This is a genomic window from Streptomyces sp. HUAS 31 (assembly GCF_028198125.1).
GTDB lineage: Bacteria > Actinomycetota > Actinomycetes > Streptomycetales > Streptomycetaceae > Streptomyces > Streptomyces chartreusis.
Genome location: NZ_CP116354.1, coordinates 1 through 115,343 on the forward strand (window position 1 = coordinate 1; position 115,343 = coordinate 115,343).

At 70.7% G+C, this 115,343-nt stretch carries 94 protein-coding genes (1 of these 94 running past the window's edge); 52 read left to right on the forward strand and 42 right to left on the reverse strand.

The window, feature by feature from the left end; genetic code table 11:
* Positions 1–36: 36 nt before the first annotated feature.
* Both PGH47_RS42255 and tap read right to left on the reverse strand, forming a co-directional pair.
* Complete coding sequence (locus PGH47_RS42255) at positions 37–246, reverse strand: hypothetical protein (RefSeq protein WP_271668307.1); 210 nt, start codon at positions 244–246, stop codon at positions 37–39.
* A gap of 4 nt (positions 247–250) precedes the next feature.
* Positions 251–2,371 (reverse strand): telomere-associated protein Tap, encoded by a 2,121-nt coding sequence (tap, locus tag PGH47_RS42260; protein WP_271668308.1) that lies wholly within the window; start codon positions 2,369–2,371, stop codon positions 251–253.
* A gap of 283 nt (positions 2,372–2,654) precedes the next feature.
* Between tap and PGH47_RS42265 the strand changes: the two genes are divergently transcribed.
* Positions 2,655–3,341 carry a hypothetical protein gene (locus tag PGH47_RS42265; protein ID WP_271668309.1) on the forward strand — a complete coding sequence of 229 codons (687 nt, stop codon included), beginning with the start codon at positions 2,655–2,657 and terminating at the stop codon, positions 3,339–3,341.
* Positions 3,342–3,451: 110 nt separating this feature from the next.
* Here PGH47_RS42265 and PGH47_RS42270 read toward each other — a convergent pair whose 3' ends face one another.
* The 3 genes from PGH47_RS42270 to PGH47_RS42280 form a co-directional block, all read right to left on the reverse strand.
* Entirely contained in the window at positions 3,452–5,194 is a 1,743-nt protein-coding gene (locus PGH47_RS42270; protein ID WP_271668310.1) for a pentapeptide repeat-containing protein, read from the reverse strand.
* Between the two features lie 434 nt (positions 5,195–5,628).
* Positions 5,629–6,465, reverse strand: a complete 837-nt coding sequence (locus tag PGH47_RS42275) for a hypothetical protein (RefSeq protein WP_271668311.1) — start codon at positions 6,463–6,465, stop codon at positions 5,629–5,631.
* Between the two features lie 464 nt (positions 6,466–6,929).
* Positions 6,930–7,643, reverse strand: a complete 714-nt coding sequence (locus PGH47_RS42280) for a hypothetical protein (protein ID WP_271668312.1) — start codon at positions 7,641–7,643, stop codon at positions 6,930–6,932.
* Between the two features lie 335 nt (positions 7,644–7,978).
* Here PGH47_RS42280 and PGH47_RS42285 point away from each other — a divergent pair, with 335 nt between their 5' ends.
* Complete coding sequence (locus PGH47_RS42285) at positions 7,979–8,359, forward strand: hypothetical protein (RefSeq protein ID WP_271668313.1); 381 nt, start codon at positions 7,979–7,981, stop codon at positions 8,357–8,359.
* An 86-nt stretch (positions 8,360–8,445) separates the two neighbouring features.
* Here the strand turns inward: PGH47_RS42285 and PGH47_RS42290 are convergent, their stop codons facing one another.
* Both PGH47_RS42290 and PGH47_RS42295 read right to left on the reverse strand, forming a co-directional pair.
* On the reverse strand, positions 8,446–9,147 hold the full coding sequence (locus PGH47_RS42290) for a PP2C family protein-serine/threonine phosphatase (RefSeq protein WP_271668314.1): 702 nt from the start codon (positions 9,145–9,147) through the stop codon (positions 8,446–8,448).
* 78 nt (positions 9,148–9,225) lie between these two features.
* Positions 9,226–10,053 carry a tautomerase family protein gene (locus tag PGH47_RS42295; protein ID WP_271668315.1) on the reverse strand — a complete coding sequence of 276 codons (828 nt, stop codon included), beginning with the start codon at positions 10,051–10,053 and terminating at the stop codon, positions 9,226–9,228.
* Positions 10,054–10,193: 140 nt separating this feature from the next.
* Here PGH47_RS42295 and PGH47_RS42300 point away from each other — a divergent pair, with 140 nt between their 5' ends.
* A complete protein-coding gene (locus tag PGH47_RS42300) occupies positions 10,194–10,769 on the forward strand; it encodes a TetR/AcrR family transcriptional regulator (RefSeq protein ID WP_271668316.1) in 576 nt (191 codons plus the stop codon).
* Positions 10,770–10,888: 119 nt separating this feature from the next.
* On the opposite strand, the gene PGH47_RS42305 is transcribed toward PGH47_RS42300, so the two are convergent.
* The 5 genes from PGH47_RS42305 to PGH47_RS42325 all read right to left on the reverse strand — a co-directional run bounded on the left by PGH47_RS42305 (position 10,889) and on the right by PGH47_RS42325 (position 15,379).
* Positions 10,889–11,722 carry an ABC transporter ATP-binding protein gene (locus PGH47_RS42305; RefSeq protein ID WP_271668317.1) on the reverse strand — a complete coding sequence of 278 codons (834 nt, stop codon included), beginning with the start codon at positions 11,720–11,722 and terminating at the stop codon, positions 10,889–10,891.
* Positions 11,719–12,714 (reverse strand): ABC transporter ATP-binding protein, encoded by a 996-nt coding sequence (locus PGH47_RS42310; protein ID WP_271668318.1) that lies wholly within the window; start codon positions 12,712–12,714, stop codon positions 11,719–11,721. Before PGH47_RS42310 ends, PGH47_RS42305 begins: the two co-directional genes overlap by 4 nt.
* A complete protein-coding gene (locus tag PGH47_RS42315; RefSeq protein WP_271668319.1) occupies positions 12,711–13,631 on the reverse strand; it encodes an ABC transporter permease in 921 nt (306 codons plus the stop codon). The genes PGH47_RS42310 and PGH47_RS42315 overlap by 4 nt, the downstream gene beginning before the upstream one ends.
* Complete coding sequence (locus tag PGH47_RS42320; RefSeq protein ID WP_271668320.1) at positions 13,616–14,518, reverse strand: ABC transporter permease; 903 nt, start codon at positions 14,516–14,518, stop codon at positions 13,616–13,618. The genes PGH47_RS42315 and PGH47_RS42320 overlap by 16 nt, the downstream gene beginning before the upstream one ends.
* A gap of 558 nt (positions 14,519–15,076) precedes the next feature.
* Positions 15,077–15,379 (reverse strand): hypothetical protein, encoded by a 303-nt coding sequence (locus tag PGH47_RS42325; RefSeq protein ID WP_271668321.1) that lies wholly within the window; start codon positions 15,377–15,379, stop codon positions 15,077–15,079.
* A gap of 367 nt (positions 15,380–15,746) precedes the next feature.
* On the opposite strand from PGH47_RS42325, the gene PGH47_RS42330 reads away from it, so the two are divergent.
* The 4 genes from PGH47_RS42330 to PGH47_RS42345 all read left to right on the forward strand — a co-directional run bounded on the left by PGH47_RS42330 (position 15,747) and on the right by PGH47_RS42345 (position 21,215).
* Complete coding sequence (locus PGH47_RS42330; RefSeq protein ID WP_271668322.1) at positions 15,747–16,382, forward strand: TetR/AcrR family transcriptional regulator; 636 nt, start codon at positions 15,747–15,749, stop codon at positions 16,380–16,382.
* A 676-nt stretch (positions 16,383–17,058) separates the two neighbouring features.
* Positions 17,059–18,033, forward strand: coding sequence for a DMT family transporter (locus tag PGH47_RS42335; protein WP_271668323.1), 975 nt, complete (start codon positions 17,059–17,061; stop codon positions 18,031–18,033).
* A 1,038-nt stretch (positions 18,034–19,071) separates the two neighbouring features.
* Positions 19,072–20,616 carry a DNA primase family protein gene (locus PGH47_RS42340; protein WP_443048638.1) on the forward strand — a complete coding sequence of 515 codons (1,545 nt, stop codon included), beginning with the start codon at positions 19,072–19,074 and terminating at the stop codon, positions 20,614–20,616.
* Positions 20,617–20,840: 224 nt separating this feature from the next.
* Positions 20,841–21,215 (forward strand): DUF6009 family protein, encoded by a 375-nt coding sequence (locus PGH47_RS42345; protein ID WP_271668324.1) that lies wholly within the window; start codon positions 20,841–20,843, stop codon positions 21,213–21,215.
* A 138-nt stretch (positions 21,216–21,353) separates the two neighbouring features.
* On the opposite strand, the gene PGH47_RS42350 is transcribed toward PGH47_RS42345, so the two are convergent.
* The 6 genes from PGH47_RS42350 to PGH47_RS42375 all read right to left on the reverse strand — a co-directional run bounded on the left by PGH47_RS42350 (position 21,354) and on the right by PGH47_RS42375 (position 26,824).
* On the reverse strand, positions 21,354–21,755 hold the full coding sequence (locus PGH47_RS42350) for a DUF6009 family protein (RefSeq protein WP_271668325.1): 402 nt from the start codon (positions 21,753–21,755) through the stop codon (positions 21,354–21,356).
* Positions 21,752–23,278, reverse strand: coding sequence for a DNA primase family protein (locus PGH47_RS42355; RefSeq protein WP_271668326.1), 1,527 nt, complete (start codon positions 23,276–23,278; stop codon positions 21,752–21,754). The genes PGH47_RS42350 and PGH47_RS42355 overlap by 4 nt, the downstream gene beginning before the upstream one ends.
* On the reverse strand, positions 23,275–24,390 hold the full coding sequence (locus tag PGH47_RS42360) for a bifunctional DNA primase/polymerase (RefSeq protein ID WP_271668327.1): 1,116 nt from the start codon (positions 24,388–24,390) through the stop codon (positions 23,275–23,277). Before PGH47_RS42360 ends, PGH47_RS42355 begins: the two co-directional genes overlap by 4 nt.
* 631 nt (positions 24,391–25,021) lie before the next feature.
* Positions 25,022–25,345: a hypothetical protein gene (locus PGH47_RS42365; protein ID WP_271668328.1), complete on the reverse strand. Its 324-nt coding sequence runs from the start codon at positions 25,343–25,345 to the stop codon at positions 25,022–25,024.
* A 418-nt stretch (positions 25,346–25,763) separates the two neighbouring features.
* The gene (locus PGH47_RS42370; RefSeq protein WP_333938228.1) at positions 25,764–26,126 is read right to left on the reverse strand and encodes an Imm21 family immunity protein; all 363 of its coding nucleotides are present in this window, start codon (positions 26,124–26,126) and stop codon (positions 25,764–25,766) included.
* Positions 26,127–26,335: 209 nt separating this feature from the next.
* Positions 26,336–26,824 carry a hypothetical protein gene (locus PGH47_RS42375; RefSeq protein ID WP_271668329.1) on the reverse strand — a complete coding sequence of 163 codons (489 nt, stop codon included), beginning with the start codon at positions 26,822–26,824 and terminating at the stop codon, positions 26,336–26,338.
* Positions 26,825–27,258: 434 nt separating this feature from the next.
* On the opposite strand from PGH47_RS42375, the gene PGH47_RS42380 reads away from it, so the two are divergent.
* A complete protein-coding gene (locus tag PGH47_RS42380; RefSeq protein ID WP_271668330.1) occupies positions 27,259–28,251 on the forward strand; it encodes a hypothetical protein in 993 nt (330 codons plus the stop codon).
* Between the two features lie 617 nt (positions 28,252–28,868).
* Here the strand turns inward: PGH47_RS42380 and PGH47_RS42385 are convergent.
* The 3 genes from PGH47_RS42385 to PGH47_RS42395 all read right to left on the reverse strand — a co-directional run bounded on the left by PGH47_RS42385 (position 28,869) and on the right by PGH47_RS42395 (position 30,697).
* Positions 28,869–29,720: a hypothetical protein gene (locus PGH47_RS42385; RefSeq protein ID WP_271668331.1), complete on the reverse strand. Its 852-nt coding sequence runs from the start codon at positions 29,718–29,720 to the stop codon at positions 28,869–28,871.
* A gap of 354 nt (positions 29,721–30,074) precedes the next feature.
* A complete protein-coding gene (locus PGH47_RS42390) occupies positions 30,075–30,458 on the reverse strand; it encodes a toxin Doc (protein ID WP_271668332.1) in 384 nt (127 codons plus the stop codon).
* The gene (locus PGH47_RS42395; protein WP_271668333.1) at positions 30,458–30,697 is read right to left on the reverse strand and encodes a hypothetical protein; all 240 of its coding nucleotides are present in this window, start codon (positions 30,695–30,697) and stop codon (positions 30,458–30,460) included. Before PGH47_RS42395 ends, PGH47_RS42390 begins: the two co-directional genes overlap by 1 nt.
* A gap of 940 nt (positions 30,698–31,637) precedes the next feature.
* On the opposite strand from PGH47_RS42395, the gene PGH47_RS42400 reads away from it, so the two are divergent.
* From PGH47_RS42400 to PGH47_RS42410, 3 genes are read left to right on the forward strand one after another with little or no spacing between them, the layout of a single operon-like run.
* Positions 31,638–33,311, forward strand: a complete 1,674-nt coding sequence (locus tag PGH47_RS42400; RefSeq protein WP_271668334.1) for an ABC transporter substrate-binding protein — start codon at positions 31,638–31,640, stop codon at positions 33,309–33,311.
* A gap of 41 nt (positions 33,312–33,352) precedes the next feature.
* Complete coding sequence (locus PGH47_RS42405) at positions 33,353–34,609, forward strand: metal-dependent hydrolase family protein (protein ID WP_271668335.1); 1,257 nt, start codon at positions 33,353–33,355, stop codon at positions 34,607–34,609.
* A 21-nt stretch (positions 34,610–34,630) separates the two neighbouring features.
* Complete coding sequence (locus PGH47_RS42410; RefSeq protein WP_271668336.1) at positions 34,631–36,196, forward strand: phytoene desaturase family protein; 1,566 nt, start codon at positions 34,631–34,633, stop codon at positions 36,194–36,196.
* Between the two features lie 134 nt (positions 36,197–36,330).
* Here the strand turns inward: PGH47_RS42410 and PGH47_RS42415 are convergent, their stop codons facing one another.
* Entirely contained in the window at positions 36,331–37,536 is a 1,206-nt protein-coding gene (locus PGH47_RS42415) for a Glu/Leu/Phe/Val dehydrogenase dimerization domain-containing protein (RefSeq protein ID WP_271668337.1), read from the reverse strand.
* 83 nt (positions 37,537–37,619) lie between these two features.
* Positions 37,620–38,801 carry an N-methyl-L-tryptophan oxidase gene (gene solA, locus PGH47_RS42420; RefSeq protein ID WP_271668338.1) on the reverse strand — a complete coding sequence of 394 codons (1,182 nt, stop codon included), beginning with the start codon at positions 38,799–38,801 and terminating at the stop codon, positions 37,620–37,622.
* A 225-nt stretch (positions 38,802–39,026) separates the two neighbouring features.
* Between solA and PGH47_RS42425 the strand changes: the two genes are divergently transcribed.
* The 4 genes from PGH47_RS42425 to PGH47_RS42440 are packed head-to-tail and all read left to right on the forward strand — an operon-like array spanning position 39,027 to position 44,667.
* A complete protein-coding gene (locus tag PGH47_RS42425) occupies positions 39,027–41,102 on the forward strand; it encodes an acetate--CoA ligase family protein (RefSeq protein ID WP_271668339.1) in 2,076 nt (691 codons plus the stop codon).
* A complete protein-coding gene (locus PGH47_RS42430) occupies positions 41,099–41,905 on the forward strand; it encodes an SDR family oxidoreductase (RefSeq protein WP_271668340.1) in 807 nt (268 codons plus the stop codon). Before PGH47_RS42425 ends, PGH47_RS42430 begins: the two co-directional genes overlap by 4 nt.
* Entirely contained in the window at positions 41,902–43,497 is a 1,596-nt protein-coding gene (locus tag PGH47_RS42435) for a 5-guanidino-2-oxopentanoate decarboxylase (RefSeq protein WP_271668341.1), read from the forward strand. Before PGH47_RS42430 ends, PGH47_RS42435 begins: the two co-directional genes overlap by 4 nt.
* A gap of 12 nt (positions 43,498–43,509) precedes the next feature.
* Positions 43,510–44,667: an acyl-CoA dehydrogenase family protein gene (locus tag PGH47_RS42440; protein ID WP_271668342.1), complete on the forward strand. Its 1,158-nt coding sequence runs from the start codon at positions 43,510–43,512 to the stop codon at positions 44,665–44,667.
* Between the two features lie 166 nt (positions 44,668–44,833).
* On the opposite strand, the gene PGH47_RS42445 is transcribed toward PGH47_RS42440, so the two are convergent.
* From PGH47_RS42445 to PGH47_RS42460, 4 genes are all read right to left on the reverse strand, one after another.
* Positions 44,834–45,430 carry a GTP-binding protein gene (locus tag PGH47_RS42445; protein WP_271668343.1) on the reverse strand — a complete coding sequence of 199 codons (597 nt, stop codon included), beginning with the start codon at positions 45,428–45,430 and terminating at the stop codon, positions 44,834–44,836.
* Complete coding sequence (locus PGH47_RS42450) at positions 45,417–45,761, reverse strand: DUF742 domain-containing protein (RefSeq protein ID WP_271668465.1); 345 nt, start codon at positions 45,759–45,761, stop codon at positions 45,417–45,419. Before PGH47_RS42450 ends, PGH47_RS42445 begins: the two co-directional genes overlap by 14 nt.
* A gap of 85 nt (positions 45,762–45,846) precedes the next feature.
* On the reverse strand, positions 45,847–46,266 hold the full coding sequence (locus PGH47_RS42455) for a roadblock/LC7 domain-containing protein (RefSeq protein ID WP_271668344.1): 420 nt from the start codon (positions 46,264–46,266) through the stop codon (positions 45,847–45,849).
* Positions 46,267–46,469: 203 nt separating this feature from the next.
* Complete coding sequence (locus tag PGH47_RS42460) at positions 46,470–48,926, reverse strand: sensor histidine kinase (protein ID WP_271668345.1); 2,457 nt, start codon at positions 48,924–48,926, stop codon at positions 46,470–46,472.
* Between the two features lie 565 nt (positions 48,927–49,491).
* Between PGH47_RS42460 and PGH47_RS42465 the strand changes: the two genes are divergently transcribed.
* The gene (locus PGH47_RS42465; RefSeq protein ID WP_271668346.1) at positions 49,492–49,671 is read left to right on the forward strand and encodes a hypothetical protein; all 180 of its coding nucleotides are present in this window, start codon (positions 49,492–49,494) and stop codon (positions 49,669–49,671) included.
* Positions 49,672–49,781: 110 nt separating this feature from the next.
* Here PGH47_RS42465 and PGH47_RS42470 read toward each other — a convergent pair whose 3' ends face one another.
* Both PGH47_RS42470 and PGH47_RS42475 read right to left on the reverse strand, forming a co-directional pair.
* Positions 49,782–50,066: a hypothetical protein gene (locus tag PGH47_RS42470; protein ID WP_271668347.1), complete on the reverse strand. Its 285-nt coding sequence runs from the start codon at positions 50,064–50,066 to the stop codon at positions 49,782–49,784.
* A gap of 472 nt (positions 50,067–50,538) precedes the next feature.
* Positions 50,539–51,330: an SDR family NAD(P)-dependent oxidoreductase gene (locus PGH47_RS42475; protein WP_271668348.1), complete on the reverse strand. Its 792-nt coding sequence runs from the start codon at positions 51,328–51,330 to the stop codon at positions 50,539–50,541.
* Between the two features lie 92 nt (positions 51,331–51,422).
* Here PGH47_RS42475 and PGH47_RS42480 point away from each other — a divergent pair, with 92 nt between their 5' ends.
* Positions 51,423–52,016 carry a TetR/AcrR family transcriptional regulator gene (locus tag PGH47_RS42480; protein ID WP_271668349.1) on the forward strand — a complete coding sequence of 198 codons (594 nt, stop codon included), beginning with the start codon at positions 51,423–51,425 and terminating at the stop codon, positions 52,014–52,016.
* A gap of 101 nt (positions 52,017–52,117) precedes the next feature.
* On the opposite strand, the gene PGH47_RS42485 is transcribed toward PGH47_RS42480, so the two are convergent.
* Genes PGH47_RS42485 through PGH47_RS42495 form a run of 3 tightly spaced genes read right to left on the reverse strand, consistent with a single transcriptional unit; the run spans position 52,118 to position 54,910 of the window.
* Entirely contained in the window at positions 52,118–52,957 is an 840-nt protein-coding gene (locus tag PGH47_RS42485) for a 3-keto-5-aminohexanoate cleavage protein (protein ID WP_271668350.1), read from the reverse strand.
* A 1-nt stretch (position 52,958) separates the two neighbouring features.
* A complete protein-coding gene (locus tag PGH47_RS42490; RefSeq protein ID WP_271668351.1) occupies positions 52,959–53,357 on the reverse strand; it encodes an acyl-CoA thioesterase in 399 nt (132 codons plus the stop codon).
* Between the two features lie 50 nt (positions 53,358–53,407).
* Complete coding sequence (locus PGH47_RS42495; RefSeq protein WP_271668352.1) at positions 53,408–54,910, reverse strand: sodium:solute symporter; 1,503 nt, start codon at positions 54,908–54,910, stop codon at positions 53,408–53,410.
* Positions 54,911–55,108: 198 nt separating this feature from the next.
* On the opposite strand from PGH47_RS42495, the gene PGH47_RS42500 reads away from it, so the two are divergent.
* From PGH47_RS42500 to PGH47_RS42560, 13 genes are all read left to right on the forward strand, one after another.
* Positions 55,109–56,686 (forward strand): PucR family transcriptional regulator, encoded by a 1,578-nt coding sequence (locus PGH47_RS42500; protein ID WP_271668353.1) that lies wholly within the window; start codon positions 55,109–55,111, stop codon positions 56,684–56,686.
* Between the two features lie 359 nt (positions 56,687–57,045).
* On the forward strand, positions 57,046–58,308 hold the full coding sequence (locus PGH47_RS42505; RefSeq protein ID WP_271668354.1) for a ParA family protein: 1,263 nt from the start codon (positions 57,046–57,048) through the stop codon (positions 58,306–58,308).
* Entirely contained in the window at positions 58,305–59,390 is a 1,086-nt protein-coding gene (locus tag PGH47_RS42510) for a ParB/RepB/Spo0J family partition protein (protein WP_271668355.1), read from the forward strand. Before PGH47_RS42505 ends, PGH47_RS42510 begins: the two co-directional genes overlap by 4 nt.
* 204 nt (positions 59,391–59,594) lie before the next feature.
* The gene (locus PGH47_RS42515; protein ID WP_271668356.1) at positions 59,595–61,097 is read left to right on the forward strand and encodes a family 43 glycosylhydrolase; all 1,503 of its coding nucleotides are present in this window, start codon (positions 59,595–59,597) and stop codon (positions 61,095–61,097) included.
* 347 nt (positions 61,098–61,444) lie between these two features.
* The gene (locus tag PGH47_RS42520) at positions 61,445–62,254 is read left to right on the forward strand and encodes a DeoR/GlpR family DNA-binding transcription regulator (RefSeq protein WP_271668357.1); all 810 of its coding nucleotides are present in this window, start codon (positions 61,445–61,447) and stop codon (positions 62,252–62,254) included.
* A gap of 297 nt (positions 62,255–62,551) precedes the next feature.
* The gene (locus PGH47_RS42525) at positions 62,552–63,472 is read left to right on the forward strand and encodes a carbohydrate ABC transporter permease (RefSeq protein WP_271668358.1); all 921 of its coding nucleotides are present in this window, start codon (positions 62,552–62,554) and stop codon (positions 63,470–63,472) included.
* A complete protein-coding gene (locus tag PGH47_RS42530; protein WP_365111399.1) occupies positions 63,472–64,422 on the forward strand; it encodes a carbohydrate ABC transporter permease in 951 nt (316 codons plus the stop codon). Before PGH47_RS42525 ends, PGH47_RS42530 begins: the two co-directional genes overlap by 1 nt.
* 93 nt (positions 64,423–64,515) lie before the next feature.
* Positions 64,516–65,856 (forward strand): ABC transporter substrate-binding protein, encoded by a 1,341-nt coding sequence (locus PGH47_RS42535; protein WP_271668359.1) that lies wholly within the window; start codon positions 64,516–64,518, stop codon positions 65,854–65,856.
* Between the two features lie 211 nt (positions 65,857–66,067).
* Entirely contained in the window at positions 66,068–67,057 is a 990-nt protein-coding gene (locus PGH47_RS42540; RefSeq protein WP_271668360.1) for a MurR/RpiR family transcriptional regulator, read from the forward strand.
* Between the two features lie 171 nt (positions 67,058–67,228).
* Entirely contained in the window at positions 67,229–68,980 is a 1,752-nt protein-coding gene (locus PGH47_RS42545) for a glycoside hydrolase family 35 protein (protein WP_271668361.1), read from the forward strand.
* 103 nt (positions 68,981–69,083) lie between these two features.
* On the forward strand, positions 69,084–71,339 hold the full coding sequence (locus PGH47_RS42550) for an FAD-dependent oxidoreductase (protein WP_271668362.1): 2,256 nt from the start codon (positions 69,084–69,086) through the stop codon (positions 71,337–71,339).
* Positions 71,340–71,341: 2 nt separating this feature from the next.
* Entirely contained in the window at positions 71,342–73,381 is a 2,040-nt protein-coding gene (locus PGH47_RS42555; RefSeq protein WP_271668363.1) for a beta-galactosidase, read from the forward strand.
* Between the two features lie 467 nt (positions 73,382–73,848).
* A complete protein-coding gene (locus PGH47_RS42560; RefSeq protein WP_271668364.1) occupies positions 73,849–74,727 on the forward strand; it encodes a spherulation-specific family 4 protein in 879 nt (292 codons plus the stop codon).
* Positions 74,728–74,743: 16 nt separating this feature from the next.
* On the opposite strand, the gene PGH47_RS42565 is transcribed toward PGH47_RS42560, so the two are convergent.
* The 3 genes from PGH47_RS42565 to PGH47_RS42575 form a co-directional block, all read right to left on the reverse strand.
* Positions 74,744–76,189 carry a DNA primase family protein gene (locus PGH47_RS42565; RefSeq protein WP_435887872.1) on the reverse strand — a complete coding sequence of 482 codons (1,446 nt, stop codon included), beginning with the start codon at positions 76,187–76,189 and terminating at the stop codon, positions 74,744–74,746.
* A 553-nt stretch (positions 76,190–76,742) separates the two neighbouring features.
* Complete coding sequence (locus PGH47_RS42570) at positions 76,743–78,014, reverse strand: sensor histidine kinase (protein ID WP_271668365.1); 1,272 nt, start codon at positions 78,012–78,014, stop codon at positions 76,743–76,745.
* Entirely contained in the window at positions 78,011–78,682 is a 672-nt protein-coding gene (locus PGH47_RS42575) for a response regulator transcription factor (protein WP_271668366.1), read from the reverse strand. The genes PGH47_RS42570 and PGH47_RS42575 overlap by 4 nt, the downstream gene beginning before the upstream one ends.
* Before the next feature lie 67 nt (positions 78,683–78,749).
* Here PGH47_RS42575 and PGH47_RS42580 point away from each other — a divergent pair, with 67 nt between their 5' ends.
* From PGH47_RS42580 to PGH47_RS42595, 4 genes are read left to right on the forward strand one after another with little or no spacing between them, the layout of a single operon-like run.
* Positions 78,750–79,307, forward strand: a complete 558-nt coding sequence (locus tag PGH47_RS42580) for a hypothetical protein (RefSeq protein WP_271668367.1) — start codon at positions 78,750–78,752, stop codon at positions 79,305–79,307.
* A gap of 26 nt (positions 79,308–79,333) precedes the next feature.
* The gene (locus PGH47_RS42585) at positions 79,334–80,398 is read left to right on the forward strand and encodes a peptidoglycan-binding protein (protein ID WP_271668368.1); all 1,065 of its coding nucleotides are present in this window, start codon (positions 79,334–79,336) and stop codon (positions 80,396–80,398) included.
* Positions 80,395–81,183, forward strand: coding sequence for an ABC transporter ATP-binding protein (locus PGH47_RS42590; RefSeq protein ID WP_271668369.1), 789 nt, complete (start codon positions 80,395–80,397; stop codon positions 81,181–81,183). The genes PGH47_RS42585 and PGH47_RS42590 overlap by 4 nt, the downstream gene beginning before the upstream one ends.
* Entirely contained in the window at positions 81,180–82,388 is a 1,209-nt protein-coding gene (locus PGH47_RS42595; protein WP_271668370.1) for an ABC transporter permease, read from the forward strand. The genes PGH47_RS42590 and PGH47_RS42595 overlap by 4 nt, the downstream gene beginning before the upstream one ends.
* Positions 82,389–82,575: 187 nt before the next feature.
* Here the strand turns inward: PGH47_RS42595 and PGH47_RS42600 are convergent, their stop codons facing one another.
* Positions 82,576–83,544 carry an aldo/keto reductase gene (locus PGH47_RS42600; protein ID WP_271668371.1) on the reverse strand — a complete coding sequence of 323 codons (969 nt, stop codon included), beginning with the start codon at positions 83,542–83,544 and terminating at the stop codon, positions 82,576–82,578.
* Positions 83,545–83,992: 448 nt separating this feature from the next.
* Here PGH47_RS42600 and PGH47_RS42605 point away from each other — a divergent pair, with 448 nt between their 5' ends.
* A complete protein-coding gene (locus PGH47_RS42605; protein WP_271668372.1) occupies positions 83,993–84,838 on the forward strand; it encodes an endo alpha-1,4 polygalactosaminidase in 846 nt (281 codons plus the stop codon).
* A 52-nt stretch (positions 84,839–84,890) separates the two neighbouring features.
* On the opposite strand, the gene PGH47_RS42610 is transcribed toward PGH47_RS42605, so the two are convergent.
* Entirely contained in the window at positions 84,891–87,116 is a 2,226-nt protein-coding gene (locus PGH47_RS42610; RefSeq protein WP_271668373.1) for a sulfatase-like hydrolase/transferase, read from the reverse strand.
* 89 nt (positions 87,117–87,205) lie between these two features.
* On the opposite strand from PGH47_RS42610, the gene PGH47_RS42615 reads away from it, so the two are divergent.
* Complete coding sequence (locus tag PGH47_RS42615) at positions 87,206–88,183, forward strand: formylglycine-generating enzyme family protein (protein WP_435887871.1); 978 nt, start codon at positions 87,206–87,208, stop codon at positions 88,181–88,183.
* A gap of 88 nt (positions 88,184–88,271) precedes the next feature.
* Here the strand turns inward: PGH47_RS42615 and PGH47_RS42620 are convergent, their stop codons facing one another.
* From PGH47_RS42620 to PGH47_RS42630, 3 genes are all read right to left on the reverse strand, one after another.
* Positions 88,272–90,107 carry a LamG-like jellyroll fold domain-containing protein gene (locus PGH47_RS42620; protein WP_271668374.1) on the reverse strand — a complete coding sequence of 612 codons (1,836 nt, stop codon included), beginning with the start codon at positions 90,105–90,107 and terminating at the stop codon, positions 88,272–88,274.
* A 30-nt stretch (positions 90,108–90,137) separates the two neighbouring features.
* Entirely contained in the window at positions 90,138–90,959 is an 822-nt protein-coding gene (locus tag PGH47_RS42625) for an MHYT domain-containing protein (RefSeq protein WP_271668375.1), read from the reverse strand.
* Between the two features lie 331 nt (positions 90,960–91,290).
* On the reverse strand, positions 91,291–94,074 hold the full coding sequence (locus PGH47_RS42630) for a helix-turn-helix transcriptional regulator (protein WP_333938229.1): 2,784 nt from the start codon (positions 94,072–94,074) through the stop codon (positions 91,291–91,293).
* A gap of 430 nt (positions 94,075–94,504) precedes the next feature.
* Here PGH47_RS42630 and PGH47_RS42635 point away from each other — a divergent pair, with 430 nt between their 5' ends.
* The 9 genes from PGH47_RS42635 (at position 94,505) to PGH47_RS42675 (ending at position 105,437) form a co-directional block, all read left to right on the forward strand.
* On the forward strand, positions 94,505–95,092 hold the full coding sequence (locus PGH47_RS42635) for a hypothetical protein (protein WP_271668377.1): 588 nt from the start codon (positions 94,505–94,507) through the stop codon (positions 95,090–95,092).
* Positions 95,089–96,237: a peptidoglycan-binding protein gene (locus PGH47_RS42640; protein WP_271668378.1), complete on the forward strand. Its 1,149-nt coding sequence runs from the start codon at positions 95,089–95,091 to the stop codon at positions 96,235–96,237. Before PGH47_RS42635 ends, PGH47_RS42640 begins: the two co-directional genes overlap by 4 nt.
* A 50-nt stretch (positions 96,238–96,287) precedes the next feature.
* Entirely contained in the window at positions 96,288–96,998 is a 711-nt protein-coding gene (locus PGH47_RS42645) for an ABC transporter ATP-binding protein (protein WP_271668469.1), read from the forward strand.
* Positions 96,995–98,197, forward strand: a complete 1,203-nt coding sequence (locus PGH47_RS42650) for an ABC transporter permease (protein WP_271668379.1) — start codon at positions 96,995–96,997, stop codon at positions 98,195–98,197. Before PGH47_RS42645 ends, PGH47_RS42650 begins: the two co-directional genes overlap by 4 nt.
* A gap of 118 nt (positions 98,198–98,315) precedes the next feature.
* Positions 98,316–98,981 carry a response regulator transcription factor gene (locus tag PGH47_RS42655; RefSeq protein WP_271668380.1) on the forward strand — a complete coding sequence of 222 codons (666 nt, stop codon included), beginning with the start codon at positions 98,316–98,318 and terminating at the stop codon, positions 98,979–98,981.
* Complete coding sequence (locus tag PGH47_RS42660) at positions 98,978–100,390, forward strand: sensor histidine kinase (RefSeq protein ID WP_271668381.1); 1,413 nt, start codon at positions 98,978–98,980, stop codon at positions 100,388–100,390. Before PGH47_RS42655 ends, PGH47_RS42660 begins: the two co-directional genes overlap by 4 nt.
* Before the next feature lie 325 nt (positions 100,391–100,715).
* Entirely contained in the window at positions 100,716–101,786 is a 1,071-nt protein-coding gene (locus PGH47_RS42665; RefSeq protein WP_271668382.1) for a Gfo/Idh/MocA family protein, read from the forward strand.
* Positions 101,787–101,820: 34 nt separating this feature from the next.
* Entirely contained in the window at positions 101,821–102,837 is a 1,017-nt protein-coding gene (locus PGH47_RS42670; RefSeq protein WP_271668383.1) for an NAD-dependent epimerase/dehydratase family protein, read from the forward strand.
* A gap of 458 nt (positions 102,838–103,295) precedes the next feature.
* On the forward strand, positions 103,296–105,437 hold the full coding sequence (locus PGH47_RS42675; RefSeq protein WP_271668384.1) for a hypothetical protein: 2,142 nt from the start codon (positions 103,296–103,298) through the stop codon (positions 105,435–105,437).
* Positions 105,438–105,530: 93 nt separating this feature from the next.
* On the opposite strand, the gene PGH47_RS42680 is transcribed toward PGH47_RS42675, so the two are convergent.
* On the reverse strand, positions 105,531–105,686 hold the full coding sequence (locus PGH47_RS42680; protein WP_271668385.1) for a hypothetical protein: 156 nt from the start codon (positions 105,684–105,686) through the stop codon (positions 105,531–105,533).
* A 188-nt stretch (positions 105,687–105,874) separates the two neighbouring features.
* Between PGH47_RS42680 and PGH47_RS42685 the strand changes: the two genes are divergently transcribed.
* Genes PGH47_RS42685 through PGH47_RS42695 form a run of 3 tightly spaced genes read left to right on the forward strand, consistent with a single transcriptional unit; the run spans position 105,875 to position 109,587 of the window.
* A complete protein-coding gene (locus PGH47_RS42685; RefSeq protein ID WP_271668386.1) occupies positions 105,875–106,831 on the forward strand; it encodes a hypothetical protein in 957 nt (318 codons plus the stop codon).
* Between the two features lie 27 nt (positions 106,832–106,858).
* A complete protein-coding gene (locus PGH47_RS42690) occupies positions 106,859–107,980 on the forward strand; it encodes a sigma factor-like helix-turn-helix DNA-binding protein (protein ID WP_271668387.1) in 1,122 nt (373 codons plus the stop codon).
* On the forward strand, positions 107,977–109,587 hold the full coding sequence (locus tag PGH47_RS42695) for a transglycosylase domain-containing protein (RefSeq protein WP_271668388.1): 1,611 nt from the start codon (positions 107,977–107,979) through the stop codon (positions 109,585–109,587). Before PGH47_RS42690 ends, PGH47_RS42695 begins: the two co-directional genes overlap by 4 nt.
* A gap of 5 nt (positions 109,588–109,592) precedes the next feature.
* Here the strand turns inward: PGH47_RS42695 and PGH47_RS42700 are convergent, their stop codons facing one another.
* On the reverse strand, positions 109,593–110,591 hold the full coding sequence (locus PGH47_RS42700; protein WP_271668389.1) for an NAD(P)H-dependent flavin oxidoreductase: 999 nt from the start codon (positions 110,589–110,591) through the stop codon (positions 109,593–109,595).
* 281 nt (positions 110,592–110,872) lie between these two features.
* Between PGH47_RS42700 and PGH47_RS42705 the strand changes: the two genes are divergently transcribed.
* From PGH47_RS42705 to PGH47_RS42720, 4 genes are all read left to right on the forward strand, one after another.
* Positions 110,873–111,772, forward strand: coding sequence for a LysR family transcriptional regulator (locus PGH47_RS42705; RefSeq protein WP_271668390.1), 900 nt, complete (start codon positions 110,873–110,875; stop codon positions 111,770–111,772).
* Between the two features lie 98 nt (positions 111,773–111,870).
* Positions 111,871–112,794, forward strand: a complete 924-nt coding sequence (locus tag PGH47_RS42710; protein WP_271668391.1) for an MBL fold metallo-hydrolase — start codon at positions 111,871–111,873, stop codon at positions 112,792–112,794.
* 56 nt (positions 112,795–112,850) lie between these two features.
* A complete protein-coding gene (locus PGH47_RS42715; RefSeq protein ID WP_271668392.1) occupies positions 112,851–113,768 on the forward strand; it encodes a fumarylacetoacetate hydrolase family protein in 918 nt (305 codons plus the stop codon).
* 361 nt (positions 113,769–114,129) lie between these two features.
* Positions 114,130–115,343: the 5' portion of a DUF2079 domain-containing protein gene (locus PGH47_RS42720; protein WP_271668393.1), read on the forward strand. Its footprint extends 58 nt past the window's final position; the window shows 1,214 of its 1,272 coding nt (coding positions 1–1,214); the start codon lies at positions 114,130–114,132; its stop codon lies off the right edge, out of view.

A 115,343-nucleotide genomic window follows, 5' to 3' on the forward strand; every position in this document is an offset into this window, starting at 1 on the left:
GCGCTCGATGGCGTCCTCGATCTCTCCCGCCACGGTTCAGCTCCCTTCGGGGGTGGAGGCCTGGCCATCAGGTTCAACGAGCCGGAGCCAGGTGTCGTAGGCATCGCGCAGGTCGTGCCGCCACAGTGCGTATCGCTTCGAAGCCCGGCGGGCGCGCAGAGAGAACCGCGGAGCCTCCAGGCAGTGCAGCGTCCGCTCCCGTTCAGCGCCGGGCTCCAGCGAGGGCGCGGTGATGTCGGCGGCCACGGTCCTACTCGCCTTCGTCCAGGACGGCGTCGCCGCCCTTGATGTGGCGGGCCGGGTTGAGGCCCTGCTCCATCAGGTCGACCGCCCAGGCCATCGGTTGGATGCCTTCCAGCTTCGCGAGGCCAGGCGTGGGTCCGAGGCGGAAACCGCCGGGCTGCGGCTTGCCGGATGCCGCGTACGGCAGGAATGCCAGCGGGTTGTCGCCGGGGCTGGGGTAGACGACGCAGTCGGAGAGCACCGCGAGCGGGTACAGGCCCGTCATCTTCACCATGTTGTTGAGCTTGCGGTGCATGTTGACCCGGGCCTTGCTGATGACGGCGGCGCGGATGTCCGGACGCCAGGTCGGCCGCTCCAGGGCCGGCCACCGCTCGCCTTCCTTGTAGTGGCGGCCCTGGGGGCGCTCGCGCAGCTTGCCCACACCGCCCTTCACCGTGGCCTTGATCGCCGACAGTACGGCGGCGAGGGCCGGGTCGGTCTGCTTGTGCTGCTCCATCGCCGCCAGGAATTCTGCATCGGACAGGTCTTTGGAGACGCCGAGGTCGGCGAGCGTGTCAACGTAGGCGTTCTTCAGGCGGTCGTGCCACGGGTCCAGGTAGGCGCCGGTCTCGCGTCGCAGGTACGCCTCGATCGGCTGGACGTTGAAGCCGAGCTCCTGGGCGTAGGCGACCGTGTGTGTCTGGTACCAGGCGGGGCCGGTGGGCCGGCTGCCGTCCGGTGTGAACGGGCTGGGCAGGCGTGGGTCCAGCTCGATGCAGGACAGGTCGACCAACCAGGAGCCGGGGATCTTCGGGTTGAAGGTCGGCGCGTGGAAGTGGTCCGGGGCGGACAGGCCGACGACCAAGCGGGCCGCGGCGGCCAGGAAGGCGGTGTTGAGGTCGAGGCCGACCGCGTACGGCAGTGTGCACTCCTCGGCGGTGAGCAGGTCGACGTCGCGGACCCACTGGTACGCCTCCTCGTTCAGGAAGCCGCCCTTCCAACCGGAGCCCACGACGACGGGGTGCTCCTGGGTGGCCTCCGGCGGCGCTGGGTCCATCGGCTCCGTGCCGAGGCTGCCGGGGTTGTGGCCGGACACCCAGTTTCCGGTCGCCTCGTCCCGTACGGCGCGGGTGGGCGGGCGCATCGCCGTCATCAGCTCCAGCCCGGACACGGCCGTCGATCCGCGCGGGGTGATGACGCGGGTCGCGTACACGCCGAGGACGCGGGCGACGTCGGCCGGCTCCATTGCGGTGACGCCGGGCCAGGCACGCTCATCGAGGGCGTCCCAGGACAAGACGGCGAGCTGTACGCACTGCCGCTCGCGGCCCTGGGCCTTGCGGTAGATCCGCGCCCACGGGCCGAAGCCCCGCTGGGTGAGCTGCCACTTCGCCTTCGCCACCTGCTTCACGACCGGATGGTCCTCGGGCAGGCGCAGGGAGCGGCGCTGCTCGTGACCCTCCAGCCGCTCGGGAAGCCCGAGTTTCACGGCGGCAGCGGCGGTAAGCACAATCAGCGGATCGGAGTCTTTGCCGTGGCGGTGCAGCTTCGCCGCGCCCAGACCGGACTCTCGCAGCGTCCATTCCACCAACTGGGGGATCGTGGCCGCCGGGCAGTCCAGCACGATCCCGTCGACGCCGTACGCCGAGCCGTCACCGTCCAGTACCGCGAGCGGACCGTGCGGGAACCGCGGATCCACAGCAGCCTTCACGGCTCCCTTCGCAGCCGGTCGCCGCGACGCCGCAGGGCGCCCGACGGGACGGACGGGACGCTCCTGAGCGGCCGGGGCCTGTGCGTCCGTCTCCGGTTCATCGACCTCGGGTGCGGAGGGTGCGGTGGTTGTCTGCGGCACGTCCGGCTGCGGTGCGGAGGCAGGCGTGAGGGCGGGCGCGGGGGCGCCATGCGCGGGGTACTTTGCCGCCCAGCCCTTCAGCAGCCGCTGATACGCCTCCAGTCGCGGCGGCTTGGGCTCGGAGCGCCCGTTCTCGTAGTTCTTCACCGTCTGCGTCGATGTCTTGAGCGCGACCGCGAGCCGGGCTTGGGTGATCCCTGCGGCCTCACGCAACCGGGCGCGCTCCGCTGGCGGCGGGAGCTGCGGCTCCTCCTCCAGCAGCGCGTCCACGCTGGCGAACAGCTCTTCCTCCGATGGCATACGTCTACCTCCACCCCGAACGCTACCAGCGATTGCCTCTGCATTTAACCCGATTCTTTAACCTGGTTGCATGGTTTTGAGGTGGCGGTGTTGACGGCGCATCGTGGCCGTAGTCGGCATTTGCGGAGGGCTGGGGTCGCCGCATTGCGGATCTTGCGGCCATCTGACCCTCTGCTGCATGTGACTGAGGGTTGGCCCGTTCCACGGACCCGTACAGCTCAGCCCGGACAGCGCCCAGCAGGGTGGGTAGCTACGTTCCTTACGAAAGGGACTGGTGATTCCCGTGCAACTGATCAAGGACGGCGTTCATCGGGTCGAGCTGACAGCACCCGAGGCGACTGGTGATCTGCGGCAGGCTGCCTTGTTCCTGAGGGAGCTGGATGACCTCTACGTGAAATGCGCCGCGCTGGCCCTCCTTGCCCAGGTCCCGGGCGAGGAAGAGGTCGAGGCACGGAGCGAGCTCGTCGCGCAGTTCCAGGCTGCGGCGACGGTCGAGCGTCCGCGTATCGAGCAGTTTCAGAGCGGATCGCTGACCGTGATTTTGGCTGCAGCACTGCCACTAGTTAGTGCAGCTCTCGAGGTGTTCAGCCTGGCGCTCACCAATGTCGAGCAGCTGTGGACACTCCCCGGCAGAATCAAGGCGGCCAACGCCAAGTCCGAGATGGAGATTACTCAGGCCTATGCTGCGAAGGCTGAGGCCGAGGCAGCCATCAAAGCGATCAAGGGCGGCCATGGGACAGCCGTCGACTATGCGCTGGTGGGGCGTCGACAGGCGATGGCCGACCTGGCCGCACAGTTGGCAGAGCGCGCACTGCCAGAGGTCGACGAGTCCTTGCGAACGCTCCGGGGCGTATCTGGGGGACAGCTGGACGTGAAAGCCGACCCAGAGGACTTCGCGAGGGACTGGCCGACGGCACCGAGCAGCCGCCCCGAGGAAGGAGGCGACGCCGCGACGGCCATGTCCTGGTGAGAGCTGAGAGCTTTGCCACGTGCACGGTTCGGACATCGTCGGGAGACCGATCCCCTGGCAGTCGCCGCGCGATGCAGGAAGGCGAACGCACGAGTTCCAGGTGGGCATTCCTAGCGTTTGACGCGGCTACGGACGGCGAGGACTGCCAAGCCCAGGAGGACGGGTTCGGCCAGCCGGGAAGTCATTTCGATGTAGGTGCCGGCGGTGGTCAAGTCCTGCCCCGAAGAGCGGAATACCACCGAGTTGAGCGTGACGTTCAAGGCTCTTTCGAAGCGGTCGCCGGTGAACCGGTTGCCGGTGGGGTTCTGCGGGTCCTCCTTGTCGATTTTGAAGGTGACTTTGCCTCCGCCGGCGGGGACGGTGCCGACCGCCTCCTGCTTCGGCGTTGCCTGCGGGAGCCCTAGGCCCATTAGCAGCACGATGGTGACGAGCATGGTGGCGCCGAGCCAGGCCAGTGCCCGGGAGGCGCGCATGCCGTAGCCGGACAGTGCCCAGTAGGCGGTCAGAAGGCTTCGCTCGCTCCGGGGGGCGTCACCGGCGTGGCGGCGCATCTCCATCTCGCCGTAGTAGAAGTCGGCGGCCCCGGGCTCGTGCTTGCCGTCCTCGAACGCTTTGCGCAGCGCGCGGTACACCGGCGCCAGGTGCAGAGGGCTGACGGGACCGGCACCGGCCACTGCTGCGTTCCATCCTGGAGCTGCGCCTGCCTGGCTGGCGCGCCAGTGGTGTTCTTCGGCAAGGGTGCGGCGTTGCGTGAACCGGATGGGGCGCCAGCTCTGCCAGTGCACGGCAGGCGGGACGGTGGCGAAGTCGCAGTTGCCCTCCAGTCGCAGCTGGTCCAGGTGAACGGTCCCCGTGAACAGGCACCGCGACAGGTCGACGTCGGCGAGCACGAGATGCGCCGCATCCACGCCCCGCAGCGTGGCCAATCGCACCCCACAATCTGGGGTGGCGGCCAGATGCTCTTCCTGCATCCGCCGCCCCGTGGGGAGCGTGAAGGGGACAAGCTCCGCGGCAAGGGTGAGGGGGTACTCGAACACCGCGTGAGAAAGATCCACCTCGGTGTAGCGAAGACGCAACTCGGCAGTTGACAACCAGCGGGTCCGCTGGGCGTCGAGACGGTGCGCGGCGAGCAAGAGGGTTGCAGGTGCCCTGAACTCGGCCTGGGACAACTGCACTTGCGCTGCGCAGACAAATGGACCAAGGGTGATCGTGTGGGTGAATACTGCCGAGTCGAACGAGACATCGCGCTGGAAGGACGCCGAGTCGAACCGGGTAGCCCGGTGGAAGGTGGCCGCCTCGAAGGAGGCTACGCGCTGGAATGTCGCTTCCGTGAGCCAGGCATCGCCGTGGAAGGTCGCCGAATCGAACCCCGCCACACCATGGAACGTCGCCGAGCTGAACCAGGCATAGCCGTGGAAGATTGCCGATCCGTACCCGGCACTGTGCAGGAAGGTTGCCGACCCGAATCCGGCATCACGGTGGAACGTCGCCCCCGAGAACCAGACGTCACGCTCAAAGGCGGCCGCCTCGAACGAGGCCCCGCCGTGGAAGCTCGCCGAATGGAATCCTGTAACGAGTCGGAACCTCGCCGACCGAAACCAGGCGCCGCGGTGGAAGGTCACGGCCTCGAACCTGGCATTGCCCTCGAAGGTGGTCGACTCGAAGCGGGCGTCGTCGTGGAAGGTCGCCCACTCGAACCTGGCGGAGCCGAGACGGGGGTGCCCGGTGGCGGGATCCCGGAGGGCTTCGAGGAGGGCATCGAGAAGGGAATGCGTGAAGGGAGTGCCGCGGTGGTCGATCCGCGCGCCCGGGGTGAGGCCGGACAGGTAGGCGTCGCGATCGGAGTCGGCCACGTGGGCGAGGCATGCACTGTGGCCCGGGAGATGGACACCGCGACAGCCGTCCGGGTCCTCCGCGGTGATGCGGCCGCAGTCCGGCCAGTCGGGCGGGGCGGGAGGCGGCAAGAAGGTCGGGAAGAGTCTCGGGAATGGGCTCGGAAACGGCATATCCGAAGGACGGTCGAGCAGGTCAGATGGTTGCCGCGGTGCCCTGCCCTTCAAGACTGCCAGGGGCGGAGAACGTGCCGGCGCGAGTCGTCGTCTCGACGCGCGCCCGCGCCGATCGCGGAGCACGGTGGGGGCCGTCACTGGCCCACCACAGGGCGAGTGGAAAACGGCGCGCCGGTCGTGCCTCGACTGTCAGTTTGTGGTTGCGGTCTTGATTGTCTGTGGCCGCGCTTGGGCACACACCCGGAAGCGCTATGGCAGTTCTGCGGTACAGGCCCGAGCTACTCCGGATCGTGCTCGGGACCTCCGTAATCGGGACTGGTGAAGTCCGGTCCGGTGAAGCGTGGGCGCGCCTGCGGCTCGGCATCGTCCTCGGAACTGCTGAAGCCTGGGCGGCTGTGTCCGAGGTACGGCATGCGGCCACGCGGGGATGCGGCTCTGTGCGGGGTCGGCGTCGTGTTGGAGTCGGCGAGCGAATCCCGCAGGAAGGGGATGATGCCGCGTTCCAGCAGGGCTGCGTGCCAGGCATCCCTGGCCCGGCTCACCTCGGTGCTCAACTCGCCGGGCGTCTCGGCCTCGTTCCCCGTCCCGTTACGCACGGCATTGAGCACAAGCCCCGCGGCAGCGACCAGGATCGCTGCCGCAGTGACGGCGCCGAAGATCCATCCTGTGGTGATGAGACCTCCGCTGAAGGAAGAGGCCCGGCCGACGAGCTCCAGGAGGTAACCCACGCCAAGGAAAATCGTCGCAGCAGTGCCTGCCAGCACAGGCGACAGGACCGCCACGACAGCGGCAGCACCCGCACCCGCACCCGGCGGCTCTGGGACTCGTACAGTTCCGGCGGCCGCCACCGCCACGCCGTGCGCGGACGCCTGCGGCTGCATGACGGGGTCGCGCAACTCCTCTCGGGCAGCAACGTAGTCCTGGTACTCCGTCGCCGCGGCAGCGGTGATGAGCGCGGTGGCGTTCAGCGCCATAGTGCGCAGCTGCTCAGTGTTGAGTCGTCGGCCGACAGCGGCCAATTCCGGGCGGTGTGGAGCAGAGCGCAGCGCCTCGTCGAGGAGCCGCTCGTACTCGGGACGGTCCTCTGCCAGCAGATGCTGGGGGGTGCCGCGCATCCCAGTCCCTGCGTATACCCGGCGCGGCGTGCGCAAGGGCGGGGCTGACGGCGGCCCTTGGAGGCCGGTGTCGTCCCAGGACTCCTCGCGCTGCACCGGCGGGTGCGGCGACGGGTCCGGCGCGACTGCTCCCGTGGGGGAAGGAGTCACTTGTGCTGCCGGGTGCTTGGGTGTCTCCGCTTGCAAGGGGGGCTCGGTTCTCGGGGGCGTGGTCTCTGATCGTGTCCCGGTCGACGGGTCAGGCTGCGACGCGGCCGGCCTCTCTCCTGCCTCATCGGCCGGCGCCTGGGTCTCGGATGGGGCCCCGACCGCTCGCGCCCCCGGCCGCACGCCGAGGATGGCGGCCAGCAGGCGACGGCCGTAGGGCAGGTCGCGTGGCGCGGTGACGTCTCGTGGTTGGCGGCCGGGGCGTTCCACGCCGAGTATTGCCGCGGCGATGCGGCGGCTGGCGGAGGGACGTGTGCTCATGGCCTCCCCTCCTCACCAGCGGCCCTCTCACTCCTCAGTGGTGAGGTCCCCCGCCCGCCATGACCATGTCCCGGATTGCCAGGCCGCCCGTTCGGCTGGGGCTGCACCGCGTCCGGCTGGAAGGCGGCGGACCGCAGCTGCGACGGTCCCGCTTCGCCATCCGGCTGGAGCGCGGCGGCCGCAGAAGTGGCGGCCACCTGTGGGCCGTCGAGCGCTGCGGCCCCCTGCGCGGGGAGCACAGGCTGCACCACGGGTGGGACGGAATGCTGAGCGGGATCGACCGGGCCGGCCCCCACGGCCACCGAGGGCTCGGCCGGGCCGGCGCCCTCTCCGGCCGATGGGTCGGCCGTGCCCGCAGCGGCCGGCCCTCCACCCAGCGCCTGGCTCACCGACTGGATGCGGGCCAGCTGGGTCAGGAGCACGGGGGCAGACGCTCCAACAACGATGGCCGCGTACGGGCCGCTGATCTGGCCCGTGGTGCCGAACAGGACCGCCATCCCGGCGCCCATCACGCTGTGCACGCCGGCCGCGGCCAGGTCGACTGCCGGGTCGAAGTACTGCGTCAGGCGGGGTCTCACGTGCTCCGGATGCTGCTCGCGCTGATGGGCACCACGAGCCGAACGCCAGTTCGCGAACTGGACGTAGAGATCGACGACTCCGCGCAGCACACCTCCCACCGCACCCAGCAGGAACAGCGTCGGCACATCCACGGCGCCCCCGGTTCACGGACGGCCAGGTTCCCCCGCGGAACCCGCATCATGAGCCTAGAGCTGTGCCAAGGGCCCAGGAAGTCGCCCCGGGAAAACGCCCGTTGCCGTCGGGAAATCGGCGCGCCGAGGCCCGTTGTGCGCTAGGAACTTCGGCAATCGGGCAGTCGCGCCCCTCTGCGCCAGGGCTTTCCCCACCGGGCCGCCAAAGCCGGCCAGGCGACAGGTCCCGGGTGAACCCTCGAACTTTCGAGGTACCGCCCGCTGGTCGCCCCCGCCACTGTGGACCTTGAACGCCCCACGGGGCGCGTCCTGTCCGATACAGGGGAAGGAACTTGATGTCGATCACACGCAAGGTGGTTGCCGGGAGCGCGGCTGCCGCGGCGCTCTGGGCCGGAATCGCGGTGTCCGCTGACGCGGCGACGAGGGACGGCTCAGACGCGAAGGTCATCAGCTGCCCCTGGACAGCGAACGAGTCATGGGGCTCCGCAGAGGGCTGCACCAACACCAGCAAGGTCGAGGGCTGGGTCAAGGACCTCAAGGCAGACGGCTACTGCGTGCAGTTCGTCATCCACTGGAAGGGTCCGAACGGCAAGTCCGACTGGGACTACTCGCCCAAGGCGTGCCCGAAGGGCGAGAAGCAGGAGTTCACCAAGATGCCTGGTGACGGCACTCATTGGAGGGCCACCAGCTGGGACATGTCGGTGAAACGGGTCTGAGAAGCGGCACTGGGGCGGGCCGACAAGCCCTCCTCCAGGATTCAAGGGGGCCCAGGCTGCCTCGGCACCACGTGCGCCAAGGCCGGTCATCGCCGACGGCGCAACACTTCGCCGGGCTCGTACGTGGTCCACTTTGCCGCCCTCTCGGTGAACGGGTAGAAGACGCCATCGGCATCACGCGCCTCGATGACGCCGTCGGTGTAGAGGAGCAGCAGGTCGTCAACGTCGAAGGGGAAGGTCTGGACGTCGTAGGTGGCGATACCGAAGACCCCACCGAAGCCGATCGGAAGGTGACTCGCCTCCGCGGTGAGTGGTGTGACCCTGTTCCCACGAAGGAGGAGCGGCGGTGGGTGGCCGCAGGCGATGAGGTGGACGACCGGATCATGGTCGGGGATGTCGAGCAGGAGGGCGGTGCCGAAGTCCTCGCTGGTGTCCTCCGCGGGCTCTGAGCGCCACTGGCTGGTGTCCCAGCGGAAGGCTCCGTCCAGGTGTACCGCGAGGCGGGGGAGGGTGGCCTGCCGATGGGCAGCTGCGCGGAAAGCACCGAGCAGCAGCGCCGCGTTGCTGATCGCGGCCAGGCCATTGCCGCGTACATCGCCGATGAGGAGCCGGGTGCTGTGGTGGGCCGTGCGTGCGGCCGCGTACAGGTCTCCGCCCAGCTCGGCTTCTTCCTCCGCGGGGAGGTACAGGCCGGCGATGCGAGGCAGCAGCGCTCGCGTACAGGTCGTCCACCGGCGCCCGCGGCAAGAACGGGACCGTCGGCTGCACGCCGAGCGGGGGTTCGCCACGTCGGACGGACGGTGCGGGGTGGCTCGGTCCGACGGCCATCGCGCGAACCTGCATCTCGGCCGTGCCGGCGATTCCCGTCAGTCTGCAGGGCCTGTTGCGGCGGCGGTATCGGCATAGAGCTGTGCGCCGGCGATACGTCCACCGACGACCTCGAACAGCCACAGGTTCTCAATGACCTTGGGCGTGCCGGTCGACTTGGGGACTGCGGTGTTGGTGAGCTGGACGAGAAGGTGCCCGTCAGCCTCGATGACCTGGTCGACGTGCACGGTGAAGGACTCCCACACGGCGCCGCCGCCGGGCGTGCCGACGAACAGGTCCTCAAAGGGCTGGACCCCTGTGAACTCGCCGCCGTAGGGCAATGAGGCAGGCAGTTTCAGGACCATGTCGTCCTGGAGCATCGGGCGGATGAGGCTGCGGTTGCGATGCAGGAACAGTTCGGTGAGGGCGTAGGTCAGCTCGGCCGTGGTGTAGGCCGCGCGGACTTCCGGGGCCTTGCCGGCGGCATCCAGCGCCTCGGCTGCGGCGACATCCGTCCCGATGATGCCGCCGTCGAAGGAGAAGTTCTCCGGGCTCGTGAACGACATCATCACGAAGACATCCTCGGGCCGGACCCCGGGGTTCTCGTGGAGCAGGCGGGCCAGGGTCTGGTAGAAGCGGCGTTTGGCCCGCGTGCCGTGCTCGAGCCCGTCAGTGATGCGGATGACGATCCAGTCACCGGTGCGGGGGCCGCCGCGGAAGGTGCGGTGGAAGACCATCTCGCCCGGCTCGTGCTGATGGATGAGCTGGAAGTCGTCGTCGGGCTTCATGTCCAGCTCGGCGACCAGCGCGTCGCGGACCGCCCGGGAGACGGCCTGGAGGTACTCGGGCGTTTTCCCGCGCGCGAGTGAGATGTCGACGAAAGGCATGTAGGAACTCCTCTCCGAGACCGGTTCGGGTCGGGCGCTTGGCCTGTTGGTTCCGTCGGCAGAACCTCTCTACTATGTAGGTCATCATACATAATGGAGGGAGTGGCGCGGTGGGACGGCGATCCGACGCCAGGGGGAAAATGGTGCAGGCGGCCAGGCAGCTCATCCGGGAGCGCGGCTATCACGCGACCGCCTTCTCCCTTGTGCTCAAGCGCAGCGAAGCGCCGCGCGGGTCGGTGTACTTCCACTTCCCCGGCGGCAAGACCCAGCTGGTGATGGAGGCGGCCGAAGCCCACGCACACGAGCAGGTCGAGATCATCGACCGTGCCGCTCAGGAGGCTGGTTCCGTGACGGCGCTGATCGAGCTCTACTTCGACCTGGGACGCGATGGCATGACGGCCAGCGGCTATGCGCGCGGATGCGGTATCGCGCCGCTGGTGACCGAGGGGGCGGGGCTGGAGTCGGAAGAGCTCAGCGAGACAGGGCGGCGTGCCTTCTCGGAGATGACTGACCGACTGGCTTTCCACTTCGTGGCCTTCGGCGTCGAGCCGGCCGCCGCACGTTCGCTGGCCGGCGCGGTCGTGGCGGGCATCGAAGGCGCGATGGTCACCTCCCGTGCCCTGCGCAGTCCCGCCCCCTTCGACTCGGTGCGTGATGCGCTGGTCAGTCATGGAGCCGGATTGCCCCCGAAGGGCTCCGCCCGAGGGAGCGACTGAGCCCGAGGGATGGAGCACCGCCACAGTCCCCGAGAGCGCACGGCTCGGCGTCGGGGGCCGCGTCCGGCGTCGATCGCCGGCGGCTGGTCCTGGGAAGGCGGGCGGCCGGGCCGCAGGTGTCAGCCGGCCGCTTCCTCCGCCGCGGCGGCCTCGCGGCGGGCCGGCGGGCGGCCGATGCGGCGGGTGCGTGGGGAGTCCGACAGCACGGCGCCCAGCAGCTTGCGGGTGTAGGGGTGCTGGGCGTCGTCGATGACGGCGCGGGCGGGGCCATGCTCCACGACCGAGCCGTGGTACAGGACATGGACCTCGTCGCTGATGCGCCTGACCACGTCGAGGTCGTGGGTGATGAACAAGTACGCCAGCCCGTGCTCCTGTTGGAGCCGGAGCAGGAGGTTGAGGATCTGCGCCTGCACCGACACGTCCAGCGCGGAGGTCGGCTCGTCGCAGACCAGCAGGTCGGGGCCGGTGGCCAGGGCGCGTGCGATGCAGACGCGCTGGCGCTGGCCGCCGGACAGTTTGTGCGGGTAGGAGTCGGGGTCGACCGAGCCCATGCCGACCGAGTCCAGCAGTTCGCGTACCCGCTGCTTGCCGTCCTTGCCGTACATGCCGTGGGCGCGCAGCGGTTCGGCCACCACTTCGCCGAGGGTGAAGCGCGGGTCGATGGACTCGTAGGGGTCCTGGAAGACCATGCCGACGCTGCGGCGGAACTCCCGCCGGGCCCGGCGGCGCCGTACCGGAGCGCCGCGGTAGAGGACTTGGCCGGTGTCGACGGACTCCAGGCCCATGATCACCCGGGCGAGGGTGGATTTGCCCGAGCCCGACTCCCCTACGAGGCTTGCCGTGGTGCCGGGGCGCAGGTCGAGGCTGACGTCGTCGAGGGCGGTGAAGGATCCGAACCTCTTGCTGACGCCACGCACGCCGAGCAGCGGCGGCTGTTGTTCCCCGGTGGTCATGAGGGCAGCTCCAGATGGTGGCAGGCCGCTTGCCGGTCCCCGTCGAACAGGCGGGGTTCGGGCAGGACGGTGCGGCAGCGGTTGTCGTCGGCGCGCGGGCAGCGGGGGTGGAAGGGGCAGCCCTCGGGGATTCCTCCGGTCGGCGGTGAGCCGGTGATGGTGGTGAGGATCTGCTTGGGCCGGGCGGTGCGCCCCTCCTGGAAGCAGCGCAGCAGGGCCTGGGTGTAGGGGTGGCGGGGTGTCTCGAACAGGGAGAGCGCATCGCCCTGTTCGACGATCCGGCCGCCGTACATCACGGCGACATGGTCGGCGATCTCGGCGACCACGGACATGTCGTGGGTGATCCACAGGACGGTCAGGCCGCAACTGCGCTGCAGCCGGCCCACCAGGGCGAGGATGTCCGCCTGGACGGTGACGTCCAGGGCGGTGGTGGGCTCATCGGCGATGAGCAGCCGGGGCCGGAAGGCCAGTGCGATGGCGATGACGGCCCGCTGGCGCATACCGCCCGACAGTTCGTGCGGGTAGCAGCGCGCGACGCGCGCGGGGTCGGGGATGCCGACGTCGGCAAGGTTCTGCGCGGCCAGTGCGGCGGCCTCGCGGCGGCCGGCGCCGTGCCGTACCCGGTGCACCTCGGCGATCTGGGTGCCCACGCGCACCACGGGGTTGAGGGCGACGGACGCGTCCTGGGCGAGGTAGGCCGCCACGCTCCCCCGGGCCTCGCGCAGTGGGCGGCCGCTCAGCGCGACGAGGTCGGTGTCCCCCACCCGCACGGAGCCGGCGGTGATCCGCGCGTCCGGCGGGAGCAGCCGGCCGGCGGCGAGGGCGAGGGTGGACTTGCCCGAACCGGACTCGCCGACCAGCGCCGTGGTGGTGCCGGCGGGGATGTCCAGGTGGGCGTCGCGCAGGGCGGTGGTGGTGCCGTAGGCGACGGTGAGCCCGTCGATACGGACGTCGTCGCCCAGCGCGACCGGGGCGGAATCCAGTGCGGTCACAGCGCCTCCGTCCTGATGCGCGGGTCGATGAACATGCGGGCGATGTCGGCGGCGAGGTTCCCCAGGACGACGATGACGGCGACCACCACGACCGTGCCGGTGAGCAGCGGGCGGTCCAGGTTGGCGAACGCCTCGGTCTGGAGGAGGCCGACACCCGGCCAGGCGAAGATCTTCTCGACGAAGACGACGCTGGAGAAGAAGACCGCGACGTCCATGCCGAGCATGGTCACCACCGGCGAGGCGGTGTTGCGGGTGACGTGCCGCAGCAGGATCCGGCGGCGGCGCAGGCCCTTGGAGACGGCGGTGCGCACGTACGGCGAGGCGAGGGCGTCGCGCATGCTGTCGCGTACGACGTTGGCGTAGAAGGGGGCGCCCAGAACGCCCAGGGTGATGGCCGGCAGCACGATCTTCGCTGCGCCGGTGCCGCCGTCGATGGGGAACAGCGGGATCTCGTAGGCGAACAGCAGCAGGAGCGCGAAGCCGAGGGAGAACGCCGGTACGGACAGCAGGCCGACGTGGAAGGTGGCCAGCAGCCAGCTGCGCTTGGGCCGCAGCGCCTCCCATGTGCCCCACAGCGTGCCGAGGGTGAGTTCGATGACGAGCGCGGCGGCGGCCAGCAGCGCGGTGGCGGGGATGCGGTCGAGGATCAGGGACAGGACGGGGGCGTCCTTGGCGTAGGAGGTGCCGAGGTCGCCGGTGGCCGCTCCGGCCAGGTAGTGGCCCAACTGGCTCAGCAGCGGGTCGTTCAGGTGCAGTTGCTCCCGGATCTGCGCCAGGACCTCGGCGCCGGCCTTGGGGCCGGCGATGCTGCGCGCCGGGTCGCCGGGCAGGACGTACTGGAGCACGAAGGTCAGCAGCAGCACCGCGAGGATGGTGAGCAGGCCCAGGAGGATACGGATGCCTATGCGTCGAGCCATGAGTGTCTCTTCGAGAGAGGGTTGCGGCGGTTGAGTCCTTCGGCGATCAGCACGAAGGCCAGGACCGTCGCGATGACGAGGACGAGCGGGACGACCAGGGTGTGCGGGGCGTACATCATGCTGTTGGAGCCGTCGGCGAGGAGGTTGCCGAGTTCGGGCGTCGGCGGCTGGATGCCCGCTCCGAGGAAGGACAGGCCGGCGCCGACGACCACGACGGAGGCGCCGTTGAGGGCGGCGATGTTCAGCAGGATCGTGGACAGGTGGGGCAGGATGTGCCGGCGCAGCACGGTCCGCGGCGGGACTCCGTGGGCGAGGGCGGCTTCGACGTAGCCGCGCGAGCGCAGCCTGGTCACCTCTCCGTGCACGAGGCGGGCCGTCCAAGCCCAGTACAGGGCGGTGATGACGACGATGGCGCCGGTGCGGCCGCGTCCCACGATGCTGGCGAGAGCGAGGCCCGACAGGACGGTGGGCACCGACAGGAAGACGTCGACGACACGCATCAGCACCTGGTCGACCCAGCCGCGGTAGAACCCGGCGACCAGGCCGACGACCGTGCCGAGGCCCACGGAGGCGAGGTTGGCGAGGGCGGCGATGATCAGCGTGGAGCGCAGTCCGTAGGCGGCCCGGGCGAGCATGTCCCGGCCGATGGCGTCCGTACCGAGCAGGTGCCCGGCGGTCCCCGGTCCGCCGGGCAGTCCCTGGGCGGTCAGGGAGGCGGTGTGGATGCGGTAGGGCGAGCCGGTGAGCGGCGCGAGCAGGGCCAGCAGGGCCAGGGCCGACAGCAGCAGGACGCCGGTGAGCCACAGTCGGCGCCCGGCCGGTGCGGGTACGGCGGCGGGGGCGGCGGACTTGGCCGCGCCGGGTGGTGCGACGGTGAGGCCGCTCATCGGCGATCCGTCCCCGGGCGGTACCGGGGGCCCTGGCGGGCCGGGCTCAGCGCTGCGGGGTTGCAGCCGTGGCCGGAGCCGCGGGCCGGATCCCTTGCGGCGGAGCCGTAGCTGTGGCCGCGCTCCGGGCCCGTCTGCGGGCAGGCAGAGCCGTGACTGTGCCGTTGCCCGGCGCGGGGGCGCCAGGCGGGTCGTCGCGCCGGGGCGGGGAACCTGGAAACGGAAGCGAGCCACTCCCCCGCGCCCGTACGGCGGACGGCGGTTCGGAGCGAGGCCGGGGCCACCGAACCGGAACCGGTCGTCCGGGGTGCCGCAGGGCGACGGAGGTCCCGTCGCCGCGAACCACCGCGGCTCCCGTCGTACAGCGGACGGGTGACGGTCGGTGGCCCTCCTGGAACATCGCCGGGCGTGATGGATCGCAGACGGTGGCGGGGCATGTGGCGGCCGTGCCGTCGTCCCGCGCATCGGTCGCCGCCGACGGCTGCGGCAACGTCGTTTTCATCCATACGCTGGTCCTCTCCTGGCTCCGTCGCGGCGCCTCACGGCGCGTGCCGCCGCTCACGCCGGCACCTGGCCGGGGGTCGGGAGCGAGGCGGTGGCCGGCCGGCGACCGTCGTCCTCACCCTGGATGGTCATGTACTTGTCGAGGCGGCCGGCCGCAGTGAGGTGCGGGGGCCGGGGCCGCGGCGCGAGCCCGGTGCGCGGGATCAGCGGCTCGAACGCGGCGGGTACGGAGGTGCGGGAGGCGAAGGGCCTCGGCCGGTGAGCGGTCGGCTCGCCGGCGACGGACGGCAGGTGGGTGGCTGACGACGGGGTGACCGCCGGTGAGCGACGCACGGCGGTGAAGGCGGGTTCCCTCACGATCGCTCTCCTGTCGGGTGGGCCCCGGTCGCACGACCCGGGGCAACTACGCTCGACTGAGAGCTTCTTGCGGACACGGCGACAGTAGAGAGAGGCCCCGGGCACGTCAAGACTTCCGCAGCTTGCCTTCCTCCTGTTGCCTGACTGACATATCAATCAGTGACGACACCACGAATCGCGTGCAGGACCCGCCACAGTCACCATCCCCAGGGCTATTCTCCCAGTACAGCTCTCTGACGCGGAGCAAGGCCGGGCACCCGAGCGCCGACAGGTGCCCTCCGCGATCGCGCAAGGATCCGGCCGGAAGGGGATGCACCTTGCTGACTGATGGGTCAATCATCCGGCCTCAGCGAAAGGCTCACTTCAGATGAGCGATATGGTGACCGGCGTGGTCCGGAAAAAAGTTGTCCTGCGGCGCGAGGAGATCCTCGACGCGACGGTGGAGCAGATCAAGCAGCGCGGTATCGCGGCGACCCGCATCACGGATGTGGCAGGCGCCCTCGGCGTGAGCAGCGGCTTGATCTACTACCACTTCGAGACCAAGGAGCAGCTGGTCGAGGCGACGTTCGCGCACGCCGCTCGCAACGAGCTGGACGCGGCCCGAGCGGTCCTCTCGCGCCCGGCACCGGTCGTCACCCGCCTCAAGGCCCTGCTGCGGCTCTACAGTCCCGCCGCCAATGCGGTGCCGGGCTGGCGGCTGTGGATCGACGGCTACTCCGCAGGTCTACGGGACAAGGGCCTGACGGCCGTCATGCAGGAACTGGACGGCGACTGGAAGAAGATCTTCATCTCGCTGATCGAGGAGGGCATGGCGAGCGGCGACTTCCACTGCGAGGACGCCCGGGCGGCGGCGTGGCGCATCACGCTGTTCCTCGACGGAGTGGCCGTTCAGATGGTGGCCCGGCGGGGCGCGCTGAAGCGGGACGAGGCCATGACGTGGATGCGCGAGCGCACCGCCGACGAGCTCGGCATCGACGCGGAGTTGCTGGGCCCGCGGCGTTGACAGGGCCTCCCGCGGCGCGCTGACGGCTTGAGGGGCGCCTAGCGGGATGGCCGGCCTGGCCCTGGGCGGGTGATTCCGCGGGCGGCCGGTGCCCCGCCGGATCCGCTCCCGAAGGTGCGGCGCCTCCGAGCCGATCGTCGTCGGGGACCTGCGGCCGGTGCGCACCACAGCACAGTCCCCGGTGGGGTGACGGCGGTCGCTCGCCACGGGAGCCGTTCTCCACAGCGGCAGGCGATCGCCGCGTGTCGTCCCCCGACGATCTCAGAGGTCGTTCCCCACCCGCCGGATGCCGCCGTCGAGCGTGGACTCCCAAGAGTTGGCACGCCGTTCGACTCGGCCGCCGCTCACAGCACGGCCACCGGACTCAGCACGTCGCTGCCCTTCATCCGGGCGAAGACGTCCCCCCACGCCGTCCAGGCCGATGGTCTCGGTGACGAAGGCCCCGCCCCACGACCTCCTGCGCCCGCCGTGTCATGTCGGCTTCCTTCCGGTCGTGCGGGCACGCCCTCACCGGGACCGCATGGCCATACTGATTCACGGCTCAATATGTCGCTCAATCAGCCACCATGCCACGCAGGACCAGTTCGCTACTGACCATTGCCTGAAGGCAGATCAGAGCCATAGGTTGACTGACTCAACAGTCAGTATCAGCCACCCTGCCTCCTGGAGGACTCTCATGACCCCCACCCGGGCGCAGGCCCTGCTCGCCGGACGCCGGGAGTACCGCGTCGCCCTCGTCGCCCTCGCCTGCGCGAGCGCGGTGTGGGGTTGGTCGTACATCGTCGTGGTGTGGCTGCTGCCCGAGATGGGGGCCGGCAGCATGGTGGCCGTACGGTTTCTCGCGGCGGGGGCGCTGCTGGTCCTGATACGTCCCCGTGCGGTGCTGTCCATCGGCCGCCGCACAGCCCTGGCGGGGGCACTGCCCGGTCTCTGCCTCGGGTCGGCCACCCTGCTCCAGACCGAGGGACAGCGCTACCTGCAAGCAGCCCAGTCGGGGTTTTTGGCCTCGCTGTTCGTCGTTCTCACCCCACTGGTGGCGTGGGCGGCGTTCCGGGTGCGGGTGACGCCGGCCGTGTGGGCCGCCGTGGTGGTGGCGACAGCAGGCCTCGCGGTCATCTCCTACAACGGTGTGAGTGTCGGCATCGGCAGCTGGCTGACCCTGGCCGGGGCCCTCGGCTACGCCGTCCAGATGGTGCTGCTCTCCCAGTTCGCGGAGCGCAGCGCGGTCTACGGGATGACGGCGGTGCAGTTGCTCACCGCAGGACTGATCGCCTCGGTGGGCCTGCTGGGCTCGGGCCTGAACCTGCCGGACACCTGGTCCGCGTGGGCGTGGCTCGCCTATCTCACCGTCATGGCCACCCTGTTCATGTACGGGGTACAGACCTGGGCGCAGGCCCGCGTCCCGGCCGCTGCCACGGCGGTCGTCATGGCCTGTGAGCCGCTGTTCGTCTCCCTGTTCAGTTTCCTCATCGGGTCGCCTCCTGGGGCACGCACACTCGTCGGCGGTGCCTTCATCGTGACCGCCATGTACCTCGTGCTCGCCCGGCCGGCGAGGGGGACCACGCCCTCGCCGGTGAATCCCACGGGGCGGCAGGGCAGGGACGGGGCGGGGCGGAAAGCTGCCGACTGCCAGAACGCTACCGGGTCATGAGCGGCTGGGATTGCCCCATCCCGAGGAAATGCTCACATCCGGTGAGCGATTGCACGCCTCACTCGACTTCGCCTGCACGAACCTTCGGCCCCCTACGCCGGCGGACGGGAGCGGTTTCCCAAAAAGGATGCTTAACCGACCATCCGAGATTCGCCATTCCTTTCGAATGCGCAAACGGTCCGCTGTCGGCCTCCGCCCATACCCGGGTCAAGCGCGAAGCCTGCGGGGTGGGGACGGGGTGCCGGGCCGGGGTCGTCGTCCGGCTGAGGGGTCGTACGTGAGGGACCGAGGGACGAAGGCCGAACGGCGAGGGACTCGCACCCTTTCCGTCCCTGACGGTAAAACCGCAGGTGAGGGACGTTTCGAGGCTCCGGCAAGGGTCTGAAGGGACTGAAGCTCCCCCTTATCAGCGGAGCATACATATGCGGTATGTATAGATGAGTTATACGTACGCGTACGCGCATATGAAAAAACACCTCATGTATATCCCTGGAGAGCTGATAAGGGGGAGCTTCAGTCCCTTCAGACCCTGTTCCGGCCTTGAGAACCCATCTGACCAGCGGAAACGTGGCAGGGACTGAACGTGAACCAGTGCAGGGACCTTCAGACCCTGACCGGGATCCCTTTCGACAGGGGAACAGACGTACGGATTAATGTGCTTGCGTGACGCCGCGGGTTTTGGCGCCCACAGGCCCCCTCGCACGCTCCGTGCACGGGCCTCTCGAAGCACGAGCACGAGGGACTCAAGGGACCGGACAACTGATAAAACGTGGTGCGAAGCGCTCCGCTTCGGACTTTCCGTCTCACGACTCCTGCGAAAAGAACAGCCCCTACCGTCCAGGACGATCACGTGCCTTCGACTGCGAACGACTTCCCCGCGTCCCTGACCCTGGTGGATGTGACGCGCTGGTGTGCCGCACACGGACCCGCCGTCCGTCCTCCGGTGCCCGGGCGCCGGACGGCCGCGGGGGGCCGGGACCTGAGAAGCGCGGACCGTCCCCGCCCGCAGGCTTGTCCCTGTGCGAGCCCGGAGGGTCCGTGAGCGCGGGCAGGAGCGTGCGCTTCGACGCGGTGGCGGCAGCGCAGCAGATGCTCGACTCCGAGGCCCCGGGCAGGGTCGTGCCGCAGCGGCCGGCGGCGGCCTGCGGCGACACCACCGCGGGGACCGTCGCCCCTGCCGCGCAGCCGGGGGCAGCCCGCCACACGCTTCCCGAGTCACTCACGGACCGCGGCAACGCAAAGCTGTTCATCGAGCGTTTCAGCCGCCAGTTCCGCCACGTGGACGGCCTGGGCTGGTTCTCCTGGGACGGCTACCGCTGGCAGCGCACAGGAGGCGAGAAGGCGGCTTTGTGGGCCGCCGGGGAGATGGCGGAGGCCATGCCCAACAGCGACCCTCAAGGCCGGTTCACGGAACGCGAGTTGTACGTGCATCGCAGGCGGACCCTGTCCACGACCGGGATGAAGGCGCTGCTGACCCAGGCGAAGGCGTCACCGAGGCTCTCCGTCGCCCCTGACAGCCTCGACGGCGATCCCTACGCCCTGTGCACCCCCTCGGGGGTCATCGACCTGCAGACGGGCCTCCTGGGCCCTCCTGACCCGGAGCGGGGCTGTCACTCCCGGGCCACCAGCGTCTCCGCCAGAGCCATGCCCGTCCCCCGCTGGCGGCGTTTCCTCGAGGACACCTTCGGGGACGACGACGAGGGGCGGGAGATGATCGACTTCCTGCACCTCATGCTCGGCTACTCCATCACCGGCGATGTGGGTGCCCAGGTGCTGCCGTTCCTGCACGGTGAGGGAAAGAACGGCAAGTCCGTTCTCCTGGACGTGATGATCCAGATCCTGGGCGACTACGCGGACGCGGCACCGCCGGGTTTCCTGATGGACCGAGGGTCGTTCTCCGAGCACTCCACCGAGCTGACCGAACTGCACGGCCGTCGCCTGGTGGTGTGCAGCGAACTCAAGCCGAACGACAGGTTCGACGAGGCCCGGGTACGGCTGCTGACCGGCGGCGACAGGATCAAGGCCCGCCGGATGCGCCAGGACTTCTTCTCCTTCACGCCCACCCACCACCTGTGGCTGCTGGGCAACCACCGCCCCGAAGTCTCCACCGGAGGCTTCGCGTTCTGGCGCCGGATCCGCCTGATCCCCTTCGAACGCGTCGTCCCGGACGAACGCAAGATCGACAACCTCGCCCTCGAACTCGTCCGCGACGAAGGCCCCGGCATCCTGCACTGGCTGGTCCAGGGCGCGAAGAAGTACCTCACCACCCGTGACCCGCTCGCCGGGCCGGACCGCGTCCGTATCGCCACCCGCGCCTACGCCACCACCGAGGACCACATCGGCCGCTTCCTGGCCGAGTGCTGCACCCGGGACGCTGAACCCGGCGCCGAACTCCGCGTCGAGCAGGGCCTGTTGTACGCCGCCTACAGCGCCTGGTGCCAGGCCGGGGAGGGCATCCGCCCGGCCAGCACCCGTACGTTCGCACTTCGGGTCCGTCAAGAGGCGGGCCTCAGCAGCCCGGCCGAGATGATCAAATCAAATGGCAGGAAGTACTATCCCGGCATCGGACTGGCGGTGGACTAGGTGTCGCAGAATGATCGGACCCGCTGCCGGCGGCAGGCGAAACGCTTCGCGACTCCTGGGGGCGCCTCTTACGATGGCAGCATGCCGGACACCGAAGTCGGCGCCGGACGGCATGCTCCGGCCGCCGTCGCAGACTCCAGTCGCGTGATGCCGCCTTCGGTACGGGGCTCGGAGCAGGATGCCGACCGCACCCCGGACGGCCGGGACGAGGAGGGATCGGGGCCATGAGTTCGCTTCTGAGCGACAGCGATCTCACCCACGAGGCGCAGGTGGTGTGGCTGGAGAATGTGAGTGGCCTCGACTACGTACGTCAGGCCCTCGACAAGACACCACGGCGGCGCAACAGACCGCGGTACGCGCGCGACGGCCGCATGATCGGTTACACCGAACTCGACGACTCGGCCCCGGCCGACCCCGACAGCGGCCTGTACCGGCGGCGGGTGTTCTTTCTGCTCCCCCATGACCGGGACAACCGGCCCGACGGCATCTACCAGGAGGGAGCTCCTGGTGAAGCCGTCGACCCGCGGACCATCCGGCCGCGCGAAGTCGGCAAGAAGACTCCGCGATCCCAGCGCGGGCCGGCCGCCATGACAGGCTGAGAGGACCCGAAGCGGCCTTGGGCCCCGAGCGACGACTGAGACGGGGAGGGCCCTTCACCACTCCCCCGCCCCGGCACCCGTGCGACTCCGGTGGACCGTGAGGTATCAGGACGCGGGATCGTCCGGCGGCGCCACCCGTCACAGAGGCAGTGTTATCCCGAGCTTGCGCATGGCCGTGGAGGGCGGGCCGCCCTCGGAGCGTTCGGTCTTGTAGCCCTTCACCCGCGGCTGGAGCGTGCGCGGGTCCACCGCTTCGGCGGGGGCGCTCTTGGCGTACAGGCCCTCCGGTTCGCTGTCCCGGTCGTGGGGCAGCAGCCAGAAGACGCGACGGCGGAAGGTGCCGGAGGCACGGGAGGCCTTGGCGGTGGGGCCGAGGAGCGCGTAGCCGACCATGCGGCCGTCGCGGTGGTAGGCGGGGCGGCCCTTGCGCGTGGGCAGGCGGTCCAGGCTCTGGCGTACGTAGTCGAGGTCGTCGACGTCCTCCAGCCAGACGAGGGTGGTCTCGTGGCTGATCTCGTCCTCGGTGATCAGGGAGCTCATGCGCCGGCGTCCCTTTCCTGGTCGGTGAGCAGTCCGATACCCGGGTAGTGCTTACGCTGGTTGGACAGGATCATCTCCTTGGGCGAGGCGATACCGACGAGTTCCCGCGTACGGGCGGCGAACGCCCTCGACGACATCAGTGGTGCTCCCTCATTCTGGCACCAGGTCTTGTACGCCGCGTAGAGCGCCGTCTGCTCCGCCCTCAGATCCGGCGCGAGGAGGCAGGCCTCGTCGTAGAAACGGCCGGTGTGGTCCTCGGTCTCGGCGTAGGCGGTCGTGGCGATGCGGACACGCTCGGGGCCGGTGAGGTCCCGGTCGCCCGCGAGGTAGCGGCGGGCGCCGTCGATGAGCCAGCCGAGGATACCCGGTCCTTCCTCGGTGACGAGGATGTCGGCGAGATTGTCGATCTTCCGGTGGTCGGGCACGACGTGTTCGAAGGGAATCAGCCGCATCCGGCGCCAGAACGCGAAGCCGCCGGTGCCCACTTCGGGGCGGTGGTTGCCCAGCAGCCAGAGCTTGTGGGTCGGAGTGAAGGAGAAGAAGTCCTGCCGCATCCGGCGGGCCTTGATGCGGTCGCCGCCCGTCAGCAGCTTCACCCTGGCCTCGTCGAACTTGTCGCCGGGCTTGACCTCGGAGCAGACGATGACGCGGCGGCCGTGGAGTTCGGCCAGATCCGTCGGGTGTCCCTCGTAGGGCCGGGCCATCAGGAAACCGGGCGGCGCGGCGTCCGCGTAGTCGCCCAGGAGCTTCATCAGGACGTCCAGCAGAACGGACTTGCCGTTCTTGCCGGAGCCGAACAGGAAGGGCAGGATCTGCGCGCCCACGTCACCGGTGAGGGAGTAGCCGAGGAGCAGCTGGAGATAGCCGATCATCTCGCTGTCCTCGGCGGCCTCGCCGAAGGTGTCGGTCAGGAACCGTGTCCAGCGGGGGGTGGGACCGTGCTGGGGTCCGATGGTGGTGGAGCGGGAGTGGAAGTCCTTGTTGGGATCGGGGTTCTTCACCAGGCCGGTACGCAGGTCGACGATCCCGTCGGGGGTGCACAGGCCGTAGGGATCGGCGTCCAGGCGGGAGGCGTTGAGGACCATGCCGGGGGCGGACTTGGCCTGGGCGAGCATGGCGTTGATGCCGGTGGTGGACAACGCTCGGCGCCGGTGCTGCTGGAGGGAGGTGGTCGTGAAGACGCCGCGCGGGTCGTGGGAGGCGATGCTTTCGGCGAGGTCTCCGGCTGCCCACAGCACGGTGTCGTCCTCGTCGATCTGCCAGCGGGTGGTGTCCCACCGGTACCAGCCGATCCCGGGAACGTGCCGGTAGTCGTTGGCGTACAGCTTCACGAACAGTTTGGCGTTGCCGCGATCGCTCAAGGTGTCGGGCAGCAGACCGTCGGCCGTCGCCTCGCCCGCCGGGGCCCGGTCGCTTTCCGCCTGCGCCGGGCGCGGGACGGTCGTCGCTCTCTGGGCACGGATCTGGGCGGCGACGGCTTCGGGGTTGAACTCGAAGAGCGCATCCGGCTTGGGTGACGTCACGAACGCCTCCCTCCTCCGTGCAGTGGCTTTTCCAGGCCGGCGGTCAGACCGCTGCGGATGATCTGCTCGATGCGGCGCGTCTGACCCGGACGGGCCGTCACCGCTGCGTCTGTGAGGACCTGTTCGGCCTCCTCCCGTGGCAGCCTGCCGGCGGCGACCAGTCCGCCCACGGTGAAGGCCGCCCGGTTGAGGGCATCGGAGAAACCCGCTCCCTCGGCGACCTGTCCGCAGGCTTCCACGGGAGCCAGCACGGCAGCAAGGAGGGACTGGACACGGTCCCGTCCCCCGCCCGCGGCGTGAACCGCCTGGCGCGCCCTGGGCGGGACCGGCCGCGGGGCGGGGATGTGGGGCGCGGGCAGGTGACCGGTGCGCTCCAGCTCCTGGGCGAGCCAGACGGGCAGCGCGGCCGGCTGCCTCGGCTGGCCCACCGGGATGTAGGTGCCGTGCTTGGTGGTGGTGCCGGGCGAGACGATGTAACTGCCGTGCGCGCGGATGTCGACCTGCCAGGCAAGGGCTCGGCCGCGGCCGGAGCCGACGGAGGACTGCCAGCGGCGGCTGTCCCTGGTCCGGTACCAGACGTGGAGTCCTCCCGAGGGGGTGCGTACCCGCAGGGTGGTCTCGTCCTCCGCGGGGCTCGGGCGACCGCGCAGGGCGGCCAGGAGGGCGAGGGTGTGATACCCGTTCGCCAGACCGGTGAGGTCGACATGGTCGGCGATGGGGATGCCCGGCAGGATGCGGTCGCGGGTCGGCGGTTCGGCGTTGTGCGCGTCGATGTCGATGACCACCAGCCCGGCCGGGCCGCAGGACACGCCGATGCCGTACTCCGGGTGACTCCCCCACCAGTTGCCGATGCGGTCCTGGTCGAGGGTGGCGGCGTGGAAGCCGTGACACCAGCGGCCGGCGGGGATGCAGGGGCACTCGGTGGGCGGGTGCGGGTTGGTGCGGCAGTCCCGGCAGTTGGCGGCCGGGGTCTTGAGGCCGGCCGCGAGGGGATGTACGGGCCAGCCTTGCCGGGCACACCACCGAGCGACGGCCAACGACTGCTCAGCGCCTGTAGGGCGCTGGTCGCTCACTCTTGAGTCGCTGAAGGGAAACCGCAGTTCAGCAGACATGTACACCCCCTGACAGCGACCGAAGCGACTCAACGATGGACACACACTAGCGAACGTGGCACTGGGGAGTGTGGAGCACATGCGGAAGGAGGTACCTGGGTGTCGGTGCTGCGACCGGCCGAGGGGACTCCAGCGACTGAACAGGAGGCGCAGCTACTGGAGGGCTTCGGTAGCTACTGAATCAGTCACGGGAAAAGGCCAGTTCAGCGGGGGTAAGGACACCAGAACAGCGACTGAAGCGACTGAAGGTTCTTATATATCACGCACACGCGCATACAAGACTGCTTCATATATGCGGAACTTGAGTCGCTTCAGTCGCTGTTCTGTGGGCTGGATGCTCTTTGACCTGCGGTTTTACCCCTCAGCCAGCCCAGCGACTGAACAGTCGCTGGGTCGCTGGGCTTCGGTCGCTGTGGGCTGGGACGGGTTTGGGAGGGCTGGGCGGGGTGGGCGGGGTGGAGACGACAGCGACTGAGCGACTCAAGCGACTCAAGCTACGGGTCGACAAGTCGGTGGCACGTCACGAGACACGACCGCAAGGCTGCGACCGACGCTTCCGCAGCGTCTCTGGCAACACGCTGCAAGGCTGACCGAGACTCGCAGCCCGCGCGCACCACGAAGCGTCTCCTGGTCAGACGGGGTCGGTGAACGAGACCGGCTTGCCGGTGGCGTGGGCGTATGCGATCTCCCTGCTCGTGGACTCACCGATATACCCGCCTGGGTTGACGACCAGAACCCGGTCAGCCAGGTCGATCTTGCGCAAATGGAGGGTGTCCAGCGCGGTCTTCTGCTCGTTGGTCATCAACTGGTCTGCTTCGCGGTCCTCGGCGCGCAGGAAGACGCCAGGCGCGACGACGATGACACCTGCGAAGGTCAGGTCACGGTTCGCCGCGCTCATCTCGTCCGCGAACCGGGTAGAGCCGCAGATGCAGACAATCTCAGGCCGGTCGGGCACGGCTCAGTCCTTCGGGTCGAACGGGAAACCGTCAGTGTGAGCGTAGCCATCACAGACCGAGGTACGGGCCAACAGATAACAGAGCGAGCGGGAATCCCCGTGACTGCGCCGGCGCCTGCGGGCAGCGTGGGCCGTGTTGGGAGTGACGCTGTTCGACGCCGACATATGGGGTGCCCCCGGGTCACCAGTAGCGTGTGCATCCCGATGACTACCTCCACTCCCCTGCGCTCACGCGCCGAAGGCGGTTGGGGCGCGGGCGTCCAACCTCCTTCGGCACTCTCCTCCGGCGCAGTAGAGGCTGTCCCGAACTGCTGGTCATGAGTGAGACGATCTTGGCGTGGTCGGTGTGATCACGGCGTCCGAGTCCAACGGGACTGCCGACTGAACGGCGAGGGCGTTCACCACGCGATGCTTGGAGTTACCCGTCGGCACACCCATGCGCGCTGTGGCTGGCCGCACCCGACCCAAGCACCGCCCGTTGAGGAATCAGGAATCGGTGGGCAGGAGCTGGACCTGGCTGACCTAGTTCTCCTCGTCCACCTCGGTGCGGGTGGTGCGGCCCCTCCAGCTGGACGCGGACTCGGCGGCAAGCCGGCGCAGGAACACTCGCCGCCTCGGGCAGATAGCGGCTGGTCGCCGGCTCGTCCGCCAGCACAAGTGCCTGCGGACCGTTCCCGCCAATGGGGATCACACCGGTCAGATCGTCCACCGCATAGGCCCGGTCGTGGTCGTCTGAAGCGCGGTGGCGTCTCCTGCCATGACCCCCTCTCGGTGCACCCACGCCATGTAGCCAGGGCGGAGACGGGCACGATGATCAAGGGCGTACCCGTCGACGTCACCCAGGACTGATGAGGATTCTCGAATTCGGCCAGAGCTGCTCTTCCTCCCCACTTGATCTGGTTGTGAACGATCTGGAGGAAACGCCCGAGCGGGTGCACCAGGTGCCTCGTAACTCCCCTCTCGTCATGAGTCCGGAGCGGGGTTGCGCGCTCACTCGCTGCCTGGGGATTCGGGGACAGCGTGGAAGGATTCGGCGGTGTGGTGGCTGGCGTCGTTTCCCGCTCGATAACGAAAGGCGCCGTGCAGCAGTACGGCCGTCGCACTTCGCGGCACGCTGGCCACGAAGCTGTATCTCGTGGTGAGTCCCGGCTCGATCAAGGTCGCGCTCCACTCCTGCGGCAGCCAGGAGCCCGTCGTCAGGACGTGGGGAATGAGCACTTGGCCGCCGATGTCTGCGCCGGTGATCAGGGGATCGTCGGGATACACGCACCGGAGTTCAAACGTGAGATGGCTGGTCGCGTACTGCACCTGGCCCTTGTTGTCGAGCATGGCAGCCAGCTCCACGAGCCAGGCGTCCCCATGCAGGCTCACGAAACGCACCTCAACGCCGAAGTCAATTCGTTCGGCGTATTCGCGTTGTTGAAGGAAACGCTGATCTTCTCGCCGCCAGATCAGGCTCTGCTGGCGTAGAGCCAACACGTGTCCTCATCAGCATGGGGTGGGTGGGAAGCATCGGCTGCTGTGGATGAAGAAACGCCCATGCAGTCCGTGTGCCCTCCCCCACAGACAACACCCGTGACGCTCATTGGTGCCCGGCACAGGGAACGGAGTGTCTCAGCGACTACGGCAGCCAGCGGTTACGGACAGCCTTTGCCGAGGTCCTCGACGCCAGCCATGTTGTCCTGGCTGCCGGCGCGTGTGGTACGGGCAGTCGCCTCCAGCGCGCCAGAGCCGCCGGTGCCCCTCTTGGCCGTTGCCAACGGTGCCTACGCCAACAGGCCCTCTGCTGTGCCCCGAAGCCTTCTTCCCTGCCTCGGTCCTGGACCGGCCGAACCCGAGGGCTGGCCATTGTCTCGGATCGCATATCCCTTCGCCGGTCACCTGATGGGCGGTTGCCTCCGGAGCAGGCCCGCGTGGCTCACCCCGAGATGCTGGCCATCCTGCCGGTGTGCGACAACTACGCCGTACGCGCGGGGTTCAACACCTTCACTTGGGGCTGGCCAGGGGAAACGACTGTTTCACAGTCTGTGAATCCCGTTTCTGGGGGCAGACTGATCGCCATGGTGCGTCGTGGGCGAAAGGCGGGGTCTGCAGCAGAACCCCTGGTCAGGCCGCAGGTGCAGATCGGTCGATTCGATGGTGTGGCGGCTGTCGGCAAGCTGCGTGGGTGGCATGAGAGCGCGGGGGATCCAGAAGTGGAGCGCATGCCGGCGGATGACGAGATCTACGGTGCTCTTCTCTATACGGAGAGGAACGCGGGGGCTCTGCGCACCCTTCCTTTGGACGTACAGCGGGCGGCTGCTCTGGAGAGGGTTCGTCTCTGGGAGTACATGCGTGAGCGGGCCGATGTACATCAGGCCCGGGCCGTGGCCAACGCCCGGGCAGCCGGTGCGGCGTGGCTGGATCTTGCTCCGGCACTCGCGGTCCGTGCTGCGAGCGCCGCCTACAACAAGGCCCGGCGTCTGCGCGCCGCCCTGCTCTCCGACGACACTCCCGACGCTCCCCCGGTCCGCCGGACACCAGAGGCTGTCGAGGAGGCGGAACGGCGCATCGCGCTTCGGAACGCCGCTGAGCAGCGAGAGCAGGAAGCGGCCAGGCAGCGGAACCACTTGCTCATGCCAGTGGCCCGGCGCCTTTTGGAGCAGCGGGAGGCACTCGGCCCTGACGAGGACGCCGAGTACTGGTTCGACGAGATGGCAGAAGTCCTGCCGAGCTGTGTGACCCCGACTCAGATGGTGAGCCTGGAACGCTACCTGGATGCTGCACTGCGTGTGCTGTCGAAGTTGGAGCAGCGCACGGCGTGTTCTGTGGCGTCGACGGAGGCCGCCCAGGCCGCCCTGGCCGCGGCCAGGCAATGGCAGACACAAGGAACACCCTTCCGCGCAGCCGAGCACTGGCGGAAGTGATTACGGCGTAATCACTCAAGGCGGGTGGGGGAGTGCGTGGGGTGCGGTAGTCGGTAGTCGTGGGGGAGGGAGCGGTCGGGCGGGAGTGATTACGGCGTAATCACTCAAGGCTGCCGGGGAGGTGTGGGGGTGCGGCAGATGTGGGGGAGAGGGTGGTTGGCGGCGGAAGTGATTACGGCGTAATCACTGAGGGCTGCAGGGGGAGTGTGTGGGGTGCGGTAGTCGTGGGGAAGGGGCGGTTGGCAGCGGGAGTGATTACGGCGTAATCACTCAAGGCCGCGCGGGAGTTGTTCTTGCGGTGGTGTGGCCGGTGCGTGGGTAGCGGTGGCCGAGTGCTCAAGGGCGGGCGCAATCGTGGTGCGCGGAGCCTGCGGCCCGACAGCGACCGAAGCGACTGAAGCGACCGGGGGCCGACATTGGCCCAGCCGGTTCGGGGCTGGTCGTATCCGAGGCTGAAGACGCGCACCCGGCTCCGGCAGGCGCGGCAGGCGAGCTGAGCAATGGGCAGGTCAGGGCTGGAGAGCGGAGTGAGCCTGGAGGGGTTCTGCTTCGACTGGCTGTGGCGAGGGGCGTGCGCGGCCCGGCGGGATCGACGGGCCGCGCGGTGCTGATGTGCGTCAGGAGGCTCCCTGGTCGACGATCTCCGCCGACCCCATCATGGCCGCATTCTCGGCCTTCACCGCATCGTAGGTCTGGCCGGGCGGGGGAGCGGCCGGAGGGCTGAACGGCTTGCCGAAGTCGGACAGGAGCACCTCCTGCTTCTTACCGGCCTTCACCTCCAGCACCTTCAGGATGTACGGCTCCTCCTCGGTGGCGACGTACATGGTCATCGCAGCCTTGTCCGACGTGGCCTTCAGGACCACGGCGTTCTGACCGGTCACCGTTGCCCTGCCCGCCTTGGTCGTCGGCTTCACGGTTTTGGGGTTCACCCCCATGTCGTCGAGCCCGCAGTAGAGGGACAGGATGCCCAGTGTGAACGACTTGTCCTTGCTGCCGTACATGTACTTGCCCTTCGCATCGGGCACGGCCTTGAGGAAGGACTTCCCTTCCTCACTGGCGTAGTAGGCGGCCTCGTCCTTCGGCTTGGCCCACACCTGATCCTTCTTGCGGAGAACTTCAAAGGGAGCGCCGGGGGTGATCGCGACCGTACCCGCGCAGTTCCCCTGCTGGTCCATGGTCAGATCGACGGCGCCGGGCACGACCACTCGCAAGGTCGGCGTCGCTGCCGTAGCCGCCAGGGCCTTGTCGAAGATCTGCTGCGCGGAGAGCTTCTCCACCCCGTTGGGCGCTTGCTCTTTCGCTGAGCCCTTGCCGCCCTCGGCGCCCTCGCCGCTCCCCTTCGTCCTGTCGGAGCCGTTCTTGCTCTTGGCCGGCTTGTCGCTGCCGGAGTCGCCTGAGGAGCACCCCGCGGCACCGAGCACGACGACCGCGCCCAGGGCTGCGGCCAGAGCCTGATACGTCCTTGCCATGACTGTTCCCATCCTCGGATTTGCGTCGGCGTTCACCGGCGGGGTGGCCGGCGCCGAACGCGGGACCATGCCAGCACGCACCACTGACAGGGAGACGGCCGCAGAGGCCGCCTCGATGGCTCCGCCGCCTGCTGCCGCTGTCCGAAATCGGCGGCAGGAGGGGAATGTCGCCGAGCGAACCAGGCATAAGGGGGAGAACAGCGTGTCCGGCGTGGCGATGTGCGGGTGGGAAACGCTCAGGGGCGGTGAGCAGAGTGCCGAGCCGTATCTGGAACTCGGCGATCAGCGCGTCGACGGCCGCCTCTGCGCGTACCGGGCCGACCCTCGCTCCGGTACGCGCAGAGGCGGCCGGTGTCAGATTCTCCAGGAGCGCAGTGCGTCGGCCACGGCGTAGATGCTCAGTCGGGTCTCACGCATCTTCCTAGTCAAGTCGGACAAGGCCCCGTAGGGGGGATCGATGCCCTCGCCGGACTGGTCGAGGTACTGGGCGGCGACGAACGCGGCGAAGAGGCTGTTGCGGTGCGGGAGGGGTTCCAGGCGCACGATGGTGTCCAGGAGGGCGGCCGCCCGCCAGGCCGCGTCGGGGTTGGACGCCTCCAGGGTCGGCATGCGCGTCTTGTGCCGGGCGACGGCCGCCACGAGGGCCGAGTAGTCCGTGACCGAGACGTCGTCGCTGCCGAGAGCGGCTTCCTGGACGTCCAGGAGCCAGGAGACGTCGATGTAGAGGATCTCGCCCATCAGGCGGCCGAGGCTCCCCGGCCGCGCTTCGACGGGGGCACCTCGTCGGGGAAGGCTTCGTCGAACTCGGCACGAAGCCGGTCGGCCCACGAGGACGCACCGGAGACGAACCGCTTGCGGTGCATCTCGCGCACGCCCAGGTCGTGCAGGTACTGCTTCAGGCTCTTGCCCTCGGCCGCGGCGGCCGCGCGCACGCCTTCCAGCTCGTCCTCGGTGAAGGTCACGTTCAGCGATGGCATACGCCCCATGGTACCTAATAGGTACCTGCTGATGGGAGGGGCAGGTGCACGACCGGCCCCGGGGCATTGAGGTCACCTCGTACGGCGTCCCGGCGGATACGGTTGCTTCGGTCGCTGCCTCGCCCTGCCGCAATGCCCAGGTCGGAACGTTGTGATGGTGTTCTCAGCGACTGAAGCGACTGTTGTTCGAACATGTCCGGCGGCCACCAGTGTGACGCGCTGCCCGGGCTTGACGACGACTGACCCGAGCGTCCGGTCCTCGAGGGTGTGCCCGCTCCGTCGCTCCTGGCCGCACTGATCACAACCCATGCGCGTTCTCGGCTGCGTTCCCGTGTGCGAGCCCGATGAGGTCGCGCCGGGGCGAGACCAGGGGCCGGATCGCTGCGGCCTTTTGCTCATCCGACCTGAGCAGTCCACCGGGTAAGGGGTGACCATCGCGCCCCCCGCCTTCACTCTCACCGAGTCCGGCGCCGGCTAGTGACGTGGGCCGCCGAACCCGCTCCGAAGGGCGTCTCCAGATGGCGGAGGAAAACAGGAAGTTGCGTGCCGTCGGAACGCCTGCCGTCACCGCCGGAAACCTTCTCATCTGCTGTTTCGCATGTGGGAGCGTCAGGGCATGAGCGGCTCTCAGGCCCGCTTACCGACTGACGCATCGGTCAATAAGTCCGGCGCGAATCGTTGACATGGCGGAAGTCGCGGGGCTACGTTCCCTGCAACTCGACGACCGTCGAGGGGCGGTGACGGACCGCGCCTCGGCCGCGCGGGATCTGTCAGGGCGACGCGTACCCCGCGCTGCCGCCGGTCCTCGTCCGCGTCTCTCACCCACCCCTCGCTCGCGCTCCTCGCCCACGGCACTCGCTCACGCTCCTTGCTCACGGCCCCTGGCACCGCGCCGCCAGCATCCCTCGCCTTCCTACGGTGGTCTCACGAGAGGACAACCATGGCCGGACCCCCGCACACCCCGACCCGGCGACAGCTCCTGGCCGCCGGTGCCGCCGGGGGCGCCGGTCTGCTGCTGAACGGCTGCACCACGGACCCGCGGCCCGTCCGGCTCGGCCCCGCCGCCCAGGTGGCCCGGTGGGCTCCCGGTCCCGGCGACCCGGCCGGGGCGCGCCGAGGGGGCAAGGTCGTCACCGCCTGGGCGACGGAGGCACAGTCCTACGACCCCGCGATCGGCTGGGACCTGCACAGCTGGGAAGCCATCTCGACGGTCCTGCACTCCCCGCTGTACAGCTACGCCGGACAGAACGGCGGGCCCGCCCCGCTGGCCGCCGCGGCGATGCCGAAGGTGTCCGGGGACGGCCGGGTCTACACCGTGCCGCTGCGGCGGAACGTTCGTTTCCACAACGGCCGGCCGGTCACCGCACAGGATTACGTCGCCAGCTGGACCCGCGTCCTCGACCCGGACGTGGCTTCCTGGGCGGCGAGCTATCTCTTCGGGATCGAGGGCGCCCAGGCGGTCTACGAGCAGAAGGCGAAAGCGGTCAGCGGCCTGACGGCCCTCGACTCCCACACCCTGCGGATCCGGCTGGCCGAGCCGGACGTCCTCATGCTCGCCCTGCTGTGCCAGCCGTACACGGCCGCCCTGCCGGCCGAGGAGATCCGCCGTCTCGGCAGTTCCTTCGGCCGCACCCCGGTCGGCACCGGCCCCTTCCGCGTCACCCGGTACGACGGCAAGGGCCAGCGGGCCACGTTCCGGCGCTTCGAGAAGTACTTCTGGCCCGGCAGCCCGCTCATCGACACGCTGGAGTACCGCTGGGGCATCGACTACGCGATGCAGTCGCTCCAGCTGAACGGGGGCAGCGTCGACGTCCTGGGGGAGGGGCTGGTGTCCAGCCAGGCGGCCCGCTTCACCGCGGACCCCGGCACCCGGGAGAAGTTCGTCCACCCCGTGCCCATCCGGGGCAACCAGTGGCTCGCCCTCAACCTCAGGCGCAGGGAACTGCGCGACCGGCGGGTGCGGCAGGCGCTGAACTGGGCGGTGGACCGCGAGCAGCTGATGCGGGTCACCTTCGGCCTGTCCGACCCGTGGGGCTCCCCCTTCCCCAAGCAGCTCGACCGTTACCAGCGCACCGCGCAGCCCTACACCCACGACCCCGAGCGGGCTCGTGCCCTGCTGCGGGAGGCCGGCGTCGAACGGCTGCGGCTGGACTTCCCGCTCGGCACCCAGGAGCCGTGGCCGCTGCTCTCCCAGGTCCTGCAGCAGCAGTTGGCCGAGGTGGGTGTGGACATCGACCTGCGGCCGATGGGCCAGTCCGCCTTCGACCAGATCACCGCCGAGGGCGAGGGGGACATGTACGGCAACCGCCTCTACCTCAGCCTGAACAGCGCCCTGGAGATGGTGTCGTCCAACTACACCTCGGACGCCTCGTACAACTACACCGGCTACAACAACCGGCGGGTGGACGAGCTCACCGCCAAGGCGCGCACGAGCCGCACGGCCGAGACCGCCAACTCGCTGCTGGCGCAGGTCGAGGAGGAACTCGTGCGGGACGCGCCCGCGGTCTTCCTCGCCAACATGAACTTCCTCGGGGCCAGGCGGCCGGAGATCCACAACTACCAGATGCGCGGAGAGACGGGCACGTACTACGACCGGCTGTGGATCGGCCCGTGACCTCGGTGGCCGAAACCCGGGACAACGAGAGAGGGAAGCAGATGGCCGTTGCACTGCGTTGCGCGCGGTTGGTGGACGTCGAGGCGGGTGCGGTCCTGCCCGATCGGACCGTCGTCATCGAGGGCGACCGCATCGCCGCCGTACGGCCGGGCGGCGAACCCCTGCCCGAGGGGATGCGGCTGATAGACCTCGGCGAGGCGTCGCTCGCTCCCGGGCTCATCGATCTGCACACCCACCTGGTGGGCCCGGCCGCGTGCGGGGACTTCCTGCAGGAACTGAAGCTGTCCGGCGCGCAATTGGCCCTCGACGGGGTGGCGCACGCCCGGGACACCCTGCACGCCGGTTTCACCACCGTCCGGGACGTCGGCACCTTCCACGCCTTCGTGGACGTGGCGCTGCGGGACGCCATCGACCGGGGCATCGTGCCGGGCCCGCGCATGGCCGTCGCCGGGGCCTTCGTCGGTGTCTCCACCGGCGGCGGCATGATCGTGGGACTCACCCCGGGCATCGAACTGCCGCGGCACTACCGGCTCGGCTCGGTGCGCGACGTACCCGACGTCCGCGAACGCGTCCGTGAACTGCTCACCGGCGGCGCCGACGTGATCAAGCTGATCGCCACCGGGGCGGTGCTGACCTCCGGCACGGTTCCCGGCGCGCCGGAGCTGCGCGAGGAACAGATCCGGGCGGCCGTCGAGGAAGCCCAGTGGTACGGCGCGTACGTCGCCGCGCACGCGCATGGTGCCGAGGGCATCAAGTGGGCGATCCGGGCCGGGGTGCGCTCCATCGAGCACGGCACGGAACTGGACGACGAGAGCATCGAGTTGATGCTGGAGCACGGCACCTATCTGTCCGCCGACATCTGGTGGAGCGACTGGCTGAACAAGCACCCGGAGCAGTTCGACGACGAGCAGCGGGCCAAGAACGACGCGGCGACCGAACGACAGCGGCAGAGCTTCGCGAAGGCGGTGCGGGCGGGGGTGCGGGTCGGCTTCGGCACGGACGCCGGCTGCTTCCCGCACGGCCTGCAGACACGTCAGCTGGCCACCATGTGCGAGTGGGGCATGACCCCGCTGCAGGCACTGCGCGCCGCGACCCTCACCAGCGCCGAGTGCATGGGCTGGGAGGACCGCGTCGGTTCCATCACCCCGGGCAAGTACGCCGACCTCGTCGCGGTGACCGGGGACCCGCAGGACCCCGCCTCCTTCAACGACGTCCGCTTCGTCATGAAGGGCGGCGAAGTCGTCCGCGACGACCTCCCGGCGGCGGTGCCATCAGTCAGCGGAGAAAGAACTGTGTGACGTCGGGAGAGAGCAGGAACCATGCCTCGGAATGCCAAGTTCTCGCAGGACGTCTATGACGTCGTCATCGTCGGTGGCGGCCACAACGGCCTGGTCGCCGCCTCCTACCTGGCCCGGGCGGGGCGCTCCGTGCTCCTGCTCGAACGGCTCGGCACCACAGGCGGTGCGGCCGTGTCGACCCGTGCCTTCTCCGGAGTGGACGCGCGCCTGTCGCGCTATTCCTACCTGGTGTCCCTGCTTCCGCCGAAGATCGTGCAGGATCTCGGGCTGCGCTTCCAGGTGCGCAAGAGGTCCATCTCGTCCTACACGCCGGTCGAGCGCGCCGGCCGTGCCACCGGCTTGCTGGTCGGCGGGGGTGAGGAGCGGACCCGGGCGGCGTTTCGGGCCTTCACCGGCTCGGACGCCGAGTACACGTCCTGGCGGGAGTTCTACGCGATGACGGAGCGGGTCGCCAAGAGGGTGTTTCCCACCCTCACCGAGCCGCTTCCCAGCCGGGAGGAGCTGCGGGCCCGGATCGATGACCCCGCCGCCTGGCGGACGCTGTTCGAGGAGCCCCTCGGCGTCACCATCGAGGACCGCTTCAAGGACGACGTCGTGCGGGGTGTCGTACTCACGGACGGGCTGATCGGCACGTTCACCGACGCCCACGACCCGGGCCTGGCCCAGAACATCTGCTTCCTCTACCACGTCATCGGCGGCGGGACGGGCGACTGGGACGTACCGGTCGGTGGCATGGGCGCCCTGACCGGCGAGCTGGCCCGGACCGCGAGGGAGGCCGGAGCCGAGATCGCCACCGGTCACGAGGTCGTGCGCGTCGAGCCCGACGAGCGCCTGGCCGTGGTCACCTACGACGACGGGTCGGGGGAGTCGACGGTCGCTGCCCGCAAGGTACTGGTCAACGCCTCGCCCGAGGCGCTGGCCGGCATGCTCGGCGACACCGTCGACGAGCCGGCTGAGGGCGCACAGCTCAAGGTCAACATGCTGCTGCGGCGGCTGCCGCGGCTGCGGGACACCTCAGTGGATCCGAAGGAGGCGTTCTCGGGTACCTTCCACATCTCCGAGAGCTACGACCAACTGGCCCGCGCCTATCGCGAGGCGGCCGAGGGCCGGCTCCCGTCGGCCCCGCCGTCGGAGATCTACTGCCACTCGCTGACCGACCCGTCGATACTCGGCCCCGAACTGGCCGCCCAGGGCTGTCAGACGCTGACGATGTTCGGGCTGCACGCCCCGGCCCGGCTGTTCGTGGAGGACAACGAGGCGGCCCGGGAGGCGCTGACCAAGGCGGCTCTGGCCGAGCTCGACTCGGTGCTGGCCGAACCGATCGCCGACTGTCTCGCGCTGGACGAGGACGGCCGCCCCTGCATCGAGGCGAAGACACCGATCGATCTGGAGGACGAGCTGCGGCTGCCGGCCGGCAACATCTTCCACCGTTCCCTGGCCTTCCCGCACGCGGGCGAGACGACCGGACGGTGGGGTGTGGAGACGCCGTACCCCAACGTGCTGCTGTGCGGCGCCGGTGCCGTGCGCGGCGGCGGGGTGAGCGGCGTGCCAGGTCACAATGCCGCCATGGCCGTCCTCGGCGAATGAGCGAGAGCCGGGGAACCCCCGAGGGGGACGGACGGCTGTCGCACCGGGCCGTTCCCGCCTCGTGGGCAGCCGGGAAAGCGCCGCGTTCCTGTCCTCAGGCACCTGGGCACCTGCCCAGGTGCCCCGCCCGGCGGCTACGTGAACGCGGCCTCGATGGCGGTGAGGTTCCGTTCCACCACGGCCTGTGCGGCCTGCCTCGGGGTGATGCCCTCGGCCGCGGCGCCATCGAGCATGTTCTCGGTGAGCCGGCGCATGGCCGAGCGGACCATGGTGTGTGCCTCGTCGGAGTCCGCCGCGATGTCGCCGAACAGCGTCCACCACCACCAGGCGTTGGTGGCGGAGTTGACCACGAAGTCCGGCAGGACTCTCACCCCGCGGGCGTGCAGCGCGGCCTCCGCCTCGGGCAGCACCGGCATGTTCGCCGCCTCGGCGATCACCCGGGCCGTGATCCGGTGCTGGTCGGCGGGTGTGACGCAGTACGAGACGGCCGCCGGCACCAGGACGTCGCACTCGATGTCGAGCCAGGTGTCCCCGTCCGCCTCGGTGTCCTGCGGACGCAACTGCGTCCGGTCGACGCCGCCGAAGGCGTCCCGGGTGAGCAACAGCCGCTCCACGTCGAGGCCCTGGTCGCATCTGACCACGCCGTGCGCGTCGGCGATGCCCACCACTTTCACGCCCGCCCGGGCGAGATAGCGGGCGGTGGCGCCACCCATGGAGCCGAACCCCTGCACGACGGCGCGGGCCGAGCCGTGCTCCAGGCCGGCCCGGTCCAGGGCCGCCAGCGCGGACTCCGCGACCCCGAGGCCGCCGACGAGCTCCGGCAGCGGCACCCCGTCGACGGTGACGGCGAACGCGTCCGCGAGCCGCCGCCGGGCCGTCACCGGATCGTCCAGCAGCGGGTAGATCGCCTCGATCGTGCTGTCCAGCCCCTGCTTCGCGGCGGCCTCGTCGATGCCGTCCTGACGGACACCCAGGTCCTCGCCCGTCGTCCAGTAGTCACGCAGGACCGGCTTGATCCCTTGCAGGAACCGGCCGAGCACCGCCGGGCTCTCGGGGTCCCGCGGGCTGAAGTCGATGCCGCCCTTCGCCCCGCCGAGCGGGATGTAGCGCCGGGCGGGATCGTAGTGGAGGGCTTCCTTGCGGGTCATGCCGGCGGCGAGCCCGCGTACCTCCTCCAGAGTGCAGCCGTCCCGCATCCGCAGACCGCCGCTCGCCACGCCGCGCACGAGCCGGTCGATGACCACGAAGCCCTGCCGCCCGGTGACCGGGTCGGTCCAGACGATCTCCAGATACGGTGCGCGGTTGGCCGTGGCGCCAGGGGTGGTGAAGGTGGCAGTCATACGTGGTCGTCCGTCCCTTTGCCCGGTACGGGGCGCTGTCGAGGCAGGGTGTCGTGCCGGCCGGGGGTCCGGTCCGGCGTCGGTCAGGTCATCCAGTTGACCGGGTGGCCGGGGTCGGTGAGCGCCGGCCGGTCCGGGCGGAAGGGCGTGTACGGCTCGGTGGCGCCGAGGCCCGGGTCGCCGGCGAGTTCGGCCAGCATCCGGCCCAGGGTGGGTGCGAACTTGAAGGCGTGCCCCGCGCCGAGGCCGACCAGGACCCGCTCCGCCTCCGGTACGGCGCCGAGCACGAAGTCCCGGTCCGGGGTGAGGGTGTAGAGACAGCGCTTGGACCGTATCGGCGCACCGCTGCCCGGGAAGGTCGCGGCCATGAAGGACGACAGCCGCTCCAGCATGACCGGGTCGGTCGTACCGGTGCGGTCGTCCGGGCCGGCCTCGGGACCGCCGCAGTCCTCACCGGCCTTGACCGTGGCCTCGCCGTAGCAGGGGAAGCCGAAGAAGCTCGGGTCGTCGAGCCAGATCCACACCGGGAACGCCTCGGGGGCGAAACGGGCCGGGTCGGCCGGCTCGAAGTAGGTGATCTGCTGGTCGAGGACCGTGAGCGGGATGTTCCGGCCCAGCGGCTCAAGCAGTCGGTCGGTCCAGGCGTCGGCGCACAGCACCACCTTGTCGGCGCAGTAGCGTCCGCCGGGCGTCACCACCTCGACGCCGTGCGCCCTGTGGTGCAGCGCCGTGACCGCGGTCCGGTCCATCAGCACGGCGCCGGAGCGCAGCGCCAGCCGCTGCATCGCGGCCACCGACCGCGCGGCCGGGACGATGGAGGTGCGCTCCTGGTAGAGGGTGGTGGTCCCCTCCGGGAGGCTGACCTGCGGCCACCGGGAGCGGACCTCCTCGACGTCGAGCACTTCGTAGGGGATCCGCTCGGTGTCCAGGCTCCTGGTGTAGTCGTCCAGGGGAAGCGCGGAGCCCCGCGGGCACAGGTCGATCCCGCCGGTGGTGGTCACCAGGGTCTCGCCGGACGCTTCCTCCAGCGTCGCCCAGTCCGCATAGGCGTGATGGGTGAGCCGGACGTAGTCGGGCCGGTGGTAGCTGTGCCGGAGGATCCGGGAGGTGTCGTGGGAGGCCCCGCGGTCGTGTCCGAAGGCGAACTGTTCCAGGCCGAGGACGCTGCGTCCGGACCGGGCGAGGTGCCAGGCGGCGGCTGATCCCAGTCCCCCCAGGCCCACCACGATGACGTCGAAGCTCTGGGTACCCGCGTGAGCGCTCATGGAGATCCTTTCCGCCGCGCAGAGGGGGGTGCCTCGACGATGGCCGAGGATCCCCAGGGATGTCAATAGATCCTGAACCTGTTGCTGACTCGCAAGTCAGTCGCCTGGGCGGCGTCCTGCCGCTGGTGGCAGGCATTGACATGACGTCGAGCCAAGCCTCACGATCCATATTACTGACTGTATGGCCAGTCAGTAGTGATCCCTTCGTGTGAGGAGTCGAGACTCATGAGCGACCCGCCCGCCGGCCCTTTGGACTCCTCGCTGGCCGTGTTCCGCGACCCGGCGTCGGTGGCCGTCGTCGGTGCCTCGTCGAACCCGGCCAAGTGGGGCCACTGGCTCGCCCGCGGCGCCCTCGCGGGCCGCGACCGGCGCTCCGTTCACCTGGTCTCCCGCAACGCCGGCGACATCCTGGGCGCGCCGACGGCGCCCACGCTCGCGGACCTGCCCGAGGTGCCGGACCTGGTCGCCCTGTGCGTACCGGCGCCGCAGGTCGCCCCCGTGGTCGACGCGGCGCTGCGGCTCGGCGTCCGCGGGTTCCTCGGCATCACCGCGGGCGTCCCCGACCCGGCCGGCCTGGCCGCGCGCATCACCGCCGCCGGCGCCAGGATCATCGGTCCGAGCAGTCTCGGCCTGTACGACGCCGAGACCCGACTGCACATCGCCTGGGGCGACTTCCGTCCCGGGCGGCTGGCCGTCGTCTCGCAGAGCGGCCAGGTCGGCAGCGAACTGGCCCAGCTGGCACAGCGCGCCGGACTCGGCATCTCCCGCTTCGTCTCGGTCGGCGGCCAGGCGGACGTCACCATGGCCGACCTGCTCGACGACCTCGCCGACCACGCCCGCACCGCCGTCGTCGCCCTGTACGCCGAGGGCTTCGACGACGGAGAGCGCCTCTTCGCCGCCGTACGCAGGCTGCGCCGGGCCGGCAAGCCCGTGCTCGTGCTGAGCGCCGGTGACAGCGAGGCCGGTGCGCGCGCCGCCCGCTCCCACACCAGTGCCCTGACCTCACCGGCGGAACAGGTCGACGCCGCCTGCCGGGCGGCCGGTGCCCTACGCCTGCCCACCCCCGCCGCCCTGGTCGACGTGGCCGCCTGCCTCACGGCGGACGTCGCGCCCCGCGGCCGGCGCGTCGCCGTGCTCAGCGACAGCGGCGGACAGGGCGCGCTCGCCGCCGACTGCGCCCACCGCGACGGCCTCGCCGTTCCCCGGCTGAGCGGCGGACTCGCCGATGAGATCGCCGCCCTGCTGCCGCCGACCGCCGCCACCGACAACCCGGTGGACCTCGCCGGAGCGGGGGAGCAGAACCTGTCCAGCTACACCGCCGTGGCCAGCGCCCTGCTGCGCTCCGGAGAGGTCGACACTGTCCTGCTGTCGGGCTACTTCGGCCGCTACGGGCTGGACACCGCCGCCCTGGCCAGGGCGGAGCGGGACGAGGCCGCCGCCCTGGCCGCGCTGCCGCCCCGGTACCGGCGGGCGCTCGTGGTGCACTCCATGGGCGCCGAAGGCGACACCGCGGCGCTGCTGCGCGACCTCGGCGTCCCCGTGTTCCCGACCGTCGGCGCCGCCACGCAGGCTCTGTCGGGCGCCGTCGAACTGGACGCCCGCCCGGTCCGGGACGCGCCCGCGGCCGACCCCGATGTCCTCGCACCGCGTGGCTTCTGGGAAACCAGGGCCGCGCTGCTGAGAGCCGGAATCGGGTTCCCCGAGGCGCGGCTTGTCCGTGACCAGCCCCAACTTCTCGCTGCGACAGGTGAGTTGAGGCCCCCCTATGTGCTGAAAGCGACCTGGATCGAGCACAAGACCGAAGCGGGCGGGGTCCGCGTCGGCCTCGCCGACGGTGCCGCCGCGACCGCCGCCTTCGACACCATGCGCCGGCACCTCGGCGAGGGCGCCTACCTGCTGGAGGAGCAGGACGTCCGGCCGCATGTCACCGAGCTGATCGTCGGCGCCCGCCGGGCCCCCGGGCTCGGCCCGATGGTGACCGTCGGCGCGGGCGGCACACGGGCCGAGGTCCACCGCGACACCGTCACCGAGTGCGCGCCCCTCTCACCGGAACAGGCCCTCGACATGATCGGCCGGCTGCGCTGCGCCCCGCTGCTCACCGGCTGGCGCGGCGCGCCCCCGGCCGACCTGGACTGTCTGGCGCAGGCCGTGGTGGCGGTCTCCCGCCTGATCACCCGGTACCGGGGGGACCGGGTCGAACTGGAGATCAACCCGTTGCGGGTCGGTCCCGACGGAGCCGTCGCCGTCGACGCGCTGCTGCTCGCCCCGGCCGAAGGCCACGACACACAGGGAGAGGCATGAACGTCCACACGACTTCCCCGGAGTTCGCCGGACAGGTGGCCCTGGTCACCGGCGGAGGGTCGGGCATCGGCAGGGCCGTCGCCCGGCGCTGGGCCGCGGGCGGCGGCCACGCCACCGTGCTGGGCCGCCGCGAGGACGCGCTCCACGAGACCGTGCAGCTGATCGAGACCGCCGGCGGCAGCGCCGACCTCGTCGCCTGCGACGTCCGTGACGCGTCTGCGGTGGACCGGGCCGTGGACACCGTGGCCCTCCGGCACGGCCGGCTCGACGCCCTGGTCAACAACGCCGCGGGCAACTTCGTCGTACCCGGCGAGAAGCTCTCCCCGGGCGGCTGGAAAGCCGTCATCGACATCGTCCTCAACGGCACCTTCCACTGCACCCGGGCCGCCGCCCGCCACATGCTGGAGCAGGGCGCCGGCACGGTGCTCAACGTCATCGCCAGCTACGCCTGGCACGGCCACCCCGGCACCGTGCACAGCGCCGCCGCCAAGGCGGGCGTTCTCGCCATGACACGGACCCTGGCCGTGGAATGGGCCGCGCGCGGAGTCCGGCTGAACTGCCTGGCCCCCGGCCCGACCGAGACCGAGGGCGCCTCGGCCGCGCTGTGGCCGACGCGGGAGGCCCGCGCCCGCGTCCTCGCCAGCGTGCCCGCCGCCCGCTTCACCACCCCCGAGGAAGTCGCCGAGACGGCGGCGTTCCTGCTCGGGGAGCGTGCCGCCTACATCACCGGAGAAGTGCTCACCGTCGACGGCGGGCAGTGGCTCGGCAAACCCGTCTACACCGACCCGGGGGCCGGCGCATGACGGAGAAGCTCACCGGCGGCGAGGCGCTCGTCGCGGCCCTGCGCGCCCACGGCACGGACACCGTCTTCGGCATCCCCGGCACCCACAACCTCCCCGTCTACGCGGCTCTTTCCCGCCACGGCGTACGCAACGTCACCCCCCGGCACGAACAGGGCGCCGGATACGCCGCCGACGGCTGGGCCCGCGCCTCGGGGCGGCCCGGTGTCTGCCTGACCACCACCGGCCCGGCGCTGCTCAACGCCGCCACCGCCGCGGCGCAGGCCCACTCCGACTCCGTCCCGGTGCTGTTCCTCTCGCCGGGCCTTCCGCTGCGCCACCCCGGCCGCGGCAACGGCCACCTGCACGAGGTGAAGGACCAGCGGGCCGCGCTGGACGCCGTCGTCGCCTACAGCCACCGCGTCACCCGCGTCGAGGAGATCCCTGCCGCGGTCGCCTGCGCGTTCGCCGCGATGGCCACCGGCCGCCCGCGCCCCGTGCACCTGGAGATCCCCCTGGACCTGCTCGACGAGCAGGCCCCGGTCACGATCGCCGAGCCGGTCCCGGTGCCGGCCCTGGCACCCGCCCTGCCCCAGGTCCGGGCCGCCGTCCGGGTCCTCGCCGACGCGGCGCGCCCGGTGGTCGTCGCGGGCGGCGGCGCGAGCGGCGCGGCCGGGACGCTGCGGACCCTCGCGGAACACCTCGGCGCGCCCGTCGTCACCACCGCCAACGGCAAGGGCGTCCTCGCGGACGACCATCCCCTGGCCGTCGGCGCCGGACTGCACCACCGGGCCGTGCACGACCTGGTGCGCGACGCCGACGCCGTCCTCGCGGTCGGCACCGAACTCGCCCCCAGCGACCTGTGGTCCGGGCCGCTCGACCTGCCGGGCACGCTGATACGCGTCGATGCCGACGCCGCGGGCGTCACCGCCAACGCCCTGCCGGACATCGCGCTCGTCGCCGACGCCGCGCTCGCACTGCGCGCCCTGCTGGAGCACATGCCCGCCCCCGGCGACGCGGCCCCGGGAGCGCGCCGCGCGACGCGCGCCCGCGCGGAGCACCGGGAGCAGGCCCGTGCCGAAGGCTCCGCCCATCTGGGCCTGACCCGGGCGCTGGCGGGGGCCCTGGGCCGCGATGGCGTCCTGGCCGGCGACTCCACCATGGCCTGCTACTACGGCGCCCTGTCCAACCTGCCCGCGTACAAGCCCCGTTCGTTCCTCTATCCGACGGGCCTGGGCACCCTCGGCTACGGGCTGCCCGCCGCGATCGGCGCCAAACTGGCCCGCCCCGAGGCGCCCGTGGTGGCCCTGCACGGCGACGGCGGGCTGATGTTCACCGTGCAGGAACTGGCCACCGCGGCCCAACTGCGGCTGCCGCTGCCCGTGGTCGTCGTGGACAACGGCGGCTACGGCGAGATCCGCGACGAGATGGACGCCCGCGGCGAGCCCGTCCACGCCGTGGACCTGCCCTTTGTCGACTTCCCCCTGGTGGCCCGCGCCATGGGCTGCCACGGGCTGCGCGCCGACGACGAGCCGCAGCTGGCCCGCGCTCTCCAAGCGGCCCTCGCGGCGGACCGGCCCACCCTGATCCACCTCCCCGAATCGGCCGCCGGCTGAGATTGGAGCACCATGAACACCCTGAACGAGCCCTGGCCGCTCAGCGACGAGCAGCGCGAGGTCGTGGCGCTGTGCCGTGCCTTCGCCCGCAGCGAGATCCGGCCGCGCGGCCGTGACGTGGACGAGGCGGACGTGCAGACGCCGGTCGACATCTGGCGCCGGGCCGCGAAGGTCGGCATCACCGACTTCATGCTGCCGAGCGAACTGGGCGGCGGCGGCTTCACGGACGTCTTCACCCAGTGCCTGGTGCAGGAGGAGCTCTGCTACGGCGACCCCGGCATCGGCAACCTGCTGTGCTCCAACGGCTTCTTCGCCGACCCGCTGCTCGCCCTGGGCACCGAGGAGCAGCAGCGGCGCTGGCTGGGCCCGCTGATCGGCCCGGACGCCCCGATGACGTCGCTGGCCACCACCGAGCCGGGCGCCGGCTCGGACGCCGCGTCCATCACCACCCGCGCCGTGCGGACACAGGGCGGATACCTGCTGAACGGGCAGAAGGCGTGGATCTCCAACGCGGGGGCCGCCCGGTTCTACGTGATCTTCGCCAAGACCGATCCGCACCAGCGCTCCCGCGGCGTCACCGCCTTCCTCGTACGCGCCGACACCGAGGGCCTGACGGTCGGCGAACCCATGCGGAAGATGGGCCAGCGCGCCATCGTCTGCCGCGAGGTGTTCCTCACCGACGTGTTCGTCCCCGAGGAGGACCGGCTCGGCCCCGAGGGCGCGGGCTTCGTGGGGCTGATGCGGACCTTCGACATCTCCCGCATCGTGCTGGGCGCCGCCTCCGTGGGCGCGGCGCGCGCCGCCTACGAGTACGCGCGTGACTACGCCCGCACCCGGGTGCAGTTCGGCCGGCCGATCATCGAGCACCAGGCGGTCGCGTTCCGCCTGGCCGACATGGCGAACCGGATCGAGGCCGCCCGGTTGCTCGTCCTGCGGGCCGCGCGGGCCGTGGACGCCGGGCATGACGTGACCGGGCTCGCCGCGATGGCGAAGCTGACCGCCTCCGAGACGGCCATGTTCTGCACCTGGGCCGGTCTGCAGACCATGGGCGGCTGGGGCTACTCCCGCGAGTACCCGATGGAGCAGTGGATGCGCGACGCGAAGCTGGAGGAGATCGAGGAGGGCACGTCCGACATCATGCGGCTGGTCGTCTCCCGCCACCTTCCCTGACGGTGAGCCATGACCGCGCGACCTCGCTGAGCACTCAGTCCCTTGTCTTTGCGCAGATGAGAGGGCCACTGGGCGCGGACAGGGACTCAAGGGACCGGGATCTCGATATAGGTGACGGGTAAGGAAGGGGCCGCACCGACCGCGCGGCCGGGACCAGGTGCGGCTGTCAGCCGTGCGCGGCGCTGATCAGCCGGTCGATCAGCGCGACGAGCACGTCCCGGCACGAGCCGCGGTCCCGCGCGTCGCACAGCAGGACCGGCACGTCCGCCGACAGCGCGAGGGCATCGTGGACGGCCTCGACCGGGTAGGGGTGCTCGCCGTGGAAGCCGTTCACAGCGACGACGAACGGAAGGCCCCGCTGCTCGAAGAAGTCGATGGCCGCGAAGCTTGAGCGCGGTCGGCGCACGTCGACCAGCACCACCGCACCCAGCGCGCCGAGCGCCAAGTCGCTCCACATGAACCAGAAACGCTGCTGGCCCGGTGTTCCGAAGAGATACAGCACGAGATCGCCGGAGACGGTGATCCGCCCGAAGTCCAGAGCGACGGTCGTGGCTTCCTTCTCCTCGATGCCGACCAGGTCGTCCACGCCCAGGCCCGCCTCGGTGAGCGGTTCCTCGGTGCGCAGGGGCGCGATCTCGCTGATCGAGCCGACCATGGTGGTCTTGCCCACGCCGAAACCACCCGCGATGAGGATCTTGACCGCCTCCGGTGACGAACGCCCGGTCACCGGATCGGCGGTCTCAGCGGTCTCAGAGGCTGTCAAGGCACTTCCTCACTCTCTGAAGCAATTCCAGACCGGGGCCCACGCGGGAGACAGGGTGCGGTGGGCGAACGACGACGCGGCCCGCCTCCAGCAGGTCGCTCAGCAGGATGACGACCACGCTCACCGGGAGGTCGAGCCGCGCGGCGAGCTCCACGACGGCGACGGGCGCGGCACACAGCCGCAGGATCCGCCCGTGCTCGGGCTGTGCCCGCACGGCCCCTTCCGGCCGTGTCCCCTCCGGCTGCGGGTCCGCCGCGGTCACCGTTGTGATGAGCGTGAAGTCGGCGCGGCTCGGCCGGGTCCTGCCACCGGTCAGGGCGAACGGCCGCACGAGCCGGCCCTCCGCGTCGCCACGGCCGTCCGTGCCGCCCCGCCCGGCCGCGGCGTCCGGGCCCGCCCTGTCGTCCCGGTGCACGTCAGACCGCGGGTCCGGCCACGCGCCGCGGGGCTGCGGTGAGGTGCTCGCCGATCTTCTTCACCAGCAGGTTCATCTGGTACGCCACGACCCCGACGTCGGCACCGGCGCCGGTGAGCACGACCAGATGCGCGCCGGGGCCGGCCGAGGTGAGGATCAGATAGCCGTTGGCCATCTCGATGAGGGCCTGGCGTACGGGGCCGCCGTGGACGTCCGTGCTGATGCCCTTGCTCAGGCTCATCAGGCCGGAGGCGGTCGCGGCCACACGCTCGGCGTCGTCGCGCCGGAAAGCGGTGGACCTGCTGACGACCAGTCCGTCCTCGGAGAGCACCACGGCATGACTCACGTGGGCGACACGCTCCACGAGTCCGGTCAGCAACTGGTCGAGCTGGGCGTGAGTGGTGGGGCTGGGGTGGGTCATGAGGTGTTCCTTGTCGGCGGGCGGCGGGCGGCGGGCGGTGCAGGTCGGCGGCTGCGGGGCCGGCCGGGGCTCGGGGGTCGGTGTGTGTCGGAGGGAGTCGATGGGCTCGGAAGCGGGGCCGGGGGGAGGTGGGAGAGGGGGCTGCGCCGGGCGGCCGCACCACCGTGGCCGTGCCGGCGCCGTCGTGGGGCTGCCGGGCGGCGTCACCGCTCCGTGGCGGCGTCCGCGTCCCGGGCCCGGAGGGTGCCGCGCTGGAACCCGGCGAGGGAGGCGCCCGCGGCCTCGGCGCTGAACTTGGGCCAGGTGTCGGCGGGTTCAGCGGTCCACTCGTGTGCTGCACCCCCGGCGGCAAGGCTGGTCCGGGGCACCCGACGGGGAAGCGGGACGAGGTCCTGGCCGTGCCGCGTACCCGCGTCGGGAGGTTGCGCGGAGCGCCGCCCGGACACCGCCGGGCCGAGGGTGCCCGGCGCCGGACCAGGAGGCAGGGGCGGGAACTCCGAGCGCTCGGAGCCCGGAGCACCGACCGCGGCGACGCTCGGGGCGTCGGCCGTCGTGGCGGCCGGGGTGACGACCGTCGCCGTGCCCGCGACGGCTGTGGGGTCCGGTGCGCCGCCCCGCACGGGGCCTGCCCCAGCGCCGGCAGCCGTCGCCGGGCCTGGCACCCCGGTCGTCGCCGGGCCTCGTACCCCGGGCCCTCCCGGGTACGCAGCCGTCGCCCGAGCAGGCGCCGTCCCGGAGTCCCGCACCACGACATGGCGGGGGATCAGCACGAGTGCCGTCGTACCGCCGTAGGGCGAGCGGCGCAGCGTGACGGTGACACCGTGGCGGTGGGCGAGCTGCGAGACGACGAACATGCCGAGCCTTAGATCCTCCGCCAGCGCCACGACGTCGAACTGCATGGGCTGCGCCAACTGCGCGTTGAGGGTGGCGTAGTCGTCCTCGCCGAGCCCGAGGCCCCGGTCCTCGACCTCGACGGCCAGACCCATGGCCACCAGGGTCGCCCGTACCGTGACGGGGCTCGGCGCGGGCGAGTAGGCGGTGGCGTTGTCGATCAGCTCGGCGAGCAGGTGGATCACGTCGGCCACGGCCGGCGGCGCCAGCGCCACCTCCTCCTCGGTGTGCATCTCCACCCGCTGGTACTCGGCGACCTCACCGATGGCGGCGCGCACGATGTCGGTCACCGCGACGGGCTCGCTCCAGGTCCGGCCCGGCCGTTCGCCGCTGACCACGACGAGGTTCTCCTCGTAGCGGCGCAGCTGACTGGCGATGGAGTCCAGTTCGTACAGCTCCTTGAGGATCTCCGGGTCGCTGTGCCTGCGCTCCAGCGTGTCGAGCTTGCCGAGCTGCCGGTTGACCAGGTTCTGGCTCTGCCGCGCGATGCCCAGGATGACCTTCTGGAAACCGCTGCGGGTGCGGGCGAGTTCGACGGTGGTGAGTACGGCGGTTCGCTGCGCCGTGTTGAACGCCTGGGCGACCTGGCCCAGTTCGTCATACCCGTACTCCAGCGGTTCGGTCGCGGACTCCGCGTCGACCTTCTCGCCCCGTTCCAGCCGGGCCACCACGTCGGGCAGCCGTTCCTCGGCCAGATTCAGGGTGGCCTTCCGCAGCCCGCGCAGCCGCCGCGACAGCGATCGGGTGATCCGCCAGGACATGCCGGCGCACAGCAGCAGGGCGAGCAGGCCGCCGGCGCTCTGTGCGGTGGCTGTCAGCACCAGCCCGTCGGCCCGCTCGGCGCTGCTGTGGAGCAGCGCGTCGGTCTGCTGCCGGATCGCCGTTCCGTAGCGCGTGGCGACCTCCGCGGTGGCCGCGTCCCACCGCTGCTGCCCGCGCGGCAGGTCGATGTGCCCTTCGCCGCCCGGGTGATGGGCCTTCAGTACCTGGTCCTCGATCTCCCTCAGCGTGCGCCACTGCGGGCTCCGCACATCCTGCCCGGTTTCGAGACCGGCGGCGGACAGCATCGGTTCGAGCTGGTCCTCGGCCAGCCACCGGCGGGCATGGGCGAGCTTCGTGAAGTCGGCCCATCCCTGCTCGTCGAACCGCCCGGACGGCCGGGCCAGGGCGAGCCGCGCGTCCTGACGGGACAGCAGTTCCGCCGCCTGCAGAAAGGCGAAGACGAGGTCCGCCTGTGAGGTCGGTTCATCGCCGTCCACCTGGGAGAGCAGCCCCTGGTAGGCCTGGATCTGCGTGTCGAGCATCGAGTCGTACCGCGCGAGGACCTTCTCGGCGGTGGTGCCGGCCGGGTCGTCCACCTGCTCCCGGATGGACCGCACGTCCTCCAGCGAGGTGAGCCCGGCTTCCAGCAGGGGAGCGATCTGCCTCGGCACCTCGGCGAACGAGTCCTTCTGGGCGGTCAGTCCCGCCAGCGCCGCATCGGTCCGGACGCGCTGTTCGTCGAGGGCGGCCCCGGGGGTGCGCGGCGTGGCCAACCGCGAGGCGGACAGCTTCCGCTCCCGTTGCAGGGCGAGCAGCACGTCGGCGCCGCGGTTACCGGTGGTCCGGCTCAACTCCGTCTGGGCACGCAGCCGCAGCCCGTCGGAGCGGATCTCCACGCTCGTCATGCCCCAGAAGGCCGCCAGGGTGATGCTGGGAACCAGCGCCAGGAGAATCAGCGAGAGCCGTATGGAGCCGAGTCGGCGCCGGGCACCAGTCCATCGAGACATCGTGGTCCTAAGGCGGATCGGTCGAGGGGGACGAGACGCGTGGAGGGCGGGAAGGGACGCGGGGGTGGGGCGCCGGCCGGCTCCGTCACGGGGGTGGCCAGATGTAACCACACAACGGTGCCGGAAACGGTCGCCCGTGACGGGGTGACGCAGTCCGCCCGACGCCCTGACACGCGCCTTTTGCGGGGCGCGGAGCGGCGCTCGGGTGCCTCGGCCTGGCGTTCGCCGCGAGCGGCTCCCGGCATGCGCCGACCGGGGAAGAGCGAATCGGACGCCGCGCGGGGCACAACCGCGCACACTTCTTGACCAATTGCTCGGGCCTCAGGGGGCGTTCACGGTGTTCGCCGTCCACGAGGTGGAAGCCGCGTGCCGCTCTCCCGGCCGGCCCACTGCTCGTCATGTCGCGTCGGAGGGATCCGGGCAGTTGTCGCCGAACACCTGGGAGTGCCATGTGCCGCCGCTGGGGGTGTCGAGCCCTTTCGCACCGGATACGCGGTGAACCCGGCGTCTGCTACGACCGGATGTGGCTCTCGGCGAGAACATGCCGAGGCTCTCGGGGTTCACCGTGAGACGGCGACGCCACGGCACGGGAGCGGGCCGGCGCACCGGCACCGGTGCCGTGGCCGAGCGGGTCCGGCAGGAGCTGACGCCCCACGGGGTCCTGGTCGACCCGAGCGGCAGCCTCGCCGACCGGTCCGAGAACGCGGACGACGCGAGCCGTCGTCACGTCGCGGTGGCGGAGTGACCCTGCTGCGGTCGTGGTCGCCCCTGCCACTGAGCGACCGAAGCGACCGAAGCGACCGGGCCTCGGACATGTCGAGGACGACTGCGCCGCGCTCAGGGTGCCCGGACCGGCTACGGCGCCAGCGGGAAGGACTGCCAGAGGCTGGCCTTGGCTGCCGACCAGTCGGGCTCCCAGCCGGGCCGCAGACCGCGCGCTCCCCAGCCGCTCGGCCACATGAGGGGGATCTGCAGCCCGGCCTCATAGGCGTAGCGTGCGTCCTTGTAACCCCGGCGCGCGAGGCACACCGCCTCCGCCCTGGACGATGCCTCACCGGTGAAGACGTGCACCCCGCGCATGGCCGGGTCCTGGCTATGGCATATCGGAACAGTGACCTGGAAGAACTCCTGCTGCTCCATGACGGCGGCCTCCTTTCCGTCGGGGCGGTCGGGGCCGCCCTGCTCGGACTGCGCTTTCCATGCTCCGACGGAAATTGCGAAAACGGCCCGGGGAAATTCCCTAGACCTTCGAGTGGCGGCCCGTTCATCGGGAACTCGGCGTCGTCCAAGGCTCGACCGTGCGTCATGATCCCTACGGTGGTGCTGTCCGGGCGCAGGTCGCACGGGGCCTTCATAGGCGCCGGGCGCGTCGGGAACGACGATGTCGCACGACACACCGCGGGACTCAGGCCGTCCTGGTGGTCCGGAGGCACGGTCGACCGTCCGGACGGACCCGGCCCGGAATCGACCATCGGCACCGTCATCGTCGAGGCCTGGGCTGCCGGGCGCGGCGCCCTCCTCACACTCGGCCGGGCACGCCGGTTCGCGGCACTCAATCACCTTGAGCGGGCGTGTGGTTGACCCGATCCTGGTCAGTGGGCGTGGCTGTGGATCAGCCCTGCAGCGCGCGTCCGGCCGTGGCGAGGACCAGGCGTCGTGGTGCGAACCGGGGTGCCCAGGCGGACAGACGGTTCGCCAGGCCCGCGACGACGCTGGGCGGAGTGCTGCGGCGCTCCAGAGCGCGCCGCGCGGCCGTCACCACCTGCGTGGGAGTGGAGAAGCGCCCGACCGCGGCTTCCCTCGTGCCGACGACGTCGAAGAACTCGGTGCTGACCGGCCCCGGCGACACCGCCAGTACGCGCAGTGCGGACCGGCGGGTCTCGTACGCCAGCGCCTCGGTCAGGCTGAGGACGAAGGCCTTGGTCGCGCCGTAGACCGCCATGGCCGGGGTGGGCTGGTAGGCGGCGGTGCTCGCCACCGTCACCAGGGCGCCCCTGCCGTCGGCCACCAGATCCGGCAGGAACGCGCGGGTCAGGTCGGCGACCGCGGTGACGTTGACCTGGATCATCCGGGTGATCGTGTCCGGCTCCTGGTCCAGGACCGCGCCGTGACTGCCGAAGCCGGCGTTGTTGATCAGCGTCTGCACCGCGATGCCGCGCTCGTCCAGTTCCGCCTTGAGAGCCGCTCCCGCGCCCGGCCGGGCGAGGTCGGCGGCGATCGGCGTGGCGGTGACGCCGTGATCGCGTTTCAGGGTGCCGGCCAGTTCCTCGAGACGGTCCAGGCGCCGGGCGACGAGCACCACGTCCGCGCCGCGTTGCGCCCACTGGCGGGCGAATTCCTCACCCAGGCCGGCACTGGCCCCCGTGATGAGGGCCGTGGTTCCCCGGTAGGACATGCTGGTCATGGTCGGTGCTCCGCTTCCTGCGGTGAGTACGACACCCGTAATGTAGGCATGTGACATCATTGTAGTCAACCGACAACATCGGAGGGATCGGCGTGAGCGACGGCTCCTACCATCACGGCAACCTCAGGGCCGCCCTGCTGGAACGGGCCGAGACCGTACTGGCCGAAGAAGGGCCGGCCGGGCTCTCCCTGCGCGGCCTCGCCCGGGACCTCGGTGTCAGCCATGCCGCACCCACCCGGCACTTCCGCGACCGAAGGGCGCTGCTCGACGCCCTGGCGACCACCGGTTTCACCGAGTTCAACCTGCGGCTGCGAGAGGCGGCGCAGGGCCGGGGCGCGGTGGAGGTACGGCTGGCGGCTCTGGGCCGGGCCTACCTGGACTTCGCCGTCGAGCGGCACGCGCTGCTGACGCTGATGTTCGCGGCCAAGCATGAGGACCGCCCCGGCGAGGAGCTTCACGAACTCGGCCATCAGGCCCTGCAGACCACCTCCGAGCTGCTCGCCGAGGCACAGCGGGCCGGGGTGGTGCGCGCCGGCGATCCGGTGCGGTTGGCTCAGGTCGCCTTCTCCACCGTGCACGGACTGGCCGTCCTGGCCGCCGGAGGCCTCCTGGACGACACCCCGCTCTCCGAGGCCACGGACCTTGCTCTGGACGTCCTGCTGACCGGGCTGCGCCCGCAGGGCTGAGAGCGCGATCGGGCTCGAATGCGGGGCGGGCGCCCACGGCTGTCAGCTTCCCGGAGGCCGAGGCCGAGGCCGTGACCGATGTGCTTGTCGCGGACCCGTCGTCAGGGTGCGCCGACTCGCATCAGCTCCCGGGCCTGGCCGGTCGTGGCGACCTCACGGCCGAGGGTGGCCGCCAGTGCCGCGAGTCTGGCGACCAGAGCCTCGTTGGAGGGCGCGAGCACGCCCTTGCTGATGTGGGAGACGTCCTCCAGCCCGGTGCGTACACCCCCGGCGCCCCGCAACAGGGCCAGGGCCAGCATGCGTTCGTGGTGGCGGCCCACGCAGGTCACGGTCCAGAAGGTGTCCGCCGGCAGGGGGCGCAGCATCGCGTCGAGGGCCTCCGGGCTCGCGTCGATCCCGCCCGGCACGCCGAAGACGAGGTTGATCCGCAGCGGTGCGGGCAGTACGCCCTCGCGCAGCAGCCGGAGTGCGGCGATGACGTGCCCGACCTCGAATGCCTCGACCTCCAGGGCCGTGTGCTGGGCGACGGCCCGGGAGATGATCTCCCGTCCTGCCGCGGGCGAGGTCACGAAGGTGCCCTCGCCGAAGTTCATCGAGCCCGTCTCCACACCGCACAGGTCCGGACCTGCCTGGAGCCCGCCGAGCCTTTCGTCGAGCGTCATCTCGCCCGAGCCGCCCGTGGAGACGTTGACCAGCGCGTCCGGGGCGCTCTCGCGGATGCGGCCGATCGCGTCCTGGAACAGCTCGGGGCGACCGCTGGGCGTGCCGTCGTCCTCGCGGGCGTGGAGCGCGACGATCGCCGCGCCCGCTTCCAGCGAGCGCAGACTGGAACGGGCGATCTCCCGCGGTGTGTAAGGGACGTTGGGATTGTGCTCGCGGGTGACGTCCGCGCCGGTGATGGCGGCGGTGATGACCACGGGGCGGGCGTTCCAGTCGTGCATGTCAGCCGTCCTTCCTGAGTGTCGAGAGCGCGTGGCGCTCATCGGGGGTGAGTTCACGTGCCGCGCGCCGGGCGTCGTCCCACAGCACGAGTACGAACGTCGACGACACGGCCGTCTCGCCGCCCCGCATGAGGCGTTCTTCGATCCGCAGGCTGGTGCGGCCCGGTTCCAGGGCGTCGAGCCGGTATTCGACATGGCTGCCCCGGGGGCGGAGTTCCCGCACGTAGTCGATCGCGCAGTGCCGGACGACGACCTGCCTGGGTTCGATGCCGCAGGCGGAGAGCACCGCGTCGCGGCCGACCTCCAGATAGACCAGGACGGTGCTGTGGTTGACGTGGCCGAGAGCGTCGATGTCCGGCCAGCGCACCTGCACCTGGTGCGTGGTGGACGGGCAGGTCACGGCGGCGGTCGACCGTCCTGCGGCACGACGGTCAGATGTGTCGGAGGTTGTCAACTGCCACCGTTTCCGGAGGTGATGGACACGCCCGCCGGCTCACCGCCGTGGGGCGCCGTCCCCGGTGCGGACGCGGGAGCGTGTCCGGCGAGCCGCTCGCGCCAGGCGTCCAGGATCGCAGCGTCGGTCGGTCGAGTGGCCAGGGAGACGAGGACGTAGGCGACCAGGGACGTCAGCAGGCCGTAGTAGATGGGCTGGTTGGCCAGGATGCCGTGGGTCGCCATCAGCACGATGACGGTGATGCCGCCTGTCGCGGTCGCCGCGAGCGCGCCCTGCACGGTGCCGCGCTTCCACATCAGTCCGCCCAGGATCGGGACCAGGAGGCCGCCGACGAGCAGGTTGTAGGCGACCGTCAGTGCCTCGACGACGTTGTTCACCGCGAGGGCGGCACCGATGACCAGTACGCCCATCGCGACGATGAAGGCACGGTTGCCCTTGACTTCGTCGTGCGGTTCGTCAGAGCCGCGGACCACGCCCCGCAGCCGGGACCAGATGTCGTTGTTCGCGACGGTGGCGCAGGCGATCAGGGCACCGGAGGACGTCGACATCACGGCGGCGAGAGCGCCGGCCAGCACCAACCCGCGGACGCCGACGGGGAGTGCGTCCTTGACGACGGTGGCGAACGCGTCGTCGGGATTGCCGAGCTTCGGGTACAGCACCTTGGCCGCCGTACCGACGACCGCGCCGGCAACGGCGTAGGCGAGGCAGTAGGTGCCGGCGATGGTGCCGCCCCACTTGGCCGCCCTGTCGCTGCGGGCGGTGAAGACGCGCTGCCAGATGTCCTGCCCGATCAGCATGCCGAACGTGTAGACCAGCACATAGGTGAAGATCGTCTCGCCGCCGATGCCCAGCGGATCGAAGTACTCGCTGGGCAACTGCGCCTTCATCTCGCTGAATCCGCCGGCCTTGACGACGGCGATGGGCAGCAGCAGAAGCAGCACGCCGATGGTCTTCACGACGAACTGGACCATGTCGGTGAGCGTGATCGACCACATGCCGCCGAGGGTGGAATACGCGACGACGATCGAGCAGCCGAGCACGATGGCGAGTGTGCGGTCCACGTCGAACAGGACGTCGAAGATCGTGGCGTAGGCGACGGTGGACATCACCGCGAGCATCAGCGTGTACGCCCACATGACCACACCCGAGATGACGCCGGCCCGGCCGCCGTAGCGCAGGTCGAGCATCTCGGAGACGGTGTACACGTTCAGCCGCGCGAGGCGTGCGGAGAAGAACACCGACAGGGCGAGCAGCCCCAGGCCGATGGAGAGCACCATCCAGGCACCGGACAGGCCGTACTGGTATCCGAGGCCGACCCCGCCGATGGTCGACGCGCCTCCGACGACGATGGCCGCCATGGTCCCGGAGTACATGCCGGCTCCCAGACGGCGGCCCGCCACCAGGAACTCGCTTTTCGACTTGGCGCGGCGCATGCCCCACCAGCCCATGGCGAGCATGCCGCCCAGATAGACGACGATCACTGTGTAGTCGACGGCCATGAGGGCCTCCTTCGCTCATCGGCTGGGACGTCTCGTGATCTTGAGATTGCTCGGGAAATCCACAGCAGGGGTATCCGCCGTACTCGTGGCGGCTTTTCTGGATCCCGGCACCGTCCGACAGTAGGTGGCTGAAAAACGATTGCGAAGTGTATGTTTCACACATTTCCAGTTCGCCGGAATGGAAGGAATATCCCGCTGATGCCTGCCATAACCGATGCAGTTCGCACACCGGCGTTTTCGGTGCCCCTCGCCGCGCTTCTGTCCCGTGACGATCTGGCCCTTCGTCTCGCGGTCGCCCCCGATGTCCCCGGTCTGGTGATCCACGGCGCACACGCCTCGGAGATGTCCGACCCGTATCCGTACCTCCTGGGCGGCGAGCTGCTGCTGACCGCCGGGCTGCACATCGCCGAGCGGACGGGAACGGCCGCAGGGGAGGGGGATCTGCCCTGCTCGGGCGAAGCCGACGACCTCTCGGACTACTTCGACGACTACGTCCGCAGGGTCGTCGCGGCCGGGGGCGCCGCGCTCGGCTTCGGCTTGGCGCCCGTGCACGACACCGTGCCGCAGGCCCTGGTCGCAGCCTGCGAAAGGCACGGCCTGCCGCTGCTGGAAGTGCCGCCGCAGACGACGTTCGCAGCCGTGGCCCGTGCGGTGTGGCAGCTGATGGCGCAGGCCCGGCTGGAGGAACTGCGGCGGGTTTCGCACGCCCAGCAGAGCCTGGTCACGGCGGCTTCCTCCCCGGACCCGGTGCCCTCGGTGCTGCGCCGGCTCGCCGCCCGCCTCGGCGGCTGGGCGGCGCTGTACGGATCACGTGGCACGGAGATCATGTCCGCAGGCCGGGAACCGCCGGAGGCGGGCCGAGTCGCCCTTGCCGACCTGGCCTGTCTCCTCATCGGTCACACGTCGTCGACCGCCACCGACACCATCGGCGGCGTGCACCTGTCCGCCTACGCCCTCGGGGCGGGCGAGGACGACCTCGTGCTCGGCTTCGCCACCGAGCACCGCGAGTCCGGGGACCAGACCATCGCCTCCGTCGGGGCTGTGCTGCTCGCACTGCTCACCGGCGGCCGGCACGGCGACACCGGCGCCGCCCGCACCTCGGCGCTGGTCCGGCTGCTGCTGGGGGCCGGCCCCGAAGAGGTCGCGCCGCTGCTCGGCGGCCAGGAGTGGGTCGTCGTCCACGCACGGCCCGACTCCGGGGTGGTGGACCCGGCCGCCGCCGGCCGGCTGGGGGCCGCGCTCGGCTCGGCGCTGGTCGACGCCGCGGGCGGTGTCGGCGGTGCTGCAGGCGCGGGGGGCGGCGGCGACGTCGTGCGGATACTGCTGCCCGCCTGCCACGAGACGTCTCGACAGCCCGGCTGGACCCTGGGCGTCAGCGCCCCCGTCGCGCCACGGCACTGGGCCGCTGCCGAAGCCCAGGCCGCCCGCGCCCTGACCCGTGCCCTCGGCACCCGCACCGCGCTGGTCAGCCACACCGCGTCGGACGTTCTGATCCATCTCGCCACCGACGCCGGGAGCGAGGCGCAGGCCCATGCGGTGCTGGCGCCGGTGCAGGCCGTTCCGGCCCTCGCCGGGACCCTGCGCACCTGGCTCTCCCTGCACGGCAGCTGGGACCGCACCGCCGCCGCCCTGTCCGTTCACCGCAATACCGTCCGCCAGCGCATTTCGCGTTGCGCCGACCTGCTGAACGCCGACCTCGACGATCCGGATATCCGAATGGCATTGTGGTTCGCGTTGCGCCGGGCATCCGCCGGCTGCGGTTCGACCCCTTCCTGAGTAATTTGCAATGGACAATGCTCATGAATTCTGAGCATTGTGTTCTGCTGGGCCGGGCATTCATTCCGGCTCGGGGACCGCTTTCACGGGGGCACCGACAACCGCACCGGCAGCGCCCCGCCGCGGGGCCGGCTGTCGCCCCAGGGGCCGGGTCGGCTCCGCCGGCAACGTGTTCCTGGCCCTCGATCGGTTGACCGCGCCGAACGCGTGATCGGACCGTAGGGCGGGAGGCCACTTCGTAGTCGCCTCCGGAGCTGATGCGTGCTGACGGGTGCTGACGGGTGCTGACACACCAACAGGTACCCGAAACTAACGTGTCGGAGCGGCAATGGATCTTGCGCGTTAGTATGGTGTCTCTCATGACTTCGCCAGCCACGCCCAGCGACCGCGAGAAGGTCGTGTCCAAACTGCCGGCCTGGCTCCGGCAGAACCTCAAAATCAGAGCCGCCCAGCACGGCGTCGAGATCCAGGTCGCGGTCGAACAGGGCATCAGGGACTGGTGCGACCTGGCCGCCACCACGGCCTCCGTCGACACGTCCGGCGCCGACTCCTTCTCCACCTTCCTGCCGCCGGGCCAGTGGGAGGAGTTCCGGCAGATCTCCGCCGACCGGCGGGTCTCCCTCATCCAGGGCCTCGCGCAGTCCATCCAGTTGTGGCTGGATTCCAATCCGGCTCCGGATGTGGCGCGGCCGGAGTTCACCCGGCGCATCGTGGTGTGCAACCAGAAGGGCGGGGTCGGCAAGACCGCCATCACGGCCGGCCTCGGCGAGGCACTCGCCGAGGACCCCAACGCGCTGCACTCCGTCCGGGTCGCCAAGGCCCTGACGAAGGCGCTGCGCGCGAGCGAGAGCCAGACGGGCGAGGCGGAGCAGGACAACCCGCTCGACATCGAGAGCCTGCCGGGCCCCGGACTGAAGGTGCTGCTGGTCGACTTCGACCCGCAGTGCCACCTCACCAACCAGCTGGGCGCCGCGCCCCTGCCGTTGAACGGTGACAGCCTCACCAATCACATGGCGGGGGATCCCAAGGGCGACCTGCGGGACCTCATCGTCTCCATCGACGACGACAACTTCGGCGGGCGGCTGCACTTGTTGCCGGCGTGCAACGACGCGTTCCTGCTCGACGTACGCCTGTCGGCGGTGCGGGCGCGGGAGTCGGCGCTGGAGCGTGCGCTCGCCCCGCTCGAACCCGACTACGACGTCATCATCGTCGACTGCCCGCCGAGCCTCGGCCTCAGCATGGACGCCGCCGCCTACTACGGGCGTCGCCGTGACGGGGAGAAGCCCGGTCTGTCCGGCGCCCTGATCGTGGTCCAGGCCGAGGACAGCTCCGCGGACGCCTATGAGCTGCTCACGACGCAGATCGACGACCTGCGCGGCGACCTTCAGGTCGACATCCACTACCTCGGCATCGTCGTGAACCTGTATGACTCGCGCCGCGGTTACATCGCCACGTCCTCTCTGCAGGGGTGGGTCGACATAAAGGATCCGAGGGTCGTGGGGCTCATCGGGGATCTGAAGGAACAGAAGGAAGCGGTCCGAGTGAAAATGCCCCTGTTGTCGTATGCGCCGAAGTCCCAGCAGGCGATCGGTATGCGTGCGCTGGCCCGGGAGGTGCTGTGAGCAAGGCCGACCAACTGGGTGCGGGCCGGTTCGGCGGGGGAGTGCGACCGGTCAGTGCCCGCCGCCAGGCCGTGGCCGCCGCGACCGGGGTCCCGACCGAGGGTGTCGCTCCCCCGACCGAACTCCCGCCCGACCGCGTCAGTCTCAACCCGGACAATCCCCGCTCCAGTCTCGGTGACCTCACCGACCTCGCCGGCAGTCTGCGCACCCACGGTCAGAAGCAGGCCGTCACGGTCATGAACCGTGACGCGTACATCAAGGCCAACCCGGACCGGGAAACCGACCTGGAGCCCGACACCAGCCACGTCGTCATCGACGGCAGCAGCCGGCTCGCCGCCGCCCGCGAAGCCGGCCTGCCCGTCATCAAGGTCATGGTCAGCGACGACCAGGGAACCACCTCCGAGGAACTCCTCGAATCAGCACTCGTCGCCAACATCCACCGCCAGGACCTCGACGAGATCGACGAGGCCCGAGCCCTGCAACGCCTCCTCGCCATCCACGGCAGCCAACGTGCCCTGGCCAAACGACTCCACCGCTCCCAGGGCTGGGTGTCCCAGCGCCTCGCCCTGCTCAACCTCACACCCCAACTCCAGTCCCGCATCGGCGAAGAGCCCATCGACCTCCTGCGCGCCATCGGCAACCGCCCGCACGCCGAACAGGAAGCGGCACTGGAGGAACTGAAGGCGGAGCGAGTACGCAAAGAGACAGAGCAGTTCGCGGCCAGGGCCCAGCCGCCCGCGGACCAGGCAGCCGCGCCTGAGGAACCTGCCACGAGCGATGACAGTGACCATGGCGTGACCCCTGAGCGTCCGGCGCAGGAGCCGCCAGGATCCCAGATCCCGCAGCCGGAGGACGACGACACGTCCGACCCTGCCGAGGCGGCGCCGGCGGTCCCCGTCCAGGCACCGTCGGTCGAAGCGGATGACGACGAACCTGCCAGGCAGCCCAAGCGATTCCCGTACCAGGACGGCGCGGACGCGGCCTGGTTCCTGATCCAGAGGATGCCGCCGGCGGAGTTCGACAGGATGCTGGATCTGCTGATCAAGCACAGGGAGAGCCAGGAGGCCGTCTCCCCCACGTGACGGAGACAGCGGCAGGCGAGCACAAGTCGGATGCTCCGCTACCGCAGTTGTGCGGAAGGGGCCGGCCCCACCCCGGGGGGCCGGCCCTTCCGTTCCTCTGCCCCGGACCCGCAAGGGTGGAAATTTATTTCACGCAGGGGTCGAATCGGCGTCGTGCGTGATAATTCTTTGCGCTGACGGAGTTGTCATCGACCGAGGAGCAGCATGAGCCCCTACTTCCGCGTCACGCGTCTCACCACCTTGGCCGCCGCTGTCGCCCTGGCCCTCACGGGTGCTTCCACACTGCCCGCCCAAGCCGCGGAACCCTCGTCCTACGTGGCCAACGACACCGTCTGGAAGGACACCGACGGCAACCCGATCCTCGCCCAGGGCGGCAATGTGCTGAAGGTGGGCGGCACGTACTACTGGGTGGGCCAGGGGATCGTCCGCGGCGAGGCCAAGGCGCTCAACCTGTACAGCTCGACCGACCTGGAGAACTGGAAGTTCGAGAACGCCATCCTGGAGCAGGACGGCTCCAAGCCCTACCTGAACTATCCCTATTGGCTCGGCCGCCCCCAGCTCCTGCAACGCCCGGACGGAAAGTTCGTCGTGGTCGCCGAGGTCAACAACGGCGACCGGAACCGCAACCAGATGCTGTTCGCGACCAGCGACACGATCGACGGCAAGTACACGCTGACCGGCGACCCCAAGGAGGTCAACGGCAACACCACCGGCGACCACTCGGTCTTCGTCGACGGCGACAAGGCGTACCTCGTCTACGTCGGAGACCTGGGCAGGGGCGAGGACAAGCAGTTCAACCAGACCCTGAATGTGGCCCCGCTCAACGATGACTGGACCGGGGTGGAGCCCACGATCTACAGCGAGTGGTACGCCCACAAGGAGGCGCCGGCCATCCTGAAGGCCAACGGCAGCTACTACCTGTTCGCCTCCGGCATGGACAACTGGAACGCCACGCCCACTTCCTACCGTGCCAGCACCACCCTCGGCGGCTGGGACAAGAGCACCGCGTGGAAGCAGGTCTCGACACGGCCTTCCTCCGGCAACTCCTTCGGCACACAGTTCGAGCAGGTCATCCCCGTGGTCGGCGCGGGTGGCAAGACGTCCTACCTGTACAACGGCGACCGGTACTCGCAGTTCTATGGCGACACGACCACCACCGCCCCGGGAGGCGTCGGCCTCAACGCCTGGTACCCGCTCACCTTCGAGAGCGGCGCCCCCGTCCTGCACGGCTACACCGACGTCGACGTGGACACCGCCGCCGGCACCGTCACCGGCAACCCGGTCGCCAACGGCCGCTTCGACCAGGACGTCGTCGGGACGAGGATCCCCCAGTGGAACACCTCGAAGGCCAACGGTGCCGCCAAGGTGGAGGAGTCCGCGCTCGGCGACAGCCGCCGGCAGCTCACCCTGTGGGACGACGCCGCCTACACCTCCTGGGTCAGCCAGGAGGTCAGCCTCCCCAACGGCACCTATGAGGTCTCCTTCGACTACCGCTCCTCGGGCGGCCAGAACAGCGCCTACTTCGAGGTGAAGGGACACGGGGGCGCGGCGGTCCCGGTTCAGCTCAACACCAAGCAGGACGCATGGACCACCAAGAAGGTGACCGTCACCGTCTCGTCCGGCAAGGTGAACCTCGGCATCTGGGCCGACGGTCCGGCGAACAAGTGGCTCAACATCGACAACGTGGCCATCTGGCCCGCCGGCTGACCGGGGCGGGCGCGCCGGCGGGCGGAGCCTCGGCCCGCCGGCGGCATGATCACCGGCCTCACCCGCGGCATCGACGTATCGAGGCATCGAGGTATCGCGACGATCAGTCCCCGCCCGACGACGCCCTGTGACGGCGCGGCGCGGGCACGGGGCGTCCTAGGGAGTTTCCCTGTTCCGTCGGGAGGACGGGCGGGGTGAGGCTGGTGAGCAGTTGAGAACGCTCGGCTTCGTTGATCACTTCGCAGGAAACGCGCAGCTGAGCGAGAAGGAACACGGACAAAGGGTTTCAGGGTGTGTTCCGTGTGGTTCCACGCACGGCACGGCCGATCGACGCGGCGGAGTGACAAGTGAGTTACCGGACACGCGACGCGCGTATCTCGCGCATCCTCATCCTCCTGGCGCAGCGCGGGGAGTTGCAGGTCCGTTTCCTGCCGACCGTTCTCGGTGTCTCCGGGGCCACGGTCCGGCGGGACATGGCCGTGATGGAGGAGAGGGGCCTCATCCGGCGCTCCTACGGCAAGATCGCCGCGGCGCGGCGCGGCGCCGAACTTCCCGTGAGTCTGCGCCGCTCGCACAACACCGAGGCGAAGCGGCGCATCGGCGCCCTGGCCTCCTCCCTGATTCCGTCCCGCCCGCTCACCATGGCCCTGAGCGGTGGCAGCACGGTCGGCTTCGTCGCCAGGAGCCTGGCGGGCCGGCCGGACCTCACCGTCGTCACCAACGGCCTCGACACGGCGACCACGCTCATGGCACGGCAGATGGTCCATGTGGTGGTCACCGGTGGCACCGCGAGTCCGCTGTCCAACGACCTCGTCGGCAGGGCTGCCGAGAAGTCACTGCGCTCCTTTCAGTTCGATTTCGCGGTCGTGGGCGCGGACGGCGTCAGCCCGGAGGCCGGGTTCACCCGGCACAGCGCCCACAGCGCGGAGATCGACCGCATCATGCTGGAGCAGGCGGAGCACAAAATAGTCGTTGCCGACAGTTCGAAACTCGGCAGGGTTCATCACGCCCGGATCGCCGATGCCGGGTCCATCCAGACCCTGGTCACGGACTCGCACGCGAACGTGGAAATGGTCGCCTCCCTCCGGAAGTTCGGGGTGGACGCGACCCTGGTCGTCATTCCGTCGGCCGCGAGGGGCAACGGCGTCCGCTTCTGACCGCGCCGCCGAACGAGCGGGGTCGATCTCACGTCGGGGACCGGGCGAGCGACGGACGGCTCGTCGTCGCTCGGCGCAGCGACCGATGAAATCCCCAGGCCAGAGCGGCTCAGCGGCGGGTTCAGCGACTCAAGCGACTCTCGTCGGCACATGCCGAGCCGACGGTTTGATGAAAAAAATTATCACGCAGGCTATCCAGGCGACCTATCTCTGAAATAAATTTGAATCCTCGGTCGGCCGTCGCCTCTCCAGGGCGCCCATCGCACCGTGACATCCCACAGCAGCACTGGAGTACCTATGAAGCAGAGGTCGGCTTCACCGCCGCCGGCCCCGCCCGTCGTCCGGCGGCGGCCCTTGCGGCAGCGGCTGACGGGGTGGGCGTTCGTCCTGCCCTTCGCCATACCGTTCCTGCTGGCTGTCGTGGCCCCGATCGTGTACACCGCGGGCCTCAGCCTTTTCCGGGAACGCCTCATCGGCGGAGTGAGTTTCGTCGGACTGGGCAACTACCGTGAGCAGCTGAGCGACCCGCGATTCTGGGACGGCATCACCCGCGTCGGGATCTTCCTCGTGATCCAGGTCCCGCTCATGATGCTGTTCGCGCTCGGCGCCGCCCTGGCCCTCGACAGCGCCCGGCTCTACGCCCCGTCCGTGTTCAGGCTGGGCATCTTCCTGCCCTACGCCGTACCGGGTGTCGTGGCCTCGCTGTTGTGGGGCTACATCTACGGAGCGCAGTTCGGCCTGGTCGGTGACATCAAGGAGATGTTCGGCGTCGCCCTGCCCGACCCCCTGTCGAGCGCGCTCATCCTGCCGTCCATCAGCAACATCGGCCTGTGGCTCTACGTCGGCTACAACATGCTCGTCTTCTACGCGGCGCTCCAGGCCATCCCCTCGGAGCTGTTCGAGGCGGCGAGGATCGACGGGGCCGGCACCTGGCACGTCATCGTCGGCATCAAACTGCCGGCCATCCGCGGAACCCTGGTCTTCACCACGATCTTCTCGGTGATCGGCGGATTCCAGCTCTTCAACGAGCCCAACATCCTGCGCGACATGGTGCCCAACGTGATCAGCACCGACTTCACGCCGAACATGTACGCCTACACCCTGTCCTTCGCCGGCCAGCAGTACAACAGCGCCGCAACCGTCGCCATGATCATGGGACTTGTCACCGGTGTGGTCGCCTTCGTGGTGCAGCGCCGCGGGATGAAGGGGGCCGTGTGATGCTCACCCGCGAGCCATCGGCCGAACTCTCCGGGCCCGCCGCCCCGCAGACGCGCCGCGCGACGAAACGCCCCACCGCCCGCCGGCGCCAGGTGCGCAACCAGCCGCGACGGCAGCGCTCGCTCGCCCTCACGGTCCTGATGACCCTGCCGCTGCTCTACAGCCTGTTCCCCCTGGCCTGGCTGTTCATCAACTCCACCAAGTCGCTGGACGACCTGTTCTCCGGCTTCGGACTCTGGTTCGGGGACGACTTCGCCCTCTGGGACAACATCGTCGGCGTCCTCACCTACGACGACGGCATCTACGGCCGCTGGTTCGCCAACACCCTGCTCTACGTCGCCGTCGGTGCGGGCGGCTCCACCCTGCTGGCCGCGCTCGCCGGCTACGGACTGGCCAAGTTCGACTTCCCCGGCCGCCGGGCCGTCCTCGCCGTCGTGCTCGGCGCCGTCGCCGTACCCGGCACCGCGCTGGCGGTGCCCACGTTCCTGCTCTTCAGCAACATGGGCCTGACGAACACCCCGTGGGGCGTCCTGATCCCCCTGCTCGTCACCCCCTTCGGCCTCTTCCTGCTGTTCAGCTACGCCAACGAGGCCGTGCCCAACGAGATCCTCGACGCCGCACGGGTGGACGGCGCCGGCGAGTTCCGCATCTTCTTCACCATCGTGATGCGCCTGCTCTCGCCCGCACTCGTCTCCGTCTTCCTGCTGGAAGTGGTGGGCGCCTGGAACAACTACTTCCTGCCGCTCATCATGCTCAGCGACCCCTCCTGGTTCCCCCTGACCGTGGGCCTGAACCAGTGGAACGCCCAAGGGTCCAGCGCGGAGGGCGAGTTCGTCGCGAACCTCGTGCTCACCGGCTCGCTCATGACGATCGTCCCGCTCATCGTCGTCTTCCTCTGCCTCCAGCGCTTCTGGCGCTCCGGGCTGGCCGCCGGCAGCACAAAGGGCTGACCCCGCTCGCGCGAGCCCGCGCAGACCCCGCAACGACCCCGAACGACCGGAACGACTCGAACGACCCGAACCACCCAGTGAAAAGAGATCAAAGTGAACAGATGGCCGCGTCATCGCAGAACGACTTCTCTCCTGCTCGCCGCCGCGCTCAGCGCGGTGACCCTGTCCGCCTGCGGCGGGGGAGGCGACGGTGAGTCGGCTTCGAAGACCGTCACCGAGGAGGAGATCCAGGCCGCGCTCGACAAGCCGACCGAGCTGACCGTCTGGTCCTGGTCCACGAGCCTGCCCGACGTCGCCGAGGCGTTCGAGAAGGAGCACCCGAAGGTAAAGATCAAGGTCGAGAACGTCGGTACCGGCGCCGAGCAGTACACCAAGCTCCAGAACGCGATCAAGGCGGGCAAGGGCGCGCCCGACCTCGCCACGGTCGAGTACAACGCCATCCCCCAGTACGCCCTGACCGGAGCGCTCGTCGACCTGAAGAGGTTCGGCTTCGGCGACCTCGAAGACCAGTTCGACCCCGCGGCGTGGGAGAACGTCAATGTCGGCGGCGGTCTCTACGAGCTCCCGCTGAACGCCGGCCCGATGGCGCTGTTCTACAACAAGAAGACGTTCGACAAGTTCGACATCAAGGTCCCGACCACGTGGGACGAGTACATCGAGGCGGGCCGAAAGCTCCAGAAGGCCGACCCCGACTACTACATCAGTGCCGACAACGGCAACGCGGGACTCACCGAGAGCCTCATATGGTCGGCCGGCGGCCGCCCCTTCAAGGTGGACGGCGACAGGATCTCCGTCGACCTGAAGGACGCCGGCACCAAGAAGTACGCCGACATGTACCAAGAGCTCCTGGACGACAAGCTGCTCTCGCCCATCGCCGGCTGGAGCCCCGAGTGGTTCCAGGGTCTGACCTCCGGAAAGATCGCCACGCTGACGTCCGGGGCCTGGATGGCCGGCATCCTCAAGAGCAGCGTCCCCGACGCGTCCGGCGACTGGCGGGTGGCCCCGATGCCCTCCTACGACGGCGAGTCCACGACCTCCGTCAACGGCGGCAGCAGCCTGGCGATGATGGAGCAGGGCGACAAGCAGGCCGCCGCCGCCGCGTTCCTGCGCTATGTCAGCGCCGAGAAGGGCGCGGACATCACCCAGGCGACGGGCTCCTTCCCCGCCCGCAGCAAGGTGCTGCAGTCGCAGGAGTTCCTCGGCGCGAAGGACGAGTACTTCGGCGGCCAGCAGGTCAACCGCGTCTTCGCGGACTCCCTGGCCGACGTGGCCGAGGGCTGGCAGTACCTGCCCTACGACGTCTACGCCGTCAGCATCTTCAACGACAAGGCCGGCAAGGCGTACACCGGGGACAAGACGCTCCAGGAGGGGCTGAACGACTGGCAGCAGGAGCTGGTCAAGTACGGGAAGGAAGAGGGATTCACCGTCAACTAGACCGGCCCCTGGTGGAGTCGGCCGCCGTGCCGCGGCGGCCCTCCGCGAGGCCGTGGACCGATCGTCCGATGCGGGCCCCGAGCCCCCAGAAGGGTAGAGTGTCGTGCGGTGTGACACCGGCCGAGGTGATCCCTCCGGCGGTTCGACCGAAGCAGCCATTCCGTCCGGCGAGCGTCGAGACCGCCGCGGCCGACCCACAGTGGAGCAGCCCGTGAGCCGCGACTCGGACTCAAGCCGTCCCCGCTCCGGATCCCGGTCCTCGCAGAACGACGTACCGGTGCCCGCGGTGAACGGCGAGCGGACCGACGGTGTGGACGAGGCCAGCCCGCTGGAGCTGCTCCGCACGTCTCTGCCGCACCTCACCGGCGCCAAGCTGCGGGTCGCGGAGGTCATCCTCAGGGACCCGGCCGTGGTGGGCCGCAGCTCCATCACCTGGCTCGCCGGCGAGGCGCACACGTCGGCGGCGACCATCACCCGGCTGTCGACGGCGCTGGGATTCGACGGATTCCCCGAACTGCGTGCCGCGCTCGCCCGCGAGCACGGCCGCGGTGTCCAGGCCGGCTGGGAGAAGGACATCGGCTCGGCCATCACACCGGACGACCCCGCCGACAAGGTCCTCAGCACCCTGGCGGCCAACCAGTTCAGCGCGGCACGCAACGCCATGGCCGCGGTGGACCTCGACGCCATGGCGAGGGTGGCGGACCGCATCGTCTCCGCGCAGCGGGTGCAGCTCTTCGGCGAGTGGGGCGACGCGCCTCCGGCGCAAGAGCTCTATCTGCGGCTGTTCCGCATCGGCATCCCCGTCTGGTACGACGAGGGGGCCTACTTCGCCCAGGTCGGGGCCAGTCTGCTGGCGCCGGGCGACGTGGCGCTGGTGATCTCCAGGTCGGGCGAGAGCCCGATCGCCATGAAGTTCGTCGAGGTCGCCCGTGAGCACGGGGCGCTGACGGCGCTCGTCACGGGCGATCCCCACTCCTCCCTCGCGGCCGAGGTGGACGAGGCGCTGCACACCGGCACCGGGGTGGGCGGTTCCTGGACGGACTACTTCGCCGGACGCTCCAGCGACTCCCTCGTGGGCGCGCTGCTGTGGGCGCTCGTCGCACAGCGGGTACCGGACCGTATCTACGACCGGATGAACCAGGGTGACGCGCCCGCGCCGCGCAAGCGCAGCCAGGGCATCTTCGACGGCCCCATGAACTGAAAACCGCGCCGGTCGCCGTACGGCGCCACGCGCATCGCCGGGCCGGCGCCGCACTTCGCGACGGCCCCCACCCCGCCGCGGCACCACGGCGTCCCGGCGTCTTGACCTCACCCCCGGCCGCGCGCCGCGCTTCGTCGTACCCACGACACGATCAGAGACCGAGACATCCTCATGCCCGAACTGAGCATCGCCGAAGACGGATTCCACCTCGACGGCCGGCCCTTCCGGATCATCTCCGGCAGCCTCCACTACTTCCGGATCCATCACGAGCAGTGGGCCGACCGTCTCCGCAAGGCCCGGCTGATGGGCCTGAACACGGTCGACGTCTACATCCCCTGGAACCTCCACCAGCCCCACCGCGACGGCCCCCTCGTCCTCGACGGGGGCCTGGACCTGCCCCGCTTCCTCGACCTCGCCGCCGCCGAGGGCCTGCTGGTGCTCCTGCGCCCCGGTCCCTACATCTGCGCCGAGTGGGAGGCGGGCGGCCTGCCCGCGTGGCTGCTCGCCGACCCCGATGTGCGCCCGCGGACCTCCGACCCGCGTTACCAGGAGCCCGTCGAGCGGTACTTCGAGCTGCTGCTGCCGCACATCCGCCCCCGGCTGGCGACTGCCGCCGGACCTGTCGTCGCGGTCCAGGTGGAGAACGAGTACGGCGCCTCCGGCCTGCGGGACCGGGCCCACCTCGACCGTCTCGTCACCCTGCTGCGGGAGGGCGGCGTCGACGTCCCCCTGTTCACCTCCGACCAGGCGCGCGACCTGGCCGACGGCGGCGTTCCCGGCGTGCTGCGGACCGTCAACTTCGGCCGTGGCGCGAGCGAGCACCTGCGCACCCTGCGCGAGCACCAGCCCCGAGGGCCGCTGATGTGCGGCGAGTTCTGGGCGGGCTGGTTCGACCGATGGGGCGGCGGGCACAAGACGCGGCGTGACGAGGAGGTGCGCGACACCCTCGACGAGATCCTCGCCGCGGGCGCCTCCGTCAACATCTACATGTTCCACGGCGGCACCAACTTCGGCTTCACCAACGGCGCCAACGACAAGGGCCACTACCGGCCCACCATCACCTCCTACGACTACGACGCCCCCCTTGACGAGGCGGGCGACCCCACCGGCAAGTACCACCTCCTGCGCGAGACGATCGCCAAGTACGCGCCCGTGCCGCAGGAGCCCGTCCCCTCCGCCGGCGCCAAGCTGGCCCTGAGCGGGGTGCGCCTGCCGCAGCGTGCGTCCCTGCTCGCCCAGGCGGGCACGCTCGGCGGACCCGCACGGCGCGCGCAGAGGCCGCTCTCCATGGAGGAGCTGGGCCAGGCGTTCGGCTTCGTCCTGTACGAGACGCGGCTGCCGTCCGCCGGCGAGGGGGTGCTGTGCGTCGGTGATGTGCGCGACCGCGCACAGGTCTTCGTCGACGGACAGCCCGTGGGCACCCTGGAGCGCGAAAACCACGAGCAGGCCCTCAGCCTGCGCTCGCCGGCCGCCGGGGCGAGGCTTGCGGTCCTGGTGGAGAACCAGGGGCGGGTGAACTACGGCTCGGGTCTGCGCGACGCCAAGGGCCTGGCCGGACCGGTCACCTTCGACGCGCGGCCCCTGTCCGGCTGGACCTGCACCCCGCTGCCCCTGGACACCCTGGACGCCCTGTCGTTCTCGCCCGCGCCGGTCCAGGCGGGCCCGGCCTTCTTCCGGGGCACCTTCGAGGTGGCGGAGCCCGCGGACACCTACCTGCATCTGCCGGGTTGGACCAAGGGGAACGTCTGGGTCAACGGCTTCCCGCTGGGCCGTTACTGGTCCCGCGGGCCACAGCACTCCCTCTACGTTCCGGGGCCGGTGCTGCGCGCGGGTGCCAACGAGATCGTGGTGCTCGAACTGCACGGCGCGCGCACCGACATCGTGGACTTCCGCGACACCGCCGACCTCGGGCCGGCCGAGTAGCTGGTGAAAATAATTTGCAGAGAAGATGTATATGATCAAGCTTGGTGATAATGTCTTTCGGATGGGGGTTTCCGGGGACACGAGCGCGCGAGAAGGAGATGGCATGCAGCGGCTATCGGTCGACACCGATGTAACCGTCGTCGGTGGGGGCCTCGCCGGCGTCGCGGCGGCCATCGGTGCCGCCCGCACCGGTGCCCGGGTCGCGCTGATCAACAACCGGCCGGTGCTCGGCGGCAATTCGAGCAGCGAGATCCGGGTGTGGGTCTGCGGCGCGACGGCGCACGGCGCGCAGAAGTACGCGCGCGAGACCGGCGTCATGGGCGAGCTGTTCCTGGAGAACCAGTACCGCAACCCCGAGGGCAACCCCTACCTCTGGGACCAGGTCGTGCTCGACGCCGTGCGGGCCGAGCCCAACATCAGCCTCTACCTCAACACCGACGTGCGGGAGGTGGAGGCCGACGGCGAAGACGACCGGCGTACCGTGCGGGCCGTCACCGGATGGCAGATGGGATCGGAGCGGATCATCCGCTTCGCCGGTCCGGTGTTCGTCGACGCCACCGGCGACGGGCTGGTGGGCGCGCACGCCGGGGCCTGGTACCGCACCGGCCGCGAGGCGGCCCACGAGTTCGGTGAGGAATGGGCCCCGCAGCAGGCGGACTCCGAGCTGCTGGGCAACACCATGTTCTTCTACACGAAGGACACCGGCGAGCCGGTCCGCTTTGTACCGCCGTCCATCGCCAAGGACATCGGGTCGACCTCGATCGTCCGCAAGCGACCCATCAGCACCACGGCCAACGGCTGTGACTACTGGTGGATCGAGTACGGCGGACAGCTCGACACCGTCGCCGACTCCGAGGCGATCCGCGACGAACTGTGGGCCGTGATCTACGGGATATGGGACCACATCAAGAATTCGGGGAAGTTCGACGCCGACACCCTCACCCTGGAGTGGGTGGGCTCCGTGCCCGGCAAGCGGGAGTACCGGCGCTTCGTCGGTGACCACGTCCTGACCCAGCACGACATCATCGGACAGACCCGGTTCCCGGATGCCGTCGGCTTCGGCGGCTGGTCCATCGACCTGCACCCCGCGGGCGGCATGTACGCGGAGACGGACGGATCCAAGCACCTGTTCGCGGCCGGGCTGTACCACATCCCGTTCCGCAGCCTGTACTCCCGCAACGTCGGCAACCTCCTCCTGGCGGGCCGTGACATCTCGGCGAGCCACGTGGCGTTCGGCACCACCCGGGTCATGGCGACCTGCGCGGTCACCGGCGAGGCCGCGGGTGTGGCGGCCGGGCTGTGCGTCCGTGACGGACTGAGCCCCCGGCAGCTGGCGAACGACCACATCGACCTGTTGCAGCAGACGCTGCTGCGGCACGACGCCTCGCTGCTCGGCGTCGCATGGCACGACCCGGCCGACCTCGCGGCCCTCGCGCACGTCTCGGCCTCCAGCGAACTGCGCGAGCTGCGCGTGACACCCCGGCCCGGGGAGCGCACGAGCCGGCAGTCCCTCGACGGTCATGACATCGGGATCGTCCTGCCCGTCGAGCCCGCCGTGGAGGCGGTCGAGCTGCTGCTCGACGCGGAGCGGGCGACATCCGTGGAGCTCGAACTGTGGTCGACCGGCGGCGGCGAGAACCACATACCGTTCGAGCCGCTCGGCTCGGCCCGGGCCGAGCTGGTCCCGGGCGAGCAGTGGGTCCGGGCCCCGTTCTCCCACAAGGCCCCAGAGGGACGCAATGTGGTCCTGCTGGTGCGGCGCAACCCCTCCGCGGCGCTGGTCGTGGTCGACCGGCCCGGCCCCTACGGCGTCCTGGGGCTGGTCAGCCGCACACCCCGCACCGACAGCGGGCTTCCCCAGTCCAATGCCTGGTCCGCCGAGGAACTGCGCCGCAGATGCCCGGCGGTGGTGGTGCACGGAGACAGCGACGCCTACGTCGCCGGCCAGGTCACCGGCCCCTTGCAGCGCCCCTACGACGGCCCGCGCATGTGGTCCTCGCGGGCTCTCGCCGTCGATCCCGAGCCCTGGGTCCGCCTCGACTGGGATCTGCCGCGCACCGTCGGCCAGGTCGACGTGATCTTCAACGACGACGTCGACCTGGACCTCGTCAACCTCCACCACCACCGCACACCGTTCCCCGTCGTCCCCGAACTCGTACGCGACTACGCCGTCGAGGCGCTTGAGGACGGCCGTTGGCGCACCGTCGTCAGCGTGCGCGACAACCGCGAACGCCGCCGGTCGCACCCCCTCGACCAGCCGGTGGCGGCCACCGCCCTGCGGCTGACCGTGCATGCCACCAACGGGTCGCAGTGGGCCACGGTGGTCGCCCTGCGCGCATACGGACCGGAGCAGAACTGACCATGCCCGAGAGCACTTCCCTCCCCGAGCCCGCCCCTCATGTCCTGCCCGGCCTCGCCTTCGGAGCGGACTACAACCCCGAGCAGTGGCCCGAGGCCGTATGGCAGGAGGACGTACGCCTGATGCGCCGCGCAGGCGTGAACCTGGTGAGCGTCGGCATCTTCTCCTGGGCCCTGCTGGAGCCGAAGCAGGGAACGTACGACTTCGGCTGGCTCGACCGGGTGCTCGACCTGTTGCACGCGAACGGCATCCGCGTGGACCTCGCGACGCCCACGGTGGTGCCGCCCGCCTGGTTCTACCGCGCCCACCCCGACGCGCTGCCCGTCACACGCGAGGGCGTGCGCCACTCCTTCGGTTCACGCGGCGCCATCTGCCACAGCAACCCGGCCTACCGCGAAGCGGCCGCGAACATCACCACGAAGATCGCCGAACGCTACGCCGCCCACCCCGCGCTCGCGCTGTGGCACGTCCACAACGAGTACGGCGCCCCGGTGAGCGCCTGCTACTGCGACACCTGCGCGGCCCGATTCCGTGACTGGCTCGCCGCCCGGCACGGCTCGCTCGACGCCCTCAACGAGGCCTGGGGCACGGCCTTCTGGGGCCAGCGGTACACCGACTTCGAGCAGATAGACCCACCCCGGCTGACCCCGGCGGTGTGCAATCCCGCGCAACAGCTCGACTACAAGCGGTTCGCCGACGCCACCATGCGCGAGAACTTCTGTGCCGAACGGGACATCCTGCACCGGCTCTCGCCCGGCGTCCCGGTCACCACCAACTTCATGACGGCGCTCAGCCAGTGCGACTCCGTCGACTACTGGGCCTGGGGCCGCGAGGTCGACCTCGTCACCAACGACCACTACCTGATCACCGACGGCCGCCGCACCCACGTCAACCTCGCCATGGCCGCCGACATCACCCGCTCGGTGGCCCAGGGAGCGCCCTGGCTCCTCCTTGAGCACTCCACCTCCGGCGTCAACTGGCAGCCCCGCAACCCCGCCAAGGCCCCCGGCGAGATGGCCCGCAACTCCCTCGCCCATGTGGCGCGCGGCTCCGAGGGAGCCATGTTCTTCCAGTGGCGGCAGTCCCGGCGCGGCGCGGAGAAGTTCCACTCCGCGATGCTCCCGCACGGCGGCACCGACACCCGCGTATGGCGTGAGGTCGTCGAACTCGGCGCCGACATGGCGGCACTGGCGGGGCTGCGGGGCAGCCGGACCGTGCCGGACGTGGCCATGGTCTGGGACTGGCAGTCCTGGTGGGCGCAACGCCTGGAGGGGCAGCCGACCGTGGACCACGATCCGCGCGAGCGCGCCGACAGCTTCTACGAAGCGCTCTACGCCCGTCATCTGACCGTCGACTTCGTCCGCCCCGAGGCCGAACTCTCCTCCTACCCCCTCGTCGTGGTGCCGGCGCTCTACCTCGCCTCCGAGGAGGCGGGCGAGAACCTGCGGCGCTACGTCGAAGGCGGCGGCACCCTGGTCGTCTCCTACTTCTCCGGCATCGTGGACGAGCACGACGCCGTGCATCCGGGCCCCTGCCCGGGTGTCCTGCGGGACGTGCTCGGGCTGACGGTGGAGGAATGGTCGCCGCTGCTTCCCGGCGAAACGATCCGCATCGCCGGCCCCGCGGGGGCGACCAGGCGCGCCGATGTGTGGTCGGAGTTCGTGGTGCCGCACGGGGCGCGGACGGTGTGGAGCTACGCCGACGGCCCCGCGGCCTCGAAACCGGCGGTCACCCGGCACCGTTCGGGCGCCGGCACCGCCTGGTACATCTCCACTCGCCTGGACGTCCAGGCACTGGGAGCGGTGCTGGAGGCGGCGTGCGAGGACGCGGGTGTACCGCCTCGGGGCGCCCTGCCCCGGGACGTGGAGGTGGTGCGCCGCTCCGGCGCCGGCGGTGACCATCTGTTCGTGATCAACCACTCGCGTGAACCGGCCGTCGTCCCCCTGCCGGGCTCCGGCACCGACCTGCTGACCGGCGAAGTCGTCGAGGGCTCGCTGACCGTCCTGCCCGGCTCGAACGCGGTGGTGCGTACGGGAGGCTGAAGCCGGCCGGGCCGTTACCCGAACGGTCCTGGAGACGGGCGCCCGCCGCAACGGCGGGCGCCCGTCGGCGCTCTCAGCAGCTCACCCCGGCTGAGCGTTTCCCGCCCGCGCGGCAGGCCCTCGCCCGGGTCGGCCCCACCGCCCCGGGCGCACGGACAGCCGTCGGGCAAGTCGCAGGCATGGGGCTTGACCTGGGGCAAGGCATCGCTCACGGGCTGTGCCGCCAGGGGTGCGCCGTGCCCGTGAGGCCATGGCCGGGCAACCGCGAAGGGCTCGCGGGCGAGGGCAACTCGTATTGCTGGGGCCCGAGTTGATTTCTAGCCTCAGGAACGGAGGGAGCCCCACCGTCGGGCGCCATCGATGTCGCCGGCTCGGGGTTCCCTCGTGCGAAGCCGAGCCGCAGCCCTGTGACACCACGCCCGCGGCGGGCCGCACACCGAACCCCCCACACCAGCTGAGGACCCTTCATGCCTCGTTCCACCCGGATTCTCGCCTGCGCCGCCGTCACCGCCGCGGGAGCTTTCCTCTTCGCCGCCCTGCCCGCCACCGCCTCGCAGGACAAGACCCCCTCGCCCACCGTCTCGGCGTCCGGGCAGAGGGTCTCCGTGCCGGCGTACTTCTATCCCGGCGGCGCCGGAGCCGCCTACTGGGACCGGTTGGCGGGCAGCGGCGCCGCGGTCGGCATGGCGGTGGCCAACCCGGCCAGCGGCCCCGGCGCCGACACCACGGCGAACCAGGACTACGTCACGCAGCTGCGCAAGGCCGACGCCGCGGGCGTCGACGTCATCGGTTACGTCCCCACCGGCTACCTCGGCACGACGGGCCTGCCGACGCGGTCCGGCTCCACCGCGGCCACAGCCTGGAAGGAGCAGGTCAAGGCGGACGTGGACAAGTGGGCCGGCCTCTACGGCGACGCGGGCCTCGACGGCATCTTCCTCGACGAGGGACTGGCCCGGTGCGGTCCGGACAACCAGTACGCCCAGGACTACCTGGAGCTCAAGACCTACATAGAGACCGAACTCGGCGTGGCGGCGAAGGTCGTGGCCAATCCCGGCACCGGCACCGAGGAGTGCTACAAGGAGACGGCGGACACCCTCGTCACCTTCGAGGGGGACGAGAACGCCTACCGCGGTCACCGGCCTCAGCAGTGGGAGGCGAACGTGCCCTCCGACAAGATCTGGCATCTCGTCTACGGCGTGCCCGACACGGCCCGGGCCTCCGAGGTCGTGTCCCTGTCGCGGAAGCGCAACGCCGGCCATGTCTACGTCACCGATGACGGCCTCGACAACCCCTGGGACACGCTGCCGCCGGCCGGGTACTGGGACTCCTTGACCGGGCGCGGCTGAGGATCGCGGAAACCTCTCACCCCGCATCCGCTGCCAGGGTGATGCGGGGGTAGTACTTACGGCCGTTGGATTTGATCATGTCGGTGGGGGTGGTGAGGCCGATCTCCTGCCGGATGCGTTGGGCGAAGACGCGGGGGGTGGCGGGGCGGATGCCTTCGGCGGTGCTGCACCAGGTGCTGTAGGCGGTGTAGAGGCGTCCTTGTTCGGTGCGGTGTTCGGGGTGGTTGTCGGTGGTCCGGGTACAGCATTCGGTGATGAAGCGGCCGATGTGGTCCTCGGTGGTGGCGTAGGCGCGGGTGGCGACGCGGACCCGGTCGGGGCCGGCGAGGGTGTCGCGGGTGGTGAGGTAGCGGCGGGCTCCGGTCAGGAGCCAGTGCAGGATGCCGGGGCCTTCGTCGCGGACGAGTTCGAGGGCGAGGTTGTCGATCTTGCGTTCGTCCGGGACGACGCGTTCGAAGGGGATCAGGCGGATGCGGCGCCAGAACGCGAAGCCGCCGGTGGAGACTTCGGGGCGGTGGTTGCCCAGCAGCCACAGGTGGTGGGTGGGCGTGAAGGAGAAGAAGTCCTGGCGCATCCGGCGGGCCTTGATCCTGTCGCCGCCGGTCAGCAGCCGCACCCGGGCCTCGTCGAACCTGTCGTTCGGCTTCAGCTCGCTGCACACCACCAGGCGACGGCCGTGCAGTTCGGTCAGCTCGGTGGAGTGCTCCGAGAACGACCCGCGGTCCATCAGGAAACCCGGCGGTGCCGCGTCCGCGTAGTCGCCCAGGATCTGCATCATCACATCCAGCAGCACCGACTTGCCGTTCTTCCCCTCACCGTGCAGGAACGGCAGCACCTGGGCACCCACATCGCCCGTCACCGAGTAACCCAGCAGCAGATGCAGGAAATCGATCATCTCCCGCCCCACCGCGTCCCCGCCGAACGTGTCCGCCAGGAACCGGTCCCACCGGGGGACCGGCATCACCCGGGGAGCGACGCCGGTGGCCCGGGAATGACAGCCGTTGCCCGGATCGGGCGCACTGAGCCGTCCCGTACGTAGATCCACCACTCCCGCGGGGGTGCACAGGGCATACGGGTCACCGTCCAGCTCGACCGGAGCGATCGACAGCAGCGGTGATGCCTTCGCCTGCCCCAGCAACGCCTTCACGCCGGTCGTGGAGAGCGTGCGGCGTTTGTGGCTGCGCAGTTCGCGTTCGCTGAAACGGCCCTTCGGATCCTGGTCCGGCATCGCCTCGGCCATCTCACCCGCCGCCCACAACGCGGCCTTCTCGCCACCCGTCCGCTTCCACCGGCATCCGTCCCACACGAACCAGCCCAGCCCGTCCACATGCCGGAACCGGCCGCGAAACCGCTCCACGAACAACTTCGCATTGCCCCGATCCGTCAAGGTGCCGGGCAGCATGGGGAGTTGTGGTACCTCCTGCGGTACCTCCTTCGCGGGGGTGAACGGCGCGCTGCTCATCGAGACCCTTCGAGGTGAATCGGACGTGCGGGCCCTTGTGCAGTCCGTGTCGCTGCGGCTCGCAAGGGTCACCGCGGGAAGCAGGCGATCGTTCTCGGGCCGGCCGGGGAAAGCTCCGAGTCCTGAGGTCGCATCGCGGCCGTGCAGCCTGAGACCGCCGGACAGGGACCGTAGGGACCGGTGTTCGGGTGGTGAGTGTAGGACCTGTCGTGGGGGAGGCGACCCATGATCGGGGGGCGGGTCCTCGCGGGGCTACCGGCGGGTAATGCGCGTCGCAAGTATCGAAATCCGGTCCCTTCGGTCCCTGGACTGCACTCGGACGTCGTTGACCTGTGCCCCTGGGGAGGGGCTGAAGGGACTCGCGGTGAAGTGCCCGTGCGCGCCGGGTCGCTTGGAGTCGTGCCCCTCGGCCCGATGTGCACGGTTGTGGGGGCTGTCGAGGAGGAACCGATCCCGGGCGGCGCGATGCCGTCACGGGCGGGCGCCGGCGGCGGAAAAGAATTCATTTTGAACCACAGGAGGGGTCGATGGGCAGCTCCGGACGGAGAACTGCTCATTCGATCTGAGCGCTTCGCGTGTGCGGTCGGCGCTCGGAACCGGGAGACACCCGAATCGTCAGTCCGCCCCCGGAGTTGGCCCGTGCCTCGATCGCGAACCCGTGCGCACGGGCGATCGCCGACACGATGGACAGGCCCAGACCCACGCCCTCACCCGGCAGATGGCGACGCTCCTGAAGCCGTCGAAAGGGCTCGAACAGCAGGGCGACCGTCCCCTCGGGGACCACCGGTCCGGTGTTGGACACCTCCAGGCCCGAGGCCCCCGTGCGCACACGGACCTCACCGCCGGGGTGGTTGTAGCGCACGGCGTTGCCGACCAGGTTCTGCGTCAGCCGGTCCAGCAGTACGGGATCACCGACGGCCGGGAGGGCACGCAGCTCGGTGCGCACGCACACACCGCGCTCCGCCGCCCGGGAACCGACCGTATCGACGGCACCCTGGGCGAGGTCCCGCAGGTCGACGGACGTGCGGCGCTGGAGTTCTCGTTCGGACGCCGCCAGGAGCAACAGCCCTTCGATGAGGTCTTCCTGTCTCTTGGCCGTCTCGACGAGCTTGGCCCGGACGCGGGCCACGCGCACCCGGTCCGGAGCGCCCGCCAGACCGACCTCGGCGGCCACGCGCTGGAGTGCCAGAGGCGTGCGCAGTTCATGGGCGGCGTTCGCGGCGAACCTCTTCTGTGCCTCGACCTGGTTCTCCAGCCGGTCGAGCATCTCGTCGAAGGTGTCCGCCAGCACCTTCAGTTCACCCGACGGCCCACGCAGTGCGATGCGTTCATGGAGGGTCGAGCAGGTGAGACGGCGTGCCGTCTCCGTCAGCTGCCGCACCGGTCGCAGCACCCGGCCGGCGGTCCACCACGCGACCGGAACGGACACGGCGGTGAGCGCCGCGAGGCCGACCAGCGCGGCGGCGGCGAGTTCACGTGCGGTGGCGGACCGCAGTGAGGCGGCGAGCCGTTGTGTCCTGGCGTCTTGTGCGCGGGTGACGCTCGGCGTCAGCGAGATGCCGGGAACGATCTGTGTGCCCTGCCCCCGCGGGGTGGTGTCCCCCCAGCCGGCGCCCGTGCCCACGTTCGTCACGGGGGCCCTCGTCACATCGTGGATGCTCCGGTACAGGTTCTGGCCCACGAACACGTACACCAGCACGATGAGGCCGCCTCCCACCGTCAGGAGCATCGCGCAGCACAGCGCGGTCAGCCGGGCCCGCTCACCGGTCATGATGGCCGCCCGCGCCGGCGACCGGTCCGGGCCGGATCGTGCGGAGGCCGTCACGCGTCGGGCTCCACGGCTATGCGGTACCCGGCACCGGGCACCGTCTCGATGACCACGGGGTCACCCAGCTTCGCCCGCAGCCGGCTGAGCGTGACACGGACCGCGTTGGTGCGGTAGCTGATGTTCTCCTCCCAGACCTGCTCCACGAGGTCGTCGTGGCTCACCGCGGCACCGCCCGCCCGCAGCAGCGCCTCCAGTACCGCGAACTCCTTGGGGGACAGCCTCAGCGGACGGCCATGACGTCTCGCCTGGCGGCCCGCGATGTCCAGGGTCACGTCCGCGCGCCGGATCACCGGCGGCAGCGCGGGCTGGGTCCGCCGGCCGAGGGCCAGCACCCGGGCCACCAACTCCGCGAAGGCGAAGGGCTTGGCGAGGTAGTCGTCGGCTCCCAGTGACAGGCCCTCCACCCTGTCGTGGACCGTTCCTGAGGCGGTGAGCATCAGAATCCGGGTGATGGATCCGGTGTGCGCGATCCGGCGGCAGACCTCGTCACCGTGCAGGCCCGGCAGATCCCGGTCCAGGACCAGCACGTCGTACATGTCATCGGCCAGCCGGTGCACCGCCTCCAGTCCGTCACCGGCCACGTCCGCGGCGATGGCGTTGGCACGCAGGCCTTCGGCGATCATTTCCGCGAGGAATTCCTCGTCCTCCACAACCAGGACTCTCATGCCGCCCGTTGTACAGGAAGGCACCTTTCGGAGAGATAACAGGATCGGGAAGAGCGCTGTAACCGGCATGTCCGGCATCGTCTTTTCATCCGGCGAGCCGCCGGACGAAAAGACGCCCGGAGAGCCGGCCGCCGGGCCGCGAAAAGGAGGCGGTATGCGCCGGAAGAAGTCCGGAAGTACGGCGGTCTGCACGGTCCTTGTGATGACGTTGTGGATGACCGGGTGCGGCGGCGAGGCATCGGACCAGGAGAAGAGCACCGGCGGGAATTCCGCGAGCGACTCGCGGGAGAAGTCGAACGACTGTCTGCGGGAGAAGGGCGCCGAAGTCAAGAGCGGACAGACGGGCGGCCCCGGTCAGATTCTGCCGGGCGAAATGTCGGCGAAGGAATTCCAGCAGGCGCTGAAAGACTGCAAGGTCGGCGGGGGCAAGTCCGGCGGCGGCATGTCGCAGCAGGCCAAGGAGCAGATGCTGGCGTTCGCCGAGTGCATGCGCAAGGAGGGCTTCGACGTTCCCGATCCGAAGTTCGCCAATGGCGCCGCACAGATACCCCGCATGGAGGTGCCGGACAGCCGCAAGGACGAGTACCAGGCGGCGAGCGACGCCTGCGCCCAGGCACTCGGCTGACCCGGCCCGATCCGAGGACACGGCACATGAAGCTCAGGAAACCCCTGCTCGCAGCAGTGGCGGCGGGCCTTCTCGCGACGGGATGCCTGCTGGCGGCCACTCTTGCCTCCGACATGTCCGACCCGGCGGCCCGCGACGAGCCGGTGCCGGTGCCGACCCGGACCGCCTCCGTCACCCGCCAGACCCTGGCCGACTCCACCGAAGTGGAGGGCACACTCGCCTTCTCGTCCGGGCGCGAGCTCACGGCCGGAGCGCCGGGCACCTTCACCTGGCTGCCCGCCGCCGGGTCGGGCATCGAGCGGGACGGCAGGCTCTACGAGGTCGACGGCACCGCCGTACGCCTGATGTACGGCGACAGACCTGTGTACCGCACCCTGAAGAAAGGCGACGAGGGCGAAGACGTGCGTCAGCTCAAGAACAACCTGATCGCGCTGGGCTTCGGAAGCGGGCTTGCGGCCGACGACGAGTTCACCGAAGGCACCGAACGCGGTGTCGAGGCATGGCAGAAGAGCCATGGCCTCAAGGAGACCGGCACGGTCGGCCCCGGGCAGATCGCCTTCGCGCCCTCGGCGGTGCGGGTGCGCACGGCGCAGGTCACGCTCGGCGGACGCTCGCAGCCCGGCGCCACGGTGCTGACGACCACCGGCTCCGACCGTGTCGTGCAGTTCGGCCTGGAGGTCGCGAAGGCGGACGACCTCGATGCCGGGGACGGCGTGAGGGTACGGCTCCCCGACGGCAGGAGCGTCAAGGGAGAGGTCGCCTCGATCGGCAGGACCGCCGAGGCCGATGAGCGTTCGGAGGACAGGACCCCGAAAGTGAAGGTCACCGTCGAGCTGGACGGGCCCGGCCGGACCGGCGCCATCGACAAGGCGCCCGTCACGGTGACGTTGCCGGGGGAACGCCGCACCGACGTGCTGTCCGTGCCGGTCGAATCCCTCCTGGCCCTGGAGAACGGGGGCTTCGGTCTCCGTGTCGTGGAGGACGGCAGGGCCCGGGATCTGCCGGTGCGGCTCGGCATCTTCGCCGACGGCCGGGTCGAGGTGTCCGGCGCGGGACTGCGCGAGGGGATGAAAGTGGGTGTCCCGGCATGACGGAACCCGGACCCGAGGCGAGCGCGGACCTCGCCGACGCACCTGTCGTCGCGGGCCCGCGGACAGCCGCCGGACCCACGGCGGCCGGTGCTGACGTGGTCGCCGAACTGCGCGGAGTGACCAAGGTGTACCCGGGCGGTGTGACCGCCCTGGGCGGCGTCGACCTCACCATCACCGCAGGTGAACTGCTGGCCATCGTCGGCCCGTCCGGCTCCGGCAAGTCCACCCTGCTGCACATCCTCGGCACCCTCGACCGGCCCACGGCCGGCACGGTCGCCATCGCGGGACACACGGTCGGCGAGCTGTCCGACCGGCAGGTCTCCGCGCTGCGCGCCCGACACATCGGATTCGTCTTCCAGTCCTTCCATCTGGTGCCCGCGGCGACGGCCCTGGACAACGTCACCGAGGGGCTGCGCTACGGCGGTCTGCCGCGCGCCGAACGCCGGCGGCGAGGCCGCGCGGCCCTGGAGCGGGTGGGGCTGTCCCATCGCCTCGGGCACAAGCCGCACGCCCTCTCCGGCGGCCAGCAGCAACGCGTGGCCATCGCCCGCGCGCTGGCCGGGCGGCCGAACCTGCTGCTCGCCGACGAACCGACCGGGGCACTGGACTCCGCCTCCGGCCGGGCGGTGATGGAACTGCTGCGGGAACTCAACGCCGACGGGGCGACCATCGCCGTCATCACCCATGACCGGGAGGTCGCCGACTCCCTGCCGCGCCAGGTCCGCATCCTGGACGGGCTCGTGGTCGAGGACACCCGCAGGCCGGTTCCTGGCGGTGCCCGGTGAGCCGCGACGGCCGGCGCCCGACCCCGGCCGGGTTCGGCCTCGCGGACGTCGTCCAGGTCGGGTCCGCGGGACTGAGGGGCCGGCCGATGCGGGTGGTCCTGTCCGCGCTCGGCATCGCCATCGGGATCGCCACGATGGTCGCCGTGGTGGGGATCTCCGCCACCGGCCGGGCCGCGCTCATGCGGGAACTGGACCGGCTCGGCACGAACATGCTGGTGGTCACGCCCGGTCAGTCCTTCGATCCCGCGCAGGAGGTGAAGTTGCCCGAGAACGCGGTCCGCACGGTCGGCGCGATCGACGGAGTGCAGCAGGTCGGCGCGCTCGGCGGTCTCAGCGACGTCAATGTCTACCGCTCCGAGCACATCCCGAGGACGCAGACCGGCGGCATCGCCGTCCAGGCCGCCACCGACAGCCTCAAGCGGACACTGCGCGCATCCATGGCGACGGGCACCTGGCTCAACAACGCCAACGGCCGCTACCCGGCCGTCGTACTCGGACACTCCGCGGCGGCCCGGCTCGGCATCACCGACAGCGGCCAACGCGTCTGGCTGGGCGGCCGCTACTTCACCGTCCTCGGCGTCCTCAACCCGCTCCCGCTGGCCCCCGAGGTCGACAGCTCCGCGCTGGTCGGCTGGGAGGGGGCACGAACCCGGCTCGGATTCGACGGCCACCCGACAGCCGTGTACGAGCGGTCCGCGGACGACCGGGTCACCACCGTGCAGGGCCTGCTGGCCCGCACCGTCAACCCACGGGCACCGCACGAGGTCGAGGTCTCCGACCCGTCGCAGGCGCTGCAGGCGAAGGCCGCCTCAGACGACGCGTTCACCAGTCTGCTGCTCGGGCTCGGCGGTGTCGCCCTGCTGGTCGGCGGGGTCGGCATCGCCAACACCATGATCATCTCGGTGCTGGAGCGCAAACACGAGATCGGCCTGCGGCGCTCCTTCGGGGCCACACGCGGACAGATCCGTCTCCAGTTCGTCGTCGAGTCGCTGATGCTGTCCGGACTCGGCGGCCTGGCGGGCGTCGCGATCGGGGCCCTGGCCACGGCGCTCTACGCGACGGCGGGTGGGATGCCCTGGACGCTGCCCGCGTGGGCGATGGGCGGCGGAGCCGGCGCGACCCTGGCCATCGGCACCCTCGCCGGCCTCTACCCGGCGGTCCGCGCCGCACGCATGTCCCCGACGCTCGCCCTGCACTCCGCCTGAGCGGGCGGTGCGCCCCGGTCCGGGCTCGGCCCTGCCCGGGGGACGGCACCCGGGGTGTCCGCCCGTGACCGCGAGCGGACACCCCGGGGCGCCGCCGCGCTCCTCACTTCAGCTTGCGGAACTGCGCCTCGATCACGTCCTCGGCGAGCCGGCCCTTGCTCCCGCCGGTGATGTCGGGGCAATTGGTCTACGGCAGCGCGGTGCCGCGTGCCGTGATCCAGAGTCCGTACCACTCCTCGTGCGTGAGCTCCGGTTCCCGCCGGGCGGCGTCCTGGCAGGCGCGGATGCGTTCCGGGCGGGCGCTTCCGACCACCGGCGCGATCCGCGCCGGGTGCCGCTGGAGCCACCACAACAGGATCGTCTCCGGTGTGGTGCCCTTGGCCTCGGCGAGGGAGGCGACGAGACGGGCCGTGGCCCGCTCGGTGGGCGTCTCCTCCAGGCCGGTGAAGCGGCCTCGCGCCAAAGCCCCCCACGCCTGGAGGCGGATCCCGCCCGCCCGGCAGTGCTCCAGGGTGCCCAGGGGGAAGCCGACTCCCGCCGCTTCGGGCGTGTTCACCAGCACGCCCGCCTCCAGCCAGTCCCGGTGATGCAGGCTCATCTCCAACTGGTTGGCCACCAGGGGGAAATCGAGATGCGCCTGCAGCAGCGAGATCTGGGCGGCGCTCATGTTGGACACCCCGAAGCTGTGCACCAGGTTCTGGCGGTGCAGCGAGGTCAGCGCGCGGGCCACGTCCTCGGGGTCGGCGAGCGGGTCCGGCCGGTGCAGCAGCAGCACGTCGACGAAGTCCGTACGCAGACGGCCCAGGCTCGCCTCCACCTGGCGCACGATGCTCTCGCCCCGCAGGTCGTACATGCCCGGCAGGTCGCCGTCGGCGAGCCGGATACCGCACTTGGTCTGCAGCACGATGCGCTCACGCAGCCCCCGCGCCCGGCTGAGGACCTCCCCGAACACCGCTTCCGACTTGCCGTGCCGGTATATGTCGGCATGGTCGAACACGGTGATCCCGCTGTCGAGCGCCGCCTCGACTGCCGCCTCCGCGTCCTTGATCTCCTCGGCGCCGTACGGTGTCGTGTCCCAGGCGCCGCCCAGGCCCATGCAGCCGTACAACAGTCTTTCCGTGCCCACGATCGGGGGCGTGCTCTTCTGCGTCGTCACGGCCTCAGCGTCGCACGGGCGTGAGCACCGATCATCGCGGTGCCCGGCGTTCCCCCGCACAACGATCACTTCGGGTGTGCGATGTCCCCGGGGCCGGCACGCCGTACGGGGGCCGGCGCGGTGCGGGCAGCGGTGGTGCGGCGGCCTGCGGGCCATGCCCGCCTCCCGCGCTCGCCGACGCCGTAACCCCAGCTCATCGACGTCACGACGGTGACGCGGGGTGTGACGCGGGCGCGGGGTCGTCGCCGCCCGCCGCGCGTTGGTGCTCCGGTCGGTGACCAGGGGCTTCGGGTCCGTGGCCTTTGTGGCCGGGCAACGGCCGCTCCTAGGGTGGGCGGCAGCGCCGGCCCCCTTCGCGGGCCGCCTCACTTTCGCTCCCTCCCCCCCCCACTTCCCCCCCCCTCAACTCGCCGTGTCCGCACGGCTCAAGTTCCAGAAGGTGCTGCCCATGCGTGCTCATCGCCGTTCCAGGACAGGGGTCGTAGCGGCCGGACTCGCCGTGGCCGCCGCTCTCGGCATCGCCGCCGCGCTCCTTGGCCCCGCCCGGTCCGAGGCCGCCCCCGACGTCGTCCTCCCCCCGGTGAACGCGGACTTCGACTACCAGATAGGCGGCGCCTATCCGCCGCCCGACGGTGTCCGGGTCGTCAGCCGTGACGTCAAGGAGTCCCCGGCCAAGGGGCTTTACAACATCTGCTACGTCAACGCCTTCCAGACCCAGCAGGAGGGCGACACGGGCGGCCCGCAGGACTGGGACCAGGACCTGCTGCTGCGCGACAGCGACGGCGACGCGGTCATCGACCCCGACTGGGACGAGGCGATCCTCGACATCTCCTCGGCCGGCAAGCGCGAGCGGATCGCCGCGCGGATCGGCGCGCAGATCGACCAGTGCGCCTCGAAGGGCTTCGACGCGGTCGAGCCGGACAACTACGACACCTTCACCCGTGACGTCGTGGACGGCAGGCTCACGGCCGAGCACGCGCAGGCCTACATGCGGCTGCTGTCCGAGCGGGCGCACGGCGAGGGGCTGGCCGTCGGACAGAAGAACACCGTCGAACTCGCCGACAGCCGTGAGGCCAACGGGCTCGACTTCGCCATCGCCGAGGAGTGCGGCGACCCCCGCTGGAACGAGTGCGGCGACTACCTCGACGCCTTCGGCGACAACGTCATCCTCGTCGAGTACACGGACGCCGGAATGGGCAACGCGTGCGACTACGCGGACCGGGTGAGTGTCGTGCGTCGTGACGTCGGCGTCGCCGAGCCCGGCAGCGGGGACTACGTCCGCGAGACCTGCTGACGCGCCCCGAAAGCCGGCCGGCGGGGCGCCCCTCGGGCGCCCCGCCCGCGGTTCAGACGGTGACCTTGGCGTTCGCCCAGGACGTGTGGTCGTAGGAGCCGTTGTTGTTGGCGTCCTCGACGAGCAGCCGCAGCGCGTGCACGCCCGTCACGTCCACGTCGATCTGCTTGGGCCCGGTCGCCGGGGTCAGCGGGCGGCTGTCGAAGAGGGGTACGCCGTCTCCGAAGACACGGGCACGGACCCCGCCGGCAGTGGAGCGGCTGACCGAGAAGTCGTCGAGGCCGACGACGGCCGTCAGCCGCTTGGCCTTGGCCCCCAGGTTGAAGATGATCTCCGACCGGGCGTGCACGCCCAGGCCCTTGGTGTACGTGGTGCCGGCCAGGCTGATGGGAGTCCCGTCGCCCGCGGCCTGCTTGCCGTTGGAGGCGTCCCGCTCCACCGGCCCCCACGCGTTGGACGCCGAGGCCCAGTCCAGGTCGCTCAGATAGGCGTCCGCCGTTGGGGGCTGCGGCAGTGCGGCGACCGTGGTGACGACCCGGTCGTCGACGAACGCCAGGGCGTTCCCGCCGGCGGTGGCGGTGGCGTTCGCTCGCAGTGTGAACGAGGCACCGGTCGTCGCGCCGGAGGGCGGTGTCACCTCCCATGTCACCTGCAGCGAGCCCCCGGCCGCCACCGAGGACGCCGTCGACGCCGTGGTCGCGCGGGCCTGCCAGCCGCTCGGGAGGGCGAGCCGTACCTCGGCGGTCGACCAGGCCGACGCCGAGGCGTTGCCGAGGGTGGTGGTGACGGTGAAAGGCTTCCCGGGCACCGCGAGGGTGGTTCCGCCGATCACCACGCCGTACGTCCTGCGCTGGTAGTTCGCCACCTGCGAGGAGCGCATCAGCGCCGTCAGTTCGGCGACGGCCGTCGGGTTCGCCGCGGCGATGTCGCTCTTCTCGCCCGGGTCCTTGGCGAGGTCGTACAGCTGCACCACCCACTGGCTGTCCGGTGCCTTCGGGTCCCGCGCGGGAGCGAAGCGGACCGCCTTCAGGTCACCCTTGCGCACGGCCTCCGCCCACCTGTTGCCGCGGCCGCCGTCCTCCGTGTTGGAACGCGAGCCGCTGTAGGGGTCGTTGCGCATCCAGAACAGGTGCGGATGGGCGGGTGCCGTGCCGCCGTTCAGCAGGGCGGCCATCGACTTGCCGTCGATGTCGCTCGGTGCGGGTGCCCCGGCCAGTTCGGCGAAGGTGGGCAGCAGGTCCAGCTGCGGGGTGGGCCGGGCGGTGGTCCCCGCCGGGACCGTGCCGGGCCGCGAGGCGATCAGGGGGATGCGGATCCCGCCCTCGTACAGATTGCGCTTGTAGCCGCGCAGCGGACCGTTCGCGTCGTACTTGTTCGGGTCGACCGCCGGACTGCCCTCCTCGTGCGGGCCGTTGTCGCTGGTGACGAGGATCAGGGTGTCCTGCTCGATGCCGCGCGCCTTGACGCGGTCCACGACGCTGCCCACGAGCGCGTCCAGCCGGGCGACCTGGGAGGCGTGCGCCTTCTCCGCGGTGCCCCAGTTCGGGCCGGTGTAGTCGACCATGTCCGCGGCCGGGACGACGTTGGGGAAGTGCGGCAGGGTGGGAGCCAGGAACAGCAGGAACGGCTCGGCGGCATGGGTGTCGATGAAGTCCAGCGCGCGCTGCTCGAACAGGTCGATCGCGAACTTCCCCGTGGCGCCGTTCGCGTTCTCCGCTATCGGGGACTTCTCCCCGTTGTGCCACAGGTAGTCCGGGTAGTAGTTGTGGGCGTGCCCGTGGTCGATGTAGCCGTAGAACTCCTCGAAACCGCGTGCGTTGGGGTGGCTCGGCTGGTCGGCGACCTCCGGTCCGAAGCCCCATTTGCCGACGCACCCGGTGCGGTAGCCGCGCGAGCGCAGCACCTCGGCGATCGTGGTGTCGCCGTCGCGCAGGCTGCCCTGGCCCGGGTCGCCCGTGAAGGGGTTCTGCCGCACCGCGGAGTGCCCTGTGTGCAGGCTCGTCAGCAGTGAGCAGCGCGAGGGCGCGCACACCGCGGCCGACGAGTACGCCTGGGTGAAGCGCAGTCCCTGGGCGGCCAGGGCGTCGATTCTCGGCGTCTTGATGATCTGCTGGCCGTAGGACCCGAGCTCGCCGTATCCGAGGTCGTCGGCGAGGATCAGCACGATGTTCGGGGCCCGTCCGGCCGCGCGGGGTGCGGCTGTGGCCGGCACCTGCGGCAGGGTCGTCAGGGCCAGAGCCGCGGCGGATCCGGCAAGGAACTGGCGGCGGTTGGGCATGACGCCTCCATGCTGAGTTGGATTAAGGGGGAATTTGGCGGATCTCGATGTGAGGCACTGATAATCCATGTTGAAACAGGAGGCGTCCATTGACTGCGCATGACTTCCGCGCGACTTCCGACGACGACGAGCACGCGGGATCCTCCTGCTGCGCCCCCGCCGGACACACCCGTCCGCGACCGGAGACACCCGTCGTGCCGCGCCCCGCGCGGGCCTCGTACCGGGGCATGGTGACGCTGCCCGGCGGCAGCTTCCGCATGGGCAACGAGGACGCCCACGCCAACCCCGCGGACGGCGAAGGACCGGTGCGCCAGGTCACCCTCCCGCCGTTCCGCATCGACGCGTGCGCCGTCACCAACGCCCAGTTCGCCGCGTTCGTGAAGGACACCGGCCATGTCACCGCCGCCGAGCGTTTCGGCTGGTCGTACGTGTTCGCGGGGTTCCTCACGCCCGAGCGGGTGCACGCGAGCAGGGCGGCGGCCGGTACCCCGTGGTGGCGGGGTGTGCGAGGCGCCGCGTGGCGCGCCCCGGAGGGCCCGGGTTCCGCGATCGAGGGCCGGAGCCGGCACCCGGTCGTGCACGTGACCTGGGACGACGCGCGGGCGTACGCGGCCTGGGCGGGCAAGCGGCTGCCCACCGAGGCCGAATGGGAGTACGCGGCACGCGGCGGCCTCGACCAGGCCCGCTACCCGTGGGGCGACGAGCTCACCCCGCGCGGCCGCTGGCGCTGCAACATCTGGCAGGGCGACTTCCCCGTCGTGAACACCGCCGACGACGGACACGTGGGCACCGCTCCCGTCGACACCTACCGGCCCAACGCATATGGCCTGTTCAACGTGGTGGGCAATGTGTGGGAGTGGACCGCCGACCGCTTCACCACGTCCCATACGGCCGACGCCGTCACCGCCCCGCGGGGCCCGGACGAGGGCGACACCCGGGTGATGCGCGGCGGTTCCTACCTGTGCCACGACTCCTACTGCAATCGCTACCGGGTGGCCGCCCGCACCTCCAACACGCCGGATTCCAGCAGCGGCAACTGCGGCTTTCGCTGCGCGGCGGACATGTGACCACCCGGGCGCTCGCGGCGATGCCGTACGACCGCCGCAGGCGCCGCGAACTGCTCGGTGTTCGTGAGCATTTCGCGGCGCTCGGGACTCAGGTGTTCGGCGGGGCCTTCGCCAGCGCCGCGACCTCGCGGCCCGACAGCGCCCGGTCGTATGCGCGTACGTCGTCGATGCCCCCGCGGAAGGGGTCGGACGGCGCGCCCTCCCACTTTCCGCGGCCCACGGTGAAGGGGCCGTCGGCCGACCACGTGGGCGAGTGCTCGGCGGTCTCCTGCAGCGAACCGTCCACATAGAGCAGGAGGCGCTCGGCGTCCGCGTCGAACACCGCGGTCAGGAGCTGCCACCGGCCTGTGGCGGGCGGGGCCAGCGACAGCACGTCGCACTCGTCCACGTCGACCGAGTCGGCGTCTCCCATGGCCAGCCGCCATCGGCCGTCGTCGGCGCTGTACTGCAGGAAGAACCCGCTGACGTTCCCACCGTCCTGCCCGGCGACCGTCTGGAACCCGGACGTCGAAGTCAGGCGCGCCCAGGCGGAGACGGTGAAGTCGTGAGCGGTGTCGACGACGGCCCGGTCGGACTGGACGTAGCCGCTCCCGCCGAAGTGCATCGAGCCCTCGCGCCGTGTGCTCGGCCGCGCGTCTCCCACGACACTGCCGGAGGGAGTTCCCCCGAGCCCGCGTGGACCGCCGTCGAAGTCCCAGCGCAGGTCGGCGCCCGGCACGGCCGGTCCGCGCGCCGGGGGAGGGGAGGGAGCCGGACTCGGTCGCGGCGCCGGCTCCCTCTCACGTGGCCGGCCCTCGGGGCTCGGTGTCCTGTCCCCGTCGGTGCCGGGTGACGCACTGGACGCCGACGCGGCGGGCGAGTCCGCCCGGGGGAAGGAGCGATCGGAGTGCGAGGGCCGGGCGGCGACCTGCTCGCCCGCCTCCTGGCCACCCGGGACCGCGAGCCACGCGAGGAGGACGGTGAGCACGGCACCGGCGCAGACCGCGCCCGCGGCAGCCGGCCTTGCGCGCATCGCCCGCAGCCGGCGGGCGACCAGCACGCCTCGGCGCCGGTGCGTGACACGGCGCGGTTCGGACGGCCCGAGCGCGGGATGGCGCCGCCGACGGGCGGGGGACGCGCGTGCGTCCCGGTCGCAGAAGTAGCGGAAGCCGTCCCAGGGGATCAGTGTCTGCGCCAGCAGCGGTCCGGGATTGCGCTGGTGCAACTGCGCCAGGTCGCGCAGCGCGTCGCAGCAGTCGGCGCACTGGGCCAGGTGCCCATCGAGCCCGCCGCTGACGGATGTGACGGCGGCGCGGCGGTCGTTGGTCTCGGAGGCGGTCACGAGGATGCGGGTGAAGGGTCGGCACGCCGGGGCCGCGTACTCCTCCAGGACCTCGATGAAGGCGTTGTGGAACTTCCTCTCCACAGCGGGCAACAGGCCCTGCACCACACTCGGTTCGGCCCCCAGATGGCGGGCGACGGCCTCGGGCCCCTCCCGCTCGACGACGGCGTGCCACAGGGCGACCCGTATACGGACGGGGAGCTGATGGAAGGCGGCTGCCAGGAGGGTCTGCTCGTCCTCCTGCCCGAGGACGGCACTCGACTGCGTCAGCCACTGCAGCAGTTCGTCGCTCAGTCGCCCCTGCCGGTGGTCGCGAAACCACTCGGCGGCGGTGCGCAGCACGGCGGTGAGCACATACGGCCGCCATGCCGTTTCCGCCCCGTCGCTCAGATAGTCACGTAAGGCGGCCCTGTTCGCGGTGGAGGCGAGCAGCGCCGCACCCTGCGCAGTGGCCGTGCACCGTGCCGCGTACGCGAGGACGGCGTCCAGATGACGGCCGGCCAACTCCCGTCCCGCCGCGCCCGCGTCGGGGCCGCCGGACGCTGCCGCACGGGCCAGTGTGATGTCGCAAGCATCTGACAGGGGCTTGGCCGACTCGGGCATGTGACATCGCTTCCTTCGATTCTCACAGTGTCAGCGTCGATCACGGTGTCCCACTCCGGTGAGGGAGTCGACCGGCGGGTCCGCGGGCGCCGGCACGGCGAGGTCAGGACGTGGGGGGAGGTGCTGCCCGGTGGCGGGGGCGAAGGCGCGGGGGTCTTCCGGCGCGTCGGCGCCGCCCACGACCAAGGGGTCCAGCATGACCACGAAGGCCGCGAAGAGCAGGAAGAACACCGGCCCCGTCAGCATCGGCAGCAGCGGCGACAGGGGGGAGTTGCCGTGCGTGGGATCCGTGTGGCCCAAGGTGTCGTAGCTCAGGGCGGCCATCGCGGTGTAGTGCATGCCGCAGACCGCCACGGCCAGCACGAGTCCGCCGAGGAGGGGTGCCCACGAGGCCCGCCCCACCGCGGTCCACAGTGCCGCGGTGGCGGTACCCACGGCGATGGCCAGGGAGAGCACCACGGCGGCGGTGTCGAACCGGAAGCCGCCGCTGGTCCGCATGGCGGCCATACCGACGACGTGCATACCCGCCACGCCGAGCCCCACCACCGGCCCCGCCAGGCACAGCGCGAGTGCGCCCGATCCGGCGTACCCGACGACGAACACGCCCATCGCCGCGACGACGACCGCGATGAGCAGGCTGAGCAGCGTCAGAGATGTGTCGTAGGCGACCCGGGTGTTCGTGATGGTGAAGCCCGTCATGGCGACGAAGTGCATCGTCCAGATGCCGCAGCCGATGGACGCACCGCCCAGTGCCAGCCAGCCCGGTTTCCAGCCGCGCGGGCGGTGCAGTGTCCGCACCATGCACCGCAGGCCGAGGGACGAGCCCAGCCAGGCCATGAGAAATGCGACCACCGGTGTGACCACGCCATACCTGAATCCATCGATCTCGCCGGACATCTTCCTCGCATCCAACTCGTTTGCCCGGCAAAGACTTTCGGTCCGTCCTGAGCCGATCAAGCCCGTGACCGCCGGCTGTTATATGCCGGATGAACCCGAGGAGAGACGCGGTCGATGCTCTCCGCGGAGGGAATTCGGGCTGCTCACTGGCGGCGTTCCGTTCGCTCACCGGGCGAAGGGCAGGCCGGTGCCGCTCTCTTGAACCGGAGAAGTGCCGCGGAAAGTGATCAGTGATTTGAGTGATTCGAAGCCCCACGCGGCGCTGCGGTCCGGACCGACCGGCACTTCACCCTTGGCGGGATTGCATCAGGTCGCGCAATTCTCTTCTGCCCCTGATGTCGTTCTTCATGTAGATATTGCCCAGGTGATACTCGACCGTCTTGGTGCTCAGGCACAGCCGTGCCGCGATCTCCCGATTCGTCCAGCCGAGACCGACCAGGCCCGCGATATCGCGCTCCCGGTCCGACAAGGTCTCCCAGAATCCCGCGGCGGCCGGCTGCGCCGCGGTGCCGGCGTCCTCCAGCAGGGCGCGGCATCGCTGCAGGTACCGCGCGGCGCCCAGGCGTGTGAACACCTTCTCGGCGGTGCGCAACTGCTCGCGGGCCCGTTCCGTGTCACCGGTCGCCAGCAGCAGCGCGCCGAGGTCCTGGCGCATGAGGGCCTTGTAGGCCACGGGGTCGCCGCCGTGCGGTGGCACGGCGAGACCTGCCTCGTACGACGCGACGGCCCCTGCGGGGTCGTCGACGGCGGCAATGGCTCCCCCGACCCAGTGGACCACCACCCTGACCAGCGCGCCGTGCGGTTGCGCCGCCTCCAGCTCGCGCAGCACGGACCGCGCCCGGCCGAGATCGCCGGTGCGTGCCGACGCCACCCCGAGCACAGGCAGGTGCCGCATGGCGTAGAGGCGTGAACGCCCGGTGTTGACGGACTCGTCCACGACCGGAGCGAGGACGGCGACCGTCTCCTCGAAGTCCTCCGCGGCGAACGCCACCGTCGCCCGGGTGGCCGCCAGATGGAAACCGGGCCCGGAGAAGTCCGCGGAGGTCTCCAGGGACAGCGCCTCGCGCAACGCGACCCGGGCCTGCTCGCGACGGCCGCTGAAGGCGTGCAGCACGGCGACGAAACAGTGCAGGTTGAAGAAGTCCGCCGGGCGGCCGGTGGTGTGCGCGATGTCGAGTGCGACGGAGACATTGCGTCTGGCCTCGTCCCACTCACCGAGCGCGAGATGACACCAGAGGCTGTGGGTGAGCGCGGTGACACTGCTGATCCTCGACACTCCCACCTCGCGTCGCCGGGCCGCGGCCGACAGATCGGACACGGCGCGGGCCAGATCCCCCGAGAGCGCGCGGAACAGCCCGCGGTAGATGAGGCTGTCGGTGTGGGTGGCCGGCACCTGCGAAGGGTGAGCCGACAACCGGTCCAGGTGCCTCAGGCCGGCCACCGGCCCGCCCAGAAGCGCGTGCCCGTACGCCCGGTTCGCGACGGCCAGGCCCCGCACCACATCGTCCCGCGCGTGCCGCAGCGCGAACTCGGAGGCACTCAGCGCCTGCTGTCCCAGTCCGAGCGAGCCCTGCGCGACACCCAGCTCGGCCGCGGCGTAAGCCGCCTGCGCCAGGTCGCCGCGTGCGGTGAAGGCCTCGCGGGCGCGGTTCAGGTACGAGGCGGCCAGGGCGTCCCGGCCCTTGGCCAGGTTCAACAGGCCGAGCGCCTCGTCCCGTTGCGGCCCCGGCGCGGCCGCGAGCACCGCCTCCTCGTGGCGCAGAGCGGTACGCGGCTGTCCACCTGTGACCTGCAGACGCACCGCCGAAAGCAGCGCGTCCTGCCGGCGCCGGCCGTCGGGGTCCACCTGGGACGACGCGAGCAGGTGGTCGGCCGCCAGGGCGGTCCGACCGGCCCGGGCCTCGCGCGCCGCCGCGCCGAGGAGGTCCCTCGCCAGCGCGGCGTCGTACGTCTCGGTCGCCGCCACCCGATGGCGCCAGGCGGCGGACGGCTCCAGCAGCCGGGCGGCGCGCAGGTGCATCCGGTTGCGTTCCCGCCTGGGGATCGCGGCGTACAGCGCGTCCCGCTGCCCGATGTGCACCAGCCGGAGCGTGGGCACCCGGTCCGGCAGCCACATCGCCGCGTGCTGGTCCACCAGGATCTCCGCGTCGGAGCCGGCCGATTCCGAGTCGAGCAGCCGGCCGAGGAGCGCGACGGTGGCCGGGGCGTCGAGGACCGCGAGCATGTTCAGGATGTCCCGGCTGCCCGGGGGAAAGGAGCGCGACCACGCGCCGACGGCGTCGCTCAGGGACGACGGGACGTCGATGGCGGCCGGATCGTCGGGCAGGTTCCCGCCGTACGAGCCGAGCGCGGCCTCCAGGAAGAGGGGGTTGCCGTGGCTCCACACGGCCAGGCCGCGCAGCTTCGCCTCGGAGTGCGGGCGCGCTGTGCGGTCCTCGATGAACTCGCGGGTCTCGGACATGGTGAAGCCGCTGACCTCGATGTGGTCCGATGCCGGCACGAGGTCCTTCAGGCCCATGTTCCGTGCGGTGCGGGCCGCTTCCCGCGTGCAGATCACCGTCAGGATCCGCTCGGCGTCCTGGCGCAGCAGGGCGAAGCCGATCGACTGGAGGGACTCGAGGTCCACCCGGTGGGCGTCGTCCAGCCAGAAGAGCACCGGAGAGGTCTCCTGCGACGAGTCGAGCAGGTCGATGACCGCGCCCCCTATGTCGAGCACGGAGGGCTGCGGCCCGACGGCTTCGGGTGCGGGAGGCGACAGGTGCTCGGTGCCGTCGGCGAGGAGCCCGGTGACCGTGTAGAAGGGCAGGTCGGATTTCGGAGGGATGTCCCACGCTTTGAGGACGGTGAATTCCTTGGCGACCGTATCCGTGAAATGCTCGACGAGCGCCGTCTTGCCCATCCCGGTCGCACCGGAGACCGTGACTACGCGGGGAATTCCCCGAGCCGCCGTTCGGGCAGCGTTGTGCAGGATTCTCAGTTCATCGGTACGCCCGATGAACCGGTGCCCGCGAGACTCCTCCATGCGCACCCCTCGATGCCGATGCTCGACGGGCTCAGCAGTGCTGCGCATTCTACTGAATACCGCTGAGCGGCAGATGGAGCGGCACGTACAAGGGCGAAGCGGATCCGGTCGCAATGCCCGGCCGGTCCCGGAGCCGGACCCCGCTACCCCTACCTGGTCCTGGGGCCCTGCCAAGGTTTTCGGCCCGGATGTTTCGTGAGCGTATGGAAAATCGCTCACGGCGACGCAAGGCACCCTCCGGGGGAATGGTGCCTGCGGCCGGCGTCCGGGCCCACCCCCGCCCCGAGTGCCTCGGCTCCGGTCGCACCCACACCTTGCAAGAACCTAAAGGAATTTCCTGACCCGCACCCAACAGGCGGCCCGCTGCAATGACGTCCGTGACCGGCCGCCGGCGGCCTCCGTCCCCCCGGGGTTCCGGCGCCGGTCGCACCAGATGTGGTCGAGGCTCCACGAGCGGAGCCCGTTACTGGAGGCATCCATGAATTCGTCGGTCCGCGCCTGGCGCCGGGGCATGGCCACCACGGCCGCCGTGTTGTTGCTCGCGACGGGTGCGGTCGCCTGCGGTGGCGACGAGCGCCCCGCCGCGAAGGAGAGCACGGCGGCCGGCACCGGTGACGAGGACAGGGCCACCGGGGACAGCGGCACGGGCGGCGCGGCCGACACCGGGGACGGGGCCTCCTCGAAGGACCAGGACGGCGTCCGGTACGCCGCGTGCATGCGCAGCAACGGTGTCGACGTCGCCGACCCGAAGCCGGGCGAGGCGCCCGTGCCGCCGGCCGGAGTCGACCGGTCCGTCCTGGACAAGGCGGAGCAGAAGTGCGGCCGGCCGCCCGGTGGCCAGCAGGCCGGCACCGGCGGGCTGGCCGCCGACCCGAAGCTGGAGGAGCTCTCGCTCAAGAACCAGAAGTGCCTGCGCGAGAACGGCTATGAGGTGTCGGACTCCAAGAGCCAGGGCGCACCGCAACTCCCGGGAGAGAACCCCGTCCTGGACCGCGCCCAGGAAGCCTGCAAGGAGATCGGCCAGGCCCTGGAGGACTACGTCAACAAGGCGGTGGGGAAGAAGTGACGGACGGCGAGCCGGACACGGTCCTGCTGCGGCAGGTGTCCGTCGAGCCGGACGGCGGACCTCAGGACGAACCCCGCCTGCGACCGCGCAGGAGGGGTCTTCGCCGCGCCGTCCTCGTCGCTGTCGCGGCCGTCCTGGCGACCGCCACCGCGTTCGCCGTGACGGCCTATCTGGACGACACCCCGCCCGAGAGGACCTCGGCACGCGAGAAGGTGCCGCCCGGGACGGAGCCGGTCGTCCGGGGCGATCTGGTGACCGAGGTGGTCGCCACGGGGTCGGTGAAGTTCGCCGGCGGCCGTGCCGTCAAGAACCACCTCACCGGCATCGTCACCTGGGTTCCGTCGTCCAACACCGTCATCGCCCAGGGCGAGCGCCTGTACTCCGTCGACGACAAGCCCGTGTTCCTGCTGCGCGGCGATCTGCCCGCATGGCGGGAACTCAAGCGCGGCATGCCGGACGGCGAGGACGTGCGCATGCTGGAGCGCAACCTCGCCGAACTCGGGTACACCGACTTCACCGTCGACGACGAGTTCACCGAGAAGACCGAGGCGGCGGTCAAACGCTGGCAGAAGAACAACGGTCTGCCCTCGAACGGCAGAGTCGAGCTGGGCAGAGTGGTCTTCGCCCCGGGTTCGCTGCGGATCGCCGAGGCGAAGGTGCGCGCGGGCGACCCGGTCGCCCCCGCCCAGGACGTGCTCCAGGTCACCGGATTCCAGCACAGTGTCTCGGCGGATGTCCCCTCGGAGGAACAGGACTTGGCCGTCAAGGGCGCGAAGGTCGAGATCGAGCTCCTGAACGGCAAGCGCGTCGCGGGGACGGTCGCCTCCGTCGGCACCGAGAAGATGACCGAGGACAACACGAGGGTCGTCCCGATCACCGTACGACCCGAGTCCTCACGGCTGTTCGCCGACGTGCAGAGCAAGGACGTCGTCGTGGTGCTCAAGCGCTCGGAGGCCAAGGACGTGCTCTTCGTGCCCGTCACCGCGCTGCTCCCGGCGCAGGGCGGCGGTTACGCGGTACAACTCGTCAAGAACGGCAAGGTCGTCGTGGTCCGCGTCAAGACGGGCGCGTTCGCGGAGGGACAGGCGGAGGTCAGCGGGCCCGGTATCCGCGAAGGCGCCCGCGTGGGGGTGCCCAAGCTGTGACCGCACTCCCGCCCGACGAAGGGCATCGCGCGTCCGGCTCCGCGGAATCGGTGGTGAGTCTGACCGAGGTCGGCCGCTCCTACGGCAAGGAACCCCACCGGGTGCACGCGCTGCGGGATGTGACGACGGCTATCGCGCCCGGTGAACTGGTCGCCGTCGTGGGCCCATCGGGCTCCGGGAAGTCGACCCTGCTCAATCTGATCGGCACTCTGGACCGCCCCACCTCCGGTCGGGTCGTGGTGGACGGGCAGCGCGTGGACCGGCTCGACGACCGCAAGCTGTCGGCACTGCGGGCGCACCGTATCGGTTTTGTATTCCAGCAGTTCCACCTCTCCGGCGGCACCCGCGCGCTCGACAACGTCGCCGACGGACTGCTGTACACGGGCATGACCAGACGCCGGCGCCGCGACCAAGCCGCCGCCGCTCTGCACCGGGTGGGTCTGGGACACCGTCTGGACCACCGGCCGCACGAGCTTTCCGGAGGCGAGCGGCAGCGCGTGGCCATCGCCCGTGCCGTGGTGGGCGATCCGGCGCTGCTCCTGGCGGACGAGCCGACCGGGGCACTGGACACCCGGTCCGGCGCGATGGTGGTGCGGCTGCTGCGCGAACTGAACGCCGCCGGCACCACCGTCGCGGTCATCACCCATGACACGGAGCTGGCGGCGGGCCTGCCGCGCCGCCTGGTCATGCGCGACGGGCGACTCGTGGAGGACTCCGGACTCACGACGACCGGGCCGCGGCCGGCACGGGAGTCCCGATGAACAGCGAGGCCACGAAGCGCTCGCGCCTGCGCGGCAAGGACCTGCTGCTGCTGGGCGCCAACGGACTGCGCACCCGGCCGCTGCGGGCCGTGCTCTCGGCCGCCGGCATCGCCATCGGGATCGCCGCGATGATCGCCGTCATCGGGATCTCCGCGTCGAGCAGGGCCTACCTCGACGCGGAGTTGGACAAGCTCGGCACCAACCTGCTGACCCTCGAGCCCGGCCAGGACCCCGCGACCGGCAAGGCCGTACCGCTGCCCACGACCACGGTGGCGACGATCGCCCGCGCCGACGGTGTGGACACCGTCAGCGGCACGGGAGAACTGAAGGACGTCAACGCCTACCGCAACGCGCGTATCGACCCCGCGGAGTCGAACGGCCTGACCGTGCTCGCGACCGACAGCCACCTGCTGCGGACCCTGGAGGCGTCCCTCAGCCGGGGAAGCTGGCTCGACCGTGCCCCCGAGCGGTATCCCACCGCCGTCCTCGGAGAGCGGTCGGCGAACCGGCTGGGTGTCACGGAGCCCGGGGAGAGCGTCTGGATCAAGGACAAGTACTTCACGGTGCTCGGCGTCCTGGAGCCGGTGCCGCTGGCGCCCGAACTCGACACCGCCGTCCTCGTCAACAACGAAGCGGCCAGGCGATACCTCGGCTACGACGGCCACCCGACCAAGGTGTACGAGCGATCCGCCGACGAACTCGTGCAGACGGTGCGCGCCCTGCTGCCGCGCGCCGCCAATCCGCAGGACCCCCGGTACGTGACCGTCAGCCGGCCGTCGGACGCGCTGAAGGCCCGCCAGGCCGCCGAGGCGTCCTTCACCGGGCTGCTCCTCGGGCTGGGCGCGGTCGCCCTGCTCGTCGGCGGGATCGGCGTGGCCAACACGATGGTCATCGCGGTCATGGAACGGCGCGGCGAGATCGGGCTGCGGCGCGCGCTGGGGGCGACCCGACGGCAAATATCCCGGCAGTTTCTCATGGAAGCGCTGCTTCTGTCCTGCCTCGGCGGACTCGGCGGAGCAGCACTCGGCGCGGGCGTGACGGCGGGCTACTCTCTCAGCCAGGGCTGGCCCACCGCGGTTCCCCTGGCCGCGCTCGCCGCGGGAGTGGGCGCGACAGCCCTGATCGGTGCGATCGCCGGACTGTACCCGGCTCTGCGCGCCGCCCGCACCCCTCCCACGGTCGCTCTCGCCGCACCGTAGCCGGTGCCCCCGCCGGCTCCTTCCCCCGAGGCGCCGGCGGGGGTGCCATCCCCTGTGCGCCGGGCTCCAGCGGCGGCGCCATGACCACCTGCGCCACGGACGACAGGGAGGAGAGCACGTGCGTGTGCTGATTGTCGAGGACGAGCCGTTCATGGCGCAGGCGCTGGTGAACGGCCTGCGCCGGGAGGCCATCGCCGCCGACCACGCCCCCGACGGCGAGAGCGCCCTGGAGCAGATCGTGTGCCACGACTACGACGTGGTGGTCCTCGACCGCGACCTGCCACGGTTGCACGGCGACGAGGTCTGCCGGCGCATCACCGAGCAGCACAGCTCCGTGCGGGTCCTCATGCTCACCGCGGCGGCCTCGCTCGACGACCGTGTCGACGGGCTGCGCCTGGGCGCGGACGACTATCTCTCCAAGCCCTTCGACTTCCCCGAACTCGTCGCCCGGCTGCACGCGCTGCACCGCAGGTCGGGCTCGCCGCCGCCACCCGTCCTGGAGTGGGCCGGCGTACGGCTGGACCCCTTCCGCCGCGAGGTCTACCGCGACGAGCGCTACCTGCGGCTGACCCGCAAGGAGTTCGCCGTCCTGCACGTCCTGATGAGCGCACAGGGCGGTGTGGTCAGCGCCGAGACCCTGCTGGAGAAGGCGTGGGACCAGCACGCCGACCCCTTCACCCAGGCGGTGCGGGTCACCATCTCGACCCTGCGGCGCAAACTCGGCGAGCCGGCCCTGCTGCACACCCGCACGGGCGCCGGCTACTACCTGGGACGCTCCTCGTGAGGACCCGCGCCCGCCTGTCCCACCTGACCATCCGCACCCGGCTCACCCTCGCCTACGGGGTGCTGTTCGCGGCCTCGGGCGCGGCCATGGTGGGACTGCTGTACCTCTTCATGAGATTCGGCCCGAACTACTCCACCGCGCTCACCCGGACCGGCGCCTCCCCGACCCCGGGCCCCGCAGGTGGGGACGGCGCGACCAATGCGTCCGCGTCGCCGGAACCCCCGGCTCCGGGCGCGGCGACCCCCAGCCTGCCGCCGGAGCCGGCCCCCTCGGGCAAGGCCGCGGCAGCCCCCGGCCTGCCGCCCGACGCGGCCTCCACGGCCATCGCCGGACACAGCGCCCGCATGCCGACGGAGACGGCCACCGCCCTGTCCGGAGCGAGTCCCACTCCTTCGTCTGTCGAGTACGCCAAGTCCACGCACGGCCTGCTGTCGATCGAGGTGTCCAGCAAGTCCGACTTCCTGCACGCGCTCCTCGTCTTCAGCGCCGTCGTCTTCCTGATCCTGCTGCTGATCTCCGTGATCGTCGGCTGGTTCATGGCCGGCCGGATGCTGGCCCCGCTGCAGAAGGTCACCGCCACGGCGCGCGGCATCGTCGGCTCCACCCTGCACGAGCGCATCGCGTTGAGCGGACCGCAGGACGAGATCCGGGAACTCGCCGACACCTTCAACGCCATGCTCCGTCGCCTTGAACAGGCATTTGAGGCACAGCGTCGGTTCGCCGCGAACGCCTCGCACGAACTGCGCACCCCGCTGGCGAGCATGCGGACCATCCTGCAGGTGGCGCTCGCCTCACCGGATCCGGACGACCTGCGGGCCGCGGGCGGCCAGCTCCTCAGCCTCAACAGGCGCTCCACCGACATCACCGAGGCGCTGCTGACCCTTGCCCGGGCCGACCACGGAGCGATCAACCAGGAGAGCGTCGACCTCGGGGCCGCCGTACGCGAACACTGCGCCCAGGTGGGACCGCAGGCGAGGGAGGCCGGGGTGCTCCTGAGCGGGCCGACGGGCGGGGCCCTGACGACCGGCGACCCCAGGCTGCTGCGGCAACTCGTCGGCAATCTCATCGACAACGCCGTCAAGCACAACCACCGCGACGGCATCGCGACGGTCGCCGTGCACCGCTCGCAGGACGGACGGGTGCGGCTCACGGTGCGCAACTCCGGCCCGGCGCTGACCCGGGAGGAGGCCGACCGGGCCTTCGAGCCCTTCCACCGCCTCGACACCCGCACGGAGCACTCCAACGGGCGCCCGGCCGGGCACGGCCTCGGGCTCGCCATCGTCCGGTCCATCGTCCGCGCCCACGACGGCACCCTGCGGGCCACGCCGCTCAGGCCCAACGGGCTGGAGGTGTCCGTCGACCTGCCCGGCGCACCCGAGGACAGGGACAGAACCGCTCAGCGAGGGTGAGCAGTCGGGCGGCCCCGCCCGCCGCCGTCCGGAGCCTGCGCGCAAGCACCGGACGGGGCGGTGAGGCCCCGGCTGTCGTGACCACAACCACCGGGGCTTCCCAGCCGGCACACCGGACTCCGGAGAGCGACCGGCTCAGGCGTGCCGTGCCACCGACCCTGCCGTACCGCCGGCCCGCGGCGCCCCGGGGCTTCTCCCCAGTCCCGCGCGTGACGCCGCTCGGAGCCGGCCACCTGGTTGCGCTGCCGCTCGGCGATCCGTTTGCATGACGGCATCCTGCCCCGGCCTCATGGCCGTACCCCGCCTCGTTCGCGACAGGAGCTCCATGCCGCAGTCCCGCCCGGCCGACGTCCACGCGCACGACACCGCACGCCTGGTGCTGCCCGCACCACGCACGCCCTCCCCGCGTGACGCGCCGTCCATGGGCTGGGGCGTGCTGGCCCCCGGCGGCATAGCGGCGTCGTTCGTCGAGGCGCTGCGTGCGCACACCGAGCAACGCGTGGTGGCGGTCGGATCGCGCGACGGCCGACGGGCCCTCGCCTTCGCGGAGCGGTTCGGCATACCCGGGGCGTACGGCAGTTATGCCGAAGTGCTGGACGACGACCGGGTGGACATCGTCTACGTCGCCTCCCCGCACTCCGCCCACTTCGACCACGCCTTACAGGCGATCGAAGCAGGCCGGCACGTGCTGGTGGAGAAGGCGTTCACGCGCAACGCCGGTGAGGCCGCGCGGCTGATCTCCGCGGCCCGGGAGCACGGGGTGTTCCTGATGGAGGCGATGTGGACGCGCTTCCTGCCGCACATCGACGTCGTGCGCCAGGTGCTCGACTCCGGGCTGCTCGGCGAGGTGCGCACGGTCACCGCCGACCACGGGCAGCACATGACACCGGACGCGGCCGACCGCCTGTTCGCCCCTGAGCTGGCCGGCGGAGCCCTGCTCGATCTCGGCGTCTACCCCGTCTCGTTCGCCTCGATGGTGCTCGGCCCCTTCGCCTCGGTGACCGCGGTGGGAACCAAGGCCTTCACCGGAGTCGACGGACAGGCCTCGATCGTCGTCACCGGCGAATCCGGAGCGCACGGCGTCCTGAACACCAGCCTCTTCGCCCGCACCGCGACCACGGCGTCGGTCTGCGGCACGCGCGCCCGCCTGGAGATCGGCGGCGACTTCTACGCGCCCGCCACGGTCCGTCTGATCAACCGCCACAACGAGCAGGTCGACTCCTACACCCCTGTGCTGAGCCAGGGCGGACTGTGCTACGAGGCAGCCGAAGCGGCGCGGTGTGTCGCGGCCGGACGCCTGGAGTCGGACCTGATGCCGCTCGACGAGACGCTGCGCGTCATGCACGTCCTGGACAGGGTCCGCCGTGACCTGGGCGTCCGCTACCCGGGCGAGTGACCGCCCCACACCACGCGAGGAGTACGTAACCCTCATGAACACCAGTCGGCTTGAGGGCCGCAAGGTCCTCTTCATCGGCGGTACCGGCGTGATCAGCTCGGCGTGCTCCCGGCGGGCCGTCGAACTCGGCGCCGACCTGCACATCCTGACCCGCGGAGTCACCTCGGCACGCCCGGCGCCCGACGGCGCCACCCTGATGACGGCCGACGTCCACGACACCGATCAGATGCAGGCGGTCGCGGATCGCCACAAGTTCGACATCGTCGTCAACTTCCTCAACTTCACGGCCGATCACATCGCCCGGGACATCGACCTGTTCGACGGGCGCACCGGCCAGTACGTCTTCATCAGCACGGCGGCCGCGTACGAACGCCCCGCCGGACAACTGCCCGTGACGGAGAGCGCACCGCTGCGCAACCCCGAATCCGCGTACGCCCGCAACAAGATCGCCTGCGAGGAACTGCTCGCCGAGGCGCACTGGGAAGGGCGGTTCCCCGTCACCGTCGTGCGGCCCTCGCACACCTACGACCGTACGGCCGTGCCCTTCGACGGCGGCTGGACAGCGGTCGAGCGGATGCGCCGCGGACAGGAGGTGCTGGTCCACGGCGACGGGACCTCGCTGTGGACCCTCACCCACCACACGGACTTCGCCCTCGGCTTCACCGGACTCCTCGGCCACCCCGGCGCGCTCGGTGAGACCTTCCACATCACCGGCGACGAGGTGCTCAGCTGGGACCGGATCTACCGGACCGTGGCCGAGGCGGCCGGCGTGGACGAGCCGCGGCTCGTCCATGTGCCCTCCCAGGCCATCGCGGCGGCAGACCCGCGGTGGGGCGAGGACCTGCTCGGCGACAAGGCGCACTCGATGGTGTTCGACAACAGCAAGGTCCGCTCACTCGTGCCGGAGTTCACCGCGTCCGTGCCCTTCGCCCGCGGCGCCCGCGAGATCGTCTCCTGGCACGACCAGGACCATGCCCGCCGCGCCGTCGACGCCCGGTTCGACGCACTCATGGACCAGCTCATCGACACGCACAGGCCGGGCCGGCCGTAGCCGGTCACCACCGACCACCCCGGACCCGGCCTCCTGCCCTGCCGCCGGGTCCGGGGTTCGCGGCACACGCGCGGCGACCTGTGCCGAGGGCTTCGGCGTGCGTGGGGAGTGCGCGGAACGCTCACGTTCGATGCGCAGTCCCACCTGCCGCGCGCCGGCACGGCAGCCGGTGCCCATTGGTGCTTTCAGGACGGTCGGTGACCAGCGCCGAGAGATTTTCAGGAAGGGCGATTTGCCCCTGAGCCGCCCTCTCGACACGCCTTCCTGACGAAATCCTTCACATCAGGTCATGACTGTCGTGAACACGTGAAAGGTGCGTAGGTTCAGTCGGCGCCGCCTCCTTGTGAGCGCTCTCCCGATGGCTCGCAGGCGGACGCCACGAACCACTTCAGACACCCTGACCTCAAGAACGGACTCATGCAGAGATGACCCGGAACGTTTTGCCGCGCCGCCGTGGCATGTCCACGACGTTAGTGCTGGCCGTGCTCACCGCCGGCCTGGCCATGGCCGGTATCCCCGGCACTGCCGCCGCCGCCCCCGTGGACCCCGACGGCCTCAACCTGCGGCAGTGGATGGGGCAGATCAGGGATGTCATCGGTGACCGGCCGCTCAACAAGATCGTGATGCCGGGCAGCCACGACGCCGGGTCCTGGAGCATCACCGACAAGACGGGGATCTGTGACACGGCCAGTGAGGCCGAGATGTCCAAGATCAGCCCGCAGGTCGCCGCCGCCATCTCCGTCACGCAGATGACGCCCATCAAGGAACAGCTCAACAGCGGTTCGCGCTACCTCGACCTGCGGCTGTGCAAGCAGAACGGCAAGTGGTACACCTACCACGGCGGTCCGCTGGGCGGCCTGTTCTTCGACGACCCCGCCACCGGCCGCAAGGGCGAGATCAACGACATCGCCGAGTGGATCCGCGACCACCCCGACGAGATCGTCACGATCGAGCTGCGCACCTCGGTCCCGCCGGACTCCGACCCCTCGCCGGAACGCGACACCGCCGTCGAGGACCACATGGAGGCCGTACGGCTCCTCGGGGACAAGATCGGCACCTCGCGGATGGCCGACCGCGACAAGCTCTCGCCCACGTCCACCTACAACCAGTTCCGGGCCGCGGGCGCCAACGTCATCCTGCTCGACACCAGGAACCGTACGGACTACCCCTGGATGTGGCCCGCCGGCTCCCGGATGGAGGGCCGCAACAGCTACGTCGAGAACGAGGACTGGGGCGCCCTCTTCAAGGAGGCGTTCAAGAACCCCACCGCGTCGAACTCGACCATCGACCTGATCAGCCGGACCGCCCTGCAGCGCAACGACGAAGTACTGAAGAACGACATGGGCGACCCCGGCAAGTTCTTCGTGCTCTCGGGGAACGTCGACTCCACGCTCGCCATCCCCGACGCGGCGTTCGACGTGGTCACCAACGGCATGGACTACAAGCCCGACGGCCTGCCGTACATGCTGTACCTGGCCCGCGAGCACAACATCAACCTGCTGCAGAAGCTGGAAGGCGAGTGGCGCAAGTCCTACATCGCCAAGAACACCAACGTCGTCCAGCTCGACTGGATCGACATGGGCGGCAAGCGCGACGACGGCACCATCATCGGCTCGGGCGACATGAGCGCGGCGATCATCGCCAACAACACCCCGACCACGGCGACCGGCACGCTCGTCGGCACCGAGCGCCGGGCCGACGGCAGCTGGAGCAGCGCCGAGGCACTGCCCGGAGCGAACGGCGGACCGGAGTTCGCGGGCGCGGAGCAGTCGGTGACGGCGATGCCGGACGGTTCGCTGCAGTACCTGACCTACGGCAACGACAAGCGGATGTACCACAACATCCGCCGCGCGGACGGCTCGTGGCAGGGATGGCGCCGCATGAACACCGACGAGGGCGACAAGCGGTTCAACGGCGGACCGATCGCCCTGGCGAGCACCCCCAACGGCGAGACACAGGCCGTCGCCGTCGACAAGGACGGCGTCCTGCTCCACCAACTGCGCCGCACCGACGGCACCTGGACGGGCTGGGCGGCGCCTCCCGGTCCTGACAACGGCGTCTTCAAGGCCAAGGACGTGGCCATCACCGGCACCGCGAACAACTCCCTCATGGTGCTCGCCTACGACAAGAGCGGCAACATGCGGCTGACGGGGCGGTGGGCGAGCGGCACCTGGGACACCACCGGCTGGACGACGCTGCCCGGAGTGGGCGGCGCGGCCACCTTCGCCGGCAGCGACCTGTCGATCACCCAGACGCCGAACCGCTCCCTGCAGATCGCGGCGGTCGGTCTCGACGGCAAGATCTGGCACATGACCCGGGACGGCATGCTGCGCAACTCGCCCTGGACCAACCCCGAGTGGGCGCCGAACGACGCGATGCGCGCCACCGGTGTCGCGATCGCCGGCCTGCCGGACGGAACGGCCCAGCTTCTCGCCGTCGGCATGGACGGCAACACCTGGCACGCACTGCGCTCGGCGAGCGGCTCGTGGACCAGGTTCGGCGCGGTGAGCGGCCCGTACGGACGGGCGCTGGGCGCGACGAACGTGCGCATCGCCGGACTGCCCGACGGACGCACGTACAGCCTCGTCAACGCGCGCTGACCACACAAGCACGCCGTGTCCGGCGCCGGTTGACGCGGCGCCGGACACGGCGGCAGGATGCGTCGCCCCCACCCCCGTCGGGGGCCGAAGAGATCATCTGCGGTGCGCGTTCTGTGCGGCCGTCGCCGAGTCCCGCAGCCCGGCGCATCCTCGCCCGGCGGCCCGCTGCTCGATCTCGGACGGCTCGCGGCGCAGGTCCGCCGGAATGGCGTCGCCGCAGGTCAGCTGCCGAGTTTGGGTCAGGAGCACGGCACGTTCCGCAGGGTCGGCGCACGCCGTGGGCGGGGCACGGTGGCGCAGGGACGCCGGGCGGACCGGTCCGGGCACAGCGTGCTCGGGCATCGGCGCCGCAGCAGGTCCGCCGCCGCGGCGGATAGCTTGAGGCACCTCACACCTCTTCAGTCGGGGCGCTGGAGAGGCAGGTACGAGGAGATCCCATGAGAGCCCACCGCCGCAACAAGCACATAGGGTTGCTGGCCGCGGTCGCCGCACTGGCCGCACTGCTGATCCCCTATGCGACGTCGGGCGAGGAGGAAGCCGCCGCGGCGACGGCCACGTCGATCGTCTACGACCCGGGCCCCAGGCTGCGCTGCTACAGCGCCTCCGACGAGTCGGGCGGAACCAACTACGGCAACGACTCACGCGACTGCGGTGCCATCGACGAACCTGGCCGCGTCGACGACTCGTGCACCTGGTTCGGCTACTCCTCACCGCGCGGTACGCAGTGCCCGGCCTGGCGCTTCGTCACCTACGGCTGGGACGAGAACAGGCTGCGCCAGTACCCCGGCTACGACCACCAGGTCCAGGGCCCGTCCGGCTCCCCTTTGAAACTGGTGCTGCAGAACAACTCCAGAAACCTCCAGGACCAGTGCGAACTCAAGGAAGTCGCCTTCTCCTACGAGTACGTCGGCAGCTCGCTCGAGCGGCGCGCCGACGGCAAGGAGTACAACTTCTCCGACGGCCGCACCAAGGTCTCCTACGACGCTTCGGTGGAGCAGTCCGGGGACTTCCGCTGCGCCGAGCGGCGGGCCATCCTCACCACGGACTTCATCTACCGCACCGCACGCGGCCTGAACCTGATCTCGGTGGTCCACTACGACCCGGGCGCGTTCTCCCGGCCGAACGAGGACGGCGTGCTGTGGAGCAACGGCTGCAAGGACGGCGAGGGCCGGCCGAGCGGCTGCCGCGTCACCGTCCCGGGGCAGCGCATCGAGCCCGGCCGCACGACCCGGATCGACGTCGACTTCACCGAGGTCGCGCGACAGTACGCGCGATACCTGGGCGGCGAACCCGCACCCTCGCCGTCCCAGATCGAGGCCGTGCAGGTCGTGAACAGCACGAAGGGCGCCGACCTCAAGGCGGAGGTGTCCCATGCGGACGTCACCGTTGAGTAGGCCCGTCCGGCGCGGCGGCTCACCGCGGTGAGCCGCCGGCCCTCCACGCCGAAACCGCCCACCCCGCGCGACGACTTCGCCGGCTACACGACGCGCACCTGGCCATGGCTGCTGCGTACCGCCCACCTCATGGAGGGCGAGCCGAAAGCGGCCGAGGAGCTGGCCCGCGGCACGCTGGCGCAGACGTACGCCCTGCGGCGGAGGATCCCGCGCGGCGACGCGGACTTCCATGTGCGACGCGCGCTGGTGCGCCGTCACCTGCGCCTGGCCGGGCGCCGAGGGCCGCACACCGTGCGGTCCGCCCCGCTGCTGCGGGCGCTGGCGCAGCTGCCCGCGCGCCAGCGCGTGGCGCTGGTCCTGCGTCACGGCGAAGGACTGGGCAACGCGGAGAGCGCCCAGGTGCTGGGCTGTTCGCCCCGAGCCCTCACCTCGCTCCTCAGGCGCGGCCTGGCCGCCCTCGAGGACGCGTTCCCCACCGGGGCGGGAGGACCTGTGAGTCATGTCGGCCGCACGCACGAGACCTGGGTCCGAGCGGCGTTCGACGCCGCGGTCGGCGACCTCGGACCCTGGCCCCCCGTCCCGCTGTCGGAGGTTCTGCGCGTGGGCCGGGTCCGGCGCCGCAGACGTCGTACGGCGATGCTGGTGATCGGCTCGGTGCTGCTGCTCGTGCCCTCGGTGGCCGTCGCCTCCGCGGACCTGGCCCTGCCCGGCGGGACGGGACCGTCCGTGCCCGGCGAGCCCGCGCCGTCCGGCAGTGTGCGGGTGGTGGCGGCCGGGGAGCGGGTGAGGCCGTTGCCCGGCGCCGAGATGTGGCTGACCAGGGGCGAGGCGAGATGGTCCACGCCGAACGGGACACAGGTCCTCGACCCGGGCGACGGACCGGCCCTCGGCCTGCGCACGGAGACCGTGGACGGCTCTCTGCTGCTCACCGGTGTCTACCGGGCCGGCCGGCCGGCGGCTCGTGTCGAGCTGGAGACCGTGTCCGGCGCCACCGCCGGCACACTGCTCACGCTGTCGGGAGACCCCGGCTGGATGGGCTGGTACGCCACCGTCGGTCAGCCCGCGGACCAGCGGGCGTGGCAGCGTTTGCGCGTCATCGTGTACGCCTCGGACGGCACCGTCCTGGCCCGTGCCGGAGTGGACGGATGAGCCGCCACCGGCACGCGCCGTCCCGCCGTCCGCGCTGGCTGATCCGTGCCCGCCGGAGCCGGGGGCGCCGGCTGCGAAGGGCGCTCGTCGCCCTCGTCGGGCTCGTGATCGCGGGCTGCGGTGCGGTCGTCGTCGCCTACCTGATGACGGACATCCCCGAACCTCACCCCGAGACGGCCGTCCAGAGCACCGTGTTCCTCGACATGAACGGGGACTACCTGGGACGACGCGGCCCGGTGGACCGCCAGGAAGTGCGGCTGTCGCAGGTCCCGCGGCAGGTGCAGGACGCTGTGATCGCCGCGGAGAACCGCTCCTTCCGCTCCGACTCGGGCATCTCACCCACCGCGCTCGTGCGTGCCGCGGTCTCGACGCTGAGCGGTGGCGGGCGCCAGGGCGGCTCGACGATCACCCAGCAGTACGTCAAGAACGCGCTGCTGAGCCCCGAGCAGTCGCTCGGCCGCAAGGCCCGTGAGGCGTTGATCGCGGTCAAGCTGGACCGCACTCGCGGCAAGGACGAGATCCTGGAGGGCTACCTCAACACCGTGTACTTCGGGCGCGGTGCGGCAGGCATCCAGTCCGCGGCACGCAACTACTTCGGGGTCGACGCGCGCGACCTGACGCTGGCTCAGGGCGCGGCGCTCGCGGCGGTCATCAACCTGCCCTCGTACTACGAGCGAGCGGGCGCCGACGCGGAGGTGACCTCGGCGCTGCGCGAGCGCTGGGAGTGGGTCCTGGACGGGATGCGCGGCTCCGGCCTGATCTCGGCCGGCCAGCGTGCCGGCGCGCAGTTCCCGGCGTTCCGTTTCTATCCGCCGGGCGAGACGGAGGGGCAGCGCCAGTATCTGATCGACGCGGCCGCTGCGGAAGTCGCCGAGCGGCTGGACATCAGCCAGGAGGAACTGGCGCGGGGAGGCTACACGGTCCGTACGACGTTCGACCTGGCGGCACAGGACGCGACGACGGAGCGTGTGCGCGAGGCGCCCCGGGCCCGGCCGGGAACACGGCTGCGCGCCGCCGTGGTGGCGATGGTGCCGCGGGACGGCGCGGTGCGAGTGCTGTACGGGGGCGAGGACTACGCGAAGCAGCCGTTCAACATCGCCGTGTCGGGTGCGGTGGAGGCGGGCACGGCCCTCGGCCCGGTGGAACCCCTGACGGCGGACGGTCCCTTGGCGTCCCTGCGTGACACGGCCGCGCCCTCACCGATGCGTCTGGCCTCCGCGTACGCGGCGCTCGGGGCGGACAGGACCTATGCCGAGCCCTACACCGTCTCCGGCGTCACCCGGGCCGGCCGAACGCTGCACACCGCACGGCCCGAACGTGTCCCGCTGCCGTCCGCCACCACGGGAGGGGGCGTGGCGACCACCGCGCCGCGCCCGCCGGGCCGGTCACCTCTGCTCAGCCTGGAGGGCGGAGCGGGCACCGGTCCCGGCGCCCGCACCCTCTGGCACACGGTGACGGACACGCGATTGTCGGTCACCGTGTCGCTGTTCGCCGAGCGTCCGGCGCAGGGTGACCGGCCCTCCCGCCCGGCCCTGTTGGTCGACGGAGCCGGAGAGTTCGCGCAGTCGACGGCCGAGGCGGTGCGCAGCCGGCTCTCACGTTCCTAGACCGGTCACACCGACGGTGAAGGGGCAAGGCGCGGGGCGGTCTTCTCCGCGAGGGCGGCGACGGCTTCGCGGTACTGCGCGGCGAGTTCCGCGACGAGTTCGCCGGCCGTCGCGATCTGCGTGATGGCGCCGATGCCCTGCCCCGAGCCCCAGATGTCCTTCCACGCCTTGGCGCTGCCTGCGCCCGCCGTGCCGAAGTCCATGGCGGAGGAATGGGACTCGGGCAGGTCGTCGGGGTCGAGCCCGGCGGCGGTGATGCTGCCGCGCAGGTAGTTGCCGTGCACGCCGGTGAACAGGTTGCTGTACACGATGTCCTTGGCGGTGCTGTCGACGATCATCCTCTTGTAGGCGGCCGGATTGTTGGCCTCGATCGTCGAGAGGAACGCCGATCCGACGTAGGCGAGGTCCGCGCCGGCCGCCAGAGCGGCCAGGACCGAACGGCCGTGAGCGATGGCCCCGGACATCAGAAGAGGCCCGTCGAACCACCGTCGGATCTCCTGCACGAGAGCGAAGGGCGACTGGGTTCCCGCGTGCCCGCCCGCGCCGGCGGCCACGGCGATGAGGCCGTCGGCCCCCTTCTCGATGGCCTTGTGGGCGAACTCGTCGGTGGTGACGTCGTGCAGGACTATGCCGCCGTAGCCGTGTACCGCTTCGTTGATCTCGGGCCGAGCCCCCAATGACGTGATCACGATGGGAACCCGGTGCTTCACGATGACGTCCATGTCGTGATCGAGCCGGTCATTGGAGCGGTGCACGATCTGATTCACCGCGTACGGCGCGACGACGGCGTCCGGATGTGCGGCCGCGTGGGCGGCGGTCTCCTCGGTGATGCGGGCCAGCCAGTCGTCGAGGAGTGACGCCGGCCGGGCGTTGAGGGCGGGGAACGAGCCGATCACACCGGCTTGGCACTGGGCGATGACCAGCTCGGGACCCGAGGCGATGAACAGGGGCGAGCCCACCACGGGGAGCGTGAGGGGGCCGGAAAGAGCGGGCGGCAGCGGCATGGCGGATCCTTCGGACGCGTGGGCGGGGGGTTCATCGGTCATCAACCATGAGCAATGTGCCGGGCACCAAGCCTCGGCACTCCGGCTCGATGTCCGCTCCCCGAACGAGTGGAGGAAGCGCCGCAGCCTCGGGAAGTGCGGTGCGGGCCGGTACCCGGCAGGGCCGGAGACCGACAGCACATCACACCCGGTCCGTCAAATCATGAGTGAAATCAGTTGTGATCGAAAAATGACGGACGTCGGCCGCCGTGCCGATACTCCCCTGAGCAAGGGAGGCAGCGGTGGACATCAGAGACCTTCGCTACGCGGTCACGCTCGCCGAGGAACTCCACTTCGGCCGTGCGGCGCGACGTCACTACATCAGCGCCCAGCCCTTCGGCCGCCGTATCCAACGCCTTGAGCGCGACGTCGGCGCCCTGCTGTTCGAGCGCACGAGCAGACGGGTCGCCCTCACCGCGGCCGGTGAACGGTTCATCGCCCAGGCGCGGTCCGTTCTCGCCACCATCGAGGCCCTGCCGGACCTCCATCACCCCCAGGACGAGCAAGGACCCACCCTCACCCTCGGCGTTCTCGGTTTCGGACTCGCCGAACTCTGGCCCCGCTTCGTCGACCTCCTGCGCGACCGCCTGCCCGCGGGTGTCTTCGTCTACCAGGACCTCGACTTCGTCGACCAGTACGACGCGGTCCTTGAAGAGCACGTGGACGCCGCGATAGTGCACTACACGGGCCCCGTCGAGGGCCTGACCTTCGAACGGGTGCTCATCAGCCCCCGGGTGGCCGTCGTCCCGGCACGATCGGAACTCGCGGGCGCCGAATACCTCTCCTGCGCCGACCTCGACGACCAGCGGTGGGTGCCCGTCGCCCGGTCCCGGGCCGGCAAGTCCGCGTGGGCCGGCCCATGGGGCGCGGACCCCTCCGACACCCCGTGCGTACGCACTCCCGCGGCACTGCCGGCCGCCGTCGCGGCAACGGGCGGCCTGTCGATGCACGCCGCCGCCGCGGCCCGCTTCTACCCGCACCCCGACGTGCACTTCGTACCCATGGCGGGGTCGCCGTGCGAGATCGCCCTCGCCACCCGCACCTCGGACCGGCGACCGGCGACGCAGGCCGTTCGGGAGTCCGCCCGGCTCCTGCCGCGGCTGCCCGGCACGTTGACGGACCTGTCGCGGCCGGATTCGTAGGCCGGAGCCGTCCATCGCAACTCTTTTCACTGATGATGCCGCGGTCAGCGCGTGGTGTTCTTGCCGTTCCTCGTCACGCGCAATGGAAGGGACACCTGATGGAAGGCCACGAAGCCTCTCTCACCACGGTGGCCGACGGCGTCCACGCCTGGGTGCAGCCGGACGGATCCTGGTGGGTCAACAACGCCGGCGTGATCGAGACCGGCGACGGGGTGATCCTCGTCGACACGTGCGCCACGGAGGCACGCACCCGTTCCCTGCTCGCCGCGGTCGACTCGGTGAGCCGTGGCGGGCCGATCCTGGCGGCGATCAACACGCACGCCCACGGGGACCACACCTACGGCAACAGCCTGCTGCCACAGGAAACGATGATCATCGCGCACGAGCACACGCGCACCGGCATGAGCCAGGACACGCTCCTGGACGACTGCCCGCCCATCTGGTCGCCGATGCCCGACTGGGGAAGCGTCACGCGCCGTCTGCCGGTCCTGACCACCGGCGACGCGCTCACCCTCCACCACGGCGGCGTCCGGGTCGAGGCGCGCCATCCCGGCTACCCCGCCCACACCGCGGGCGACCTCGTCGTATGGCTGCCCGATCAGCGCGTGCTGTTCACCGGCGACCTGCTGTTCCACCAGGTCACACCGCTGACCCTGTCGGGTGTGCTCGACGGCGCGCTGCGAGCGCTCGACTGGATCGCGCAGTTCGAGCCCGCCCGTGTCGTACCCGGGCACGGCCCCGTCATCGACGCGGGCGACCTTCCCGGCGTCCTCGAAACCCACCGCCGCTATTACGAGTTCGTGCGAACCAACGCGGACAAGGGGCGCGCCGAGGGCCTCCCGCCTCTCGCCGTCGCCCGCCGTGTCCCGCTCGGCGAGTTCGCGGGCCTGCCCGACGCCGAGCGGTTCGTGCTCAATCTCCACCGCGCGTACGCCGACCGGACGGGACTCGAGATCGACATCGAGCGGGCGTGGGGCGATGCGATCGCCCTCAACGGAGGACCCATGGTCACGCACGTGTGACCCGGCGGAGCGGGCCGCGTCGAAGAGACATCCATCGTCATCGGAAAGTGGGAGCTGTGGAGATACGCCGCATCAACACCCGAGGGAGCGGCCTGCGCACCGAGATCCGCGAGGACGCGGCAAGCCCGTGGCGCGTCGCGGAGGATCCCGGTCCCCTGGGGTACCGCTCCCCGTTCACCGCCGGGCACGAGGCGGACCACGCAGCGCGCGCCCAGGTACCGGAAGGCGGCCTGGCTCTGCCTTTCCAGCCCTTGTCCTTTCGCGACTTCATGTTCTACGAGCAGCACAACATCGACGCGGCGAAGGGCTTCACCCGCCAATTCCAGCCGCGTACGCACAAGTTCGGGGAGCTGGTGGAGAAGGTCACGCGCCGGACCTTCAAGCCCTACCTGCCCAAACCGCTCTGGTACAAAGAGCCGATCTACTACATGAGCAACGCCGTCACCTTCGTCCCGAGCGGCACCCCGATCTCCTTCCCCTCCTACTCCAGGGCACTGGACTACGAGCTCGAGATCGGATTCGTGCTGAACCGGCGGCTGCGCGACGCCGACCCCGAGCAGGCCGAGAGCGCGATCGGGGCGTTCGTCCTGCTGTGTGACTTCTCCGCGCGCGATGTCCAGATCCCGGAGATGAGGAGCGGTTTCGGGCCCCAGAAGTCGAAGCACTTCGTCAGCTCCCTGTCCGAGACCGCCGTCACACCCGAAGCCGTCCTTCCCGTCTGGCGCAAGCTCACGGGCAGTGTCCGCATCAACGGCGCCCTCGTCGCCGCACCGAGTGCCGAAGGCGCCCGATACAGCCTCGGCGAGGCCATCGCGCACGCCTCCAGGAGCGAGGACCTCCTGCCCGGTGAGCTGTTCGGCACCGGCACCCTCCCCGGAGGCAGCGGCATGGAGAAGGGCGTCCGGCTGCGGCCCGGCGACCGGTTGGAACTCGAACTCCCCGGCGTCGGCCGGATCCGGCACGACATCCGGTGATCACCGCTGCCATGGCGACCGCGGCCGTCTGCGTCCTGACCGCCGCGAGCCCGGCGCCGCCCTCCTCCCCCTCGCACGGTTCCCCGATCACACCCACCGCGCCCTCGGCCGGCAGCGGATCTGCCCCGTCGGCCACCGGGTCCCCCATGCCGTGACCCGCCCGAGCACGCTCCCTGCCCCTGTCCGCGCAGCCCTTCACGCGCTCCCCGGCCGCCGTGGCACACCGGTTCGGGTACCCGCGGGGCGCCACCCCGCCGCGCCCCGCACCCGCAAGCGCTCCCGGTGGGACGCGGCGCCTCATCTCCTCGCGCTCACGCTGTTCGCCGCGTACGCGACCCACTCCGTACTGCGCTACCACCGTATGGAGACCCGTTCCTGGGACCTGGGCATATTCGAGCAGGCCGTTCGCGCGTACGCGCGGCTTGAGGCCCCGGTCGTCGATCTGAAGGGTCCCGGCACCAATGTCCTCGGGGACCACTTCAGCCCGGTCACCGCGCTGATCGCCCCCGCCTACCGGCTGTTCCCCACGCCCGTCACGCTGCTCGTCGTCCAGGCGGCGCTCTTCGCGCTCGCCGCCGTCCCGGTCACCCGTGCGGCGAGCCGTCTGCTGGGCCGGGCCCAGGGCCTGGCGGTCGGTGTGGCGTACGGACTGTCGTGGGGAATCCAGCAGGCGGTCGACTTCGACTTCCACGAGATCTGCTTCGCCGTACCGTTGATCGCGTTCGCTCTGGCGGCGCTGCTGCGCCGGCGGTGGCGTGCCGCCCTGCTGTGGGCGGCGCCGCTCGTCCTGGTCAAGGAGGATCTCGGGATCACGCTGTCCGCGATCGCCGTGGTGGTGGCGTGGCGGGCCCGCCGGGAGCCGTCCGGAGCCGCCGTGTACGCACTCGGCGTCGCCGCGCTCGGGGTGCTCGCCACGGTCCTCACCCTCACCGTCGTCATTCCCGCCTTCAACGCCTCGGGCGGTTACGACTACTGGTCCAAAGTCGACGGCGGACCGTCCCCGTTCGCCGGCGCCGACGTCAAACTGCGCACCCTGGCCTGGCTGTTGCTGCCCACCACCGGTCTGCTGGCCCTGCGTTCCCCGCTCGTGCTGGCCGGTGTTCCCACACTCGGCTGGCGTCTGCTGTCCGGGGAGGAGCACTACTGGTCCACCGACTGGCACTACAACGCGGTGCTGATGCCGGTTCTCCTCCTCGCCCTGGTGGACGCCGTCGCGCTCAGCCGGCGCAGCCCGCGCCCCTGGCTGCGCGCGTACGCCGACCGGCTCCCGGCGTGTGCCGCGGCGGTGGCGCTCGCCCTGACCACCGCGCAGCCCCTGTCGGCCCTCACCGAGTCCGCGGCCTACCGCAAACCCGCGCGTGCCGTCGCCGTCGAGGACCTCCTGTCCCGCATCCCCGACGGCGCGAGTGTCGAGTCCGACGTGGGTCCCATCAGCCGCCTGGCCGGCCGGTGCCGTGTCCTGTGGCTGGGCGACACCCGGGGCGTCACCCCGGACTGGATCGCCTTCGACAACAGCTCCGACAGGGTGAAGGACCCGCTCGCCTACGCACGCCGGCTCCATCCGGGCGCGACCTA

What these genes read in the sequence shown, in the direction of transcription:
- PGH47_RS42405 (WP_271668335.1), top strand. Translation starts at nt 33,353, where the DNA reads ATGGCCGTTGCACTGCGTTGCGCGCGGTTGGTGGACGTCGAGGCGGGT.
- PGH47_RS42435 (WP_271668341.1), top strand. Translation starts at nt 41,902, where the DNA reads ATGACGGAGAAGCTCACCGGCGGCGAGGCGCTCGTCGCGGCCCTGCGC.
- PGH47_RS42675 (WP_271668384.1), top strand. Translation starts at nt 103,296, where the DNA reads ATGTCCACGACGTTAGTGCTGGCCGTGCTCACCGCCGGCCTGGCCATG.
- PGH47_RS42345 (WP_271668324.1), top strand. Translation starts at nt 20,841, where the DNA reads ATGAGTTCGCTTCTGAGCGACAGCGATCTCACCCACGAGGCGCAGGTG.
- PGH47_RS42495 (WP_271668352.1), bottom strand. Translation starts at nt 54,910, where the DNA reads ATGGCCGTCGACTACACAGTGATCGTCGTCTATCTGGGCGGCATGCTC.
- PGH47_RS42630 (WP_333938229.1), bottom strand. Translation starts at nt 94,074, where the DNA reads ATGCGCAGCACTGCTGAGCCCGTCGAGCATCGGCATCGAGGGGTGCGC.
- PGH47_RS42565 (WP_435887872.1), bottom strand. Translation starts at nt 76,189, where the DNA reads ATGAGCAGCGCGCCGTTCACCCCCGCGAAGGAGGTACCGCAGGAGGTA.
- PGH47_RS42305 (WP_271668317.1), bottom strand. Translation starts at nt 11,722, where the DNA reads ATGACCACCGGGGAACAACAGCCGCCGCTGCTCGGCGTGCGTGGCGTC.
- tap (WP_271668308.1), bottom strand. Translation starts at nt 2,371, where the DNA reads ATGCCATCGGAGGAAGAGCTGTTCGCCAGCGTGGACGCGCTGCTGGAG.
- PGH47_RS42500 (WP_271668353.1), top strand. Translation starts at nt 55,109, where the DNA reads ATGCCTGCCATAACCGATGCAGTTCGCACACCGGCGTTTTCGGTGCCC.
- PGH47_RS42350 (WP_271668325.1), bottom strand. Translation starts at nt 21,755, where the DNA reads ATGAGCTCCCTGATCACCGAGGACGAGATCAGCCACGAGACCACCCTC.
- PGH47_RS42605 (WP_271668372.1), top strand. Translation starts at nt 83,993, where the DNA reads ATGCGTGCTCATCGCCGTTCCAGGACAGGGGTCGTAGCGGCCGGACTC.
- PGH47_RS42485 (WP_271668350.1), bottom strand. Translation starts at nt 52,957, where the DNA reads ATGCACGACTGGAACGCCCGCCCCGTGGTCATCACCGCCGCCATCACC.
- PGH47_RS42285 (WP_271668313.1), top strand. Translation starts at nt 7,979, where the DNA reads ATGTCGATCACACGCAAGGTGGTTGCCGGGAGCGCGGCTGCCGCGGCG.
- PGH47_RS42555 (WP_271668363.1), top strand. Translation starts at nt 71,342, where the DNA reads ATGCCCGAGAGCACTTCCCTCCCCGAGCCCGCCCCTCATGTCCTGCCC.
- PGH47_RS42665 (WP_271668382.1), top strand. Translation starts at nt 100,716, where the DNA reads ATGCCGCAGTCCCGCCCGGCCGACGTCCACGCGCACGACACCGCACGC.
- PGH47_RS42330 (WP_271668322.1), top strand. Translation starts at nt 15,747, where the DNA reads ATGAGCGATATGGTGACCGGCGTGGTCCGGAAAAAAGTTGTCCTGCGG.
- PGH47_RS42685 (WP_271668386.1), top strand. Translation starts at nt 105,875, where the DNA reads ATGAGAGCCCACCGCCGCAACAAGCACATAGGGTTGCTGGCCGCGGTC.
- PGH47_RS42430 (WP_271668340.1), top strand. Translation starts at nt 41,099, where the DNA reads ATGAACGTCCACACGACTTCCCCGGAGTTCGCCGGACAGGTGGCCCTG.
- PGH47_RS42650 (WP_271668379.1), top strand. Translation starts at nt 96,995, where the DNA reads ATGAACAGCGAGGCCACGAAGCGCTCGCGCCTGCGCGGCAAGGACCTG.
- PGH47_RS42315 (WP_271668319.1), bottom strand. Translation starts at nt 13,631, where the DNA reads ATGGCTCGACGCATAGGCATCCGTATCCTCCTGGGCCTGCTCACCATC.
- PGH47_RS42515 (WP_271668356.1), top strand. Translation starts at nt 59,595, where the DNA reads ATGAGCCCCTACTTCCGCGTCACGCGTCTCACCACCTTGGCCGCCGCT.
- PGH47_RS42335 (WP_271668323.1), top strand. Translation starts at nt 17,059, where the DNA reads ATGACCCCCACCCGGGCGCAGGCCCTGCTCGCCGGACGCCGGGAGTAC.
- PGH47_RS42440 (WP_271668342.1), top strand. Translation starts at nt 43,510, where the DNA reads ATGAACACCCTGAACGAGCCCTGGCCGCTCAGCGACGAGCAGCGCGAG.
- PGH47_RS42695 (WP_271668388.1), top strand. Translation starts at nt 107,977, where the DNA reads ATGAGCCGCCACCGGCACGCGCCGTCCCGCCGTCCGCGCTGGCTGATC.
- solA (WP_271668338.1), bottom strand. Translation starts at nt 38,801, where the DNA reads ATGAGCGCTCACGCGGGTACCCAGAGCTTCGACGTCATCGTGGTGGGC.
- PGH47_RS42300 (WP_271668316.1), top strand. Translation starts at nt 10,194, where the DNA reads ATGGTGCAGGCGGCCAGGCAGCTCATCCGGGAGCGCGGCTATCACGCG.
- PGH47_RS42425 (WP_271668339.1), top strand. Translation starts at nt 39,027, where the DNA reads ATGAGCGACCCGCCCGCCGGCCCTTTGGACTCCTCGCTGGCCGTGTTC.
- PGH47_RS42580 (WP_271668367.1), top strand. Translation starts at nt 78,750, where the DNA reads ATGTCCGGCATCGTCTTTTCATCCGGCGAGCCGCCGGACGAAAAGACG.
- PGH47_RS42585 (WP_271668368.1), top strand. Translation starts at nt 79,334, where the DNA reads ATGAAGCTCAGGAAACCCCTGCTCGCAGCAGTGGCGGCGGGCCTTCTC.
- PGH47_RS42575 (WP_271668366.1), bottom strand. Translation starts at nt 78,682, where the DNA reads ATGAGAGTCCTGGTTGTGGAGGACGAGGAATTCCTCGCGGAAATGATC.
- PGH47_RS42620 (WP_271668374.1), bottom strand. Translation starts at nt 90,107, where the DNA reads ATGCCCGAGTCGGCCAAGCCCCTGTCAGATGCTTGCGACATCACACTG.
- PGH47_RS42295 (WP_271668315.1), bottom strand. Translation starts at nt 10,053, where the DNA reads ATGCCTTTCGTCGACATCTCACTCGCGCGCGGGAAAACGCCCGAGTAC.
- PGH47_RS42545 (WP_271668361.1), top strand. Translation starts at nt 67,229, where the DNA reads ATGCCCGAACTGAGCATCGCCGAAGACGGATTCCACCTCGACGGCCGG.
- PGH47_RS42635 (WP_271668377.1), top strand. Translation starts at nt 94,505, where the DNA reads ATGAATTCGTCGGTCCGCGCCTGGCGCCGGGGCATGGCCACCACGGCC.
- PGH47_RS42505 (WP_271668354.1), top strand. Translation starts at nt 57,046, where the DNA reads ATGACTTCGCCAGCCACGCCCAGCGACCGCGAGAAGGTCGTGTCCAAA.
- PGH47_RS42395 (WP_271668333.1), bottom strand. Translation starts at nt 30,697, where the DNA reads ATGCCATCGCTGAACGTGACCTTCACCGAGGACGAGCTGGAAGGCGTG.
- PGH47_RS42610 (WP_271668373.1), bottom strand. Translation starts at nt 87,116, where the DNA reads ATGCCCAACCGCCGCCAGTTCCTTGCCGGATCCGCCGCGGCTCTGGCC.
- PGH47_RS42470 (WP_271668347.1), bottom strand. Translation starts at nt 50,066, where the DNA reads ATGGAGCAGCAGGAGTTCTTCCAGGTCACTGTTCCGATATGCCATAGC.
- PGH47_RS42590 (WP_271668369.1), top strand. Translation starts at nt 80,395, where the DNA reads ATGACGGAACCCGGACCCGAGGCGAGCGCGGACCTCGCCGACGCACCT.
- PGH47_RS42460 (WP_271668345.1), bottom strand. Translation starts at nt 48,926, where the DNA reads ATGTCTCGATGGACTGGTGCCCGGCGCCGACTCGGCTCCATACGGCTC.
- PGH47_RS42560 (WP_271668364.1), top strand. Translation starts at nt 73,849, where the DNA reads ATGCCTCGTTCCACCCGGATTCTCGCCTGCGCCGCCGTCACCGCCGCG.
- PGH47_RS42390 (WP_271668332.1), bottom strand. Translation starts at nt 30,458, where the DNA reads ATGGGCGAGATCCTCTACATCGACGTCTCCTGGCTCCTGGACGTCCAG.
- PGH47_RS42700 (WP_271668389.1), bottom strand. Translation starts at nt 110,591, where the DNA reads ATGCCGCTGCCGCCCGCTCTTTCCGGCCCCCTCACGCTCCCCGTGGTG.
- PGH47_RS42400 (WP_271668334.1), top strand. Translation starts at nt 31,638, where the DNA reads ATGGCCGGACCCCCGCACACCCCGACCCGGCGACAGCTCCTGGCCGCC.
- PGH47_RS42670 (WP_271668383.1), top strand. Translation starts at nt 101,821, where the DNA reads ATGAACACCAGTCGGCTTGAGGGCCGCAAGGTCCTCTTCATCGGCGGT.
- PGH47_RS42475 (WP_271668348.1), bottom strand. Translation starts at nt 51,330, where the DNA reads ATGACCAGCATGTCCTACCGGGGAACCACGGCCCTCATCACGGGGGCC.
- PGH47_RS42360 (WP_271668327.1), bottom strand. Translation starts at nt 24,390, where the DNA reads ATGTCTGCTGAACTGCGGTTTCCCTTCAGCGACTCAAGAGTGAGCGAC.
- PGH47_RS42385 (WP_271668331.1), bottom strand. Translation starts at nt 29,720, where the DNA reads ATGGCAAGGACGTATCAGGCTCTGGCCGCAGCCCTGGGCGCGGTCGTC.
- PGH47_RS42550 (WP_271668362.1), top strand. Translation starts at nt 69,084, where the DNA reads ATGCAGCGGCTATCGGTCGACACCGATGTAACCGTCGTCGGTGGGGGC.
- PGH47_RS42415 (WP_271668337.1), bottom strand. Translation starts at nt 37,536, where the DNA reads ATGACTGCCACCTTCACCACCCCTGGCGCCACGGCCAACCGCGCACCG.
- PGH47_RS42525 (WP_271668358.1), top strand. Translation starts at nt 62,552, where the DNA reads ATGAAGCAGAGGTCGGCTTCACCGCCGCCGGCCCCGCCCGTCGTCCGG.
- PGH47_RS42275 (WP_271668311.1), bottom strand. Translation starts at nt 6,465, where the DNA reads ATGCGCGGCACCCCCCAGCATCTGCTGGCAGAGGACCGTCCCGAGTAC.
- PGH47_RS42455 (WP_271668344.1), bottom strand. Translation starts at nt 46,266, where the DNA reads ATGACCCACCCCAGCCCCACCACTCACGCCCAGCTCGACCAGTTGCTG.
- PGH47_RS42530 (WP_365111399.1), top strand. Translation starts at nt 63,472, where the DNA reads ATGCTCACCCGCGAGCCATCGGCCGAACTCTCCGGGCCCGCCGCCCCG.
- PGH47_RS42710 (WP_271668391.1), top strand. Translation starts at nt 111,871, where the DNA reads ATGGAAGGCCACGAAGCCTCTCTCACCACGGTGGCCGACGGCGTCCAC.
- PGH47_RS42320 (WP_271668320.1), bottom strand. Translation starts at nt 14,518, where the DNA reads ATGAGCGGCCTCACCGTCGCACCACCCGGCGCGGCCAAGTCCGCCGCC.
- PGH47_RS42410 (WP_271668336.1), top strand. Translation starts at nt 34,631, where the DNA reads ATGCCTCGGAATGCCAAGTTCTCGCAGGACGTCTATGACGTCGTCATC.